Source organism: Microbacterium sp. LWH11-1.2 (genome assembly GCF_038397745.1).
Taxonomy (GTDB): Bacteria; Actinomycetota; Actinomycetes; order Actinomycetales; family Microbacteriaceae; genus Microbacterium.
Map to the genome: position 1 here is coordinate 905,883 of NZ_CP151636.1, position 111,151 is coordinate 1,017,033.

At 69.2% G+C, this 111,151-nt stretch carries 111 protein-coding genes and 1 tRNA gene (2 of these 112 only partly in view); 51 read left to right on the top strand and 61 right to left on the bottom strand.

Annotation, left to right across the window (positions count from 1 at the left end):
• Together MRBLWH11_RS04250 and MRBLWH11_RS04255 are read right to left on the bottom strand one after the other, a co-directional pair.
• On the bottom strand, positions 1-488 hold the 5' end (the start) of the coding sequence (locus MRBLWH11_RS04250) for an ROK family protein (protein WP_341946841.1). 679 nt of this gene lie to the left of the window's left edge; 488 of the gene's 1,167 nt are visible here — the first part of the coding sequence; the start codon lies at positions 486-488; its stop codon lies beyond the left edge, outside the window.
• A gap of 159 nt (positions 489-647) precedes the next feature.
• Positions 648-947: a chorismate mutase gene (locus MRBLWH11_RS04255; RefSeq protein ID WP_116636254.1), complete on the bottom strand. Its 300-nt coding sequence runs from the start codon at positions 945-947 to the stop codon at positions 648-650.
• 62 nt (positions 948-1,009) lie between these two features.
• On the opposite strand from MRBLWH11_RS04255, the gene MRBLWH11_RS04260 reads away from it, so the two are divergent.
• Positions 1,010-2,194: an AI-2E family transporter gene (locus MRBLWH11_RS04260; RefSeq protein WP_341946842.1), complete on the top strand. Its 1,185-nt coding sequence runs from the start codon at positions 1,010-1,012 to the stop codon at positions 2,192-2,194.
• 76 nt (positions 2,195-2,270) lie between these two features.
• On the opposite strand, the gene MRBLWH11_RS04265 is transcribed toward MRBLWH11_RS04260, so the two are convergent.
• The 7 genes from MRBLWH11_RS04265 to MRBLWH11_RS04295 form a co-directional block, all read right to left on the bottom strand.
• Positions 2,271-3,194, bottom strand: a complete 924-nt coding sequence (locus MRBLWH11_RS04265; RefSeq protein WP_341946844.1) for an ABC transporter substrate-binding protein — start codon at positions 3,192-3,194, stop codon at positions 2,271-2,273.
• A gap of 57 nt (positions 3,195-3,251) precedes the next feature.
• Positions 3,252-3,986 carry an ABC transporter permease gene (locus tag MRBLWH11_RS04270; protein WP_116636306.1) on the bottom strand — a complete coding sequence of 245 codons (735 nt, stop codon included), beginning with the start codon at positions 3,984-3,986 and terminating at the stop codon, positions 3,252-3,254.
• Entirely contained in the window at positions 3,983-4,663 is a 681-nt protein-coding gene (locus tag MRBLWH11_RS04275) for an ABC transporter permease subunit (protein ID WP_341946845.1), read from the bottom strand. The genes MRBLWH11_RS04270 and MRBLWH11_RS04275 overlap by 4 nt, the downstream gene beginning before the upstream one ends.
• The gene (locus MRBLWH11_RS04280) at positions 4,660-5,523 is read right to left on the bottom strand and encodes an ATP-binding cassette domain-containing protein (RefSeq protein WP_341946846.1); all 864 of its coding nucleotides are present in this window, start codon (positions 5,521-5,523) and stop codon (positions 4,660-4,662) included. The genes MRBLWH11_RS04275 and MRBLWH11_RS04280 overlap by 4 nt, the downstream gene beginning before the upstream one ends.
• 65 nt (positions 5,524-5,588) lie before the next feature.
• Positions 5,589-5,891, bottom strand: a complete 303-nt coding sequence (locus tag MRBLWH11_RS04285) for a DUF427 domain-containing protein (RefSeq protein ID WP_116636259.1) — start codon at positions 5,889-5,891, stop codon at positions 5,589-5,591.
• 153 nt (positions 5,892-6,044) lie between these two features.
• Positions 6,045-7,481, bottom strand: coding sequence for an NAD(P)/FAD-dependent oxidoreductase (locus tag MRBLWH11_RS04290; RefSeq protein WP_341946848.1), 1,437 nt, complete (start codon positions 7,479-7,481; stop codon positions 6,045-6,047).
• A gap of 203 nt (positions 7,482-7,684) precedes the next feature.
• Positions 7,685-8,176 carry a hypothetical protein gene (locus tag MRBLWH11_RS04295; RefSeq protein WP_341946849.1) on the bottom strand — a complete coding sequence of 164 codons (492 nt, stop codon included), beginning with the start codon at positions 8,174-8,176 and terminating at the stop codon, positions 7,685-7,687.
• Between the two features lie 24 nt (positions 8,177-8,200).
• Between MRBLWH11_RS04295 and MRBLWH11_RS04300 the strand changes: the two genes are divergently transcribed.
• A complete protein-coding gene (locus MRBLWH11_RS04300) occupies positions 8,201-8,383 on the top strand; it encodes a hypothetical protein (RefSeq protein WP_341946851.1) in 183 nt (60 codons plus the stop codon).
• 157 nt (positions 8,384-8,540) lie between these two features.
• On the opposite strand, the gene MRBLWH11_RS04305 is transcribed toward MRBLWH11_RS04300, so the two are convergent.
• Positions 8,541-9,083 (bottom strand): hypothetical protein, encoded by a 543-nt coding sequence (locus MRBLWH11_RS04305; protein WP_341946852.1) that lies wholly within the window; start codon positions 9,081-9,083, stop codon positions 8,541-8,543.
• Between the two features lie 256 nt (positions 9,084-9,339).
• Positions 9,340-9,924 carry a biotin transporter BioY gene (locus MRBLWH11_RS04310; RefSeq protein ID WP_341946854.1) on the bottom strand — a complete coding sequence of 195 codons (585 nt, stop codon included), beginning with the start codon at positions 9,922-9,924 and terminating at the stop codon, positions 9,340-9,342.
• Positions 9,925-9,954: 30 nt separating this feature from the next.
• Here MRBLWH11_RS04310 and MRBLWH11_RS04315 point away from each other — a divergent pair, with 30 nt between their 5' ends.
• Positions 9,955-11,499, top strand: a complete 1,545-nt coding sequence (locus MRBLWH11_RS04315; protein WP_341946855.1) for a class I adenylate-forming enzyme family protein — start codon at positions 9,955-9,957, stop codon at positions 11,497-11,499.
• Entirely contained in the window at positions 11,496-12,746 is a 1,251-nt protein-coding gene (locus tag MRBLWH11_RS04320; protein WP_341946856.1) for a beta-ketoacyl-[acyl-carrier-protein] synthase family protein, read from the top strand. Before MRBLWH11_RS04315 ends, MRBLWH11_RS04320 begins: the two co-directional genes overlap by 4 nt.
• 26 nt (positions 12,747-12,772) lie before the next feature.
• Here the strand turns inward: MRBLWH11_RS04320 and MRBLWH11_RS04325 are convergent, their stop codons facing one another.
• The 4 genes from MRBLWH11_RS04325 to MRBLWH11_RS04340 form a co-directional block, all read right to left on the bottom strand.
• Complete coding sequence (locus MRBLWH11_RS04325) at positions 12,773-13,810, bottom strand: zinc-binding dehydrogenase (protein ID WP_341946857.1); 1,038 nt, start codon at positions 13,808-13,810, stop codon at positions 12,773-12,775.
• A complete protein-coding gene (locus tag MRBLWH11_RS04330; RefSeq protein WP_341947796.1) occupies positions 13,807-15,156 on the bottom strand; it encodes an MFS transporter in 1,350 nt (449 codons plus the stop codon). The genes MRBLWH11_RS04325 and MRBLWH11_RS04330 overlap by 4 nt, the downstream gene beginning before the upstream one ends.
• A 103-nt stretch (positions 15,157-15,259) precedes the next feature.
• Positions 15,260-16,405 (bottom strand): beta-propeller fold lactonase family protein, encoded by a 1,146-nt coding sequence (locus MRBLWH11_RS04335; protein WP_341946858.1) that lies wholly within the window; start codon positions 16,403-16,405, stop codon positions 15,260-15,262.
• 17 nt (positions 16,406-16,422) lie between these two features.
• Entirely contained in the window at positions 16,423-17,709 is a 1,287-nt protein-coding gene (locus MRBLWH11_RS04340; protein WP_341946859.1) for an adenylosuccinate synthase, read from the bottom strand.
• A gap of 211 nt (positions 17,710-17,920) precedes the next feature.
• Between MRBLWH11_RS04340 and MRBLWH11_RS04345 the strand changes: the two genes are divergently transcribed.
• The gene (locus MRBLWH11_RS04345) at positions 17,921-18,856 is read left to right on the top strand and encodes a DMT family transporter (RefSeq protein WP_341946860.1); all 936 of its coding nucleotides are present in this window, start codon (positions 17,921-17,923) and stop codon (positions 18,854-18,856) included.
• 15 nt (positions 18,857-18,871) lie between these two features.
• On the opposite strand, the gene MRBLWH11_RS04350 is transcribed toward MRBLWH11_RS04345, so the two are convergent.
• Both MRBLWH11_RS04350 and MRBLWH11_RS04355 read right to left on the bottom strand, forming a co-directional pair.
• Positions 18,872-20,296: a mechanosensitive ion channel family protein gene (locus MRBLWH11_RS04350; protein WP_116633244.1), complete on the bottom strand. Its 1,425-nt coding sequence runs from the start codon at positions 20,294-20,296 to the stop codon at positions 18,872-18,874.
• 2 nt (positions 20,297-20,298) lie between these two features.
• Positions 20,299-22,464, bottom strand: coding sequence for an adenylate/guanylate cyclase domain-containing protein (locus MRBLWH11_RS04355; protein ID WP_341946861.1), 2,166 nt, complete (start codon positions 22,462-22,464; stop codon positions 20,299-20,301).
• Positions 22,465-22,568: 104 nt separating this feature from the next.
• Here MRBLWH11_RS04355 and MRBLWH11_RS04360 point away from each other — a divergent pair, with 104 nt between their 5' ends.
• On the top strand, positions 22,569-23,276 hold the full coding sequence (locus tag MRBLWH11_RS04360) for a Pr6Pr family membrane protein (protein WP_341946862.1): 708 nt from the start codon (positions 22,569-22,571) through the stop codon (positions 23,274-23,276).
• 31 nt (positions 23,277-23,307) lie between these two features.
• On the opposite strand, the gene MRBLWH11_RS04365 is transcribed toward MRBLWH11_RS04360, so the two are convergent.
• The 3 genes from MRBLWH11_RS04365 to MRBLWH11_RS04375 form a co-directional block, all read right to left on the bottom strand.
• Positions 23,308-24,636, bottom strand: a complete 1,329-nt coding sequence (locus MRBLWH11_RS04365; protein ID WP_341946863.1) for an MFS transporter — start codon at positions 24,634-24,636, stop codon at positions 23,308-23,310.
• On the bottom strand, positions 24,555-25,673 hold the full coding sequence (locus MRBLWH11_RS04370) for a ThiF family adenylyltransferase (protein WP_341946864.1): 1,119 nt from the start codon (positions 25,671-25,673) through the stop codon (positions 24,555-24,557). Before MRBLWH11_RS04370 ends, MRBLWH11_RS04365 begins: the two co-directional genes overlap by 82 nt.
• 191 nt (positions 25,674-25,864) lie before the next feature.
• Positions 25,865-25,987: a hypothetical protein gene (locus MRBLWH11_RS04375; protein ID WP_341946865.1), complete on the bottom strand. Its 123-nt coding sequence runs from the start codon at positions 25,985-25,987 to the stop codon at positions 25,865-25,867.
• 103 nt (positions 25,988-26,090) lie between these two features.
• On the opposite strand from MRBLWH11_RS04375, the gene MRBLWH11_RS04380 reads away from it, so the two are divergent.
• The 8 genes from MRBLWH11_RS04380 to MRBLWH11_RS04415 all read left to right on the top strand — a co-directional run bounded on the left by MRBLWH11_RS04380 (position 26,091) and on the right by MRBLWH11_RS04415 (position 33,993).
• The gene (locus MRBLWH11_RS04380; protein ID WP_341946866.1) at positions 26,091-27,293 is read left to right on the top strand and encodes a helix-turn-helix transcriptional regulator; all 1,203 of its coding nucleotides are present in this window, start codon (positions 26,091-26,093) and stop codon (positions 27,291-27,293) included.
• A 297-nt stretch (positions 27,294-27,590) separates the two neighbouring features.
• Positions 27,591-28,556: an AAA family ATPase gene (locus tag MRBLWH11_RS04385; protein WP_116633963.1), complete on the top strand. Its 966-nt coding sequence runs from the start codon at positions 27,591-27,593 to the stop codon at positions 28,554-28,556.
• A 7-nt stretch (positions 28,557-28,563) separates the two neighbouring features.
• Positions 28,564-29,451: a DUF58 domain-containing protein gene (locus tag MRBLWH11_RS04390; protein ID WP_341946867.1), complete on the top strand. Its 888-nt coding sequence runs from the start codon at positions 28,564-28,566 to the stop codon at positions 29,449-29,451.
• Complete coding sequence (locus tag MRBLWH11_RS04395) at positions 29,438-29,929, top strand: hypothetical protein (protein ID WP_341946868.1); 492 nt, start codon at positions 29,438-29,440, stop codon at positions 29,927-29,929. The genes MRBLWH11_RS04390 and MRBLWH11_RS04395 overlap by 14 nt, the downstream gene beginning before the upstream one ends.
• Complete coding sequence (locus tag MRBLWH11_RS04400) at positions 29,920-30,906, top strand: VWA domain-containing protein (RefSeq protein ID WP_341946869.1); 987 nt, start codon at positions 29,920-29,922, stop codon at positions 30,904-30,906. Before MRBLWH11_RS04395 ends, MRBLWH11_RS04400 begins: the two co-directional genes overlap by 10 nt.
• Entirely contained in the window at positions 30,903-32,123 is a 1,221-nt protein-coding gene (locus tag MRBLWH11_RS04405; RefSeq protein ID WP_341946870.1) for a VWA domain-containing protein, read from the top strand. Before MRBLWH11_RS04400 ends, MRBLWH11_RS04405 begins: the two co-directional genes overlap by 4 nt.
• Positions 32,120-32,884 carry a hypothetical protein gene (locus MRBLWH11_RS04410; RefSeq protein WP_341946871.1) on the top strand — a complete coding sequence of 255 codons (765 nt, stop codon included), beginning with the start codon at positions 32,120-32,122 and terminating at the stop codon, positions 32,882-32,884. Before MRBLWH11_RS04405 ends, MRBLWH11_RS04410 begins: the two co-directional genes overlap by 4 nt.
• Positions 32,878-33,993 (top strand): hypothetical protein, encoded by a 1,116-nt coding sequence (locus tag MRBLWH11_RS04415; protein WP_341946872.1) that lies wholly within the window; start codon positions 32,878-32,880, stop codon positions 33,991-33,993. Before MRBLWH11_RS04410 ends, MRBLWH11_RS04415 begins: the two co-directional genes overlap by 7 nt.
• Before the next feature lie 140 nt (positions 33,994-34,133).
• Here the strand turns inward: MRBLWH11_RS04415 and MRBLWH11_RS04420 are convergent, their stop codons facing one another.
• The 5 genes from MRBLWH11_RS04420 to MRBLWH11_RS04440 form a co-directional block, all read right to left on the bottom strand.
• Positions 34,134-35,129 carry a LysR family transcriptional regulator gene (locus MRBLWH11_RS04420; RefSeq protein WP_341946873.1) on the bottom strand — a complete coding sequence of 332 codons (996 nt, stop codon included), beginning with the start codon at positions 35,127-35,129 and terminating at the stop codon, positions 34,134-34,136.
• Positions 35,130-35,193: 64 nt separating this feature from the next.
• Positions 35,194-36,162 (bottom strand): alpha/beta hydrolase fold domain-containing protein, encoded by a 969-nt coding sequence (locus MRBLWH11_RS04425; RefSeq protein ID WP_341946874.1) that lies wholly within the window; start codon positions 36,160-36,162, stop codon positions 35,194-35,196.
• 189 nt (positions 36,163-36,351) lie between these two features.
• Complete coding sequence (locus MRBLWH11_RS04430; RefSeq protein WP_116633255.1) at positions 36,352-37,059, bottom strand: hypothetical protein; 708 nt, start codon at positions 37,057-37,059, stop codon at positions 36,352-36,354.
• Between the two features lie 160 nt (positions 37,060-37,219).
• On the bottom strand, positions 37,220-38,020 hold the full coding sequence (locus MRBLWH11_RS04435) for an NAD(P)H-dependent oxidoreductase (RefSeq protein ID WP_341946875.1): 801 nt from the start codon (positions 38,018-38,020) through the stop codon (positions 37,220-37,222).
• Positions 38,017-39,372 carry an MFS transporter gene (locus MRBLWH11_RS04440; RefSeq protein WP_341946876.1) on the bottom strand — a complete coding sequence of 452 codons (1,356 nt, stop codon included), beginning with the start codon at positions 39,370-39,372 and terminating at the stop codon, positions 38,017-38,019. The genes MRBLWH11_RS04435 and MRBLWH11_RS04440 overlap by 4 nt, the downstream gene beginning before the upstream one ends.
• A gap of 97 nt (positions 39,373-39,469) precedes the next feature.
• On the opposite strand from MRBLWH11_RS04440, the gene MRBLWH11_RS04445 reads away from it, so the two are divergent.
• The 7 genes from MRBLWH11_RS04445 (at position 39,470) to MRBLWH11_RS04475 (ending at position 48,439) form a co-directional block, all read left to right on the top strand.
• On the top strand, positions 39,470-39,895 hold the full coding sequence (locus MRBLWH11_RS04445) for a helix-turn-helix domain-containing protein (RefSeq protein WP_341946877.1): 426 nt from the start codon (positions 39,470-39,472) through the stop codon (positions 39,893-39,895).
• A gap of 54 nt (positions 39,896-39,949) precedes the next feature.
• Positions 39,950-41,383 carry an argininosuccinate synthase gene (argG, locus tag MRBLWH11_RS04450; RefSeq protein ID WP_341946878.1) on the top strand — a complete coding sequence of 478 codons (1,434 nt, stop codon included), beginning with the start codon at positions 39,950-39,952 and terminating at the stop codon, positions 41,381-41,383.
• A gap of 242 nt (positions 41,384-41,625) precedes the next feature.
• Positions 41,626-42,258: a TetR/AcrR family transcriptional regulator gene (locus MRBLWH11_RS04455; RefSeq protein WP_116633261.1), complete on the top strand. Its 633-nt coding sequence runs from the start codon at positions 41,626-41,628 to the stop codon at positions 42,256-42,258.
• Positions 42,255-42,968 (top strand): hypothetical protein, encoded by a 714-nt coding sequence (locus tag MRBLWH11_RS04460; RefSeq protein ID WP_341946879.1) that lies wholly within the window; start codon positions 42,255-42,257, stop codon positions 42,966-42,968. The genes MRBLWH11_RS04455 and MRBLWH11_RS04460 overlap by 4 nt, the downstream gene beginning before the upstream one ends.
• Positions 42,965-44,800: a YhgE/Pip family protein gene (locus tag MRBLWH11_RS04465; protein ID WP_341946880.1), complete on the top strand. Its 1,836-nt coding sequence runs from the start codon at positions 42,965-42,967 to the stop codon at positions 44,798-44,800. The genes MRBLWH11_RS04460 and MRBLWH11_RS04465 overlap by 4 nt, the downstream gene beginning before the upstream one ends.
• A gap of 130 nt (positions 44,801-44,930) precedes the next feature.
• A complete protein-coding gene (locus tag MRBLWH11_RS04470) occupies positions 44,931-47,618 on the top strand; it encodes a penicillin acylase family protein (RefSeq protein WP_341946881.1) in 2,688 nt (895 codons plus the stop codon).
• A 59-nt stretch (positions 47,619-47,677) separates the two neighbouring features.
• On the top strand, positions 47,678-48,439 hold the full coding sequence (locus MRBLWH11_RS04475) for an alpha/beta hydrolase (RefSeq protein WP_341946882.1): 762 nt from the start codon (positions 47,678-47,680) through the stop codon (positions 48,437-48,439).
• A 1-nt stretch (position 48,440) separates the two neighbouring features.
• Here MRBLWH11_RS04475 and MRBLWH11_RS04480 read toward each other — a convergent pair whose 3' ends face one another.
• The 8 genes from MRBLWH11_RS04480 to MRBLWH11_RS04515 all read right to left on the bottom strand — a co-directional run bounded on the left by MRBLWH11_RS04480 (position 48,441) and on the right by MRBLWH11_RS04515 (position 56,198).
• Positions 48,441-48,617, bottom strand: coding sequence for a hypothetical protein (locus tag MRBLWH11_RS04480; RefSeq protein WP_165807954.1), 177 nt, complete (start codon positions 48,615-48,617; stop codon positions 48,441-48,443).
• Between the two features lie 72 nt (positions 48,618-48,689).
• Complete coding sequence (locus MRBLWH11_RS04485) at positions 48,690-49,454, bottom strand: hypothetical protein (RefSeq protein WP_341946883.1); 765 nt, start codon at positions 49,452-49,454, stop codon at positions 48,690-48,692.
• A 428-nt stretch (positions 49,455-49,882) separates the two neighbouring features.
• On the bottom strand, positions 49,883-50,272 hold the full coding sequence (mnhG, locus tag MRBLWH11_RS04490; protein WP_116633266.1) for a monovalent cation/H(+) antiporter subunit G: 390 nt from the start codon (positions 50,270-50,272) through the stop codon (positions 49,883-49,885).
• On the bottom strand, positions 50,269-50,538 hold the full coding sequence (locus MRBLWH11_RS04495) for a monovalent cation/H+ antiporter complex subunit F (protein ID WP_341946885.1): 270 nt from the start codon (positions 50,536-50,538) through the stop codon (positions 50,269-50,271). Before MRBLWH11_RS04495 ends, mnhG begins: the two co-directional genes overlap by 4 nt.
• The gene (locus MRBLWH11_RS04500) at positions 50,535-51,128 is read right to left on the bottom strand and encodes a Na+/H+ antiporter subunit E (protein WP_116633268.1); all 594 of its coding nucleotides are present in this window, start codon (positions 51,126-51,128) and stop codon (positions 50,535-50,537) included. Before MRBLWH11_RS04500 ends, MRBLWH11_RS04495 begins: the two co-directional genes overlap by 4 nt.
• Positions 51,125-52,678: a Na+/H+ antiporter subunit D gene (locus MRBLWH11_RS04505; RefSeq protein WP_116633269.1), complete on the bottom strand. Its 1,554-nt coding sequence runs from the start codon at positions 52,676-52,678 to the stop codon at positions 51,125-51,127. The genes MRBLWH11_RS04500 and MRBLWH11_RS04505 overlap by 4 nt, the downstream gene beginning before the upstream one ends.
• The gene (locus MRBLWH11_RS04510; protein ID WP_116633270.1) at positions 52,675-53,241 is read right to left on the bottom strand and encodes a Na(+)/H(+) antiporter subunit C; all 567 of its coding nucleotides are present in this window, start codon (positions 53,239-53,241) and stop codon (positions 52,675-52,677) included. The genes MRBLWH11_RS04505 and MRBLWH11_RS04510 overlap by 4 nt, the downstream gene beginning before the upstream one ends.
• Complete coding sequence (locus tag MRBLWH11_RS04515) at positions 53,241-56,198, bottom strand: Na+/H+ antiporter subunit A (RefSeq protein ID WP_341946886.1); 2,958 nt, start codon at positions 56,196-56,198, stop codon at positions 53,241-53,243. Before MRBLWH11_RS04515 ends, MRBLWH11_RS04510 begins: the two co-directional genes overlap by 1 nt.
• Before the next feature lie 128 nt (positions 56,199-56,326).
• On the opposite strand from MRBLWH11_RS04515, the gene MRBLWH11_RS04520 reads away from it, so the two are divergent.
• Positions 56,327-57,826, top strand: a complete 1,500-nt coding sequence (locus MRBLWH11_RS04520; RefSeq protein WP_341946887.1) for a hypothetical protein — start codon at positions 56,327-56,329, stop codon at positions 57,824-57,826.
• A 197-nt stretch (positions 57,827-58,023) separates the two neighbouring features.
• On the opposite strand, the gene MRBLWH11_RS04525 is transcribed toward MRBLWH11_RS04520, so the two are convergent.
• On the bottom strand, positions 58,024-59,088 hold the full coding sequence (locus MRBLWH11_RS04525) for a LacI family DNA-binding transcriptional regulator (protein ID WP_341946888.1): 1,065 nt from the start codon (positions 59,086-59,088) through the stop codon (positions 58,024-58,026).
• Between the two features lie 60 nt (positions 59,089-59,148).
• Between MRBLWH11_RS04525 and MRBLWH11_RS04530 the strand changes: the two genes are divergently transcribed.
• Positions 59,149-60,384 (top strand): MFS transporter, encoded by a 1,236-nt coding sequence (locus MRBLWH11_RS04530; RefSeq protein ID WP_341946890.1) that lies wholly within the window; start codon positions 59,149-59,151, stop codon positions 60,382-60,384.
• A gap of 3 nt (positions 60,385-60,387) precedes the next feature.
• On the opposite strand, the gene MRBLWH11_RS04535 is transcribed toward MRBLWH11_RS04530, so the two are convergent.
• On the bottom strand, positions 60,388-61,038 hold the full coding sequence (locus MRBLWH11_RS04535; RefSeq protein WP_341946891.1) for a response regulator transcription factor: 651 nt from the start codon (positions 61,036-61,038) through the stop codon (positions 60,388-60,390).
• Entirely contained in the window at positions 61,035-62,240 is a 1,206-nt protein-coding gene (locus tag MRBLWH11_RS04540; protein WP_341946892.1) for a histidine kinase, read from the bottom strand. The genes MRBLWH11_RS04535 and MRBLWH11_RS04540 overlap by 4 nt, the downstream gene beginning before the upstream one ends.
• Before the next feature lie 108 nt (positions 62,241-62,348).
• On the opposite strand from MRBLWH11_RS04540, the gene MRBLWH11_RS04545 reads away from it, so the two are divergent.
• The 3 genes from MRBLWH11_RS04545 (at position 62,349) to MRBLWH11_RS04555 (ending at position 64,796) form a co-directional block, all read left to right on the top strand.
• Positions 62,349-63,197 carry a GAP family protein gene (locus MRBLWH11_RS04545; RefSeq protein ID WP_341946893.1) on the top strand — a complete coding sequence of 283 codons (849 nt, stop codon included), beginning with the start codon at positions 62,349-62,351 and terminating at the stop codon, positions 63,195-63,197.
• 59 nt (positions 63,198-63,256) lie between these two features.
• Entirely contained in the window at positions 63,257-63,952 is a 696-nt protein-coding gene (nucS, locus tag MRBLWH11_RS04550) for an endonuclease NucS (RefSeq protein WP_341946894.1), read from the top strand.
• 175 nt (positions 63,953-64,127) lie between these two features.
• The gene (locus MRBLWH11_RS04555; RefSeq protein WP_341946895.1) at positions 64,128-64,796 is read left to right on the top strand and encodes an HAD hydrolase-like protein; all 669 of its coding nucleotides are present in this window, start codon (positions 64,128-64,130) and stop codon (positions 64,794-64,796) included.
• Between the two features lie 101 nt (positions 64,797-64,897).
• Here MRBLWH11_RS04555 and MRBLWH11_RS04560 read toward each other — a convergent pair whose 3' ends face one another.
• Entirely contained in the window at positions 64,898-65,104 is a 207-nt protein-coding gene (locus MRBLWH11_RS04560; RefSeq protein ID WP_046014597.1) for a cold-shock protein, read from the bottom strand.
• Positions 65,105-65,835: 731 nt separating this feature from the next.
• On the opposite strand from MRBLWH11_RS04560, the gene MRBLWH11_RS04565 reads away from it, so the two are divergent.
• From MRBLWH11_RS04565 to MRBLWH11_RS04575, 3 genes are all read left to right on the top strand, one after another.
• The gene (locus MRBLWH11_RS04565; RefSeq protein ID WP_341946896.1) at positions 65,836-66,657 is read left to right on the top strand and encodes a shikimate 5-dehydrogenase; all 822 of its coding nucleotides are present in this window, start codon (positions 65,836-65,838) and stop codon (positions 66,655-66,657) included.
• 62 nt (positions 66,658-66,719) lie between these two features.
• The gene (locus MRBLWH11_RS04570) at positions 66,720-68,561 is read left to right on the top strand and encodes a substrate-binding and VWA domain-containing protein (protein WP_341946897.1); all 1,842 of its coding nucleotides are present in this window, start codon (positions 66,720-66,722) and stop codon (positions 68,559-68,561) included.
• Position 68,562: 1 nt separating this feature from the next.
• Positions 68,563-69,573 carry a hypothetical protein gene (locus MRBLWH11_RS04575; protein WP_341946898.1) on the top strand — a complete coding sequence of 337 codons (1,011 nt, stop codon included), beginning with the start codon at positions 68,563-68,565 and terminating at the stop codon, positions 69,571-69,573.
• A gap of 6 nt (positions 69,574-69,579) precedes the next feature.
• Here MRBLWH11_RS04575 and MRBLWH11_RS04580 read toward each other — a convergent pair whose 3' ends face one another.
• The 4 genes from MRBLWH11_RS04580 to MRBLWH11_RS04595 form a co-directional block, all read right to left on the bottom strand.
• The gene (locus MRBLWH11_RS04580) at positions 69,580-70,017 is read right to left on the bottom strand and encodes an SRPBCC family protein (protein ID WP_341946899.1); all 438 of its coding nucleotides are present in this window, start codon (positions 70,015-70,017) and stop codon (positions 69,580-69,582) included.
• 242 nt (positions 70,018-70,259) lie between these two features.
• On the bottom strand, positions 70,260-70,526 hold the full coding sequence (locus MRBLWH11_RS04585) for a hypothetical protein (protein WP_165807955.1): 267 nt from the start codon (positions 70,524-70,526) through the stop codon (positions 70,260-70,262).
• Entirely contained in the window at positions 70,523-70,723 is a 201-nt protein-coding gene (locus tag MRBLWH11_RS04590) for a hypothetical protein (protein WP_341946900.1), read from the bottom strand. The genes MRBLWH11_RS04585 and MRBLWH11_RS04590 overlap by 4 nt, the downstream gene beginning before the upstream one ends.
• Positions 70,724-70,850: 127 nt before the next feature.
• Entirely contained in the window at positions 70,851-71,834 is a 984-nt protein-coding gene (locus MRBLWH11_RS04595; RefSeq protein ID WP_341946901.1) for a LacI family DNA-binding transcriptional regulator, read from the bottom strand.
• A gap of 67 nt (positions 71,835-71,901) precedes the next feature.
• On the opposite strand from MRBLWH11_RS04595, the gene MRBLWH11_RS04600 reads away from it, so the two are divergent.
• The 6 genes from MRBLWH11_RS04600 (at position 71,902) to MRBLWH11_RS04625 (ending at position 78,693) form a co-directional block, all read left to right on the top strand.
• Positions 71,902-73,377, top strand: coding sequence for a mannitol dehydrogenase family protein (locus tag MRBLWH11_RS04600; protein WP_341946902.1), 1,476 nt, complete (start codon positions 71,902-71,904; stop codon positions 73,375-73,377).
• On the top strand, positions 73,374-74,378 hold the full coding sequence (locus tag MRBLWH11_RS04605; RefSeq protein WP_116633286.1) for an L-idonate 5-dehydrogenase: 1,005 nt from the start codon (positions 73,374-73,376) through the stop codon (positions 74,376-74,378). Before MRBLWH11_RS04600 ends, MRBLWH11_RS04605 begins: the two co-directional genes overlap by 4 nt.
• Positions 74,379-74,415: 37 nt before the next feature.
• Complete coding sequence (locus MRBLWH11_RS04610; protein WP_116633287.1) at positions 74,416-75,810, top strand: MFS transporter; 1,395 nt, start codon at positions 74,416-74,418, stop codon at positions 75,808-75,810.
• 72 nt (positions 75,811-75,882) lie between these two features.
• Positions 75,883-77,109: a D-mannonate dehydratase ManD gene (manD, locus tag MRBLWH11_RS04615; protein ID WP_341946903.1), complete on the top strand. Its 1,227-nt coding sequence runs from the start codon at positions 75,883-75,885 to the stop codon at positions 77,107-77,109.
• Positions 77,099-77,743 carry a bifunctional 4-hydroxy-2-oxoglutarate aldolase/2-dehydro-3-deoxy-phosphogluconate aldolase gene (locus MRBLWH11_RS04620; protein ID WP_341946904.1) on the top strand — a complete coding sequence of 215 codons (645 nt, stop codon included), beginning with the start codon at positions 77,099-77,101 and terminating at the stop codon, positions 77,741-77,743. Before manD ends, MRBLWH11_RS04620 begins: the two co-directional genes overlap by 11 nt.
• On the top strand, positions 77,740-78,693 hold the full coding sequence (locus tag MRBLWH11_RS04625; RefSeq protein WP_341946905.1) for a sugar kinase: 954 nt from the start codon (positions 77,740-77,742) through the stop codon (positions 78,691-78,693). The genes MRBLWH11_RS04620 and MRBLWH11_RS04625 overlap by 4 nt, the downstream gene beginning before the upstream one ends.
• Positions 78,694-78,729: 36 nt before the next feature.
• Here MRBLWH11_RS04625 and MRBLWH11_RS04630 read toward each other — a convergent pair whose 3' ends face one another.
• Complete coding sequence (locus tag MRBLWH11_RS04630) at positions 78,730-79,041, bottom strand: hypothetical protein (protein ID WP_341946906.1); 312 nt, start codon at positions 79,039-79,041, stop codon at positions 78,730-78,732.
• A gap of 268 nt (positions 79,042-79,309) precedes the next feature.
• On the opposite strand from MRBLWH11_RS04630, the gene MRBLWH11_RS04635 reads away from it, so the two are divergent.
• Both MRBLWH11_RS04635 and MRBLWH11_RS04640 read left to right on the top strand, forming a co-directional pair.
• Positions 79,310-80,545 carry a cation:proton antiporter gene (locus tag MRBLWH11_RS04635; protein ID WP_207769857.1) on the top strand — a complete coding sequence of 412 codons (1,236 nt, stop codon included), beginning with the start codon at positions 79,310-79,312 and terminating at the stop codon, positions 80,543-80,545.
• Between the two features lie 86 nt (positions 80,546-80,631).
• The gene (locus MRBLWH11_RS04640) at positions 80,632-81,717 is read left to right on the top strand and encodes an amidohydrolase family protein (RefSeq protein ID WP_341946907.1); all 1,086 of its coding nucleotides are present in this window, start codon (positions 80,632-80,634) and stop codon (positions 81,715-81,717) included.
• Here MRBLWH11_RS04640 and MRBLWH11_RS04645 read toward each other — a convergent pair.
• The 11 genes from MRBLWH11_RS04645 to MRBLWH11_RS04695 form a co-directional block, all read right to left on the bottom strand.
• Positions 81,714-83,789, bottom strand: a complete 2,076-nt coding sequence (locus MRBLWH11_RS04645; protein ID WP_341946908.1) for a DUF2156 domain-containing protein — start codon at positions 83,787-83,789, stop codon at positions 81,714-81,716. The genes MRBLWH11_RS04640 and MRBLWH11_RS04645 overlap by 4 nt on opposite strands.
• Positions 83,790-83,828: 39 nt before the next feature.
• The gene (locus MRBLWH11_RS04650; protein WP_116633294.1) at positions 83,829-84,845 is read right to left on the bottom strand and encodes a sugar-transfer associated ATP-grasp domain-containing protein; all 1,017 of its coding nucleotides are present in this window, start codon (positions 84,843-84,845) and stop codon (positions 83,829-83,831) included.
• Positions 84,846-84,939: 94 nt separating this feature from the next.
• A complete protein-coding gene (locus tag MRBLWH11_RS04655) occupies positions 84,940-85,929 on the bottom strand; it encodes an aldo/keto reductase (protein ID WP_116633295.1) in 990 nt (329 codons plus the stop codon).
• A gap of 129 nt (positions 85,930-86,058) precedes the next feature.
• A complete protein-coding gene (locus tag MRBLWH11_RS04660) occupies positions 86,059-86,859 on the bottom strand; it encodes a siderophore-interacting protein (protein ID WP_341946909.1) in 801 nt (266 codons plus the stop codon).
• 86 nt (positions 86,860-86,945) lie between these two features.
• Positions 86,946-87,413 (bottom strand): hypothetical protein, encoded by a 468-nt coding sequence (locus tag MRBLWH11_RS04665; RefSeq protein WP_341946910.1) that lies wholly within the window; start codon positions 87,411-87,413, stop codon positions 86,946-86,948.
• A 92-nt stretch (positions 87,414-87,505) separates the two neighbouring features.
• Positions 87,506-87,973: a heme-degrading domain-containing protein gene (locus tag MRBLWH11_RS04670; protein WP_341946911.1), complete on the bottom strand. Its 468-nt coding sequence runs from the start codon at positions 87,971-87,973 to the stop codon at positions 87,506-87,508.
• 61 nt (positions 87,974-88,034) lie between these two features.
• On the bottom strand, positions 88,035-88,601 hold the full coding sequence (locus tag MRBLWH11_RS04675; RefSeq protein WP_341946912.1) for a DUF1508 domain-containing protein: 567 nt from the start codon (positions 88,599-88,601) through the stop codon (positions 88,035-88,037).
• Positions 88,602-88,640: 39 nt separating this feature from the next.
• Positions 88,641-89,372, bottom strand: coding sequence for an alpha/beta hydrolase (locus MRBLWH11_RS04680; protein WP_341946913.1), 732 nt, complete (start codon positions 89,370-89,372; stop codon positions 88,641-88,643).
• A gap of 29 nt (positions 89,373-89,401) precedes the next feature.
• Positions 89,402-90,781, bottom strand: a complete 1,380-nt coding sequence (locus MRBLWH11_RS04685) for an FAD-linked oxidase C-terminal domain-containing protein (protein WP_341946914.1) — start codon at positions 90,779-90,781, stop codon at positions 89,402-89,404.
• Complete coding sequence (locus MRBLWH11_RS04690) at positions 90,774-91,673, bottom strand: alpha/beta hydrolase-fold protein (RefSeq protein WP_341946915.1); 900 nt, start codon at positions 91,671-91,673, stop codon at positions 90,774-90,776. Before MRBLWH11_RS04690 ends, MRBLWH11_RS04685 begins: the two co-directional genes overlap by 8 nt.
• Positions 91,670-92,896 (bottom strand): amidohydrolase family protein, encoded by a 1,227-nt coding sequence (locus MRBLWH11_RS04695; RefSeq protein ID WP_341946916.1) that lies wholly within the window; start codon positions 92,894-92,896, stop codon positions 91,670-91,672. Before MRBLWH11_RS04695 ends, MRBLWH11_RS04690 begins: the two co-directional genes overlap by 4 nt.
• Before the next feature lie 94 nt (positions 92,897-92,990).
• Here MRBLWH11_RS04695 and MRBLWH11_RS04700 point away from each other — a divergent pair, with 94 nt between their 5' ends.
• Both MRBLWH11_RS04700 and solA read left to right on the top strand, forming a co-directional pair.
• A complete protein-coding gene (locus MRBLWH11_RS04700; protein ID WP_341946917.1) occupies positions 92,991-93,572 on the top strand; it encodes a TetR/AcrR family transcriptional regulator in 582 nt (193 codons plus the stop codon).
• Between the two features lie 32 nt (positions 93,573-93,604).
• On the top strand, positions 93,605-94,819 hold the full coding sequence (gene solA, locus MRBLWH11_RS04705; protein ID WP_341946918.1) for an N-methyl-L-tryptophan oxidase: 1,215 nt from the start codon (positions 93,605-93,607) through the stop codon (positions 94,817-94,819).
• 5 nt (positions 94,820-94,824) lie between these two features.
• Here the strand turns inward: solA and MRBLWH11_RS04710 are convergent, their stop codons facing one another.
• Positions 94,825-95,676: an AraC family transcriptional regulator gene (locus MRBLWH11_RS04710; protein ID WP_341946919.1), complete on the bottom strand. Its 852-nt coding sequence runs from the start codon at positions 95,674-95,676 to the stop codon at positions 94,825-94,827.
• Between the two features lie 121 nt (positions 95,677-95,797).
• Between MRBLWH11_RS04710 and MRBLWH11_RS04715 the strand changes: the two genes are divergently transcribed.
• Both MRBLWH11_RS04715 and MRBLWH11_RS04720 read left to right on the top strand, forming a co-directional pair.
• Complete coding sequence (locus MRBLWH11_RS04715) at positions 95,798-96,343, top strand: peroxidase-related enzyme (protein ID WP_341946920.1); 546 nt, start codon at positions 95,798-95,800, stop codon at positions 96,341-96,343.
• A gap of 55 nt (positions 96,344-96,398) precedes the next feature.
• The gene (locus MRBLWH11_RS04720) at positions 96,399-96,629 is read left to right on the top strand and encodes a hexameric tyrosine-coordinated heme protein (protein WP_341946921.1); all 231 of its coding nucleotides are present in this window, start codon (positions 96,399-96,401) and stop codon (positions 96,627-96,629) included.
• Positions 96,630-96,713: 84 nt separating this feature from the next.
• Here MRBLWH11_RS04720 and MRBLWH11_RS04725 read toward each other — a convergent pair.
• Positions 96,714-96,796: transfer RNA gene (locus tag MRBLWH11_RS04725), tRNA-Leu, on the bottom strand.
• Between the two features lie 145 nt (positions 96,797-96,941).
• On the opposite strand from MRBLWH11_RS04725, the gene MRBLWH11_RS04730 reads away from it, so the two are divergent.
• Genes MRBLWH11_RS04730 through pknB form a run of 7 tightly spaced genes read left to right on the top strand, consistent with a single transcriptional unit; the run spans position 96,942 to position 105,834 of the window.
• The gene (locus tag MRBLWH11_RS04730; RefSeq protein WP_116633310.1) at positions 96,942-97,658 is read left to right on the top strand and encodes a DUF3662 and FHA domain-containing protein; all 717 of its coding nucleotides are present in this window, start codon (positions 96,942-96,944) and stop codon (positions 97,656-97,658) included.
• Entirely contained in the window at positions 97,655-98,179 is a 525-nt protein-coding gene (locus MRBLWH11_RS04735) for an FHA domain-containing protein (RefSeq protein WP_341946922.1), read from the top strand. Before MRBLWH11_RS04730 ends, MRBLWH11_RS04735 begins: the two co-directional genes overlap by 4 nt.
• A 7-nt stretch (positions 98,180-98,186) precedes the next feature.
• Positions 98,187-99,506, top strand: a complete 1,320-nt coding sequence (locus tag MRBLWH11_RS04740; protein WP_116633312.1) for a PP2C family serine/threonine-protein phosphatase — start codon at positions 98,187-98,189, stop codon at positions 99,504-99,506.
• Positions 99,503-100,888, top strand: a complete 1,386-nt coding sequence (locus tag MRBLWH11_RS04745; protein ID WP_116633313.1) for an FtsW/RodA/SpoVE family cell cycle protein — start codon at positions 99,503-99,505, stop codon at positions 100,886-100,888. Before MRBLWH11_RS04740 ends, MRBLWH11_RS04745 begins: the two co-directional genes overlap by 4 nt.
• Positions 100,885-102,339 carry a penicillin-binding transpeptidase domain-containing protein gene (locus MRBLWH11_RS04750; protein ID WP_341946923.1) on the top strand — a complete coding sequence of 485 codons (1,455 nt, stop codon included), beginning with the start codon at positions 100,885-100,887 and terminating at the stop codon, positions 102,337-102,339. Before MRBLWH11_RS04745 ends, MRBLWH11_RS04750 begins: the two co-directional genes overlap by 4 nt.
• Positions 102,336-104,078, top strand: coding sequence for a serine/threonine-protein kinase (locus tag MRBLWH11_RS04755; protein ID WP_243408735.1), 1,743 nt, complete (start codon positions 102,336-102,338; stop codon positions 104,076-104,078). The genes MRBLWH11_RS04750 and MRBLWH11_RS04755 overlap by 4 nt, the downstream gene beginning before the upstream one ends.
• A gap of 43 nt (positions 104,079-104,121) precedes the next feature.
• Positions 104,122-105,834, top strand: coding sequence for a Stk1 family PASTA domain-containing Ser/Thr kinase (gene pknB, locus MRBLWH11_RS04760; RefSeq protein ID WP_341946924.1), 1,713 nt, complete (start codon positions 104,122-104,124; stop codon positions 105,832-105,834).
• Between the two features lie 70 nt (positions 105,835-105,904).
• Here the strand turns inward: pknB and MRBLWH11_RS04765 are convergent, their stop codons facing one another.
• From MRBLWH11_RS04765 to MRBLWH11_RS04775, 3 genes are read right to left on the bottom strand one after another with little or no spacing between them, the layout of a single operon-like run.
• Positions 105,905-106,537, bottom strand: coding sequence for a gamma-glutamyl-gamma-aminobutyrate hydrolase family protein (locus tag MRBLWH11_RS04765; RefSeq protein WP_341946925.1), 633 nt, complete (start codon positions 106,535-106,537; stop codon positions 105,905-105,907).
• Entirely contained in the window at positions 106,534-106,689 is a 156-nt protein-coding gene (locus MRBLWH11_RS04770; RefSeq protein ID WP_165807956.1) for a hypothetical protein, read from the bottom strand. The genes MRBLWH11_RS04765 and MRBLWH11_RS04770 overlap by 4 nt, the downstream gene beginning before the upstream one ends.
• 28 nt (positions 106,690-106,717) lie before the next feature.
• Positions 106,718-107,512 (bottom strand): class E sortase, encoded by a 795-nt coding sequence (locus MRBLWH11_RS04775; protein ID WP_116633318.1) that lies wholly within the window; start codon positions 107,510-107,512, stop codon positions 106,718-106,720.
• A gap of 78 nt (positions 107,513-107,590) precedes the next feature.
• Here MRBLWH11_RS04775 and MRBLWH11_RS04780 point away from each other — a divergent pair, with 78 nt between their 5' ends.
• A complete protein-coding gene (locus MRBLWH11_RS04780) occupies positions 107,591-107,830 on the top strand; it encodes a cell division protein CrgA (protein ID WP_116633319.1) in 240 nt (79 codons plus the stop codon).
• A gap of 194 nt (positions 107,831-108,024) precedes the next feature.
• Here the strand turns inward: MRBLWH11_RS04780 and MRBLWH11_RS04785 are convergent, their stop codons facing one another.
• Together MRBLWH11_RS04785 and MRBLWH11_RS04790 are read right to left on the bottom strand one after the other, a co-directional pair.
• The gene (locus tag MRBLWH11_RS04785; RefSeq protein ID WP_341946928.1) at positions 108,025-108,924 is read right to left on the bottom strand and encodes a rhomboid family intramembrane serine protease; all 900 of its coding nucleotides are present in this window, start codon (positions 108,922-108,924) and stop codon (positions 108,025-108,027) included.
• A gap of 21 nt (positions 108,925-108,945) precedes the next feature.
• Entirely contained in the window at positions 108,946-109,503 is a 558-nt protein-coding gene (locus MRBLWH11_RS04790; RefSeq protein ID WP_116633321.1) for a peptidylprolyl isomerase, read from the bottom strand.
• Between the two features lie 173 nt (positions 109,504-109,676).
• On the opposite strand from MRBLWH11_RS04790, the gene MRBLWH11_RS04795 reads away from it, so the two are divergent.
• Together MRBLWH11_RS04795 and MRBLWH11_RS04800 are read left to right on the top strand one after the other, a co-directional pair.
• Positions 109,677-110,183 carry a DNA helicase gene (locus MRBLWH11_RS04795; RefSeq protein ID WP_116633322.1) on the top strand — a complete coding sequence of 169 codons (507 nt, stop codon included), beginning with the start codon at positions 109,677-109,679 and terminating at the stop codon, positions 110,181-110,183.
• A 56-nt stretch (positions 110,184-110,239) separates the two neighbouring features.
• On the top strand, positions 110,240-110,695 hold the full coding sequence (locus tag MRBLWH11_RS04800) for a YbaK/EbsC family protein (protein ID WP_207769890.1): 456 nt from the start codon (positions 110,240-110,242) through the stop codon (positions 110,693-110,695).
• 55 nt (positions 110,696-110,750) lie between these two features.
• Here MRBLWH11_RS04800 and MRBLWH11_RS04805 read toward each other — a convergent pair whose 3' ends face one another.
• On the bottom strand, positions 110,751-111,151 hold the 3' portion of the coding sequence (locus MRBLWH11_RS04805) for an NUDIX hydrolase (RefSeq protein WP_116633323.1). Its footprint extends 22 nt past the window's final position; 401 of the gene's 423 nt are visible here — the last part of the coding sequence; its start codon lies beyond the right edge, outside the window — the gene reads right to left on this strand; it ends in the stop codon at positions 110,751-110,753.

Here is a 111,151-nt window from a genome sequence, read left to right on the forward strand (position 1 = left end):
AGCTGCACGCTCTCCAGCACGGAGCGCCCGTCGGTCGTGCCGGGCAGCTGCACGCCGGCGGCGAGCAGGCGGTCGCCGAACTCGGTGGCGATGTCGGCCAGGGCCTCATCGAGAACGCGGTCGCGGTCCTCCGCCGAGTACGTCACGCGTCGGACGTCGACCTCCGTGCCGTCGAGGGCGACGAGCGCGACGTGCGCATGGCGGGGCTGGATCACGATGACGAGGATCAGGTGGTGGCTCGCATCGATGCTGAGGGTCGTCGCCCGCTTCCCTCCGGTGCTCGCCGCCTGCTCGCCCTCGACGATGAGACGGTTCTCGAGCAGCTCGGCGACCAGCGACGATGCGGTGGCCGCGGTCAGCCCCGTGGCCCGTGCGATCCCGGCCCTGGTCTGCACGCCGGGGTTCCGGAAGACCAGCTGCAGCGCCCGTCTCAGGTTGGCGCGCCGGACCGATGCCTGGGTGTCGAGGGCGTCATCCGTGTTGAGCATGGGGTTCCGTTCAGGCACTCGCGTGCGAGGTGTTGACAGATCGAGCGCCGATCCGTAGTCTCTCCGTAAGTTTATTCATTGAACTTAGTTGGCCGAAAGGCCTCCCCCAGCTCCGGACGGGCGAGTGCTGCACACACCGTCGCCCGTCCGGCACTTCTCTCAGCGGCCCTCGGCCGCCTCGGTGTGGTGGCGGATGACCTCCGCCACCACGAAGTTGAACCACTTCTCCGCGAACTCCGGGTCGAGATGAGCCTCTTCCGCGAGTGCGCGAAGGCGAGCGACCTGCTGCTCCTCGCGATTCGGATCGGATGCGGGCATCTCGTGCTCGGCCTTGAGATGCCCGACCTGCTGGGTGGCGCGGAAGCGCTCGGCCAGCATGAAGATCAGCGCGGCGTCGATGTTGTCGATGCTGGCGCGAAGTCGGAGCAGTTCGGCCTTCGGGTCCTCAGCGGCTGTCATGCCCCTACTCTAGAGCCGCCGAACGCCCGTGATCCGACGACGCTCACCGCTATCGTGAGCACATGAGCAACGAAGAGTCGCCGGCCTCCGCACCCACCGACGACGCGGCATCCGAGACCTCGTCCGATGCTCCCGGCCCACAGCGGACCGAGACCGTGCCGCGTCCCGTCGTCGAGCCGATGGCGCCGCGCGGATCGTTCTGGACCCGCATCGATCGCCCCTTCGTCTTCGGCTTCCTCGTGACGCTCGGCGGCCTCGGGGCCTTCGTGCTGGGCCTGGCCCTCACGAGCCTCTCGACGGTCCTCATCTACATCGCACTCGCCCTCTTCGCGGCCCTCGGCCTCGACCCCGCGGTGCGCATGCTCGAGCGGCGCGGCCTGTCCCGGGCCATCGCGGTCCTCGTCGTGACCCTCGGCCTCATCGTGGTGTTCGCGCTCCTGCTGTGGATGGTCATCCCGATCGTCGTCGACCAGATCTCGAGCTTCGTCCGCTCGGTGCCCGGCATGGTCCAGGAGTTCACCCGGAGCGATCTCTACGCGACCCTGGAGCGTCAGTTCGGCGAGCAGTTCCAGGACCTGGTGGCCGAGGTGCAGAAGTTCCTGTCGGACTTCGGGAACCTCGCCACCATCGGCGGTGGCGCGTTGAAGGTCGGCGCGTCGATCGCCACCGGCATCTCCGGCACGATCATCGTCATCGTGCTGACCCTCTACTTCCTGGCGAGCCTCGCCGGGATCAAGACGAGCCTCCTGCGCCTCGTGCCCGCCCGCGACCGCGCCAGGGCCGGCGACATCACCGACCAGATCACCGACTCGGTCGGCGGGTACGTCATGGGGATGGTCGTGCTCGCGTTCTTCAACGCGCTGCTCGCGTTCCTGCTCTACTTCTTCCTCGGTCTGCCGTTCCCGCCGCTGATGGCGACCGTCGCCTTCTGCATCACGCTGATCCCGCTCGTCGGCTCCGTGATGTTCTGGATCATCGGCACCGGCATCGCGCTGTTCACCAATCCGATCGGCGCACTGATCTTCGCGATCGTCTATCTCATCTACATGCAGATCGAGGCCTACGTCATCACGCCGCGCGTCATGAACCGCGCGATCTCGATCCCCGGCTCGCTCGTCGTCATCGGCGCCCTCGCCGGCGGCACGCTGCTCGGGCTGCTCGGCGCACTCGTGGCCGTGCCGGTCACGGCATCCGTCCTGATCATCATCAAGCAGGTCTGGGTCCCGCGCCAGGACGCCAGGGTCTAGCCGCGCCGCACGCAGAAGCGCCCGGACCCGCTGCAGGAATCAGCAACGGGCCCGGGCGCTTCCGGAACGAGGGGGCTCAGACGAGGTCGTTGTCCTCGAGCCACTTCTTCGCGATGTCGGCCGACGACTGCTGCTCGACCGTGCTGAGCACGTTGAGCGACACGAGCTCCTCGGCGGTCAGCTTCGCGCTGATCGCGTTGAGCACCTCGGACACCTTGTCGGCGATGTCGCTCGCGACGATCGGCACCACGTTCGACGAGATGATGAGGTTCTTCGGGTCTTCGAGCGCGACGATGTCCTCGGTCTCGAACGCCGGGTCGGCGGTGTAGATGTCGGCCACCTGGATCTCGCCGGCGAGGAGCGACTCGAGCGTGGTCGGACCGGTGGCCGAGAACGCCAGGTCGACGCCGTAGACCTCCTTGGCAGCTGCCGGGTTGTACGGGCGCTGCTCGAACTCCGGCGGGGCGCCGATCGTGACCTGCGAGGTCACGTTCTTGAGGTCTTCGATCGTCTTGAGGTTGTTCGCCTCGGCGAAGCTCTTGAGCACCGTGTAGGTGTCCTGGTCGGATGCCTCGGCGTAGTCGAGCGCGGTCAGGCCCTCGGGCAGCGTCTCGGTGAGGGCCGAGTAGACGTCTTCCGGCGAGGTGACGTCGACGTCATCTTCGGAGAGGTACTCCAGCAGGCTGCCGGTGTACTCGGGGAACACGTCGATCTCGCCGGACTCGACCTCGGGCATGTACGCGTCGCGCTGGCCGATGTTGAGCTTCTTCTCGACGGTGAACCCGGCGCCCTCGAGCGCCTGGGCGTAGATCTCGGCGATGATCTCGTTGGAGTAGTACCCCTGCGAGCCGACGACGATCGTCTCGGAGTCGCCCGACCCGGATCCGGCGTCGCTCGACGGCTCGTCGAGCGGGTTGCCGCCGCAGGCGGACAGGGCGAGTGTCGCCGCGGCCACCAGGCCGACGGCGAGGACGGAGCGCTTGCCTCGTGCTGTGAACATGGACTTCCTCTTCTTCTCTGGGACTTCTTCTGGTGCTGTGAAAGCGGGACGGAGAGATCAGGCGGTGGATGCCGCCGGCGCGGGGGCCGGCGTGAGCGGACGGGTGCGGCGGCGAGCCGGGCGACCGGTGCGGAGCCCGCGCGGAACAGCAGCATGCTGCGCGGCGGCGAGCAGCAGGTCGACGAGCAGCGCGAGCACGGCGACGATGAGGGCGCCGCCGAGCACCTGATCGAAGCGACGCAGCGGGATGCCCTGGATGATCGGCCAGCCAAGTCCGCCGAGATTGACGTAGGCGGCGATCGTGACGGTCGCGATGACCTGCAGCAGCGCCGAGCGGATGCCGCCGACGAGCAGGGGAAGACCGAGGGGCACCTCGACCTTCCAGAAGATCTGCCACTCGGTCATGCCCATGGCCCGCGCCGCATCGATCACGCGGCGGTCGATCGCCTCGAGGCCCGTGTAGGCACCGGCGAGGAGCGACGGGATCGCAAGCAGCACGAACGTCGTGATGGCGGCCTCCGGCACTCGGAGCACTCCGAGGAGGAGGACCAGGAGCACCATGAGACCGAACGCGGGAATGGCACGCGCGGCTCCCGACACCGCGACGGCGATCTCGCGGCCGCGGCCGGTGTGACCGATCAGCCAGCCGAGCGGCAGGGCGATGATCGCGGCGATCAGCACCGAGATCGCGGTGAGCGCGAGGTGCTCGCCGAGGAGCTTGGGCAGGGCGTAGTTCCCGGTCCACTGCGCCGGGGCGAGCATCCACGCGATGGCGTCCGCGAAGAGATTCATGCGGCTGCCCTCACGGGAACGGCGCGGCTCGCGGAGACGCGACTCGTCGCGGTCGTCCACGGCATCAGAGCGCGTCCGAGCAGCAGCAGGATCAGGTCGATCACGAGCGCGATGATCACGACCGCGACGACGCCGGCGAAGACCTCGGCGATGATGCGACGCTCGAGCCCGTTCGTGAACAGGTAGCCGAGGTTCGTCACGCCGATCAGGATGCCGACGGTGGCGAGCGAGATCGTGCTGACGGCGGCGACCCGCAGCCCCGCGAGGATCACGGGGCCCGCCAGCGGGAACTCGACCGCCCAGAAGCGGCGGAACGGCGCGAAGCCGGTGGCGGTCGCCGCCTGGCGGACGCCGTCGTCGACCGAGTCGAGGCCGTCGGCGACCGCGCGGACCAGGATCGCCACCGCGTAGATCGTCAGCGCGATCACGAGGTTGGTCTCGCTGATCGCGGAGTAGCCGAGCGTGGCAGGCAGCAGGATCAGCAGGGCCAGCGACGGGATCGTGTAGAGCAGACCCGTGAGCACGATGATCGGACCCCGCACGAGCCGGTACCGCCACGCGACCCAGCCGAGCGGGAGCGAGAGCACGAAGCCGAGCACGATCGGCACGATGCTCTGGCGCAGATGCACCAGCGTCAGCTCGAAGATCAGGCCGAGGTTGTCGGTGACCCAGTTCACGACAGTCCGTCCTGCCCGGCGGTCGTGGCGACGGCATCCGTCTCGGTCTCTGCCACGATCGCTCCCTGCGTGCGGCCCTCGGAGTCGACGACGACGGTGCCGTGCGGGGTCTCCTTGAGGTGCAGCGCGCGGCGTCCGCGGTCAGCACCGATGAACGCGGCGACGAAGTCGTCGGCAGGATTTTCGATGATCTCGCTCGGGCTGCCCACCTGCACGATGCGCGCGCCCTTGTCGAGGATGACCACCTGGTCGCCGAGCAGGAACGCCTCGTCGATGTCGTGCGTGACGAAGACGACCGTCTTGTCGAGCTCGTGCTGCAGTCGCAGGGTCTCCTGCTGCAGGTCGGCGCGGACGATCGGGTCGACGGCGCCGAACGGCTCGTCCATCAGCAGGATGTTCGGGTCGGCGGCGAGCCCGCGAGCCACTCCGACGCGCTGCTGCTGACCGCCGGACAGCTGGCTGGGGTAGCGCTCGGCGAGCGCCTGGTCGAGGCCGACGGTGTCGAGCAGGGCGCGGGCCCGCTTGTGCGCCTCGGGCTTCTTGACGCCGGTGAGACGGAGGACGGTCGCGACGTTGTCGATCACCGAGAAGTGCGGCATGAGGCCGGAGTTCTGCATGACGTAGCCGATGCGACGGCGCAGCTGCACGGGATCGCCGACGAGCACGTTCTCTCCGTCGATCTCGATGTCGCCGGAGGTCGGCTCGACCATGCGGTTGATCATGCGCAGCAGCGTGGTCTTGCCGCATCCCGACGATCCGACGAAGACGGTGGTCTTGCGCGACGGAAGCACGAGGTTGAAGTCGTTGACGGCCACGGTGCCGTCGGGAAACTGCTTGGTGACGTTGCGGAACTCGATCATGGGCTACTTTCCAGACGGTCGATCGACGAGGCGGGCATCGGCGCCTCGGCGCCGGCAGACGGTCGTCATTCGGAGATCTCGACCCGCGGATCGAAGGCGACGAACCCGGAGAAGTCCTTGCCGACGCGGTCGAAGGCCGACGGGTACGGGGTCGGGTACGACCACGCGTAGTCGGTGTGAAGCTGGTCTCCGGCCTGCACCGAGTAGTACTGGGCCGCGCCCTTCCACGGACACGTGTAGGGAGTGGGGCTCTCGACGAGCGCACCGGTCGCGATGGATGCCGGCGGGAAGTACCAATTTCCCTCGATGCGGGCGAGATCGCTCTCGTCGGCCTCGGCGATCACGGTTCCTGCGAGTACAGCCTTCATGGTCCTGCCTCCTCAGATGTGGGTTCGAGCGTATAAGACGTGTGCGACATCCGGGTCGGGGTTGCGCGCAGAGCCGTCAATGTGAGAAACATTCCTGGATCTGTTCGGTGCCGAGGCGACAGCGGATTGCGCGATCGCGCCGCATCCCGCCTGTCAGGCGGACTGACGCCCGTAGCCCTCCAGCAGACGGAGCCAGATCTCGCTGATCGTCGGGTACGCCGGCACCGCGTGCCAGAGCCTCTTGATCGGCACCTCTCCGACGATCGCGATCGTGGCGGCCTGCACGAGCTCGGCGACCTCGGGGCCGACGAACGTCGCACCGAGGATCACGTCGCGCGCGGTGTCGATCACGAGACGCGCCTGACCCTCGAAGCCGTCCTCGTAGACGCTCGCACCGGCGACCCAGCCGAGGTCGTAGTCGACGACCTCCACCTCGTGCCCCGCCTCGCGGGCCGCGGCTTCGGTGAGTCCGGCGGAGGCGACCTCGGGGAACGAGAACGTGACCTGGGGCACGGCGGCGTGATCGGCCGTGGCGACGTGCCGACCCCAGGGGGCGTCGTCGACCTCCTCGCCCTTGGCCCGCGCGGCGATGACGTCTCCGGCCGCCCGCGCCTGGTACTTGCCCTGATGCGTGAGGAGCACGCGGCCCGTCACGTCGCCCACCGCGTAGAGCCAGTCGCTGCCGGGCACGCGCATCGTGTCATCCGTCTCGATCCAGCGTCCGGGCTCGAGCCCCACGGTCTCCAGACCGATGTCGCGGTTGTGCGCCGAACGCCCGGTCGCCGCGAGCACCTCGCTCGCGGTGATCTCCTCACCGTCGTCGAGGGTGATCGTGACACCCGCGTCGCTGCGGTGGACGGAGGTCGTGCCGGTCGAGGTGCGCACGTCGACGCCCAGCTCCTTCAGTCCGGCCGCCACGCGCTCGCCCGCGAAGGGCTCCATCGTCGAGAGCAGGTCGCCCCGGGCGATCAGCGTCACGGTCGACCCGAGCGACGCGTAGACCGTCGCCATCTCGACCGCCACGACGCCGCCGCCGATGACCGCGAGACTCTTCGGCAGCTCCTCGGCGCTCGTCGCCTCGCGACTGGTCCACGGAGCGGCCTCGCGCAGCCCGTCGATCGGCGGGATCACCGCTTCCGACCCGGTGCTGATCGCGACCGCGTGACGGGCGCGCAGCACGCGCGTGCCGCCGTCGGCATCCGTCACGGTGACCTCGCGCTCACCGGTGAGGCGGCCGAAGCCGCGGGCGAGGTCGATACCGGCCGAGTCGAGCCACTTGACCTGGCCGTCGTCCGACCAGTTGCTGGTGAAGGAGTCGCGGCGGTCGAACACCGCACGCACGTCGAGGGTGCCGGTCACCGCCTGCGACGCTCCGCCCACGTGCTGCGCGGCACGCAGGGCCTGGGCCGGACGCAGCAGCGCCTTCGAGGGCATGCACGCCCAGTACGAGCACTCGCCTCCGACGAGCTCGCTCTCCACGATGATCGCGGTGAGTCCGCCCTGCACGGCGCGGTCCGCGACGTTCTCGCCCACGGCACCTCCGCCCAGGACGATCAGGTCGTACTCGTCGGTCTTCTCGGCAGCAGTCATGTCGCACCTCTCCGTCGCCCAGTCTCGCTCAAGAGCAACGTCGAGTCACGGGTGAGTTGTTCCCTGGAGCACGGTACGGATGTCGGGAGATCGGACGGATGCCGGGGCGGACCGCGGCGGCGGGGACCATCGACGGCAGTGCCAGCAGGATCACGCGGTGTTCGTGAGGGAATCCCCAAACGGACACAGTGTGGCGTCCTGGGTTACCGTTCGACGCCCGAGTTTTGCTTTACGGCTAGCCAGATGATGGGGTGCACGATGGAGATGAGAATCAGCAGCAGTGTCGATCCTCCAGAGGCATAGATGATCCATGCGTTCGTGCCGCCGAGTCGTTCCTGATCTGCAGCGAGGATCCCGGACGTAAGTAGGAGGACTGTCGCGGCGCCGATGGTCAGTACCCAGGACTCGAAGATCGCGAACCTGCGGCGAACTCGCGTCTGCGTCTCAACGAGAGCCGCGATAGCGAGGGCGCCCGCGGTCAGCAGGCTGCCGATGGTGAGTGCCCACAGGATCCATCCCAGAACCTGTGTGCCTGCAGATCTTTCTCCGCAGGTGACGAGGAGCGGTGCGAACGTGTACTCGAACTTGGTTGTGCATCTCATATCTCGCATCTGGAGCCATGAGGACAGCGAAACAAGGAGTGGAACAAGAACACTCACCGCAAGGGCCGCCCATCCGAAGAGGATGAGCGGCACCCAACGGCGACTGCCACTAAACATATGACTGATCAGCAACTCCAGACATTCGCGGCTACCGTTCCGAAATCGCTGGAGTTCCAGCAAAGATCCGGGGCCTTTCGGTTATTCGCGTTGTTCAACATCATGCGACTCAAGGACGACCCCGGCCTCGGATACGGGCCCGGCGTCACGCCCATGCAGTCCATGAGCGGCATTGAGGAATGATGCTCGCACCACTGCCGGCTCAACGGCTGGACGATCGCTCCGACGGTGCTCTGCGCGTCGTCGCCCTTCAGCGGATACAAGTACAGATCCAAGAAGCTATTCCCGCAAGAAGTCGGCATCGCCCATGGCGCCGCCCAATGGGGCGCGTTGTCGTTTCTCACCCCGCGTCGGTAGCTTGGGGCTTCTTGGTATCGACAGTGACAGCGATCCCACGAGCGCGAACCTTCTCCACAGCCGCTGCAAGTGCTTCCTGTGTGCTTTCGTCGATGCGGAGGGGTGGGGTGACGATGAGCCCGGTTCCGTCGTCCGTGAGCGTCACGCTCATTCCAGCAAATTCCGGGACTGACTGGGTCAGTTCCATCGCGGCCGCCATGACCTCTTCGCGGCTATGTGCCGACTGGGTGATCTCTAGATTGATGCCTTGGGCTGCGGCCTGGGGAGCCAATTCGAGAATTTCCGGTGGGACTTCGCCGTTCCAGGTGACGGCGTATCGCTTCTCTGAGACTTCGATCTGACCTGTGACCATGTGGCCGGCCGTGCCTTGTGCCGAGATCTGCGAAACCCGATCGGCTAGCGCCAAATACGGCTCCTGCGCAGCTTGGCGCGCAGCCTCCTCAGGCGTGAGCTCCGATCCATCTTCTGGCGGAGTGTCCTTGAGGTCGGCAGATAGTGATGGTGAGGAGGTAGCGGCGACGGCCACGCTGCTGCCAAACAGTATGAGTCCGAAAGCCGCCGTAGCGGCGACCCATCGAGAAGCCCTCATCGCATTCTCCTCATCGCCGAATGGCACAGTTTGATGCGCGAATCGTACCTTATCTCTCTGATTTGCTATACCTGCGCTGGCGGGAGGGTGCTGACGCAGACGGTCGCGCAGTCAGACGACTGGACAATTTCGCCCTCCGCCTCATGGACGGTCGCCTCAACGAGAAGCGACGACGCGGATCCGGCGACCGGCGTCAGGCCGCGACGGGCTCCTGCACGGACCGACGGGCGGGGAACGCCCGCGGATACGCCCGCTGCAGCGCGACGACGACGAGCGTGGCGGCGACCACCTTGATGAGGTCTCCGGGCAGGAACGCCAGGCTCGATACGGCGGTGGGAACGAGGGGCACGCCGGTCACGAGTGCCTGCACCGGGATCCCGAAGGCGTAGACGACGAGGACGCCGCCGATCAGGGAGGCCGCAGCGGCCCGCCACCACGTCACGCGTCCCGTCCGCATCAGCAGGCCGATCACGATCACGCCCGCGATCCAGCCGAGGAGGTATCCGGCGCTGGGGCCGACGAACACCCCGAGGCCGCCGCGCCCACCGGCCAGCACCGGGAGTCCGAGTGCGGCGAGCGCCAGGACGAGGATGACGGCGAGAGGCGCGACGCGCGGGCCGAGCACGAGCCCGGCGAGCATGACCCCGAGTGTCTGCGCGGTGATCGGCACGCCTCCGGGCAGCGGCACGATGACCGTGCCGAGCACGACGATCAGCGCGGAGAACACCGCGATGCGGCCGAGCACGGCGCTGGAGCCGGCGGGGCGGGAAGTCGACATGAATCCTCCTGAACACTGTTCACCTGAACGGTGTTCACTACAGTAGAGGCGTCGTCCACGTCCTGCAAACCCGTCCGAGGAGCGATCACGTCCATCACGCCCGCGCTTCGTCGCCTCGCCGCCGAAGACCCCACCCGTTCCGCGATCGTCGGCGAGGACGACCGCCTGACGTACGGCGACCTGTACGCGGAGTCGCGGCGGATCTCGGCGGCCCTCGACCGCCTGCTTCCGGCGTCTGCGGTCGACGCGGAACCTCCGATCGTCGCCGTCTGCCTGCGCACGGCGTTCGACACCGCGCGGATGGTCGTGGCGGCGGAGGCGGGCGACCGCATCCTCACCGTCATCGACGCGCACTGGCCGGTCCCGCTGCAGACGCAGCAGCTCGCCACGACCCGGGCGAGCGCGATCGTCACGGACGCACCCGCCCTGCGGGGTGCCCTGCGTGCCGCGGAGTGGCCGGGACTCGTCCTCGGACTCGCCGACCTGGGGTGCGCAGACCTGGACCTCATCGGGCCGGTGCCGGCCGACCCGACGCCGATCGCCGAAGACGCGCCGTTCCTCCTGCTGACCTCATCGGGGACGACGGGAACGCCGAAGGTCTTCCTGAAGACGCGGGCCCAGTACGCGGCGAACATCGACGTCTCCCGCCGCCACCTGGGCACAGCGGACGACATCGCCACCTTCGCTCCCGGGCCGATGTCGTACAGCCTGACCCTCTACGCACTGTTCGAGGTTCTCGCCACCGGCGGTCGGCTGCATGTCGCCGACCGTCTGGACGACCTCTGGCTCACCTCCCGCGTGCACGATGAGGGCATCACCCGCCTGGTCACCGTTCCCGCGGCGCTGCACGCTCTCGCCGACGCCGCGACACGCACGCACGGACGCTACGACGGCATCGAGCTGATCGTCACCGGCGGCGCCGCCCTCTCGGCGGACGCGCGAACCCGGATCACCGCGGCGCTCCCGCGCGCCCGCGCGGTCGGTTACTTCGGCACCGGTGAGCTCGGTTTCATCGGCGACGATCGCGGAGGTGGAGAGATGATCCGTCTCTATCCGCAGGTGCAGGCGCAGGTGCGCGACGATCACGGCGCGGTGCTGCCACCCGGCGCGTTCGGCACTCTGTGGGTGCGCTCACGCTCGTGCTCGACCGGATACCTTCCCGGCACGACGACGACGTCGTTGACGGATGCCGACGGCTGGGCGAGCGTGCACGATCAGGGGCGGCTTCGGGATCGGGACTTCGCCTTCGTCGGAAGACGCGGCGACGTCGTCACCACGGGAGGACACACGGTCGCACTCGACGAGGTGGAGCGCGCGTTCGACGGCATGCCCGACCTCGGTGCAGCGTGCGCGATCGCCGAGGTCCGGCCTGCTCTCGGCGTGCGCATCGCGCTGGTCGTCGAAGGAGAGGGGCCGCCTCCGGCGGAGTTGCGCGCCTGGGCGAAGGGCCGGCTCGCACCGGCATCCGTTCCTCGTCGCTGGTACTCCCTGCCGGAGCTTCCGCGCACCTCGGGTGGCAAGATCCGCCGCGCCGCCGTCGCCGAGCTCATCGCCGTCGGGCAGGGGCGGGCATGAACCCGGAGAGGTCCGCGGTCGTGACGGGCGTCGGCGCCGTCACTCCCAGCGGCCTGACGGCCCCGGCCCTGTGGGCGTCCGTGCGGGCCGGACGCAGCGGGATCACGCGCCTTCCCCCGGAGCTCTCCGGCTCCGGGCCGGTGCAGGTCGGCGGAGTCATCCGCGGGTTCGCGGCTCCCGGAGACCTCCCGACCCCGCTCATCCGCCACCTCACGCCGATGCAGCAGTGGGCGATCGCCGCGGCCGATGAGGCGATGACGTCTGCGGGCGCGACGCAGGGCCCCGACCTGCCGTGGGGCCCGCACGCGGTGCAGGTGATCGTCGCGACGGGTTCGGGACCGGTCGACGCTGTCCTGCACGCGGATGCGGCTCTGCGTCGACGCGGTCCCCGCGCGGTGCCGCCGGGCCTCTCCGTCTTCGGAACAGCGGATGCCGTCGCCGGCGTGCTGAGCCGACGATACGGACTCCTCGGCCAGACTCACGCGGTCGCCGCGGCCTGCGCGAGCGGTGCCGTCGCGATCGGAGAGGGCATGCGGCGCATCCGCCACGGATATGCGGACGCCGTGCTGGTCGTCGGGGTGGACGACTGCCTCGGTCCGCTGCACCTCGCGGCACACGCGAACCTCCGGTCCGTGGTCACCGGCTTCGCCGACGACCCGGCAGCGGCCTCCCGCCCGTTCGACCGCGCACGCCGCGGCTTCGTCATGTCGCAGGGCGCGGCCGCGGTGCTGCTCGAGGCCGGCGACCTCGCGGCGGAGCGCGCTGCGCGGCCGGTCGCGACCGTGGCCGGGTTCGGCGCGACCGGCGACGCGCACCACGCCACCGCGCCGGACCCTGCGGCGGTCGGTGCGACCAGGGCGATCGAGGACTGCCTCACGGATGCCGGTGTCGCCGCATCCGAGATCGATCACGTGAACACGCACGGCACGGGCACGGTGCTCGGCGACGACGCCGAACTCGTCGCGCTCCGGCGGGCGCTCGGTCGACGCGCAGCGGCCGTCCCCCTCACGGCCACCAAGTCCACCACCGGACACCTGCTCGGCGCGGCCGGCGTCGTCGAGGCCGTCATCGCCGCGATGAGCCTGCGCGATCAGTCCCTGCCGCCGACCATCAACCTGAGCGATCCCGCCGACGGCTGGGACTTCGTCCGCGACACCGAGCGATCGCATCCGGTCCGCACGATCCTGTCGACCTCGTTCGGCTTCGGCGGTCACAACGCGGCTCTGCTGCTCGCCGGCCCTGACTGAGCTCGCGCCGCGGAAGAACCGACACGCTACGGCACCAGCACGACCTTCCCCCGCTGCCGGCGCTGCTCGATGGCGTCGTGCGCCGCCGCGGCATCCTCGAGTCGGTACTCGTCGACGGGCGGAACGGTACGGCCTTCCGCCACCGCGGCGAGCGCTCGGGTCTCGAGCAGCCGCAGGTCCGGCAGGGCTCGTCCGAGCGGAACGGTGACGGTGAGGGAGCGCTCGACGATGTCTCCGGAGTCGAGGCGAAGGACCTCGCCGCTCGACCAGCCGATGATCACGACACGGGCCCCGCGGCCGAGTGTCTCGAGCACTGCTCGACCCGTCGCGCCGCCGACGCCGTCCAGCAGGACCGAGGGCTGTCGCTCGCCGAGGAGCTCGGCCATCCGAGCCGGCCACGACTCGTCGGTCGCGTCCAACGGCACGAGCCTGCCGCCGGCGAGCTTCTCGCCGCGCGCGAGCTGCTCGACCACGGCGCGCTTCGACTCGCCGCCGTGAAGTGCGACGACCGTGGCCCCGGCCGACAGGGCGAGCTGCGCGAGCTGGCTTCCGAGACCGCCCGATGCCCCGGGGATGACGACGACGTCTTCCGGCCGGATCTGCGCGGAATCCAGCACGAGCTGAGCCGTGCGTCCGGTGCCGATCGTGGCGACGGCCTGCGGGAAGGTCACCCCATCGGGGACGCGGTGCAGGGCCTCGACCGGCGCCAGTGCGTATTCGGCGTAGCCGCCGCTGCGGAAGCCCACGTGGGCGACGACCCGCGATCCGACGAGTGCCGCGTCGACGCCGGGGCCGACGGCATCGACGACACCGGCCACCTCACGCCCGGGCGTCATCGGGAGCACGGGTCTGGGCATCGACGGCGGACCGGCGTCGCGTCGGATGGCGGTGTCGACCGCATGCACACCGGCCGCAGCGACAGCGACGCGCACCTCCCCCTCGCCGGGCTCGGGCAACGGCACCTCTTCGACCTGCAGCACCTCGCTCGCCCCGAAGGCACGCTGCACGACCGCCCGCATGCTCCGCGCGCTGGACGAGCCGACCGTCACAGCATCCGCACTCATGCGCCGACCTCCTCGCCGGTCGCAACGCCCTCGGCATCCGCCCGCATCCGGGGCGCCAGCACCGCCGCCGCGACCGCCACGACGGCTGCGAGGGCGAACACCGCGGTGAACGGATCCGCGACCGCAGTCACCGACGTGAACAGGATCCCGGTGACGGCCAACGCCAGCGCGCTGCCGAACGAGTCGGCGACGGTCATCGCGCCGCTGTTGAAGCCCTGGTTCTCGGGGGTCGACATCGACAGCGTCAATGCGCTGGTGCGGGGGCTCATCAGCCCCATCCCCACTCCCGCGACGACCCAGGCGACCGCGACGATCGCGGCATCCCAGACGAGCCCGGCGGTGGCGACGGTCAGCGCGATGCCGATGAGGACGAGGATCGTGCCGACCCGCACCGCCGTGATGCTCGACAGGCGCGTGCCCATCCGCCCCTGCACGGTCGCGGCGGCCGACCACGCGAGCGCACCGCCGGTCAGGGAGAGCCCGGCGAGCGTCGGCGTGAGGTCGTAGCGATCGGTGAGCAGGTACGGCAGATAGACCTGCGCACCGAAGAAGGCAGCAGCGGCGAGGCCGCGGACGAGGATGACGGAGGGCAGCCCTCGACCAGCACGGAGCGTGCCGCGGGGCACGAGCGGGCGCACCGCGATGAGCGCGATCACGATCGCGACGCCGGCGAGCACCGGGCCGAACCCGGGGATGTCACCGACCAGGTTCAGCGCGAGCACCGCGACGGCCGCCAGCACCGACCAGCCGAGCCGCCTGAAGGCCCACGGTGTCGCCGCATCACCGTCGTTCGCGAGTCCGCGCAGCGCCGGGATCACCATGAGCAGGGCGACGAGCACCAGGATGACCACGCCGAGGAAGACCCAGTGCCAGCTCCAGAGCTCGGTCACGGCCCCCGCGACCGTCGGGCCGATGAGCGAGGGGATGACCCAGGCCGCGGCGAACCCGGCGAAGACGGCCGGATGCAGTGCCTGCGGGTAGACGCGAGCGACGACGACGTACAGGGCCACCATCAGCCCTCCGCTGCCCAGCCCCTGGGCGAAGCGCCCGGCGACGAGGATCTCCATGCTCGGCGCGAGGCCCGCGATCAGCAGACCCACGACGAACATGGCGACCGACGTGTACAGCGGCGCGACAGGACCGCGGCGATCCGACCAGTTTCCCGCGATCACCATGCCGATCACGCTGGTGGCCAGGGGCCCGGCGAAGGCGAGCGCGTACAGCCGCTCGCCGTCGAGGTCGGCGCTGACCGTCGGCATCACCGTCGTCACGGCCAGCGACTCGAACGCCCCGAGGAACACGAGCGCGCACGCGCCGATCGTGATCCAGAGGTACTCGCTGCTCATGATGCGCGGCGGGGCGGGGTTCGGCTTCGCCGGCGCTCCTGTTTCGGTAGTCATGAGAGACGACGATAAGACCTCAACAAAGGTTGAGGTCAAGACCTGCGGCTCAGCGCACGGGAAGGAAGTGCGTCGGCGCCGGAACCTGCGCCTCGTGACGGATGCCGCGCACCGCGCCCGTGCGCTCGTCGAGGTCGAGCAGCGTGACCGTGTCGGAGCGCTGCCCCGCGACGAGCATCTTGCCCTCGTGCACGAAGTGGTGACGCGGCCAGTCGACACCGGAGTCGGCGAGCGCGACCGACTCGAGGGTGTCGCCACCGCCGCGCACCCGCAGGGTCGCGATCGTGTTGCTGCCCCGGAGCGCGGTGTACAGGAACTGCCCGTCGCGCGAGCGCGCGAGCTCGGCCGGGAAGTCGACGCCGATCTCGGCGATCGGGCTCGACAGGGTCGACGACACGACGCGCCAGGTGCCGTCGACACCCGCGGCGAGGGTGAACACCTCGCACGAGTACTCGGTCACGACATGCAGATGCCCGCTCGGGTGCACGACCATGTGGCGAGGGCCGGTGCCGAGCGGGAGCACGACCTCATGGTCGAGGATCAACCCCTGGGTTGCTGAGCCTGTCCCCTGGGTTGCTGAGCCTGTCGAAGCACGCCAGATCCGCACGAGGTCGAACCCGAGGTCGGTGGTGGCGATGCGTCCGTCGGGCAGGAAAGCCGCGGCGTGCGCGTGCGAGACCCGGTCGGCGCCGGCCGCATGCGGGTCGGATGCGGCGATGCCGTCGCCCGGCGGGGTCGCCGCCGGTGCGTCCGGGTCGTCGTCTCCGAACAGGGCCGCGCGGAGCGCCGCCGCGGCATCCGCCGTCCGCTGCGCCGGAACGAGGCGGCCGGCCGCATCCAGGCCGATCCGCACCACGCGTCCGTCGCCGTAACAGCTCGCGATGAGCGAGGATCCGTTCGGGGCGACGGCCAGGTGGCAGACGCTCTCGCCGACGGCGACGGGGTCGCCGAGCGGCGACAGCGCCGCCTCACCGGTACGCGCGAAGGCCTGCACCAGGGCATCCGCCTCGAGCGCCGCGTAGACGACGTCGAGGGACGGATGCTGCGCCAGCCACGACGGCGAGGGCGTCTCGGTGACGGCGCCGCGATAGGCGAGCGTCGTGGCCTCGCGGCCCTCGTCGCCCGCGAGCAGGCCGATGCCGTCGGCCGAGCCTTCCATCGCGGGACCGTAGCCGCCCAGCCAGAACCGTGTCATGCGGTCGCTCCCCGAGTTCAGTCGAGCAGATCGTGGCGCACGATGACCTGGTCGCGCTCGGGGCCGACCCCGATCACGGAGATGCGCGTGTTGCTCATCTTCTCCAGCGCCAGCACGTAGTCCTGCGCGTTCTGCGGCAGATCCTCGAAGGTGCGCGCGGTCGAGATGTCCTCGCTCCATCCGGGGAAGTACTCGAGGATCGGCTTCGCGTGGTGGAAGTCGGTCTGGTTCACCGGCACCTCGTCGAAGTGCACGCCGTCGACGTCGTAGGCGACACAGACCGGGATCTGCTCGAGACCGGTGAGGATGTCGAGCTTCGTCAGCACGAGGTCGGTGATGCCGTTGATGCGCGTGGCGTAGCGGGTGATCGGCGCGTCGTACCATCCCACCCGGCGCGGGCGGCCGGTGGTGGTGCCGAACTCGAAGCCCTGCTTGCGCAGCCACTCGCCCTGCTCGTCGAACAGCTCGGTCGGGAACGGACCCGAGCCGACCCGGGTCGTGTAGGCCTTGACGATGCCGACGATGCGGTCGAGCGCGCCCGGTCCGACGCCGGAGCCGGTCGCGGCGCCGCCCGCGGTCGCCGACGACGACGTCACGAACGGGTAGGTCCCGTGGTCGATGTCGAGCATCGTGGCCTGGCCGCCCTCGAAGACGACGACCTCGCCGCGGCCGAGTGCCTCGGCGATCAGGTAGCCGGTGTCGGCGACCATCGGGCGCAGACGGTCGGCGTACGACAGCAGGTCTTCGACGACCTCGTCGGCGGTGATCGCGCGACGGTTGAAGATCTTCACCAGCAGGTGGTTCTTCTGGTCGAGGGCGCCCTCGACCTTCTGACGCAGGATGTTCTCGTCGAAGATGTCCTGCACGCGGATGCCGACGCGGTTGATCTTGTCGGCGTAGGCCGGGCCGATGCCGCGGCCGGTGGTGCCGATCATGCGCTTGCCGAGGAAGCGCTCGGTGACCTTGTCGAGTGTGCGGTGGTACTGCGTGATGATGTGCGCGTTCGCGCTGACCCGCAGACGCGAGATGTCGATGCCGCGGGCGGCGAGCGCCTCGAGCTCGAAGAACAGCACCTCGAGGTCGACGACGACCCCGTTGCCGATCACCGGGTTGACGCCGGGAGAGAGGATGCCGGACGGCAGCAGGTGCAGCGCGTACTTCTCGTCGCCGACGACGACGGTGTGCCCGGCGTTGTTGCCGCCGTTGAACTTCACCACCCAGTCGGTGCGCTCACCGAGAAGATCGGTGGCTTTGCCTTTCCCTTCGTCGCCCCACTGCACGCCGACGATCACGATTCCTGGCATGGGTGTCCCCCCTGCTTTCGCCGGGTTTGCACCGGCCGATGAGCTGGCCCTCTTCGGGCGTTCCCATCCTATCGGGAGGGGGTTTCGGGGCTGTTTCGGGCGTTCTCATGGCCGAGGGCTGAGCGGACGGCCGCGACGGTGGCGGGAAAGCGACGGATGCTGTCGGTCCGGCCGATCGACGGATGTCGGGGGCCACTGCCAGGATCGGGGGATGCCACATGCAGCATCCGACGACCTCGGCGTTCGTGCGAGCGCCGGCGCACCCAGGAAGCAGGGTCCGCTCGTCCTCCTCGCGGCCCTCGTGACCGTGGTGCTCTGGGCCTCGGCGTTCATCGGCATCCGCGGCGCCGGCCCGCACTACGATCCGGGGGCCCTGGCTCTGTTGCGGATGGCCGTGGGAACGGTGGTGCTGACGATCATCGCCGTGCGCCACGGCATCCGTCTCCCGGAGCGCCGCCACTGGTGGCTGATCGCGGTCTGGGGCGTCGGCTGGTTCTGCGTCTACAACCTCGCGCTGAACGCCGCCGAGCGCACTCTCGACGCGGGCACGGCCGCGATGGTGGTGAATCTCGCCCCGCTGATGGTCGTCGTCTTCAGCGGACTGTTCCTCCGCGAGGGCTTCCCGAAGCCCCTGGTGATCGGGGCGCCGATCGCCTTCCTCGGCGTCGTGCTGATCGGCATGAACTCGTCCACGAGCGAAGGACCCGACATCACCGGGCTGCTGCTCGCCCTCCTGGCCGCGGTGATGTACGCCGGGTGCACGCTCCTGCAGAAGCGCCTCCTCACCGCTGGGACCGACGCGACGACGCTGACCTGGCTCGGCGCCGCCGCCGGAACGATCGCGCTGCTCCCGTGGACGGGCAGCCTCATCGGCGCCCTGCAGACCGCGCCGCTCGACGCCACGCTGTGGGTCGTCTACCTCGGCATCTTCCCCACGGCGATCGCCTTCACCACCTGGGCCTATGTGCTGCAGCGCAGCACCGCGGGACAGACGTCGGCGACCACCTATGTCGTGCCGGCGATCGCGATCCTCATGTCGTGGGCGATCCTCGGCGAGGTGCCGACGCCGCTGATGTTCCTCGGTGGAGCGCTGTGCCTCCTCGGTGTGCTCGTCACGCGCATGCGCTGGGGGCGCCGCGACCGATAGCGCCTCCGACGCGGCTCAGCGTTCGCCGATGACGTTCCGCGCGATGCCGAGCTCGGCGAGCCGGGCGGCAGCCAGCGTGCGCTTGAGCTCGAGGGCCTCGCCGATCTCGCCCGCCAGGCGCGGACGACTCTGGATCAGTGCGTCGACCGTCGACAGCGGCAGCACCACGACCGTGAGGACCTCGCCGGCGATCGTGACCGCCTGGGTGCGCTCGCGGGTGAGGGCGGTGTGCCCGACGATGTCACCCTTCTCGGCGCCGGCGAACTCGATGCGGCCGCCGTCGGCCTCGATCGCGAGCACGGCCCGACCCGAGACCACCACACGCACCTCGTCGGGCACGATTCCACTGGCGAGCACGGTCTCACCGACGCCGTAGCGCTCGAGGCGCGCACCCGCCGTCACCGCCTCGATGTCATCATCGCGAAGATGCAGCGTGGGCGCGATCGCGGTCATCGCCTCGACGAGGCGCTGCGGCTCGGCGAGCGGATCGGTCGCATCCCCGTCGAGGGCGAACCCGCGGCGACGCGCGGCATACCAGAGCCAGGACAGGTACATCGAGAGAGCGCGTGACGCGTCGGCGGGCCCGGCGACCGGGATCGAGACGGCGTACGCACCGGCACCCGAGTAGTGCACGGTCGCGCGCTCCCGCGGGAGCTTCATCGGCAGGGCATCCGCGATCGCGACCAGCAGCGTCATGACCTCGTGCGGCGGATCGTCGGTCGAGAACTTCACCGGCGTCTCGGCCGAGTACGGCCCCTCCGGCTCGCTCATGTTCGTGAACGAGGCACCGGAGAGCGACGAGTTCGGGACGATCTGGATGCCGCCGCCGGTCTCGATGTGCACGGCACGCCAGTTCACCTCGACGACCCGGCCCTTCACCCCCGCCGCATCCAGCCAGTCGCCGATCTTGAACGGCTGCTCGAAGAGCAGCAGGAGCCCCGAGATCACGCCGCCCACGGCGTTCTGCAGCGCGAGGCCGATTACGATCGACCCGACGCCGAGAGCGGTGAAGAGGCCGCCGACATCGGCATCCCACACCCAGGAGAACAGGAGGGCGAGCCCGACGCCCACCAGGATCAGCCGGGCGATCTCCACGAAGATGGTGGGGATGCGGCCGCGCCACGAGTCCTTCTCCGCGTTGGCGAACAGCGCCACGTTGAAGGCCGAGAGCACGAGCAGGATGACGAGGAAGCCGAACACCGTCGCGACGACACGCGTCCACACCTGATCGGCGGGCGATTGGATCGCGAAGGCCAGGAGCCCGAACAGCGCACCCACCGGGATGACCCCGTTGCGCAGCATCCGCAGCGGCTTGGCAACCGGATTCCCTCGGCGCGTCAGCGTTCCGATGATCTCGGTGAGCACGACGAGGAGCACCGGCACGCCGACGGCGAGGCCGATGACCCACCAGGCCCAGCCGTCCTCGAACGCGTCGGCCACGGTCAGACCACCTTCCAGACGGTCTCGGTCCGGCCCTGGGTCTCCACCGTCCCCGCCTCGACGTAGGTCACGAGCTCCTGCGTGCGGTCCCGCACGTTCTGGCTCACGTAGATCCCGGGCTCGCCCGTGACCGACCGGACCCGGTACGCCAGGTTCACGGCATCACCCCACAGGTCGTAGGCGAGGCTCGTGCGCGCGACGAGACCGCTGGTCACGGTGCCGGTGTCGACGCCGGCGCGCAGCCCGATCTGGGTGCCGTGCTGGGAGTTGAAGCGCTCGAGCACCCCGAGCAGGTTGCGGGCGAACTCGACGCTGCGGCGGATGTTGTCCACGCGCGGAACGATGAGTCCGGAGGACGCGAGGTAACCGCCGCGCAGCGTGCGCACCTTCTCGACGCCGGCCTTCTCCGCTGCCTCGTCGAACCCGCGCATGAGCGTGTTGAGGAGTCCGATCTCCTCCTCCGCGCTCTTGCCGCGCATGGCGTCGTCGAATCCGACCAGCTCGGCGAAGACCACCGACACGTTCTCGTGCGCCTCGGTGATGGCCTCGTCGCCCTGCTTGTACTTGGTCGCGACGCTCTCCGGCATGAGGGTGTGCAGCAGCTTCTCGTTCTCCTTCTGCTGCTCGTCGATGAGCTCCTGCTTGATCCGCAGGCTCGACGCCATGTCGTTGAACGCGCTGCCGAGGTCGCCGAACTCGTCACGAGACCCCTGCGGCACCTGCACGTCGAGATCGCCCTCCGCGACCCGATGCACGGCGCCCACCAGCCGATGGATCGGACGCGTGAACACCTGGGCGAGCAGCAGCGAGAGCAGGGAGACGCCGAGCATGATGCCGAGCAGCGACAACAGCACGTTGCGCGTGAAGTCGTTGACCGGCTCGAACGCCTCCGCGGTGTCGATGCGCGCGATGATCACCCAGTCGAGTCCTTCGATCTCCAGGGGCGCGTACGCGGTGACGCTGTCGCCGCCGATGTAGTCGCGGCCGACGACGGTGCCGCTGCGTCCGGCCTGCGCCTCGGCCACCGCGAACGTGTCGACCGGCTGCAGGAGCACGGTCCCCTTGATCTCACCGATGCGATTCGCGATCGTGGGCGCGATGCCTCCTGTGATCAGCCGCTTCACGTACTCCTCTGGGTCTTCCACCAGACGTCGCGAGGTGCTGCGCATCAGATCGTCGCGTCCCACCAGGTAGACCTCGCCCGTGTCGCCGAGACCCTGCGCCTTCCATCCTTCCGAGCCGGTCATCACGTCGTTGATCGTGTCGACCGGCACCTGGAGGGCCATCGCCCCCGTGATGCCGCTGTCGTTGCCGACCGGGGAGATGACCCACATCGTGGGGATGTTCAGCGAGGGGATCCAGCGCTCGAAGTCGGTCATGCCGATCGCGTCGACCGAGTTGGTCGCGATCGTGTCCCGGTACGTCTGCGCGAAGGCCGTGTCGCGATACGGCCCGGTGTTCAGGTTGGTGCCCAGCTCGATGCCCTTGTAGGCGGAGAACACGACGTCGCCGTCGAGGTTCAGCAGCAGCGCGTCCTCGTAGCCGGCCTGCTGGACCAGCCGCGTGAAGTAGTCGCCGTAGCGCTCGGCCCCGGCCGAATAGCTCGTGCCGTCGCCGCTGTCGTTTCCGACGAGCAGCTCGTCGTAGTCGGCGTCGAAGTCCTGGTTCTTCGTCGTGTACTGCAGCTGCAGGTAGCGGCCGGCGCTCGATTCCGGGATGAACGCCTCGTTCCCGTACTCCTCGCCGGCGCGGGCCTCGAGCTCCGGGATGAAGGTGTCGGCGTAGTAGGCCTCGAGCTGCGCGGACTGCTCAGCGGAGATCTCCTGCTGCTGGAGGTCGTCCCACGCGGCGTTCATCGTGTTCGAGAGCGTCTGCGCACTGAGATTGCGGGACTGCAGAGAGGCTTCGCGCTTGACGTCGTCGATCGCCTCGGTGATCTCGACCGCTCTCATCGAGCGGATCGTGATGAGCTGGTCGACGGCCGCGTCGTGCAGGGACTGCCGCCCGTTGATGAAGCCGATCGCCCCGACGACGACCGAGGAGACCAGGCTCACCGAGAGCAGCATGATCAGCAGCTTCGACTGGATGCTGAGTCCGCCCCCGCCGCGGAATCGGCGAACTCTCGTCGCGCCGTCCGCGCTGCTCGTACCGGTCCCGCTCTCGCTCATGCGCCCTCCGCCGTGCATCGTGCGCGTCCCCGGTCAGACACTATCGATATTCCGGTACGACGGTCTACACACGGGTTCCGCTACAGTGACCGGCGGAGGCGAACATGACGACCTGGTGGCCCTACGCACGACTCGCAGCATCCGTTCTCGCCGTCGCGGCGATCGTGGCGCAGCTCGTGCGATCGATCGACGTCGCCCGAAGCGCCGAGACCGAGTACGGGCAGCACATGCCCACCGTGATCGCGAACTTCTTCAGCTTCTTCACGATCGAGTCCAATGTGCTGGCGGCCGTCGCCCTCGCGATCGGCGGGATCTGGGCGCTGCGCCAGAAGGACGACAAACTGGTCGAACCGCGGTGGCTCGCGGTGCTGCTCGTCTGCGCCAGCACCTACATGATCGTGACCGGCGTCGTCTACAACACCCTGCTCCGCGGCATCCCCCTGCCCCAGGGTGCCACGGTCCCCTGGTCCAACGAGGTGCTCCACGTCGTCGTCCCGATCATCATGCTGATCGACGTGCTGGTCGCGCCGCGCCGGCGCGCGCTCGGCTGGGGCGCCGTGGGGATCGCGGCGATCTTCCCGATCGTGTGGGTCGTCTACACGCTGATCCGCGCGAACCTGGTGATCGCCCCGGCGACCGGGAACCCGTACTGGTACCCGTACCCGTTCCTCGACCCGCACCAGCCGGGCGGCTACGGCGCCGTCACCCTCTACGTGCTCCTCATCGCCGCGATCATCATCGGTGCGGCCGCGGGAGTGGTCTGGATCGGCCGTCGCCGCGGCATCCGTGCTGCGGACATCTCCACGACGTGAGCGCCTCCGCGCGACCACGCGAGAGCCGAGATCACCGCGGGCGGACGGGGAGCGCTTCGATTCGACCGAACTCGCTGCGTCGAGGGATCGATGCGACAGCCTTCGAGAAGACGGCGGCGATCGCCGCGGATGCGAGGATGGCGAGCGGCACCCCGATCGCCGTCGCATAGTTGGAGTACTCCAAGAGGGTTCCGGCCAACAGAGGTGCCAGCGCCCCGGCGAGCGAACCCAGCAGCGAGGAGAGCGAGAGGACGCGACCACGGATCTGATCGGGAATGATCAGGGCGAGGAACGATCCCTGCACCGCGTTGAGCGGGATCAACGGCAGAGACGCGACGAATCCGAGCACCGCGACCACCCAGACGCTCTGCGTGAACAGGAGTCCGCTGAATGCGATGGTGATCGTGCAGATCGAGATCTGCACGATCCTCTGACCGCTGAGGCGACGAAGCGCCCAGCCCACGACGACGCCCCCGGCAAGCACGCCGGCTCCCTGGAAGGTCTGGATGATACCGATCTGCCAGGCCGGAGTTCCCGCTTCCTGCTGGCTGAGCACGATCGTCATGCCGCAGGCGCCGAGTGCGAAATTCACCAGCACGACCAGGCCGATGAGGACCCTCGGCTGCCGCCAAGCGGCCAACCATCGTGATCCCGAAGACAACGATCTGACCGCCGGAGCATCATCCCGCCGCTCGGGGGCCAGATTCTTCTTGATGGCCAGCGCCGAACCGACCTCCCCCAGACGGGTGACGGCCGAGACGATCAACGGCACCGAAGGATGCAGCCCGAACAGAAACCCCGACACCGGGGCAGCGGCAAGACGGATCGCAGCGTCGCGCGACTGATTCGCGGCCGATGCGTCGGCCAGAAGCTCCTTCCCGACGATACGAGGAAGTGCGACATCGGTCACGTTGAAGAAGAGCCCGACGACCATTCCCTCGCATGCGGCGATGACGAGAAGAGAGCCCGTCGTCAACGTCTCGGTCAGGTACATCCCGGAGAGGACCCCATAGATCCCGAAAGCGCCCAGGCCGGACCAGATCATCAGACGACGGGCGTCGAACATGTCCGCCAGAACACCGCCCGGGAGAATCGCCACCGCGCGGGCCGCCGCCGAGACGGTGCCGATGAGCCCCGCCAGGAAGGCATCAGCCGTGAGGTGGTATCCGAGCAGGGTGAATGCGAAGGAACCGACGCTCAGCCCCACCTGTGTGAGCGTGTCTCCCACGAACCACGCGCGATAGTCCCGCACACGCCACACGCTCGGCGTCGCGTTGTTCACAACGGATCCGCCTCGAAGATGTAATCGAAACGGGGGTCGCCGGATCCGCATGTCGGACACCCGGCCTCCGGCTGCCATTCCATGATCGTGCGGAGCTCCCCGGAGATGTAGTTCACCTCGATCTGCTTTCCGACGCCCAACGGTTCGGTGTAGCCCGTCATCAGGCGGATCGCCTCATCGACACCGAAGGACGTGAGTCGCTGGATGTGCGGTGAGATCGCGGCGGTCGCGGCATCCCGGGCGGGGGACATCAGCGCGCGGAATTGGCTGAGGAACCCCTGCGTATTGAGCTCGTCGAAGATGTGGAGACAGTCCAGGCACCCGGAGCGACGAGGGATCACCGAGAAGAAGCGACCACTGGTGTGCTGGGTGAGCATGACGACAAGCGGGATCCCCAGCTGAACCGCGGCCGAGTTCGCTCGGCGCTGCGCGATGAACCTGGGCTCGTCGATCGCGCAGATGAGAGCGTCCGCTCCGCGCGCGACCTGCACGATCTCTTCCGCTGAGGTGATCTTCAGATCGACGACCTCGACGTCGCAATCCGGAGCGAAGCCGCGACAATACTGCTCTGCAACCTCGGTCTTCTTCCGGCCGATGTCACCGGTTCGGAACAAGGTCTGTCGATTCAGGTTGCTTTCCTCGACGATGTCGTAGTCGAGGATCGTGAGCTTGCGCAATCCCGCAGCCAAGAGCTGGGGAAGGCTGGCGCTCCCGCCGCCCCCGAGCCCGAGCAGCACGACATGGGCATCACCGAGCACGCGTTGCGCTGAGTTTCCCGCCGCGTGGGAGTTCTCGGCGGCAGCGGCGAAGAAGGTCTGGTTGGCCTCCAGTCGCGCAGGGAGGTCGTCGTAGACCGCCGCGTCCTCGATCAGACCGCTCTCATCGAGATAGTGAATCCCCTGCCGAACATCGTCGTCGGAAAGATGGGCGACGGCGTGCCGCATCTCACGGACGATCTCCTCGACCCCTCTGGTTCCATCCAAGAGGGGCAGAAGCACCCGCAGTTCGCCCTGCGGGTCACTGAGTTCCTTGGTGATTCCCTGTTGTGCGCCGATGCGGACGACGTCCTGCGCGAGCCAGTAGATGGGAAATGCCCGCTTGATCTGCGGTCGCATGATCTGCTCCTTTCATGCTTCGTGCCGCGTCACCGATTCGGCAACGCGGCACGAAGACTGTCGATGGACATCTCAGAGGACGCCCCAGCTGATGTCCCGGTCCCGCGTGGGTCGAACGTTGAACGACATGTCTCCTCCTCTCCTTTTTCGATAGGCGGACCACGGCGCGAACACGCCCATGGTCGTCTCGATCACGGCCAGTCGCCTTCGCCTGCCGTCGTGAGAATCGACGACTCGAAGTGAGTGCCGATCCAGCCTGGTGTCCCGATCGCGATCGCCGCGATAAGGATGATTCTCAACAGCATCTGCTTCATTTCTTCCCCCCGATGTGTGACCACGAAACCGGACTTGACTAGAATTGTCAAGTACCTGACTAGGCCGGTCATGTGCTTGACTATCGGAGAAGATCGGAGTCATGTGCTCAGCCCCGGAGAACGCATTCGCGCCGCGCGCGAGAAGCTCGGCCTCACCCAAGCCGAGCTCGCCGGCGAGCACCTCTCCGCGAGCTACGTCTCACATCTGGAGCACGATCGTCGGCGCGCGACGCCGGAAGCGCTTCAGCATCTTGCCAGCCGTCTGGGTGTTTCCGTCGAGGAGTTGCGCGCCGCACCGTCGCAGATCAGCGCCGCACACTATGCGGCGTCGGTGGCTGCTCACGTGAGAGCACTCGAGACCGCGCTGGATGGAGATCTCGGGTCGAGGACCGAGGGACTGGTTGCCGCTGACCCAGCATCGCCTGCTGATGATGACTGGGTGACCATGTACCTGGCCGCCGAAGGATTGCGGCACCACGGACAGTACGAAAGACTCTCCGAGTCAGCAGAGGCACTCCTTCGACATCCGCTGACCCAGGAGTCGGCATCCCTGCGCACAGCCGCACTCGCACTGCACGCCACCGCGTTGCGCGCCATCGGTCAGCTCACCCGCTCCCTTGAGGTCGCAAGACAGGCCGTCGCGGCCGCCGAAGAGAGTCAGGACTCGAGCAGCATCGCCCGCGCAGCACTCGCGCTGATTGCAACGCTCAGCGAACTCGGCGTCATAGAGGAGCTGCCCGCGCAGGTCGACAGGCTCACATCTCTGCTCGAAAGCATCCCCTCCCCGCAGTTGAGAGGTCGCATCGCGTGGGCTGCGGGGAATGCGCAGTTCATCCTCGGCGATGCGGCGGCGGGGCTCGATCTGCATGACCGCGCCTCGCAGTGGCTGCGTCCTGATGCGGACCTTCGACTGTGGGCGCGCTTCTGCAAGGCCTCCGCGAACAGACGCATCACCGCGGGAATCACCGCGGGCGTCGAGAAACTCCTCCATGACGCGGAGCTCGGGCTCGAACTGGTCGGAAACGACGATGACCGAAGTGAACTCCTGATCGCTCGCGCGAATTTCCTCCTCCTCGCGTCCGATTCCCTCGGCGCGATCGCTCTCGCGGAACGCGCCCTCCAAACGGCGACTCTCCCTGCACAGACGCAGGCGACGGGATACGAAGTGATGGCCCGGGCGGCGGAGCAACGAGGGAGCGGCGCTGAAGCCCGGCAGCACTGGGCGAAGGCCGCGGAACTCTTCAGTGAGGCAGGCGCTGTCGACAGCGCGATATCGATCTGGCGTCGCCTCGCTCAGCAGGCCTGAGGAGAACAGAGCCCATCGGGCACCCCTGCCCGCCGGACTCCGGTCCGGATGCGATTACGCTGGTGCGCGGGGGATGGCCGTGACGTGTGGTCCCCGTGTGACTGAGGGAGCCACCACATGAACGAGCCCTACACGCCGGACCCGCAGGCGAGCTCTGCGCCGCCGCCCCCGCCTCCTCCTCCCGCCCCTTCGACAGGCTCAGGGACCCAGGGCGGAGGCTCAGAGACCCGGGCGTCGGCGTCCACGACGGCGGGCGTGTCCGGCTCGAAGAACCAGGGCGCCCCCACCGACGCCGAGATGTCGCGCGCCGCCGCCGTCCTCACGGTCATCTCGGACTCGTACTCCGCGAAGATGGTCGGCCAGGACCGCCTGCGGATGAGCCTGCTCGTCTCGCTCATCGCCGGCGGCCACATCCTGCTCGAGAGCGTGCCGGGACTCGCCAAGACCACGGCGGCCAGCACGCTCGCCGACACCGTCAAGGCTCAGTTCAAGCGCATCCAGTGCACGCCCGACCTGTTGCCCAGCGACATCACCGGCAGCCAGATCTACGAGTCGGCGACCGGCTCGTTCCGCACGGTGCTCGGTCCTGTGCACGCGAACTTCGTGCTGCTCGACGAGATCAACCGCTCGAGCGCGAAGACCCAGAGCGCGATGCTCGAGGCGATGCAGGAGCACCAGACGACGATCGGCGGCGAGATCCATCACCTCCCGAAGCCGTTCCTCGTGATCGCGACGCAGAACCCGATCGAGCAGGAGGGCACCTACGAGCTGCCCGAGGCGCAGATGGACCGCTTCCTGCTCAAGGAGATCGTCGAGTACCCGAGCCCGGCGGAGGAGTTCGAGATCCTCAGCCGCATCGACTCGGGCGTGCTCGACCCCGACCGGCACGTGACCAGCTCGGTGAGCCTCGACGACGTGGACCTGCTGCAGGACGTCGCGAGCCGCGTCTATGTCGACCCGGCCATCCGCAACTACATCGTCTCGATCGCCTATGTGACCCGGAACCCCGCGCCGTACATCGGCGAGGAGCGCGCACGCCTCATCAAGTACGGGGCCAGCCCGCGTGCGAGCATCGCGTTCCTGCAGGCTTCGCGCGCGCTGGCGCTGCTGAACGGCCGCGCGCACGTGCTGCCCGAGGACATCCGCGCCCTTCGTCACCTGGTGCTGCGCCACCGTCTGCTCCTCACCTTCGAGGCCGACGCCGAGGGCATCCGCAGCGAGGAGATCATCGACGAGATCTTCGCGGCCGTTCCCACTCCCTGACCCGCCCATGCCCAGCCTGATCACGCAGGTGAAGAGCAAGCTCTTCATCCACTCGTCGCGCAAGTCGCTGCACGCGCTCGACGGCGCGTACGCGTCGCTGCTGCACGGGCGCAGTCTCGACTTCGAGGATCTGCGCAAGTACGAGTACGGCGATCAGGTGCGCGACATCGACTGGCGTGCGACCGCGCGGCTGGGCACTCCGCTGGTCAAGCGTCATCGCGCGATGCGCATGCACACGATCATGTTCGTGGTCGACACCGGGCGCTCGATGGCCGCGCTCGCCCACGACGAGAAGTCCAAGAAGGATCTGGCGATCCTCGCGACCGGCGTCCTCGGCGTGCTCGCCCTGCGCCACGGCGACGACTTCACGACGGTCTACGGCGATGCGGAGCGTGTGCGCCGCCGAGCGCCCGGCCGCAGCGAGGGCGCACTCGAGCACGCCCTGCGCACGATCGACAGGGCCATCGACGCGAGCACCGCCCCGAGCGATCGCGACGCCCTGCTGTCATACGTCACGCGAACGATCTCCCGCCGCATGATCGTCGTCGTGATCACCGACGAGGCGCCGATCACCGACGAGACCGAGCGGATGCTGCGACGACTGCGCGTGCAGCACGACGTGCTGTGGCTCACGGTGCGTGACGCCGACCCCGTGCTCGACCACACGACGCGCACCATCCGCAGCGACGTCGACAGCCGGTGGGACGTTCCGGACTTCGTGCAGGGCGACCTCGGCATCGTCCGCGAGCTCACGGCGCAGACCGAGGCGGATGCCGCGCGTCTCGCCGAGACCCTGAAGCGCATGGAGATCAGCCATGCCGCACTCGACGGGCAGGACGACGCGGTCTCGCAGCTGCTGCAGCTGCTGAACCGGAGGTCTCATGCCGGGATCTGACGAGCTCTACCCGCCGGCGCAGTACGGCTGGGGATGGATGCTGCTCGCCATCGGCATCCTGATCCTGCTGGTGCTCGGCGCATGGCTGCTGATCGTGCTCACCCGTCCCCGGCGCGTCCTCTCCACCGCCGGAGAGCCCCAGGGACCGACCCTGTTCACGGTCGACGTGCTCTCGCAGCTGCGCACGGAGTACCTCGACCGCATCCAGATGGTCGAGACCGACTACCGGGAGCGGAAGCTCTCCGCGCGGAACGCGAACTTCGAGTTGAGCAGGGTCGTGCGCACGTTCGTGAACGAGTACAGCGGCCTCGAAGCGCCCGTGCTCGCGCTCGACGACCTCAAGGCCCGCGGGGTGCATCCCGCACTCATCGATGCGATGGGTCGGCACTACTACCCGAGCATCTTCCGTCAGGGACCGGCGATCGACCCGATCGCGGGTGCCGAAGCGGCGCGGACGGTGGTGCGCACATGGCACTAGCCAACTTCTGGATGATCATCGTCGCCCTCGCGGTCGTGCTGGTCGCACTCGGCATCGGGCTCGCGCTGGGCCTGCGCCGCGCCGGACGCGGTGAAGCCGGCGAACGGGCGCGGGTCGCCCGTGCCGAGCGTCTGCGCGCGCTGCCGTCGTTCCGCCAGGCGCTGAGCCGGCGGGCGCTCGCGCTGTCCGGCATCCTCGTGCTCGGCACGGTGGCGACGGTCGCGGCCGGTGTGGTGGCAGCCCGGCCGATGTCGTCGCAGACCATCCAGCCGGTGAACACCAGCCGCGACATCATGCTGTGCCTCGACGTGTCGGGCTCGATGACCGAGGTCGACGTCGAGGTGCTGAGCGTGTTCGAAGAGCTGCTCGAGGACTTCGAGGGCGAACGGATCGGCCTGACGATCTTCAACAGCTCTCCCGTGCAGATCTTCCCGCTCACCGACGACTACGACTTCATCCGAGAGCACCTCGCGAGCATCAAGGAGAGCTTCGACTACGTCGATCAGATCCCCGAGCACTGGGTCGGAACCCTCAACGGCGACGGCGCCTCACTGATCGGCGACGGTCTCGCCGCGTGCACGATGGGCTTCGACCGCCCCGATGACGAGCGGTCGCGCTCGGTCATCTTCGCCACCGACAACGAGATCAACGGCGCCTCGATCGTGACGCTCGAGGAGGCGGCCGGCTACGCCAAGGCCAAGGGCGTGCGCGTGTTCGCCCTGAACCCGGTGCAGGGCAAGGATGCCGAGGTGAGCGCCGAGCTCGCCGCCGCGGCGGAGACGACCGGGGGCGCCGCCTACGGCCTGCGCGACACGACGACCGTGTCCGACATCGTGACCGAGGTGCAGGAGCAGGAGGCGACCGAGCTGCGCGGCGAGGCGCAGGTCGTCTGGACCGACAGTCCGAATCTCTGGATCGTGGTGCTGTCGATCACGCTGCTCTCGTTCGCCGTGGTGCTGTGGAGGGTGAGACTGTGATCTTCCAGCCCGTCCTCCATCCGCTGCTGCTCGTGCTGCTGTTCGTGCCCGTGATCGCCCTCGCCGTCTGGCTGACCGTGCGTGGGGGAACTTCGACGATCTCAGGAACCCCGCAGAAGCAGGGGTCAGGGGAAGGGGTCGCTGAGCCTGTCGAAGCGTCTCGGGCGCAGTCCCGTTCGCGCGCTCAGCAGCGCGCCCTGTGGGCGCTGCGTCTTCTCCTTCTGCTCGCGTGCTTCGTGATGCTGCTGCGCCCCGGCATCCCCGGCGGTGCGACCCAGACGCTCGCGACCGACACCGACATCGTGCTCGTCGTCGACACCACCGCGAGCATCGTGGCGGAGGACTGGGGCGACGGAGAGCCCCGGCTCGACGGCGTCCGTGAAGACGTCCGCGCGATCGTCGAGGAATACCCCGGCGCGCGGTTCGCCCTCATCACCTCCGATGCGGCGGCGGAACTGCGGATGCCGTTGACCACCGACACCACCGCGCTGATGGGGTCGCTCGAAGTGCTGCGGCCCGAGGTGACCAGCCAGTCGCGCGGCAGCTCGATCGGCATCTCCGCGCCGCTGGTCTCCGAGACGCTCGCCTCGGCCGCCGAGGCCTCCCCGGACCGCTCGCGGATGGTGTTCTACTTCGGCGACGGCGAGCAGACGGTCGATACGCCCCCCGAGCCGTTCAGCGGCAGCGCGAAGTACACCGACGCCGGCGGCGTGTTCGGCTACGGTACCGCCGAGGGCGGCCCCATGCGCATCACGGGCGGAGGGGTGAACGCCGACGAGGGGTACATCGAATACCAGGGCGAGAACGCGCTCTCGGTCATCGACGAGCAGAACCTCGAGGCGGTCGCCGAGCAGCTCGGCGTCGACTACCAGCACCGGACGGCGGATGCCGCGCCGACGCTGCCCGAGGCCCCCTCGACCACGACGAGCTACGCCGAGTCCGGCGAGGTCGGCAACGTCACCGAGCTGTACTGGATCGCCGCGCTGGTGATCATCGCCCTCCTCGGCGTCGAGCTGACCCGCGCGACGCTGCTCATCGCGCGACTCCGTCAGCTGCGGTCGCCCCGTGCCGATCGGTCCCTGAGCGAGCGGAGCGAGACGAAAGGCGCACGCTCCGCGGTTCCTGGGCGCGTGTCGTCTCGCTCCGCGGTTCCTGAGCGAGGAGCGCAGCGACGAGACGAAGGACGCTCGACGCCCGACGGAGGAGGTGCCTCGTGACCGACCCTTCGACGAGCTCAGGGGCCCAGGCCGCCGCAGCCCTGCTGCGATCGAACCGCCGACGGCGCAGCATCCGCCGCTGGGTCGCGATCGGGACCCTCCCTCTCACACTCGCCGCGCTGTTCTTCGTCGGCAAGCTGCTGAGCATGTACGCCTTCGCCCATCAGGCGGTGACCGCCTACGTGGTCGACGACTACGCCGGTTCCGAGGCGTCGGCCCGCGGGCAGGAGTTCCTGAACTGGTTCGAGCCGTACAAGGCGCCCTTCAACGTCGGCACGGCGCTCGGCGCAGCCGAGCAGCTGCCCGAGGCGAGGGCGAAGCTCGAGGAGGCCCTGGAACTCGCGCACGGTCTCGAGGTGTGCGGCGTGCGCATCAACCTGGCCCTGGTCGTGGAGCGCATGGGCGATGCGGCCCGCGCCGGCGGCGACGGCGCGACGGCGGCGCAGCTGTACGGCGAGGCGCTGACGATCACCGTCGAGACGCCCGAGGAATGCCGAAGCGACGAGGCGCAGCAGCAGTCCTCCGATCCGGAGCGCGACATGTCGGACGCCCTCGACGGCACCGAGGAGCGGCTCAAGCAGAAGCAGCAGGAACAGGAGCAGGAGCCCCAGCCCCAGGAGCCGCAGCCCGAGGACCAGGAGCCGCAGCCGTCCGAGGACAAGCTGGAGGACCTGCAGGACAAGCTCGAGCAGGGCACGCAGGAGCGCGATCAGCAGCAGAACGACGACCCCGGCAGCTCGGGAACGGACAAGCCATGGTGATGGACCACGAGAAGCAGCGGGCACGGTACATCGCCGGAACCGAGGGCGCGCCGCCCGTCCCTCCGCCTGGAGGCTACCGCGGCGCGCGGCGCCAGCAGGCACCCGCAGCCGGTGCGCCGCTGCCGCCGACGCCCGGTGCCGTCGCGACGCTCGACACGGAGAAGAAGCCGGCGAACGCCCTCGGCTGGATCGCTCTGGCGGCATCCGTCCTGTTCGCGCTGATCCTCCTCGGCACGCTCGTCGCCGGCGGCACCGACATCCTCTACGGCGTGACGATGCTGGCTCTGCAGCTGGTGGTCGTCGCGGTGATCATCGCCGCCCTGTTCTCCCCGCGCGGACGGATGCTGGGCGCGATCGCGCTCATCGTGACGATCCTGTTCAACGTCGCGACGGTCGGCGGCATGAGCGCCCTGCAGACGTCGGCCTCCGGCAACTACGAGGGCGTGAAGAGCGACGAGCAGAAGCACGAGGAGGCGTATCCCGCGATCAAGGGCACCGACCCGCAGCAGACGCTGAGCCAGCAGTCCCTCGAAGAGGTGCGGGCACAGGCCGACGTGCTGTTCGCCGACATCCGCGCCCGACTGACCGCCGAGTTCGGCTACACCTGGGTGCCGGTCGGCGATGAGGACCTGCGCCCGGAGCGCAACGGCTACGGCGGCGAATCCATGCTCGTCGAGTACACCTCCCCGGGCTGGGCGACGAACGAGCCGATCCAGGACTACGCGCAGAAGCTCGACGTCATGGCCGTGATCGACGAGGTCGTGCTCGAGCACGGGCTGTGGGACCTCTACTCGTTCAACGACCCGACGAACTCGGGCATCGACCCGGCGATGATCGCGAAGCTCTACGGCAGCGATGACCCGCGCACGCAGAACACGTGGGAGTACTACACCGAGAACTACCCCGATCCGCTGCGGTTCTACGCGAACATTTACGATCTGTCGAACGACCCGGACGGCGGCTTCCTGACCGCCCGCCAGGCGCAGAACGCGCGCACCGGGGAGCCGCTCGAAGGACTGCAGCTCGTCGTGATCGCCAGCGGCGTGCTCAGCGAGGCCGACCGCGCCGAGTTCGAGAAGAAGCTCGAGGAGTACCCCGGCTTCGGCTGAGCCCCGCGTTCACCGTTGCGTCTCCCTGCGCTCGCTCACCGAACCCGGTCGTTGAGCGAGGAGCGCAGCGACGAGACGAAGCGCCTCAGCATCCGCAGCCCGGTCGTTGAGCGAGGAGCGCAGCGACGAGACGAAACGCCTCAGTCGGCGAGGCGCAGCAGCATCCGGGCGACGACGAACCGCGCATGCCCGCGAGAGGTGCGCGGGTCATAGCCGAGCGTCTCGGTGAGCGCCGTGAGGCGATCCTGCACGCTGGAGTGGTGTCGGCCCAGACGCACGGCGGCCGCCCGCACGCTCTGCTCGTCGACAACCGCGTCGAGCAGTTCGAGGCTGCGGGCATCGAGGTGCGCGAGCGCCGCGGCATCCGGGTGCAGGGCGCCGGAATCGGCGTTCTCGGCGATCAGCAGCAGCGCGCCGAGATCGGCGGCGTCGAGGGTGGGCTCTGCGGGCGAGGTCAGTCGCACGGCCACCAGGGCCGCGGCCCAGGAGGCGGGGAGCTGCTCCTCGGTGCCTGCCGTGCCGACGCCGCGTCGGAGATCGTCATCGTCATCCCAGGCGTCCTCGACCGCGACCCCCTCCGGGAGGATCGTCGCCCGGGTGAGTCCGTGCCGGGTCGCCACGACCGCGGACGGATGCTGCGCGCCGGGTGCCGGATCGGGGAGGGAGGCGATCACGCGGAAGCGTCCGGGCGCGAGCCGCAGCCGAGACAGCGCGCCGACCCGCTCGTCGGCACCCGCATAGGAGCTGATGGCGAGCTCGACCGCACTCGCCGTGCCGACCGAGCGGCGCGCGCGGATGATGCCGAGCGCGAGCGCGAGCCGCTCGAGGATCATCGCGTCGTTGGTGTGCGGCTCGCCCTCGCGTTCGATCCACACGACGGCGTCGGGTCCGCTGTCGCGCAGCATCCATCCGTCTCGGGGATCGATCGGATCGATGCGGACGCCGTCGGCCCGCACACGCATGATCTGACGGCCGTCGCGTTGCCCGACCGTCGCGCCGCTCAACACCGCAGCGCCGCGCAGCATGCTCTCGACGCCGACCGACCGCTCCACGAGGGCATCGAAGTACGTGACGACCTTGAGGGTCTCGCTGGCGTCCGGGTCGAGGGCGGTGAGACGCCCCAGCAGATCTTGCATGTCGGCTCCATCGCGCGGGAGTTCCACCCTACGGGGTCGACTCGCGACCCCGTAGGGGACGGCGTCACGACAGCAGGCGGTTCACCCAGTTGTCGCGCGCGGCGAGCATCGCCTGCGCGACGGCCGCGTGCGGTGCGAACATGTCGAACCCATGGAACCCTCCGGCCCAGACGTGCAGCTCGGCCTGGACGCCGGCCTCCCAGAGGCGCGTGGCGTAGGCCACGTCCTCATCGCGGAACACCTCGGCGCTGCCGCAGTCGATGAACGCCGGGGGCAGGCCCGCGAGATCGGTCGCGCGAGCAGGAGCGGCGTAGATCGAGACGTCGGCACCGCCCTTGCGGTCACCGAGCAGAGCGGTCCAGCCGGTGATGTTGGAACCGCGATCCCAGACGCCGATGCCGTCGATCTGCCGCGTCGAGACCGTCTCGTCGCGGTCGTCGAGCATGGGGTAGATGAGCAGCTGCCCGACGAGCGCCGGACCTCTGCGGTCGCGGGCGATGAGCGCCGTACCGGCCGCCAGTCCTCCTCCGGCGCTGCCGCCGCCGATCAGCAGACGCGACAGGTCGATGCCGAGGTCTTCCGCGTGGTCCGCCGTCCACACGAGCGCGGCGTAGCAGTCCTCGACCGGGAACGGGTCGGGGTACTCCGGCGCGAGCCGGTACTCCACGGTCACGATCACGCCGTTGAAGCGCTCTGCCCAGTCGAGGAAGCCAACGACGCCCAGCCACCGGTTGCCGATGATCATGCCGCCACCGTGCGTGTGGAAGAAGCCGGGTCCCGTGCCCGTCCGCCCCTCCTTCTCGATCACGGAGACGACGATCTCGTCCCCTCCGTGCCCGGCGATCGTCGCGTCGCGGCGCGTGAAGCCCCGCGCCTCGAGCACGGCGAAGATCTCCTCGTCGCCGCTGACCGGCGCCTGGCGCATGAGCGGGATCATCTCCGGCGTGAGGGTGGACGGGATCTGGTCGGCGACCAGGGCGAGTGCGGCTTCGAGCTCGGGGTCGAAGGGCGGGCGAGCCAGCGTGTCAGTCATCAGAACTCCTTTGTCCTCGCCGTCTGCGTGGCGGCGTCCCGCCAGCATCCTTCACGTCTTCCCCCACGGTAACCCGCCACCCGCCCCCGATCTCGCCCCGTCCGGCCGCCATCCGGCGGGGCGCTCCCGTGGCAGAAGAGCACAGTGCCCGGGCCGTCGACCCTGCCGAACTGCCACCGGAGCGTGGCGTCAGCCGGCGAACGACAGACCTGCGGCGAGCGCGAAGCCGAGCACGGTCGCGAGACCCGTGGACTCCTTCGCCTTCGACTGCGCCTCGGGCACCATCGAGTCGACGAGCATGACGAGGAGGGCGCCGGCGGCGAAGCCGCTCGCCGCGGTGCGGAACGCATCGCCCGTCACGGTCGCGAGGCCGAAGCCCGCGACGGTGGCGAGCGCGCAGATGACGGCGACGCCGGCCCAGAGGAGCAGCACGCGGTTCTTCGCCATGCCGCCCTTCAGGAGGTCGGCCGCCGACCCGATCGACTCCGGCAGGTTCGAGACGAGGATCGCGACGACCAGTGCGATGCTGACGGGTTCGCCGGAGGCGAGCCCGATGCCGAGCACGAGCTGCTCGGGGATGCCGTCGAGCAGGGCGCCGACGGCGAGCTGACCCCCTCCCGCCTCGCCCTTCTTCTTCGCCGCCCTGGCGTCGAGGATGCGCGCGGCGATGTAATAGGCGAGGGCCCCGGCTGCGACTCCGCTGACGAGCGGGACAGCACCGCCCCGCTCCAGCCCCTCTTCCCAGAGTTCGAAGGCGATCGAGGCCATCAGCGCTCCGGCGCCGAAGCCGAGGACGATGCCGAGCCAGCGCGGCGGCCAGACCCGCAGCATGGCGAGCACCGCTCCCACGAACAGCGGGGATGCCGCGACCACACCCCACAGCACCGCTTCGCCCATGTCACGCCTCCGCCTGACACTCTGGCACCCCGCGAGCGGAAAACAGAGACGATCTCTGCGCGTATCGGCGAGTCGCGTCCGGACACGCCGCGCCCGCGGCATCCGATCTCCGTTTTCCCTCACTGCCCGGATCGCGGCACGAAGACACCTGAGGCCGCTCTCACCGAGCCGGATCGACGCCGGTGCGGTGGATGCCGAGATCGGTGCGATCAGCAAGGATGTCGGCGCGCAGCGCTCTCGTGCCGCGGTAGTCGCCGTCCTGCAGACGCCGGTACGGTCGTTGCGGCGTCTCGGTGCGGATCCCTGCGAGGCGCCGACCGAGACGCTCGATCTCGCGGTCGATTCCCGTCGTGTCGAGGCCGTCGGCGTCGTGCACGACATGCAGGTCGAGCGGTTCGATCCCGGTGTACCAGAGGGTGCCGTGCGTCACCGGGAAGAGCAGCGAGTCGATGTCTCCGCTGATGCCGCGCGGACCGATGGATCGCTCGTCCTCCCCGGCTGTGACGATCACCAGCGCCCGCCGGCCCGCGAGGGGTCCGGCGCCGTAGCGCAGCGGCACGCCGCTCTCGGGGTCGACCGTGCCGTAGGCGAACCCGTTCGTGAGCACGCGATCGAACCAGCCCTTCAGGATCGCGGGCACGCCGTACCACCACAGGGGGAACTGGAACACGAGAAGCTCGGCCGCGGCGACCTTGCGCTGCTCCTCGACCACGTCGTCGGTCAGCTGCCCCGCAGCCTGAGCTTCGCCCATGAGGTCCACGAGGTTGCCGGCGCGGCCGAAGGGCTCACCGAGATCCTTCGCGTCGAGGACCGGATCGAAGCCCTGCGCGTAGAGATCGGTGGTCACCACGTCGTAGTGGGCGGCGAGCGCCTGGGTTCCCTCCCGGAAGAGCCGTGCGTTGAACGAGCTCGACTGCGGGTGCGCGAGGATCCAGTGCGCGGTCGGGCGCTCGGCGCTCATGACGTCGCCTTCCCGGTGCGGACGAGCGGAAGGACGGCCGCGGCGACCACGACCACCGCCGCGATGAACAGGGCGACGGTGAATCCGCTCGCTCCGAGGATCGAGCCGATGGTGCCGAGCACCGCGATGCCGAGTCCGCCACCGAGCGCGAAGCCGACCTCCTGGATGGCACCCACCTGGCCGGCGTCGTCCTCCGTCGTGACGTCGAACAGCGCGGTCGCGGCGAGAGTCGCCCCGATCCCGAAGCCGAGACCGACGAGCAGTAGAGGGAGCGCGACCAGATCCGGATCGAAGGCGAGCCAGGCGAGCCCTGCGCCCTGCACCGTCAGTGCCAGCACCGTCAACGCGTTCGCGCTCAGCACCCGCAGGAACACCGGTGCCAGCACGCCGCCGAGGGCGATGGCGACCGCCTGCGGGAGGATCGCGATCCCCGCCTCGGCCGCACTGTGACCGCGTGCATCCTGCAGGTGGAGGCTCACCAGCACCACGGATGCCGACGCCACCCCGCTGCTCGCGAGGATCCGCGTGATCGCGGGGCTGAAGCCCGGCACGCCGAACAACCGCATGTCGATGAGCGGCTCGCGCAACATGCGCTGCCGGCGGATGAAGAAGATCAGGACCGCGACGGCGACGACACCGGCGACGGCCGCGGGAACCGGTGCCGCGAGCACCTCGTGCAGCGCGAAGACCAGAGCACCGAGGGCGACGATCGACGACAGGATGCTGAGCACGTCCCACGACGCCGGACGGGAGCTGCGGGAGTCGGGCACCAACCAGATCGCGAGCGCGCCGGCGATCACGGCCAGGGGCACGCTGCCGAGGAGCAGCCACCGCCATCCCGGGCCCTCGGTGATGATCCCGCCGAGCACCGGGCCCAGCGCGCTCCCGGCGCCGAAGGTCGCCGTCCACAGGCCGTAGGCGAGCACGCGCTCCCGCGCCTGGTAGTGGGCGCCGATCGTGGCGACCACGCCCGCGACGACGAACGCCTCCGCGACTCCGAGCAGAGCCCGGATCGCGATCAGCACCAGCCCGTTGTCGGCGAACCCACCGATGGCGTTGAGCACGGCGAACCCCGCGAGGCCGATGAGCACGATGCGTTTGCGTCCGAAGGTGTCGCCGATCCGCGCCGCGAGGATGAGTGTGGCCGCGAGCGACAGGGAGTAGATGTCGACGAGCCACAGGGCTCCGCTGTCGGTGAGGGCGAGATCGCCGCGGATCGCCGGCAGGGCGGTCGAGACGCTGCTGATCGCGAGGGCCCCGATGAGGATGCCGAGCTGCAGCGGGATCATCGCGAGCCAGGGGTGGCGGAGGGCACGGGTGGGGGCGAGGGTCGTGGGGGTACTGGACGTCACGGTCCCAGTCTGGTGTGATGGTACGGAGGGGACAAGTACTGTCATTCCGGTCACATAGTGACCGTTTGGATACTGAGGAAGCACGAGAGGCGAGCTCATGAGGGAGAAGACGGAGCGCATCGTCCGGGAGTGGACGGATGCCTGCGACGCCGAGGTGTCGATCGCCGTGCTCGGCGGCGCCTGGAAGCCCAGCATCCTCTCCCTCCTCGGCGAGCACGGCGTGCTGCGCTTCGGCGAGCTGAGCCGCCTCCTGCTCGAGCCCACGGCCCGCGTCCTCACGCGGCAGCTGCGAGAGCTCGAGGACGACGGACTGATCACCCGCGAGGTGTACCGGCAGGTGCCGCCCAAGGTCGAGTACCGGCTGAGCGACCTCGGGCGCGGCGCCGGCCCCCTGATCGACTCCCTCACCCGGTGGGGCGGCGAGTACGCCGCGCATCAGAGACGGATGCTGGCCGCTCCGGCATCCGTCCGCGATGAGGAGCGGCAGGCGGAGCCGATCGCGGCAGGTCCGGTGCCCCGCTGACGCACTCGTCATGCGGCACAGGGCGACACGCCGCCCGCGGATAGACTGGAAAGCATGTCCAAGGTCCTCCAGTCCCTGCCCGTCGGCGAGCGCGTCGGCATCGCCTTCTCCGGAGGACTCGACACCTCCGTCGCCGTCGCGTGGATGCGCGACAAGGGCGCCGTGCCCTTCACCTACACCGGTGACCTCGGGCAGTACGACGAAGACGACATCGCGTCGATCCCCGGCCGTGCGCTGGAGTACGGCGCCGAGGCCTCGCGCCTGGTCGACTGCAAGAACGCCCTGGTCGAAGAGGGCCTCGTCGCCCTCTCCTGCGGCGCCTTCCACATCCGCTCCGGCGGCAAGACCTACTTCAACACGACGCCGCTCGGTCGCGCGGTCACCGGCACGCTGCTGGTGCGCGCCATGAAGGAGGACGGCGTCGACATCTGGGGCGACGGCTCCACCTACAAGGGCAACGACATCGAGCGGTTCTACCGCTACGGCCTGCTCGCCAACCCGCGCCTGCGCATCTACAAGCCGTGGCTCGACGCCGACTTCGTCACCGAGCTCGGCGGCCGCAAGGAGATGAGCGACTGGCTCGTCGCCCACGACTTCCCGTACCGCGATTCCGCCGAGAAGGCGTACTCGACCGACGCGAACATCTGGGGCGCGACGCACGAGGCCAAGACGCTCGAGCACCTCGACGTCTCGCTCGAGACCGTCGACCCGATCATGGGCGTGAAGTTCTGGGATCCCTCGGTCGCGATCGAGACCGAAGACGTCACGGTGACCTTCGAGGCCGGCCGCCCCGTCGCCATCAACGGTGTCGAGTACAGCGACCCGGTGGCCCTCGTCATGGAGGCCAACACGATCGGCGGACGCCACGGCCTCGGCATGAGCGACCAGATCGAGAACCGCATCATCGAGGCGAAGTCGCGCGGCATCTACGAGGCCCCGGCCATGGCACTGCTCTTCATCGCCTACGAGCGCCTGGTCAACGGCATCCTGAACGAGGACACCCTCGCGACCTACCACGAGCAGGGCCGCCGCCTCGGTCGCCTGATGTACGAGGGACGCTGGCTCGAGCCGCAGTCGCTCATGCTGCGCGAGTCGATCCAGCGCTGGGTGGGCCTCACGATCTCGGGCTCGGTCACCATCCGTCTGCGCCGCGGCGACGACTGGACCATCCTCGACACCACGTCGCCGAACCTCTCGTACGGTCCGGAGAAGCTGTCGATGGAGCGCGTCGGCGACGCCGCCTTCGGCCCGGTCGACCGCATCGGGCAGCTCACGATGCGCAACCTCGACATCGCCGATTCCCGCTCGCGCCTCGAGCAGTACGCCGGCCTCGGCCTCATCGGCGGCGCCACGGGCGCGCTCGTCGGCCGCGTGACCGCGGGCGAGTCGGGCGAGATCACCGGTTCGGTCGAAGAGGTCGACGAGAACCTGGCGGATGCCGTGGACGTCGCCTCCGAGGGCGCGGCCTTCGACTCCGGCACGGACTGACCCTTCGACAAGCTCAGGGACGCAGAAGGGGGCGGATGCTGCGGCATCCGCCCCCTTCTGCGTTCCGACACTCCGCGGCGCCGTTCACAATTCAGCAAGAACTCGCCGCCTCGCCGCGCAGAGCATCCCGCCCGAACGAGAACGGGCGTTCCGTGCTGAGTTGTGAACGCGGAGATGCGCGGAGCCTGTGACTCCTCCGAGTTATCTTGCACACTTGTGTGCACTATAAGTAGCATGGGAACATGACCACCCGTGCACCCCGCCGCGATTCCGTGGAGAACCGCGCCGGCATCCTCGACGCCGCCCGAGCGACCCTCGCGAACGATCCGCACGCGTCCGTCGACGTCATCGCCCGCAGCGCCGGACTCTCGCGCCGCACCCTCTACGGACACTTCGACGACCGCGACGCCCTGATCCGCGAGCTCATCTCCAGCGGCGCGCAGCGCTTCAACGCCATCGCGGCCTCGGTCGACGATCCCGACAGCCGCATCGCCCTCGCCCGCCTCGCCGCCCGTCTCTGGCAGGAGGCCGCGCACGTGCAGGTCGCCGCCGCGCTCGCCCTCGACGAGGCGCACGTCGAGCACACGGCGGCAGCACTCGCGCCCCTGCGCCGCACGGTCGCGGCGCTCGCCCGTCGCGGACAGGAGGACGGGAGCTTCCGCACCGACCTCGCCGCCCCCACCCTCGCCCGGCTGATCGAGGAGATGGCGCGCACGGTCGTCTCGCGGACGGATGCCGCCAGCATGGGCGCCGCGAACGTCGCGGTGCGCACGGTGCTGAGCATCGCCGGACTGTCGTGGCGAGAAGCGGATGAGCTGCTCGCCGCACATCCCGACATCATCGCCGCGGAGATCGATGAGGAGGCGACAGCGTGAGGATCACCCTGCACGAGGTGAGCAAGGGGCGCGGCGGACAGGCGCTTCCCCTGACCAGCCTCGAATTCCACACCGGGGCCGTGCGCTTCGCCCTCGCCGAGACCGAGCAGCGTCCGACCGTGCTCGGCCTGATCGCGAGCGGACGGATGCGACCGGACGCCGGCCGAGTCACCCTCGACGGAGCCGAGAACGCGAAGGAGCTGCGGCGACGCGTGGCTCTGGTCGATGCACCGGACGTCAGCGACCCGCACGCCGACATCACGCTCGCCGGAGTCGTGGGCGAGGAGCTCATGTTCGCCGGCGTCGGCGCGACGCCCCTGCACGCGCGCCGCTGGCTGGCTCAGCTCGGGTTCGCCGAACTGGCATCCGTCCCGATCGGCACCGTCGACCCCGCTGCCCGCGTGCGCATCATGTGCGAGCTCGCGGTGCTGCGCGGCGGGGTCGAGGGCATCGTGCTCGTCGCCCCCGACCGGCACGGCGGCAGCCCCGACGGCTGGTGGCGCATCGCCGGCGAGTTCGCCGACCGCGGCTACGCCATGCTCGTGATCATCGGGGGCTCGGCGGCCGTCGCCCTCGAGCGGATGCAGGAGTTCGACGCGATCAACGCCTCGGGGCCGATCGAGCCGCTCGTGCTCGAGGAATCCGGCGCCACTTCGGGGCCCGAAGCCCCGGAATCCGAAGCCCCGACCGAGAACGGAGGCGAGCGATGAAGGTTCCTTCCATGATCGCCGCCGAGCTGCGGCGCCTCACCGCGAGCAAGATGGGCATCATCGCCCTCGTCGCGCTGATCTGCGTGCCGATCCTCTACGGCGGTCTCTACCTGTGGGCCAACCAGGACCCCTACGCGAAGTTCCCCGAGGTCCCTGTGGCGCTGGTCGTCGACGACGAGGGCGCCCCTGCCGCAACCTCAGGGAACCAGGGGGCCGGCTCCGACACCGTGAACTACGGCGAGGACGTGGCCGACAACCTCATCGACGGCAACGCCTTCGACTGGCAGCGGATGACCGCGGAAGAGGCCGCGGATGCTCTTCGCGAGGGCACCGTCGACTTCACCGTGACGATCCCCGCCGACTTCTCCTCCGCGCTCACCTCGGCGGCGGGCGACGACCCGCACCAGGCGCGCATCGACCTGGAGACCAACGACGCCAACAACTACCTCGCCTCCTCGATGGGAACGCAGGCTGTCGAGAAGATCCGCAGCTCCGTGGCCGAGATGGTCGGGAGCGAGGCCGCCGAGCGTCTGCTCACCGGCCTGAGCGACGTGCGCGACAGCCTGATCACCGCCGCCGACGGAGCGACCCAGCTGACCGATGGCGCGAACACCGCGGCATCCGGAAGCTCCACCCTCGCCGACGGCACGGCACAGCTCGCCGACGGCACCGCGCAGCTCGCGGCGGGCGCGCAGACACTGGCGAGCGGGGCGCAGCAGGTGAGCGCGGGGAACCGACAGCTCGCCGACGTCGCCGACCGCGCGGGTGCGGCCGTGCAGCAGGCCGCCGATGCGCTGCCCCAGGTGCGCGCCGACATCGCGACCACCCTCGCCGAGCAGGGCGTGACACAGGAGGAGATCGATCAGGTCCTCGCGGCCCTCGACCCTCTGGCGAGCCGCCTGCAGGACGGCAACTCGAAGGTGCAGACCGCGGTCGGCCAGGTCGATCAGCTCGCCGCCGGCGCCGCATCCCTCGCCTCCGGCGCCTCCGAGCTCGCGACCGGAGCGGGCACGGTCGCCAGCGGTGCGGCATCCGCGAATGCCGGCGCCGCTCAGCTCCGCGACGGACTCGGCACGCTCGCGGCGGGCACCGCGGAGCTGCGCGACGGGCTGTCCGAGGGGGTCGGGCAGATCCCGGCATCCACGCCCGAGCTCCGCTCGCTGCAGGCCGACACGATCGCCGACCCGGTGAAGGTCTCGAGCGACAAGGTCGCCTCGGCCGAGGACTACGGCGCCGGGCTCGCGCCGTTCTTCGCGGCGCTCTCGGCCTGGATCGGCATCTACGCGCTGTTCCTCATCGTCAAGCCGATCTCGCGTCGCGCGGTCACGGCGCTGCACTCCCCGATCCGCATCACGCTCGCGGGATGGCTGACCCCCGCCATGCTGGGCGCCGTGCAGATGGTGGGACTGATGGGCATCCTCGCGATCACGCTCGGCTTCACCTTCGACAATCCCATCGGCACACTCGGGGTGATGGTGCTCGCCTCGGCGACGTTCGCCGCGATCATCCTCACGCTGAACGTCTGGCTGGGATCCGTCGGGCAGTTCCTCGGCCTGGTGCTGATGGTGCTCCAGCTCGTCACCGCCGGCGGCACGTTCCCGTGGCAGACCCTCCCGGCCCCGCTCGCGGCCCTGCACCATGTGCTGCCGCTGGGATACGTCGTCGACGCGATGCGTCAGCTGATGTACGGCGGAGACCTCGCCCGGGCCGGCTGGGATCTGGCCGTCCTCGCCCTGTGGCTCGTCGGCGCCCTGGCGCTCGCGATGGTCGGGGTGACGCGCATGACGCACCGACGCACGCTGCGGGATCTGCAGCCGAGCCTCATCGGGTGAACCCTGTCCGCCGGAGCGCTCCTGCAGCCAGGACCTCCGGCGGATATGATGCGAAGGCGCGGCCCTGAAACGCGCACTGGGGCTCGGTGGGACTGAGTCCCACCTGCTATCCCGAGAAGAGCGTTCAACGATGACGACTGATTCGCCGGCCACCGCCGTCCCCTCCCGCCCTTCTCTGGGCGTCCGGATCGGGCGGATCGCGTTCCTCGTCGTCGCCGCGATCGTCGTGATCGCGGTCGCCGCAGCCTTCTTCGTCACGTGGACGATCCAGCGGTCGTTCCCGCAGACCGAGGGCGCGATCGAGGTGGAAGGGCTCACGGCCGCCGTCACGGTGCAGCGCGATGCCAGCGGCGTGCCGACGATCACCGCCGACTCGACGGACGACCTCTTCTACGCGCAGGGATTCGTGCACGCGCAGGACCGCTTCTTCGAGATGGACTTCCGCCGGCACGTGACATCGGGGCGCGTCGCCGAGATGTTCGGGGCCTCGCAGGCCGGAACCGACGCCTTCCTCCGCACGCTCGGCTGGCGCAAGGTCGCCGAGGCAGAGGTCGAGGCGATGGACGACGTGACCCTGAGCTACTACGAGGCATACGCCGCCGGCGTCAACGCGTATCTCGCCTCGCGCTCGGGCGCAGAGCTCTCGCTGGAATATGCCGTGCTCGGCATGCAGAACCCGGACTACGCCCCTGAGCCCTGGGAGCCCGCCGACTCCGTCGCCTGGCTCAAGGCCATGGCCTGGGATCTGCGCGGCAACGTCGAGGACGAGACCGAGCGCGCGCTCCTCGCCGCCGAGCTGGATGCCGGCCCCGCGGGTGACGATGCGTCGGATGCCGCAGACGACACGACCGCGATGCTCGAGAGGCTCTACCCGGAGTATCCGTTCGAGGAGAATCCGGTGATCGTCCCGAAGATCTCGACGGTCCCCGCGCTCGAGACGGATGCCGAACCCGCCGCCTTCCTGTCCGACACGGGCGCTGACGTGCAGCAGGCGGTCACGACCGTGGAGTGGGAGAAGACCTCCGACGTGATCGCCGCGGCGAGCATGCTCGTGGGCGACCTGGGCGAGGGCATCGGATCGAACTCCTGGGTCGTCTCCGGCGACCTCACCGACACGGGGATGCCGCTGCTGGCCAACGACCCGCACCTCGGAGCATCCCTCCCCTCCGTCTGGTACCAGGTGCAGCTGAAGTGCTCGACGGTGAATGCGGACTGCCCGTTCGACGTCGGCGGCTTCTCCTTCTCCGGCCTTCCCGGCATCGTGATCGGGCACAACCAGAAGGTCGCGTGGGGCTTCACGAACCTCACCACCGATGTCACGGACCTCTACATCGAGCGCGTGCAGGGGGACGAGTACTGGCGCGACGGCGTCCTCGTGCCCCTCGAGGAGAGCACCGAGACGATCGAGGTCGCGGGCGGCGACGACATCGAGCTGACCATCCGCTCCACGGTCCACGGCCCGATCATCTCCGGGCTCACCGACGACTTCACTGCGATCGCCGAAGACCCGGTCCCCGCGCTCGAGGCGGGCATTCCGGGAGGCCCCGATCTGTTCTCCGGCGGAACCCTGCCAGAGCCGAAGGTGGAACCCGAGTACGCGGTCAGCCTTCGCTGGACCGCCCTCGACCCCGGCACGGCCGCGACCGCGATCTTCGCGCTCTCGACCGCGCAGGACTTCGACGACTTCCGCTACGCCGCCTCACTCTTCGACGTGCCCGCGCAGAACCTCATCTACGCCGACACCGACGGCAACATCGGCTACCAGACGCCGGGGCGCCTGCCGATCCGCGGCGCGGGCGACGGGTGGATGCCGCAGCCCGGATGGGACAGCAGCTACGACTGGACCGGATTCATCCCGTTCGAGGAGCTGCCGGTTTCGTACAACCCGACCTCGGGCTACATCGTCACCGCGAACAACGCGATCGTCACCGACGACTACGAGTACTTCCTCTCCCGCGATTGGGACTACGGGTACCGCGCCGCCCGCATCACCTACCTGATCGAACGTCGCGCCGCCGCCGGGCCTCTGACGGCGAAGGACATGCGCGCCATCCAGATGGACAACGAGATGTGGATCGGCAAGCAGCTCGCCGCCGCCCTCGCCGACATCGAGGTCTCCGGGGCGGGCCCGCGAGAGGCCGTCGAGCTGCTCCGCTCCTGGGACGCGCAGAACACGGCATCCTCCGCCGCCGCCGCGTACGCGAACGTGCTCTGGTCGAACCTCGTGCAGAACATCTTCGGCCGACGCGAGCAGCCGCTTCCCATCGACGGACAAGCCCGGCTGTTCACGGTCGTGGCGGGCATGCTGGAGGATCCGTCGGATCCGCTCTGGACCAACACGGAGCTCGATGTCGACGGGATGGACGAGATGCTCGCGCTCTCGGCCGAAGACGCCTATGACGAGCTCTCCGGGCTTCAGGGCACGGCGGTCGCGCTCTGGAACTGGGGCGACCTGCACGCGATCACCCTCCGCAGCGACACCCTCGGCGCCTCGGGCATCGCGCCGATCGAGGCCCTCTTCAACCGCGGCCCCTTCCGTGTCGGCGGCGGAGCATCGGTCGTGAACGCGACGGGGTGGGAGCTCGGCACCTCCTACGCGACCACCACGGTGCCCTCGATGCGCATGGTGGTCGACCTGTCGGACTTCGACGCCTCGACGTGGATCCACCTCACCGGGGCCTCCGGCCATGCGTTCGCCGAGCACTACGTGGATCAGACCGAAGACTGGGCGGTCGGCATCCAGCGTCCGTGGGCGTTCTCCGCGAAGGCGGTCGACACCGCCGCCCGGCACACGCTGGTGCTGACGCCCGCCGGCTGAACCACGGGGTCGCTGAGCCATCGAAGCGCCCGCACAGCCGGGTCGACTACCGTTGACGGGTGCCGACCAGCTACCTCGCCCCGAAGGGCACCCCCGTCACCCTGCTCGAATACGAGTACGGCGGGGCGACCCTCATCGCCGAGACCTTCGGCGAGGGCGAGCACACCTTCCTGCTGCTGCACGGCATCGGAATGGGGCGCAGCGTCTACCTCGACGTGGTGCAGCGTCTCGACGGCCGTGTGATCGCACTCGACCTGCCGGGCTTCGGTGAGGCGCCGGAGCCCACCCGGAACCTCACGATGGAGCGTCACGCCGACCTCGTCGCCGCCTACCTCCGTCACACCGGCGAGGAACCCGTGATCGTCATCGGGCACTCGATGGGGAGTCAGATCGCGGCCGAGCTCGCGGCACGGCATCCGTCGCTCGTCGCGAAGGTGATCCTCGCCGGACCGACCGTCGACAAGGCGGCGCGCAACGTCGCATCCCAGGCGAGGTACCTGCTGATCGACCTGCTGGGCGAGCGTCCGCTCGTGATCTGGCGCGGCGCGAGGGAGTATCTGCGCGGTGGCCCGCACCTGATCCGGAAGATCCGCGCCACGATCGTGCATGAGCCCGAAGACGCGTTCGTCCGCATCGACTGCCCGGTGCTGGTGCTGCGAGGAGAGGACGACCCGCTCGCACCGATGAGCTGGTGCCAGGCGATCATCGACGCGATCCCCGGCGCCGACCTGAAGGTCATCCCCGACCACGGTCACGGCACCCTGATCACCGACTCTGAGCCGGCCGCCCGCCTGATCCAGCGCTTCGCGGACGCCCGCTGAATCAGGGGTAGCCCCGGAACCTGACGCTGTCGGACGCGGAGTCGTCGAGCGCCTTCGACAGCGCCGGATCCACCGCGAATCCGTCCGGATCGGCCCCGCGCGACGCCCGAGGCCGCCGCATCAGCATCGCGAACCACGCCACAGCGATCACGCCGAGGACGATCAGGAACGTCTCCATGGCAGCACGGTACCGCCCCCGCGCATATTTCTCCAGGTCGGTCACCGGTGCCGCTGCGCAGCCGTTCACAATTCAGCCAGAATCTCGCGCTGACTGCGAATACCGGGCTCGCGAGGGCTGTCGGGCACCGTTCTTGCTGAATTGTGAACGTCGATCGCCGGTGAATCGCGGACCGAGCACCTCGATGACCTCCCGCAGTGCCTTCTGCACGGTCTGCCGGTCACCGAGGATGTCCGTCGCCAGCGGACGGATCGTCACGTATCCGCGGCGGGCGGCCGCGAGGTCGCGGCGCCGGTCGTCCTGCTGCTTCTGCCATCCCTCATGGAACTCCTTGCTGTCGCATTCGATGATCAGCCAACCCTCCACGACGAAGTCCACCCGCCCGACGCCGGCGATGAACACCTGCGTCTCGAATAGGGCGCCGATGGCCCGGAGGATCAGGCGCACGAATGTCTCGGGTCCCGATTCGGCGGAGCCGTCGACGAGCCCACGCACGGCCTTCAACCGGGCCGGCAGTCCGGCGAAGACCTCGTCCACCTGAGAAGCCGTCAGCAGGCCGTGATGCACCAGGCTGTCCAGCGTGGCGACCGCGGCGCGGGGCTCCTGGCACCGCACCGCGTGACGTGCTGCGTCGATCAACGGCGCGACGTGGAGGAGCTCCGGCGTGACAGACGAGAGGTTCCAATGAAGGGTGACGTGCCGCCCCTTCGGTGAGCGCAACCGAGAGCTCCCTCGCGTGACGAAGACGTGCAGGCCGCGCGGCCGGTGCACGAACACACCCATCAGCGCGAGCAGCGACAGACACGTCAATCGCCCGCCGATCCGGACCGCTTCCACGATGTCTCCGTTCGCCTCGGCCAGGACGTAGCGATCGCGTCGGACATGTTGAAGGTGCCCCCCGTCGGACCTCCCGTGAGATCGAGCGGGCTGACATGCCCAGGGCGAGCAGGTCTGCCCGGGTGAAGGCGATGCGCGAATAGGCGGCGGCAGCGCGCTGCGGGATGGTCCTCGTCTCATCAGTCATCCGAGAAGTGTGTGAACAACCCGCTCTCGTAGGGCCCAGGAGTGGGGGATTGTGGACGAAGTTCCGCCACGCTCGGTCGGTGCAGAAGTAGTTTCAGCGAGGCGCGCCGTGCATAATTCAGCAAGAACTTCGCGGATGCGGCGTACTCGTGGCCGAGAGAGCCGCAGAGTCGCGTTCTTGCTGAATAGTGAACGTCGCGCGTCGAAGCCCGACGTCCTCATGGCCCGGACGCCGCTCGGCACTACCCCGCGCCGGGAGGGGTCTGCTTCGATTCGGCGAGCTCGTCGACGATGAGGCTCCGCTCGTCGGTCGTGCCGTTGCGGTAGGCCTGCCGGCCGACGATGTGGGCCGAGAGCGGCGCGGTGGCGAACTGCATCAGCACGATCGGAGCCACCAGGACGAGGCCGATCAGGATGCCGCCGACCGAGCGCTGCGACAGTGCGACCGCGCCGCAGATGAGCACGAGGCCGAGCACCTGCGGCTTCGTGGCCGCATGCAGCCGGGACGGCACGTCGCGGAAGTGCAGCAGGCCGACGGCGGCCGAGAGGCAGAGCAGGGCGCCGAGCAGGATCAGCACGAGCACCGCCACATCGATGACGGCGTCGGGGATCAGGAGACCGAGCACGTTCATTGCGTCGTGTTGTCCCTTCTCGCGACGAAGCGGGCGACGGCGATCGAGCCGAACACCCCGATCGCGGCGATGATCAGCAGCACCGGGATGCTGCGGGTGTGCCCGTTGATCGCCATCTCGGCGCCGAGCACGCACATCACCTCGGTGAGCAGCACGTCGGAGGCGACCGCGCGGTCGAGGATCGACGGCCCCCGCACGATCCGGATCACGGTGAGGATCGCGGCGACGCCGAACACCACCATGATCACCAGCAGGAGGATGTTCATCGGGCACCGCCTCTCGGGGATCCGCCGACGCCGACCGAGCGCTCGTCGGCCTTCAGCGCACGGTACTGCTCCGGGTCGCCCAGCGCGCGCACGATCCGCCGTTCCCAGAGGAGGACGCCCGCACGCTGCCTCTCGACGTCGGCGGCGTCGCGCACGCCGATCACGTGCAGGTAGAGGATGCGCCGGTCACGATCCGCCTCGACGATGAGCGAGCCGGGGATCAGCGAGGAGGTGACCGCGACGTGGGTCATCACGAGGTCGTCGGCGTACCGCAGCGGCACCGCGATGATCGCGGCTCCCGGCTGGCGACGGAAGTCGAAGACCTGCACCGTGACCGACAGCGCCCCGCGCAGAACGGCGAACAGGAACTGCACGACGAACAGCGCCGCATACCAGACGTTGATGCGTCCGGACAGGGCGACCGTCGGCAGGCGGAACACGCGCGTGACGAACACGGCGACGATCAGTCCGGTGAGGAACGACAGCACGGTGAACTGCGCCCAGAGCAGCATCCAGAGCACGACGAGCCAGGCCAGGAACGGCAGCTGCACGCGGATGTCGCGCCAGAGGTGACGACGGGTGTCTCTCATCCGCTCACCTCGTCTTCCAGCTGCACGAGGCTCACGGGCTGCAGCAGCGCCGAGCCGATGCGGTCGCAGAGGGCGTAAAGAGGACCGGCGAAGATCGTCAGCGCGACGGTGACCGCGACCATCCCTCCGGTCGCGAGCGTCATGATCTTCGGGATGCGGCGCTTCTTCTGCTGGTCGTCGGCGGCGGGCGCGTTGCCGAGGTACGAGATGCGGCCCTCGGTCTCGGTCGAGTCCTCCTCCTCGCGCCAGAACGCGAGGTTCCAGGCGCGCATCAGCGCGTAGAGGGTGAGGAGCGAGGTGACGATGCCGCCGATGATGAGCACGATCATGAGGGGCGTGCCGACGGATGCCGCGGCCTCGAACAGCGCGAACTTGCCGATGAACCCCGAGAACGGTGGCAGGCCGCCGAGGTTGATCGCGGGCACGAAGTAGAGCACGGCGATCACCGGAGCCACCTTCAGCAGTCCCTTGACCCGGAGGATCGAGGTGCTGCCGGCGCGGCGCTCCACGAGCCCGACCGCGAGGAACAGCGTCGTCTGCACGACGATGTGGTGGACGATGTAGTACACCGTGGCGCCGATCGCGGCCGGTGTCGCGATCGCCAGGCCGAAGATCATGTACCCGACGTGGCTCACCAGCGTGAACGACAGGATTCGCTTCAGCTCGGCCTGGGCGACGGCGCCGAGCACGCCGATGATCATGGTGGCCAGGGCGATGATCAGGAGGACCGTGTCGATGCTGTTCGATGCGAACAGCTGCGTCTCGGTGCGGATCAGCGCGTAGACGCCGACCTTGGTCAGCAAGCCGGCGAACACGGCGGTCACCGGGGCCGGGGCGGTCGGGTACGAGTCGGGCAGCCAGAACGACACGGGGAAGATGGCGGCCTTGATGCCGAAGGCGATCACCAGCATGAGATGCAGCACCAGCTGCGTCTCCTGCGGGAGCTCCGACATGCGCTCGGCGATCTGGGCCATGTTGACGGTGCCGAGCGCCCCGTAGATCATCGCGATCGAGGCGAGGAACAGGATCGACGACACCAGCGAGACGACGATGTACACGGCACCGGTGCGGATGCGGGACTCGGTGCTGCCGAGCGTGATCAGCACGTACGACGCCACGAGCAGGATCTCGAAGCCGACGTAGAGATTGAACAGGTCGCCGGCGATGAACGCGTTGAAGATGCCCGCCGCGAGGATCAGGTACGAGGGGTTGAAGATCGAGATCGGCGTCTCGTCTGCGCCGTCGGCGACTCCCTGGCCGATCGAGAACAGGAGGACGGCTAGGAGCACGATGCTGGAGACGAGCACGAGCAGCGCCGACAGCCGGTCGACGTAGAGCACGATGCCGAAGGGCACGGGCCACCCGCCGACGGAGACGGCGAGCGGTGCTCCGGCATCCACCACCACCAGCAGCACCGCGGCGATGACCGACACGATCGCGAGGGTGGCGACCGTGACGAACACCTGCAGGCGGGCGTTCCGTCCGAAGACGAGGGTGACGGCGGCGCCGAGCAGCGGAAGCGCGACGAGGAGCGGAACGAGGGCGGTCATGACCGGTCCCCCTCGTTCTCGGGACGCTCGGCGGGACGGCGTCCTTCCTCGTCGTCGCCCCGGCGGTCCGGCGCGTCGAAGGGGGCGTCGTCGTGGATCGACGGATGGTCGCGCATGTGCAGCACCGTGATCGGCGCGGTCTGCACGCCGACGAAGTCGGTGGTCGCCTCTTCCTCGAGGTTCGCGTCGTCCTCCATGACGTCCTCGTCGGCGTCGGTGCGCTCGCGGAGGGCGATGTCGGCCTCGTCGTCCTCGACGGTGTCGGCCTGGCCCAGCTGCCAGGAGCGGTAGATGAGCGCGAGCAGGAACGCCGACACGGCGAAGGTGATCACGATCGCGGTGAGGGTGAGCGCCTGCGGGAGCGGGTCGCTCATCTCTCCCTCGGTGCCGAAGAACGGCGCGTTGCCCGGCACGCCCATCACGATCAGCAGCAGCAGGTTCGTCGCGTTGCCGAGCAGCAGGAAGCCGATCAGCACGCGTGTGAGGCTGCGCTCCAGCATCGCGTAGACGCCGCAGGCGAAGAGCACCGCCATCACGACGATCAGGGTGAGCGAGACGTCCATCAGCTGCGCACCCCTCCCTGCGTGGGGCTCTCCTGCGGGCGGAGCGCGGACTGGCGGTCGACCTCGGCGCCAAGGCTGCGGAGCACGTCGAGCACGAGTCCGATGACGACGAGGTAGACGCCGACGTCGAAGATCGTCGACGTGACGAACTCCATGTGCCCGATGCCGGGGATCTCCCACTCCCAGAAGGAGCTGGTGAGCGGCGCGAGACCGAAGAACAGCGGGACTACCGCGGTGCCCACCGCGAGGATCAGGCCGGCGCCGAGGAGCCGACCGGCATCCGTGGGTGCCGCAGCTCCCAGCTCCCAGCGACCGCCGGCGATGTAGCGCATGACCAGCGCCATACCCGCGACCAGGCCACCGGCGAAGCCTCCGCCGGGGAGGTTGTGCCCCGCGAAGAGCAGGAAGATCGACACGACGATGATGGTGTGGAACAGGATGCGGACGATCACCTCGAGCAGGATCGAGCGGTTCTCCGGCTTCATCTTCTGCCCGCCGACGAGCCAGGCGCGCGGACTGTTCTCGTTCTCGGCGGTCTGGAAGCGGATGCCCTCGGTGGTCTCGACGAGGGGACGGCTGCGGGCCGCCTTGCGCGTCGCCCGGGGGAGGACCTTGGTCGCGGCGAGCAGATCGGCGCGGTGCGTGACGAACACGAGGGATGCCACGCCGGTCGCGGCGAGCACGAGAACGGACAGCTCGCCCATGGTGTCCCAGCCACGCAGATCGACGAGCGCGACGTTGACGACGTTCTTGCCGTGCCCGATCTCGTAGGCGAGCTTGGGGAAGGCTTCGGAGATCGGTTCGGCGACGCGCGACTGCGTGGCGACCACGGCGACGAACGCCATGGTCACGCCGACGCCGATCGCCAGCAGCGCGCGGGGGATCCGGCTCACCGACGCGTTGTGCTCGCCCATGCGCGCCGGGAGGCGTCGGAGGACGAGCGCGAACGTCACCATCGTGACCGTCTCGACGAGGATCTGGGTAAGCGCGAGGTCGGGTGCGCCACTGGTGGCGAAGAGCGCGACCATGCCGAGCCCGGTCACCGACACCAGGACGACACCGGTGTAGCGCTTCTGCGCGCGCACGGCGAAGACGCCGGCCACCGCCATGATCGGCGCGACCGCGATCTGCGCCGGGGTGTGCCAGGCCGAGAGGTTGTAGCGATCGACGTCGCTCGCGATCAGCGCGGTCACCTCGGCGGCGACGAAGACCACGAAGATGGTGCCGACGTAGACGGGCAGAGAACCCCGCTGCGTGAGCGTGGTGCTGAGCACCGAAAGGCGGTCGATCCCGCGCATCACGAGGTAGTAGGCGTCGGCGGCCGTGAAGGGCAGCATCCGCGCCTTGGCGTCCCAGCCGGTGCGGCGGGTCAGCCAGAAGATCCCGAAGCCGAGGAGGATCGTCAGGATCGAGATGCCGAGCGCAGGTTCGAGACCGTGCCAGAGCGCGAGGTGTCCTGGGCCTTCGACAGCCTCGCCCGCGGCGTCGAGTCCGGGGGTCGCGGTGAGGGCGTAGCCCTGCAGCGCCACGTCGAGCGCCGGTGCTCCGATGCCCGCGGCGAGGGTCACGCCGGCGAGGATGATCGGCGCCGACAGGAAGCCGACCGGCGGGTCGGGCCACGCGGTGTCGGGCATCCGCTGCCCCTGCTCGTCGCGCTTCGTCCAGAACGCACCCCAGAGGAAGCGGATGCCATATGCCGCGGTGAGCATGGACCCGAGGCTGACGCCGATGATCGCCACGAGACCCCACGGCGAACCGTGCAGTCCGTCGTCGAGGAGCGCCGTGAGAGTGGATTCCTTGGCGACGAAGCCGATGGTCGGGGCGATGCCGGCCATGGAGGCCACCGAGATGAATGCCGCGGTCGCCATGACGGGAGCCTGTCTGCCGACGCCGGACAGCTCGGTGATGTCACGCGTGGAGAGCTGACGGTCGATCACGCCGACGATCAGGAAGAGGGCCGACTTGAAGAGCGCGTGACCGATCACCAGGGCGAGGCCTGCCAGTGCCGTCGCCTGCGTGCCGTAGCCCACGACGAGGGCGAAGAAGCCGAGCTGGCTGACCGTGCCGAAGGCGAGGATGCGCTTGAGGTCCGTCTCGCGCAGCGCCTGGATGCCGCCGAGCAGCATGGTCACGATCCCCAGCGTGATGACGATCGGACGCCAGGGACCGCTGAACGCGAAGATCGGCGCGAAGCGCGCGATCAGGTAGATGCCGGCCTTCACCATGGCGGCGGCGTGCAGATAGGCGCTCACCGGTGTCGGGGCGGCCATCGCACCGGGAAGCCAGAAGTGGAAGGGGAACAGCGCCGATTTGCTGATGGCGCCGATCAGCAGCATCACGATCGCGGCATCGATGATCGGTCCGGTGGGTGCGATCTCGAGGATCTCCCGGATGCTGCTCGTTCCGGCATCCACCACGAGGAGCACGACCCCGACGAACATCACGAGACCGCCGAGCGTCGTGACCAGCAGAGCCTGCAGTGCCGCACGTCGGCTGACCGCACGACGGCGGTAGTGCCCGATGAGGAGGTACGAGAGGATGCTCGTCACCTCCCAGAACATCACGAGCATCACCAGGTCGTCGGTGAGGACGAGCCCGTACATGGCGCCGGCAAACCCGAGCAGCACGCCCGCGAAGGAGCCGATCCCCGCGGAGTCGTCGAGGAAGTACCACCGGCAGTAGAGCAGCACCAGGGCGCCGACGCCGGTGACGATGAGGGTGAGCACCCAGCCCAGGACATCCATGTGCATCGAGAGGTTGAGCCCGAGCTGCGGGATCCACGGGATCGAGACGAAGGGTGCGGAGCCGTCGAGGACCTCCGGGGTCCGCACCAGCGCGTGGACGAATGCCGCAGCCGGAATGAGCGCGGCGATGATGAATGCCTGCGATCCCAGCCAGCGCACCAGCACGGGCATGAGCAGGGACCCGAGGAGGAACACGGCGAGGAGCGTCAGCATATACGCGGCTCCCTCGGGGCTCGTCGGCCGGGGGTGAATCGGCTCAGGCGGGCGGGTGTCCGTCCAGTTTACCGGCGTTAGGGATCCGTGAGGACCGCGGGTTTCTCCGAGCGTGCGAGAGTGGTCGCATGCGGCGGGTGTGGGTGCGGGAGCTGACGGGGTGGCTGGCAGCCCTCGGAGTCAGCGTGATCATCGCCGGTCAGGTCTCGGCATCCGCCCGCTCGGAGCTGCTCTTCCGTGACGGTGACTCGCTGATCGTCGCGATGTTCGCGCGGTCGGTGATCGCCGGCGGGCCCCAGGACTGGGCGATGTCGAGCGTGCTGTTCCTGCCCGAGTCCGCGGCTTTCGCCGGGCTCGATGCGCTGCTGCCCCTCGATGTCGGCGCACTCCTCGCAATGAGCGCCGTGGTCAACCTTCTCGCGCTCTACGGTGCCCTGCGCCTGGTGGCCGGCCGTCGACGCGAAGGGCGGGCACCGGTCGCCTGGTCGCTGATCGCCCTCGTCGTCTTCGGTCTCCTCGCCGCGACCGAGATCTCGGCCTCGCGCGACGCTCTCGAACTCGCCTCGCTGCAGCTGACGACCACGTACTACGCGGCGACGGTGGTCGGCGTGGTCCTGTCGATCGGACTCGTGCGTCGTGTGCTCGACCGCGACCGCGGCCACGCCGGACTCCTCTTCGCGCTCGGGGCCGTCGCCGTGGTGTCGACCCTGACGAATCCGCTCTACGCGGTGTGGGCGACCGTGCCGCTCACGATCTACCTGCTGTTCGCCCTGCGCCTGTCGACGCAGAAGAAGCGGATGCCGATCCTGCTGGCGGTGCTCGTCGGCGGGTCCGTCCTCGGACTGGCCGGTCGCATTCCGTTCGGGGCATGGATCGCCAACACGGGAGCGGGGTACGCTCAGCCCGCCCTCTGGCCCCAGTCCGCGCAGTACTACGGCGGCCTCCTGGCCGACCGTCTGTCGTCGCCGCTCGGCGTCATCGGGTGCCTGCTCACGCTCGCGCTGCTCGTCGGGGCGCTCGTCCGGATGACGCGCGCGGAGGACGCGGGTTCGCGCCTCGTCGCCACGATCGCGTGGCTCATGCCCGTGCTCGTGGTGGTCGGCGCCATCGCACTCGGCACGCACGCGGCGCGCTACCTGCAGCCGGTCGCCTTCGCACCGGTGCTCGCCCTGGTCGCGGCGCCGCTCACTCCGCGGATGCCGCGCAGGGCCAGTCGCGCGGCCGCTGCTGTCGCGACCGTGCTCGTGGTGGTCGGAGGTGCGCTGAGCGAGCCGCGGCTCGCTGCGGCAGCCGACGCCCCCGATGCAGATCTCGTGTGCGTCACCGACTGGGTGAGCGCGTCGGGACGCACCGGCGCCGGCCAGTTCTGGACCGTGCGGCTGCCGAAGCTGCACCTCGACGATCCGGCGCAGCTCGTGCAGGTCGATCACCAGCTCAGCGGATACGCGTGGCTGGTGAACCGCCACGACTTCGAGGTCGGCGAGGTGTCGTTCCTCGTCGAGGACTCCCAGACCGTGCAGTGGCAGCTGCCCCTGGCGGTCGTTCCCGCCGAGGTCGTCGACTGCGGCCGCTACCGCATCCTCGACTTCGACGACACGACTCTCCCGCTCGGTCCGCCGCACTCCTGAGGCGCCTCGCCTGAGCCTGTCGAAGGGCCCGGGTGAACCTGGGTCCCTGAGCCTGTCGAAGGGCCCGCCACCGGTGCTTCGACAAGCTCAGCAACCCAGGAACGACAAGGCCGGCAACCCAGGAACGGCAAGCTCAGCCACCCAGGAACGACAGCTCAGCAACCCAGGAACGACAGCTCAGCCACCCAGGAGGCGAGTCAGCGCTTCGCCGGCGCGGCCGTGGTCGTCCCTGCCCGGAAGCGGCAGGTGAGGTGCTGGGTGATGCCGGGCTCGCCGCGCAGCATCCGGGCTACCTGCTCCCCCGCCGCGCGTCCCTTGTCGACAGCGGGCTGCACGCTCGTCGTGAGGGTGAGGTCCGCGAGGCCGTCGACGGCGATCCCGTCGAAACCGGCGACGGAGAGGTCCTCCGGAACTCGGAGTCCCAGCTCCTCCGCAGCGCGGATCACGCCGACGGCGAGCAGGTCGCTCTGAGCGATCACGGCGGTCGGCCGCGTGGAGGCATCGGCGAGCAGCATCCGGCCGACGAGCACGCCCTCGTCGATCAGGCTCCCTGACGCGGAGATCGCCGGAGCGTCGGGGAACACCTCACGGAGACCCGAGAGGCGATCGACGGTGACGTCGACCGTCGCGGTCGCGACGCGTTCGGCGGTCACGGCGGTGCGCGCGCGGTCCGTGTCGAGCGGGAGCGTGACGAGGGCGACGTCGCGATGCCCGAGGTCGCGCACGTGGCGGGCGATGTCGGCGGACGCCGCGGCGTTGTCGAGAGTGATGCGCGGAATCCCCTCCCCCGCGTCTCCTTCGATCACCACGACCGGCAGGCCGCGGCCGCGGACCACCTCGAGCGATGCGCGGGTGCGGCCCGAGCATCCGATCAGCACGAACGCGTCGACCGGGGCGTTCGCGAGGGCCGATCCGTCTTCGCCGGGCTCGTCGCGCAGGAGGAGGATGCCGGCGCTGAGCTCGGCGAGTCCGTCGGTGAGGCCGTCCATCATCGCGGTCGTCACCGGGTCGAGGAAGGCTGCTCGCAGGTGCCCCTCGAGCACGACCGCCACGATGCCGCTGCGTCCGCGTCGCAGCGATGCCGCCCGCGGGTCCGGCCCGGCATAGCCGAGCTCAGCTGCTGCGGCGAGCACGCGCTCGCGAGTCGCGCTCGCGACCTTGGCCTTGCCGCTGAACACGACGGAGGCCGTCGAGGTCGCCACCCCGGCCTGGCGCGCGACATCGGCGATGGTCGCTCGGCGCGGAGTCTCCTGAGTGCTCATACTCCGAGGATAACCCGGTTCGGTCGCCAGGAGTCGAATCGATTCGATAGGCTGTCCGGCATGGACACCGCCCTCACCCGTTCGCAGTTCGTGCGCTGGCGCGCAGCGATCTTCGCCATCTTCTTCGCCAGCGGACTCTCGATCGCCACGTGGGCGTCCCGCGTGCCCGGCATCAAGCAGGCTCTCGAGCTCGACAACGCCCAGGTCGGCATGATCCTGCTCGGCATGGGTCTCGCGTCGATCATCGGCATCTCGACCAGTCCCGCCGTCATGGCTCGCACCGGCGCGCGGCGCGGGATGCTCCTCGCCATGCTCATGTTCGCCGTCGGCATCGCCCTGGTGGGCCTGGGCGCGAACGTCTTCGGCTCGGTCCCGATCGTGCTGCTCGGGATGGTCCTCTTCGGCTTCGGCAACGGCTGCGTCGACGTCATGATGAACGTCGAGGCGACGGCCATCGAGCAGCAGATGGGCAAGACCATCCTGCCCGTCTTCCATGCCCTCTTCAGCTTCGGCACCGTGATCGGCGCCGGCATCGGCGCCCTCGCCGCCGGCCTCTCGATCGATGTCGCGACGCATGCGGGCGTCATCGGCACGCTGATCGTCGTCATCGCCGTGGTGTGCTTCTTCCAGGTGCCCGATCGCGAGGCCGCACTCGATCCGGAAGGCCACGAGAAGCCCCCGTTCCGGGAGCGCATGCACACGGCCCTCGAGGCATGGCGCGAGCCGCGCACCTACCTGCTGGGCGTCGTGATGCTCGGCATGTCGTTCGCCGAGGGCGGCGCCAACGACTGGATCGCGCTCGGCACCGAGCAGGGCCACGGCTTCGCCGAGGGCACCGGGGCCGTCTCGCTCGCGGTGTTCTCGGTGGGCATGACCGTGGTGCGCCTCTTCGGCGGACCGCTCGTCGACCGTTTCGGCCGCGTGCTGGTGCTGCGCATCCTCGCGGTGGCCGCGGCCTCCGGCATCCTTCTCTTCATCCTCGCGCCGAGCTTCCCGCTCGTGCTGGTGGGTGCCGCGCTCTGGGGCATCGGCGCCTCGCTCGGGTTCCCGCTGGGCATGTCGGCGGCAGCCGACGATCCTGCCAAGGCGGCGGCCCGGGTGAGTGCGGCGGCGACGATCGGCTACGTCGCGTTCCTCGGCGGCCCTCCGGTGCTGGGCGTCATCAGCGAGCACATCGGACTGCTCAACACGCTCTTCATCCTCGTCGGGCTGGTCGTGGCGTCCGGACTGTTCTCGGGAGCCGCCCGTCCCCTGCGCGACGAGGAGAAGACCGCCGTCCCGGCACGGGAGAGCTGAGTCTCACGCGTCGCGGCGACGGACGAGCGCCGCCGCGTGGGAGCGACTGCGCGCACCGAGCTTGGCCAGCACGTTCGACACGTGCGTCTTCACCGTGGGCACCGAGATGTGCAGGCGCTCGGCGAGCTGGGCGTTCGACCACCCCTGCAGGATGCCCTCGAGGATCTCCTGCTCGCGCGCCGTCAGCTCCGGCCGATCGCCCGGCTCCGTTCTCGGCGCGGTCGGTGTCGCGGCGCTCCGCGCGACGGCGGCGAGCGCCCTGCGGGTCACACGAGGATCCAGGGCGCCCTCCCCGGCGGCCACCGCACGCACCGCCGCGGCGAGCGCCGGAGCGTCGACCGTCTTCAGCAGGAAGCCCACGGCACCGGCGCTGATCGCACCGAGCACGAGATCGTCCTCATCGAAGCTCGTCAGCACCAGCACGTCACCGAGGCCCCGCTCGACGATCTCCCGAGTGGCGGAGATCCCGTCCCGACCCGGCATCCGCAGGTCCATCAGCACCACATCCGGTCGCAACGCCGCCGCGTTCCGCACCGCGACGTCTCCGTCCGCCGCCTCTCCGACGACGGAGATGCCGTGCGCCTCCAGCATGATGCGCAGACCCGTCCGGATCGCACCGTGGTCGTCGGCCAGAAGCACCGTGGGCGCGTTCACGGGCGCACCTCGACCGGGATGCGGGCGGCGACCGACCATCCGTCGGACTCGGGGCCGGCGGCGAAGACGCCGCCCAGCGCTTCCACCCGCTCGCGGAGCATCTGCAGTCCCCATCCCTGGCCGCCGTGCGTGGCCGCGGCGTGGGCGACTCCGCCGCGCGACCGCACGAGCACTCGCACATCGGTGTCCACGACCTCGATCGCGACGTCCACGTCCGCTCCGCTCGCATGTCGGATGCCGTTGGCCAGGGCCTCTCTCACGACCCGCACGACGGCCTGCTCGGCGGCGCCTCCCACGCCCTCGACGTCCGTCGCAGAGAAGCGGATGCCGAGACCCGCGCGCCTCGCCTCGTCGACGATGCCCTCGAGGTCGGTCCATCCGGGAGTGGAGGAGAACGCGCCGTCGCCCCGGCGGAGCACCGAGATCATCGAGCGCAGCGCGCCATGAGCGTCGAGACCGGCGTCGCGCACGGCCTGCAGCGCATCGCGGTCGGTGACCGGATCCGGAGCGGTCGCCAGCGCGGCCTCGGCGCGGATGGCCATCGCCATCACATGACCGGCGACGACGTCGTGCAGCTCCCTCGCCATGGTCTCGCGTTCGCGCTGCACGGCCTCCGCCTGCTCCCGTTCGGCGACGGCGGCCGCATCATCGGCGCGCTGCCGATGGAGCTCCGCGAGCTCGTTCGCCTGCGAGACCGCGACCGCCCACCAGTAGTCGGTGCCGACGAAGGCGCCGAACTGCACCGCCACCAGGAAGGCCACCGGGACGGAGGCGTCCGACAGGGCCAGCGCGCCGAAGAACATCGTGACCACCGCGACCGCACTGGCGATGAGCAGTCGGGTACGCATGCGGGGTGAGGCGACGAAGGCCGCGGTCCACAGCACGTCGAGCAGGATGATCACGGGCCCGAGCCCGCCGATCGTCAGCAGGTCGACCGTGAACAGGACGGCCGCCGCGACCAGCGAGAGGATCGGGAAGCGCCGCTTCAGGAGGACGGCGATGCAGCCCGGAAGGGCCGTCGCCAGCGTCCACCACGGCGAGACGTCGGCGTCGAGGAGCGAGAAGATGCTCCAGACGCCGCTGAAGCCGAGCGCGGCACTCAGCACGCAGAACAGTCCGATGAGGACCGCATCGATCAGGGGGCGGCGCGCTCGGGACCAGGTGCGGATCCGCTCCGCCGTCGCCTCCTGCATGGTCTTCATGCAACCACGACGGCGCCGACGGCGCATCCGACGAAGGGATGAGGCCGGACGGGCGGAACGGGACTTTCGCCCGATCCGTCGTGCGCGCCTGTCGTCGAGCGTGGAGGCATGGAACTGTTCGGCGGACTCCCGCTTCCCCTCTCCCTGGCCCTCCTGGCACTGATCGACGGCCTCAGCGTCGGGACCCTGCTCATCCCGGTGTTCCTCCTGCTCAATCCGGGCCGTGTCCGGGCGGGACGCATCCTCCTCTACCTGGCGACGATCGCGGCGTTCTACCTCGTGGTCGGACTCCTCTTCCTGTGGGGCCTCGTGAATCTGGTCGATGTGGCCGCGGACTTCCTCGCGTCGCCCGCGGGGCTGATCACGCGCCTGGTCGTGGGGGCCGCGCTGCTCATCACCGCGTTCGTGATGCCCACCGGCACGAAGGTCGAGACACGATCGGCATCGGCCGTCATATCAGCCCCGGCGTCGGGGAGCGTCGCTCCGCGGATCTCCCCGTGGACCGGCATGCCCGTCCGCGACGCGGAGGCCGAGGATCGGCCGGCGCCGCAGCCGGGTCGGATCACCCGCTGGCGCGAGCGCCTGCTCGACCCTCGCACCCGCGGCACCGCGGTGATGGCGGTCGCGGTCGCCGCCGGTCTTGTCGAGGTCGCGACGATGCTCCCCTACATCGTCGCGATGACCATGCTGGCGGATGCCGGCGTCGGCACGCCGCTTCGGGTGCTGTCGCTCGTCGGCTACTGCGCACTGATGGTCCTCCCGGCCGTCGTGCTGCTCATCCTCCGACTTGTCGCCGCTCCGCTGGTGCAGCGGCCGCTCGAACGGTTCGCCGCCTGGATGGAGCGCACCGGCGCAGAGAACACCGCGTGGATCATCGGCATCATCGGCTTCCTCATCGCGCGCTCCGCAGCCACCGAGCTCGGGATCTTCGACGCCCTGTCCCGGCTCGGCGGCTGAACCTCCCGCGCGCCGCATCGACGCACGTCGGCCGGGTCGGATGCCGTTAGGCTCGACGGGTGCGTCTCGTCATCGCCCGCTGCTCGGTCGACTACACCGGTCGGCTCAATGCCCATCTCCCTCTCGCCACGCGTCTGCTCGTGCACAAGGGAGACGGGAGTCTGCTCGTGCACTCCGACGGCGGCAGCTACAAGCCGCTGAACTGGATGAGCCCGCCGTGCTCGCTCTCCAGCGAGGAGCCCGGCGAGGAGGAGGCGAGTGCCGGCGTCGTCGAGGTCTGGCGCGTCACGCACAAGAAGACCGGCGACGCCCTCCGCGTGCAGATCTACGAGATCATCCACGACACGTCGCACGAGCTGGGCGTCGACCCCGGCCTGCAGAAGGACGGCGTCGAGGCCGACCTGCAGCGGCTGCTGGCCGAACAGGTCGACCGCATCTCGGAGGGCGCGACCCTCGTGCGCCGTGAGTACCCGACGGCGATCGGCCCGGTCGATCTGCTGGTGCGGGATGCCGACGGCGCCGCCATCGCGGTCGAGATCAAGCGCCGCGGCGACATCGACGGCGTCGAGCAGCTCACCCGCTACCTCGAGCTCCTCGGGCGCGACCCGCACCTCTCCCCCGTGCAGGGCGTCTTCGCCGCGCAGGAGATCAAGCCCCAGGCGCGCGTGCTCGCCGAGGACCGCGGCATCCGGTGCCTCGTGCTGGACTACGACGACATGAAGGGCATCGAGTCCGGAATCCCCCGCCTGTTCTGAGGTTCGAAGGCCGATCAGCTCCATCAGCACTTCCGGCTCCTGTCCATGTCTCTCCGCAGTTGCTTCGGACTATAGAGGGCCTCTCGAGGGCGGTGCGCAAACCGTGGAGAACACCATCCGCTGCACACCTGTGCAGGAGGAGATGACGTCCACCCACGGCCCGTAGGCTGGAGGCATGCCCTCTTCTTCTCCCTTTTCGTGCGTGCTCTGGGACGTCGACGGCACCATCGTCGACGCCTCCGTCGGCATCCTGCGACGCCTGAATGTCGCCCTCACCCACTTCGGCCGGCCGGCGCCGACCCGCGAGGAGCTGATCCACTGGATCGGTCCGCCGATGTTCCAGTCGTTCCAGGACCAGGCCGGCATGACCCCTGCCGAATCCGCGGAAGCCGTGACCTTCTATCGCACACTCGGCAAGGCCGACGGCTACACGACCGATGCCGCGACGTACCCCGGCATCACCGAGCTGATCCACGATCTGCATGCGGCGGGAGTGCCGCAGGCGACGGCGAGCTCGAAGCCGGAGATCCAGGTCGACGCCCTGATCGACCACTTCGGCCTGCGCCCGTCATTCCTCACGACCGTCGGTGCCACGCCTGACGAGTCGACCCTCGCCTCCAAGACCGACATCGTCGCCGAGGCCCTGCGCCGTCTGAAGGAGCTCGGCGCCGACACGTCGAGGCCCGTGCTCGTCGGCGACCGGCACCACGACGTCGAGGGCGGCAACGCCAACGGCGTCCCGGTGATCTTCGTCGAGTGGGGTTTCAGCGATCAGCACGAGGGAGACGAGGCGGCATTCCGCGCCGCCTCGGTCGACGAACTGCGCGCTCTGCTCCTGGCCTGAAGGGGGCCGAGGCCCTCGAATCGGGCCCGAAAAGCACAGAACTCCCCGCCGGATGTCGCACGAGGCGAATCCGGACGGGGAGTTCTGTGATTCGCCCGCTCTTAGAGCGGACGGATGTTCTCTGCCTGCAGGCCCTTGGGGCCCTGCGCGACATCGAACTCGACTCGCTGGTTCTCATCGAGAGACCGGTAGCCGGATGATTCGATGGCGGAGTAGTGCGCGAAAACGTCAGCGCCGCCGTCGTCGGGGGAGATGAAGCCGAAGCCCTTCTCCGAGTTGAACCACTTGACCGTGCCCTGAGTGCTCATGTACTGCCTGTTCGTTCTACTGATGAAGAAGCCGACGCAGGTATGCCCCGACATCGCTAACGGTAGTGGAGGCGGCCCCGAGGGGAAGAGCGCGGGCAAGAAGGTAACCCAAATGTTGCAAGAGCGGCATCCGGCCGTCACACGGCCGGCTGGCTGACCGGAGGCATCGGGCACCTCGAACGTGCCCGGAAAATGGTGTGGCCCTCACCGCGGGGGGAGCGATGAGGGCCGAAGACGACCGGAGGGTGCGTCAGAAACAGCCTAACCCTTTTTCCATGCTCTTGTCCCCCTTTTGGGGGACAAAATCGAAAATCGGTGGGAGGATGGTCGATAGCGGCCCCCTCGAATAGTCCATTGGGGACTGAACTACTCGAGAGGGCCCAATCGCGCGCACGGATCGTCTTGCCTCTGGGGAAGGCAGCCCGTCCTCTGGGGAGAGACGGAGACGATCGATCCCCTTGTGCACGCACCTTCACCATAGGGGAGGATGCGCGATCGGCGCCATGGACCCGTCGGGTGAGCACGATCCGCGAACGTCGAGACGCTCATCCCCCGCATTCAGGCCGCTCCGCTCCGCTTCGGGCGCCTCCACCGCACCCGGCCCTGCGTGATGGCGATGCCGAGCACGACGACACATGCGGCGTTTCGCGCGACGCAAGCACCGGCGGACTTCGGCCATCGCTTCCGCTCTTGCGGACGTTCTCCCGCTCCATCGCGGGTAGCCTGAGGCGGTGACGATGCTGAACAAGGACATGACGCTGTGCATCTCGCTGTCGGCGCGGCCGAGCAACAACGGCACGCGGTTCCACAACTTCCTCTACGAGGCGCTCGAGCTCAACTGGATCTACAAGGCCTTCGCCCCGACCGACCTCGGCCAGGCCATCGCCGGCGTGCGCGGTCTCGGCATCCGCGGCTGCGCGATCTCGATGCCCTATAAAGAGGACGTCATCGCGCTCGTCGATCGGATGGATCCGTCGGCGACCGCGATCGACTCGGTCAACACGATCGTGAACGACGACGGCGTGCTCACCGCGTACAACACCGACTACTCCGCCATCGCGCAGCTGATCGAGCGCAACGGTCTCGATGCCGGGTCGTCGGTGCTGCTGCGGGGCTCGGGCGGCATGGCGAAGGCGACGGCTGCGGCCTTCCGCGACGCAGGATTCACCGACGTGACGATCATCGCCCGCAACGAGGCGAACGGCGGCGCCCTGGCCCGGCTCTACGGGTTCGACTGGCTCCCGGATGCCGGTGCCGCCACAGCCGATGTGCTCGTGAACGTCACCCCCATCGGCATGGCGGGAGGAGCCGAGGAGCACGCACTCTCGTTCCCGGCCGAGACGATCGCCGCGGCATCCGTCGTCTTCGACGTCGTCGCGCTCCCGGCCGAGACCCCCTTCGTGGCTGCGGGGCGCGCGGCGGGCAAGACCGTCATCACCGGCGCCGAGGTGGCGACGCTGCAGGCGTTGGAGCAGTTCGTGCTCTACACCGGCATCCGTCCTTCTTCCGACCAGGTGCGCGCGGCCGAGGAGTTCATGCGTGACGCACGGTGAACGAGCCGTCGGATAAGCGGAAGTTCGTGATCGGGAGCACGATACCTGGGTAGCCTAGGCGCATGAGCGCGCCTCGCATCGCCCCACGGTCCATCGCCCGGCGGACGACCGCCGCCCTCGCCGCCACGGCGATCGCGGCACTCGTGCTGGCGGCGTGCACGGGCGGCGGCGACGAGGGCACGACGACCGACGGCAGCCAGGGCTTCCCCGATGACGGGTGCACGCACATCACCATCGCGACCTCGTCGGAGAAGGTGAACATGCTCGACGAGCTGGCCGCGGCGTTCAAGGACTCCCCGGAGCACGAAGGCCTCGAGACCTGCGCCACCGTGCGGCCGACCAACGTCTCCTCGGGCAACGCCGCCCGCTACCTCACGGCGGGAGACGACTGGCCGAGCGACGACCGCGCGCTCTGGCCCACGCTCTGGTCGCCTGCATCCACCGTCTGGACCGACCGCGTCGCCGCGGCCGCATCGCCGAGCCTCGTCGGCGAGCCCGCGTCGTTCACGCGCACGCCTGTCGTGTTCGGGATGCCGGAGCCGATGGCGAAGGCGCTCGGCTACCCCGAGAAGCCGATCAGCATCACCGACCTCGAGGGGCTCTGCCAGGACCCGAGCGGATGGGGCAGCGTCGGCAAGGACATCTGGGGCGCATTCAAGATCTCGAAGACGAACCCGAACACCTCGACCACGGGTCTCTCCACGATCCTGATGCAGTCCTACGAGGCATCCGGCAAGGCGGACGCGCTCACCTCCGAGGACGTGGATGCCGCGGCCGATTTCTCGCGCGTGTTCGAGGAGTGCGTGATCCACTACGGCGACACGACCGGCAACGTGCTGTCGACGCTCTACGACGAGACGCAGAACGGCGCCAACGGCTCGGCCTACGTCTCGGCGGTCGCGCTCGAGGAGACCTCGCTGCTGAACTACAACCAGGGCAACCCCGACTCGCACACCGTGCAGCCGGGCGAGACCCTGACCCCGCCCAAGACCAAGCTCGTGGCGGTGTATCCCGCCGGCGGCTCGATGTGGTCGGACAACCCGGTCACGGTCCTCGGGGCCGACTGGGTCACGGCCGAACAGCGCGCGGCCGGCGAGGCGTTCGCGGAGTTCCTGCAGTCCACGCCGGCGCAGAAGGTCCTGCCGGAGTACGGGTTCCGCCCGCTCGACGAATCGGTTCCCCTCGGCGACCTGTTCACGGCGAAGTTCGGCGTCGACCCCGCGCAGCCGGCCGTCACGCTCCCCAAGCCCGAGGTCGACGTGATCTCCACGGCCATCGACCAGTGGACGCAGGTGCGCAAGCCCTCGTCCGTGCTCGAGCTCATCGACATCTCCGGCTCGATGGACGACCCGATCGGCGACGGCCGCTCCCGGCTCGACGGCGCGATCGAGGGCGCGCAGACGACGCTCGGTCACTTCCGCTCCTCCGATGAGGTCGGCGTCTGGGCGTTCACGACCGGCATCTCGTCCGACGAGGGCGACGGCATCCAGGTGCTGCGCGACGTCACGGCCCTCGGAGCCGACGGTGAGAAGCTCGACTCCTCGCTCGACGACCTGCGCTATGCGCAGCGCAACGGCACGCCCCTCTACGACGCGGTGCTCACGGCGTACGAGGCCATGAGCGAGCGCGCCGAACCGGGACGCATCAACGCGATCGTCGTGCTGTCCGACGGCGAGGACACGGATTCCACCACCTCTCTCGACTCGCTGATCGCGAAGATCGGCAAGAGCTCGAAGGAGGGCGGCGACGACGCCCCGGTGCGCATCTTCACGATCGCCTACGGCGAGGGAGCCGACCCCACGGCGCTGCAGCGCATCGCGGACGCCACCGGCGGCCAGATGTTCGACGCCTCGGATGCCGAGCGCATCGATCTCGTCTTCGCCTCCGTGATCAACAACTTCTGAGGTGGGAATGTTCATCGCCGCGGCATCCGATCCCAGCGGGGTCGACGACGCCATCGCCGCACTCCAGTCGGGGAACATCTACGTCGCGCCGAAGGTGCCGGACGCGTCGGGGGTGACGGATGCTCTGACGGGCGTCGTGCCCGACGACGGGTCGATCGCGGTCGTGGTGCTGCCGGAGGGCGCGGACATCAGCAGCGTCTACGCCCTCGAGATCCTCGACAGGCTGACCGAGCGTTCACCCCAGCAGACGATCGTGCTCGCCGTGGGTGACGACGTGCAGGCGGATTCAACCGTGATCGGCAGCGAAGAGGCCCTGCGCATCGCCAACGAGAGCGAGAGCGCGGCGGGCGGCGACACGCAGGCGGCGCTCGTCGAGACCGTGCAGCAGATCGTCGAGGAGAGCCCGTCATCTCCCGGGGGTTCGGTCGGCGGCGGCGCGGACTTCCTCCTGCCGGTCGTGATCGGCGGCGTGGTGATCGTCGCGGGCATCGGCACCGCGATCGGCCTGATCGCCCGGCGCCGCAGAAAGCCCGCGGCGAGCGCGGATCCGGTGCCGGCCGGCATCCGTCTGCGGGTGAACCGCCTGCGCGAGCTGCGCGCCGATTACGCGTCGCTTCCGGGCAATCCGGTCGCGGCGGAGACGGCAGCCGGCATCGACGCGCTCGCCTCGCATGTCGAGCAGCTGTTCGTGCGCCTCGACGCGAAGGCCGGCGAGGACCAGGGCGTGCTGGCCGAGGCGGAGTACTCCGACAAGCTCGCCCGACTCGTGGCGGCGCTCGACCGCGACTATCTGCTCGATCTGCTGACGCGCCCTGATCTGTGGGATGCGCCGGACGAGCGCGTCGGCGAGGTCCGCGAGGCACTCGCCGCCGTGTCGACGCAGATCGTCGACAACATCAAGCAGGTGAACGCCCGCAAGGGACTGCTGTTCCAGGTGTCGCTGGATTCGCTGATCGGGCGCTCCGAGCTGCGCGACTGGGAGCGGCAGTTCAAGAAGAGCGCGGGAGAGTGACCCGGTTCAGCCCGCGTTCCCCTCGGCGAGGTACGCGAGGCGGTGCAGCGTCTCGGCGTTGCGCCAGCGCAGCATCGGCGTCGTGAGGAAGCGCGGGACGATGGTGGCCGGGCCCTTCACCGGTTCCTCGTCGATGCGCACCAGGCACCCGGAGCTGAGCCTGCGCACCCGGATCGTGACGCTCGCCTCGCCGACCGGCCAGCCGCGGGCCCGCAGGACGGCGCGGTGCGGCGGGTCCCACTCCTTCATCTGCGTCGTGTCGTCGAGCAGGGCGGGCCACACCCCGAAGGAGTGGTGGAGCTCGGCACCCGGGCCCGGCCACGCCTCGTCCACGTCCCGCATGCGCGAGGCACCGACGACCCAGGTCGGGTAGAGCCAGCCGTTCCCGAGCACGCGGAACACGTCATCCGGTGTGCAGTCCATCGCGCGGGTGTTGGTCGCCATCCTGTCTCCGTTCCGCCCTCATCGTGCGGCCTCATGAGCGACCCGGCGAGGTGCTTGACAAGTCCCCCTCGGCTCGCGTCGCACGCGTGTGGGCCATCGTGGCGGATGTGTCAACCCGCTTCCGACATTCCTCGATGCGAGGAAACCTGGGGGAGACGTCGACGTCGACGCCCATGGACATGCGAGGTCGGGGAGACGCGCCACGGAGGGTGTGACGGGCTCCTCCCCGGCCTCGCAGCAGTTCAGTCGGAGGCGGGGCGGGTGCCGATGCCGGGTTCGTCGTTGTGGGCCGACTCGTACGACTCGGCTTCCTCTTTCGCCGCATGCTCCGTCGCCTCGTCGACGCCCACGGCATCGACGGCACCCGAGTCCGCTCCGCCGCCGCCCGCCGGGGTGTCGCCGACGTAGAGCAGCTCGCCGGAGCCCTCGCCTTCGCGCGCCTCGAGGTGCTCCGTGATGCGCGCCTGCGCGTCGGATTCGGCGGGCGAGGCGGCGTTCCCGCCGCTCATTCTGCGGTCCGCAGGTCGGTCGGGGCTTCACCGCTGTACGGAGTGCCTTCGTCCTCCCGTGCGAGGTCGCCCTGTCCGTCCTCGCCGAGCTCGGCCTCGAGGGGCTCGTCGCCCTGCGTCTCGGGCTGCTCGACATCCGTCGGGAAGATGCCGTCGATCGGATCCATGCTGTTGATGAGGCCTTCGGGGTTCGACATGGTGCTCTCCTTCGGTTGGAGGCTCCAGGATCGATCGGATGCCGCGCCGGCGCAGGTCCGTTGACAGAGGGCGTCGGCGGCGGTATCGCGGGCGGCGCAGATCGAGCTGCGCCTCTTCAGAACCGGATCAGGCCGGGGCGGCGGTCGAGGCTCGCACGATGAGCTGCGAGCCGAGCGTCACGACGTCGCTGACGACGGTGCCGGAGATCGCCTGGAGGAGCAGGTCGACCGCGAGGGCTCCGCAGCGGTCGATCGGCATCTGCACGGTGGTGAGGCCCGGCGTCACAGCACCGGCGAGATCGATGTCGTCGATGCCGACGATGCTGATGTCATCGGGGCAGATGCGACCGAGCTCCGACATCCCGGCCTCGAGTCCGAGCGCGACCAGATCGTTGTAGGCCACGACCGCCGTCGCGCTGCTGGCTGCGGCGAGCGCGGCGGCGGCGCGACCGCCCTGGATCGACGCGGCGTGATGGCTGAGGCGCGTGAGGCGGATGCCGTGGCGCTCGCATGCGCGGGAGATCGTGTCGAACCGGCGGGCATCGGCCCAGGAGCCGCGCGGGCCAGAGGCGTACGCGACGTGCTGGTGGCCCAGGGCGACGAGGTGCTCGATCGCCTGGGTGGGTCCGTGCTCGGTGTCCATGACGACGCACGGCGCCCCGTCGATCTGCCGGTTGACCACCACGTACGGGGTGCCTCCGACCAGTGCGAGGACCTCCTCGTCGGGAAGGCGCGGTGAGCACAGCAGCATGCCGTCGAGCTTGCGCGCCTGCTCGATCTGCTCGCGCTCCCGGCGGAGGTCTTCGTCGGCGTCGAACAGCACGATCCGGTGGCGGCCGTGCCAGGCCTGACCCTGGATGGCCTTGAGGAGCATCGCATAGACGGGGTTCGCGATGTCAGGGACGATGACCCCGATGGTCCGCGTGGCGACGCTGCTCTGCGGGTTCGTGTACCCGAGATCGACGGCGGCCTGCAGCACCCGCTCGAGTGTTCCGCCGGCGAGCCGATCCGGCTCGCCGAACGCCCGCGACGCCGTCGCGATCGACACGCCGGCCCGCCGTGCCACGTCGGTCAATGTCGCCGCCACGTCCCGCCCTTCGCTCACTGTCACTCTATGATCGTCCATCCCACCATGTAACGGGTTGACAAGTTTGTACAAACCATTCACACTGTTTTACATGACGATCATCGCCGATCACCCCCGCCCCGAGCGCGCAGGCATCCTGCATCTCGGTCTCGGCAGCTTCCACCGGGCGCACCAGGCCGTCTACACGGCCGCCGCTCTTCCGGCCGGCGGCGACTGGGGCATCGTCGGCGTCGCCTCGCGCTCTCGCACGGTCGTCGACGCGATGCACGCGCAGAACCTCCTCTACTCGGTCGCCACCATCTCGCCCGACAGCACCGCGCTGACGGTCCCCGGCGTGCACACCGACGCCTTCGTCGGTGCCGAGCAGCCCGAGCGCGTCGTCGCACAGATCGCCGACTCCGGCATCCGCATCGTCACCCTCACCGTGACGGAGAACGGCTACAGCTACTCCGCCGCCACCCAGCACCTCGACCTCGACGACGCCACCGTGCGCGCCGACCTCGGCGGAGGCGCCCCGCGCTCCACGATCGGGCAGCTCGCTCGCGGCCTCCAGGCCCGGGCATCGGCGGGCGGCGCCCCGATCTCCGTGCTCAGCTGCGACAACCTCGCCTCGAACGGCGCCCACACCGAGAAGCTCGTCCGCGAATTCCTGCAGGCGCTCCCGCAGGGCGAAGGCGCCGAGGCGCTCACGTACCTCGACCAGGCGGTCACCTTCCCCTCCAGCATGGTCGACCGCATCGTCCCGTCGACCACGCCCGAGCTGCGGAACCGCGTCAGCGCCCTCCTCGGTGCCCATGACGAGATCCCGGTGCCGGCCGAGCCGTTCACGATGTGGGCGATCGAAGACCGCTTCGCCGGCGGACGCCCCGCCTGGGAGGCCGGCGGCGCCGTGTTCACGACCGAGGTCGGTCGGTACGAGCAGATGAAGGTGCGGCTGCTCAACGGCACGCACTCGCTCATCGCCTACCTCGGCGCTCTCCGCGGCGTCGCGACCATCCCCGAGGCGATCGGTCTCGAAGACGTCGCACGCGCCGCGCTCTCCGTTCTCCGCAGCGAGTACGAGCCGTCGATCGAGGTTCCGTCCGGCGTCGACATCCGCGACTACGAGACGCAGCTGTTCGAGCGCTGGGGCAACAGCGCTCTCGGCCACCGCACCAGCCAGGTCGGCACCGACGGATCCGTCAAGCTGCGCCAGCGCATCCCCGAGCCTGCCATCCAGGCGCTGGCCCGCGGTGAGATGCCGCACCTGATCGCCCTCACCATCGCCGGCTACCTCTCGTGCATCGCTCCGCTCCCGGGCTTCGACCCCGGCCCGCACGCGGCGGCGATGACGGATGCCGCGCGCGAGCGCCTCGGCGCTCTCGCAGCGACCGCGCGCACCGGTCGCGAGCTCGCCGAGCGCGTGATCTCCGAACTCCAGCTGTTCGGCGACGGGCTCGCCGGGCAGGACGCCTTCATCGCCCGCGTCGGTGACCTGATCGATACGATCCAGCGTCAGGGCGTCGGCTCGGCCATCGCCGATGCCGTCTCGGCGTCCCAGACCATCACGAAGGAGCTGCAGCCATGAAGGCTCTCGCCATCCACGGCAAGGAAGACATCCGCTGGGAGGACCGCGAGGTTCCGGCGCCCGGCGAGGGCGAGGTGCGCCTCCGCGTGAACTACGTCGGCATCTGCGGCTCCGACCTGCACTACTACTTCCACGGGGCGAACGGCGAGTACACGATCCGTGAGCCGCTGACCCCCGGACACGAGCTGTCGGGCGTGGTCGACCTCGACCCGTCGGGTCGCCTGGCCGCCGGCACCCCGGTGACCGTGCACCCGGCGCGCTACGGCCCCAGCATCTCCGGACTCGAGGACCGCCCGCACCTGCGCCCCGGCGGCGACTACTTCGGCAGCGCGGCCGCGAACCCGCACCGCCAGGGGGGAGCCTCCGAGTTCCTGATCGTCGAGGAGCAGATGATCCGCGTGCTCCCCGAGTCCCTGCCGCTCGAACGCGCTGCCCTCGCCGAGCCGCTGGCCGTCGCGATCCACGCCGTGGGTCTGGCGGATGAGGTGGCGGGGAAGCGGGTGCTCGTGATTGGCGCCGGTCCCATCGGCCTGCTCGTCGTCGCGGCCGCCCTGCACGCCGGAGCCGCCGTCGTCGGCGCGAGCGACGTGCGCATCGAACCGCTCGAGCGGGCTCAGGCTCTCGGCGCGACCGAGGTCTCCCTCGTGGGCCGCGACGCGATCGACGACGAGTCCTACGACGTCGTGTTCGAGTGCTCCGGCGTGGGCGTCGCCCTCACCCAGGCCGTTCGCGCTGCACGCCGTGCCGGGACCGTCGTCCAGGTCGGCATGCTCCCGAACGCCGACATCGGGGTGAACCTCGCTCCGATGCTCGCGAAGGAGCTGACGATCCGCGGGGCCTTCCGCTTCTCCACCGAAATCGACGACGCGGTCAGCATGCTGGCCGAATCCGGCGCGCTCGACTCCGTCGTCTCGCACGTCATCCCGGCATCCGACGCCGTCCGGGCATTCGAGATCGCTCGCGACTCGTCGGCCTCGGCGAAGGTCCTGCTCTCCCTCTAAACACCCTCCCTGTTCCTGGTCCGAAGGAGTACCTCACATGTCCGAATCACAGACGACGGCTCAGGCCGTCGACGACCCCGCCGCGAAGAGGTCGGTCCGCGACCTCGTCCGCGCCGCCGTCTCCGGCTGGCTCGGCACCGCCCTCGAGTTCATGGACTACCAGCTCTACTCGCTGGCGGCCGCCCTCGTCTTCGCCGATCTGTTCTTCTCCTCCGAGAACCCCGCCATCGCGGTCGTCGCGGCCATGGCGACATACGGAGTCGGCTACGTCGCCCGCCCGGTCGGCGCATTCTTCTTCGCGCGCCTCGGCGACAAGACCGGTCGCACCAAGGTGCTGTTCTACACGATCCTCCTGATGGGGCTCGCGACCACCCTCATCGGATTCCTGCCGACGTACAACCAGGTGGGCATCCTCGCGCCGATCCTGCTCGTGCTGCTGCGCATCGCACAGGGCTTCGGTGCCGGTGCGGAGATCTCCGGCGCCGGCGTCATGCTCGCCGAGTACGCCCCGGCCAAGCGCCGCGGCATCATCGCGTCGCTCGTCGCCCTCGGCACCAACTGCGGCACGCTGCTCGCATCCGGCATCTGGGCGATCCTCCTCGTCGCATTCAGCGAGCAGGAGGTCATCGACTGGGCCTGGCGCATCCCCTTCATCGGCAGCGCGGTCATCATGCTCTTCGCGATCTGGGTGCGCTTCAACCTCAAGGAGACCCCGGTCTTCGAGGAGCGCGACGACGTCGTCGACGGCAAGGCCCTGTCCAAGGCGGAGACCATCCAGCTCGCCACCGAGACCGGCGATGTCCGCACGCTCGAGGCCATGCAGCGCAAGCCCCTCAAGGCGTTCGCGATCGCGCTCATGCTCCGCTTCGGGCAGGCCGGCAACTCCGGCATGATCCAGACGTACCTCATCAGCTACATCACGGTCGTGCTGCTGCTGGATCGCTCGATCGGCGTCAACGCCGTGATCGTCTCGTCGCTCGTCGCCTTCATCACGGTTCCGCTGTCGGGCTGGCTCGGCGACCGCTTCGGCCGCAAGCGCATGTACATCGTCTGGGCGGTCATCGCGCTCATCGTCATCGTCCCGACGGTGCTGATGATCAGCAGCAAGGACACCGTGCAGGTCTTCGTCGGCTACGTCGTGCTGCACAACCTCGCCGTGATGAGCTTCGCCTCGCTCGAGAACCTCACCCTCCCCGAGCTCTTCGGCTCCCGCAACCGCTACACGTACACGGCCATGGCACGAGAGATCGCCGCCATCGTCGCGACCGGCGCGGGTCCCGTCATCGCAGCCGCGTGGGTCTCGGCCGTCACCGGCTCGTTCATCCCGATCATCATCATGCTCATGATCTTCACGCTGAGCGCGCTCATCGCCGCGATCTGGATGCCGGAGGTCGCCGGTCGCGACCTCACCGATCCGCGCGACGCGATCTGACCGAACCGCTCATCCCGACCAGGGGTGCGGGCGCCCGAACGCCCGCACCCCGCACCCCTCCAGGAGAACGACATGACCATCGAGCTCGTCGACGTCAACATCACCAGCCCCGGCCGCAACTTCGTGACGCTGAAGATCACGACCTCCGACGGCATCACCGGGCTCGGCGACGCCACCCTGAACGGCCGCGAGCTCGCTGTCGCCTCCTACCTCGCCGACCACGTCGCCTCGATGCTGATCGGGCGCGACGAGGACCGCATCGAGGACACCTGGCAGTACCTCTACCGCGGACCCTACTGGCGGCGCGGGCCGATCACCATGGCCGCGATCGCCGCCGTCGACATGGCCCTGTGGGACATCAAGGCCAAGAAGGCCGGGATGCCGCTGTACCAGCTGCTCGGCGGAGCCAGCCGTGAGGGCGTGCGGGTCTACGCACACGCCTCCGGCACCGACTACGCCGCCCTGAAGAACGCGATCGCCGGCTACGAGGAGCTCGGGTACACCGCCGTGCGCGTGCAGACCGGTGTTCCCGGACTCGGTCAGATCTACGGCGTCTCCTCGAGCGGCCCCGGCGTGCGCTACGACTACGAGCCCGCCAAGCGCTCCGGCGACCGCCCGAGCGAGGAGACCTGGGACACCCGCAACTACCTGAACCACATGCCGGGGATCTTCTCGCAGATCCGCGAGGATTTCGGCACCGACCTGCGCATCCTGCACGACGGACACCACCGCATGTCGCCGATCGAGGCCGCCCGCTTCGCGAAGGACATCGAGCCCTACGACCTGTTCTGGCTCGAGGACTGCACCCCCGGTGAAGACCAGACCGCCCTGCGCCTGGTGCGCCAGCACTCCACCACGCCCCTCGCGATCGGCGAGGTGTTCAACTCGGTCTTCGACTACCAGACCCTCATCACCGAGCGCCTGATCGACTACGTGCGCTCGGCCGTCACCCATACCGGCGGCATCACCGCCATGAAGAAGCTGCTCGACTTCGCCGCGATCTACGGCATCAAGTCCGGCATCCACGGCCCGACCGACATCTCGCCCGTGGGCATGGCCGCGGCCCTGCACCTCGACCTCGCGATCCACAACTTCGGCATCCAGGAGTACATGCCGCACAACGCCGAGACGCTCGAGGTGTTCCAGACCTCGTTCACGTTCGACAAGGGATTCCTGCACCCCGGCGACAAGCCGGGTCTCGGAGTGGAGCTCGATGAGGATGCCGCAGCCGGCCACGAGTACACCAAGGCCTACCTGCCGGTGAACCGTCTGCTCGACGGCACGGTCCATGACTGGTGAGGTCCGCCGGGTCGCCCTGCCGCAGCGCACGGTCGATTCCCGGCTCGTCGTCGTCGCTCGTGCACACCGTGCCGAGGACTACGACACCGTGCTCGATGTGCTGATCGATGCCGGCATCCGCAGCGTCGAGCTCACCCTCACCACTCCCGGGACCTTCGACCGGCTGCCGCACCTGCTCGCGCAGTACGGCGACGTCACCGATCTCGGCGTGGGCACGGTGACGAGCGCCACCGACCTCACCCGAGCGGTCGATGCCGGCGCGAGCTATCTCGTGACGCCGATCACGTCCACCGCGTTCGTGGAGCAGGCGACGGATGCCGGTGTCGCGATCGTCCCCGGAGGGCTCACACCGACCGAGCTGTTCGCCTCGTGGTCGGCGGGCGCGGCGGCCGTCAAGATCTTCCCCGCCGGCCAGGTGGGACCCGGCTACCTGAAGGATCTCCGCGGACCGTTCCCCGACCTCGTCGCGGTGCCATCGGGCGGCGTCGACCTGGCGGGCGCATCGGCCTGGCTGGCGGCCGGAGCCGTCGCGGTGAGCGTCGGCGGACCGCTGCTCGGCGACGCCTTCTCGGGCGGCGACCTCCTCGCGCTGCGCGACAGGGCCCAGGCGTTCGTCGAGGTCTGCACGCCGTGACCGCTCCCTCCGTCGTCACGCTCGGCGAGACCATGGCGCTCGTGCGCGCGACCGAGATCGGGTCGCTGCGTCACGCCCACGGTCTCGCGCTCGGCATCGGAGGGGCGGAGACGAACGTCGCGATCGGACTGTCCCGCCTCGGCGTCGCCGTGTCGTGGCTCGGACGCGTCGGCGACGATTCGCTCGGCGAACGGGTCGCGCGAGAGATCCGTGCCGAGGGCGTCGATGTGCGCGTCGTGGTGGATGCGGATGCCCCGACCGGGCTCATGGTGAAGGAGCGGCCGTCGGCGTCGTCGACCGCCGTGCACTACTACCGGGCGGGGTCCGCCGGATCGCGGGTGTCCGGATCGGATCTTCCCGACGGCTGGATCGAGCGGGCCGCGCTGCTGCACGTCACCGGCATCACGCCGCTGCTGTCGTCGACGGCGCAGGACGCCGTGCTCACCGCCGTCGCCCGTGCGCGATCCGTCGGCGTGCCGGTGAGCTTCGACATCAACTACCGATCCGCGCTGGCTCCGGCGGCCGTGGCCGGCCCGATCCTGCGAGAGATCGCGGAGCGCGCCGACATCGTGTTCGGCGGCGAGGACGAGTTCTCGATCCTTTACCCGGATGCAGCGCCGCCCGAGGCCGCGGCACTGCTGCGTGATGCCGGCTGCACGACCGTCGTCCTGAAGCGCGGACCGGCGGGCGCGACGGCGTTCGTCCGTGACGCGGCGTTCGAGGCGCCGGGCTTCACGATCGACGCGATCGACACCGTCGGCGCCGGAGACGCGTTCGTCTCGGGTTACCTGAGCGCCCTGCTCGAAGGCCTCGACGTCGACGCGGCGCTGCACCGGGCGAACGCCTGCGGCGCGATGGCCTGCCTCACGGCCGGGGACTGGGAAGCAGCACCGACGCGGCGCGACCTGGAGCGCTTCCTCGACGGCGACGCGGACCCGGTTCGGCGCTGAAGAAGGTACCGCAGGCAGGTTTCTCGCTGATCCTTCTCAGCTCGCAGAGAACGGCGACACGAGGACGACCACGATCGGAACGACACCCAGGACGATGCCGACGACGGCCAGAAGCTTCGACCGCGAGATGATCGCTGCGACGATGCCGAGAAGAACGGCGATCGCGCCGACGACGGGCGCCGCGTAGAAGAACAGGACGGCGAGAACGGACCCTGTCGACAGCCCCTGACCGTCGGAACCGCCCGCGATGAGCCAGAAGGCGATGATCATAACGGTGGCGAGAGCACCCGCGACCACGGAGCCGATCGCGACGCCGCGACGTGAGCCGCTCGGCGGGTTCGTCGTCATGCTGAGGAGTCTAGCCAGACATCGATCCGTTCTCCGCGCTTCTTCCGCAGCTCGACGCTGCCGTTGCGAGCCTCGCCATCATCACGCCGGACACGGTGTATGAGCTGGCGTGAGGGTCACTTCGGCTCGTGGGTCGGCAGGGAGCCCCTCATGCACGTGCTCACGCACCCCTTCTGGTGGTACGAGAGAGTCCCCGCAGAGAACTACTAGGACGGCGGGGTCGGGCGGGGAAGCGCGTCCATCCCCCGGGTCCGCTATCGTCAGAACCATGCTGATGGTGATCGTCGCGAGCCTGGTGGCGATCCTCATCTGGGCGGTGCTCGCCGCGCGGCTCGAGCGCTGGCATGTGTCGGGACCCGTCGCGATGGCGTGCGCCGGGATCGTCACGGGCCTGCTGGTCGGTCCCGACATCGGAACCGACCTGAACACCGACATCGCCGAGAAGACCGCCGAGCTCATCCTCGCCGTGCTGCTGTTCGTCGATGCGACGGAGGTGCGCGGCGGATTCCTCGCCGGTGAGCGCGGTCTCGTCGGCCGTCTCCTGGGGATCGCCCTGCCCCTCACCATCGTCGTGGCGTTCGGTCTGGGCGTGCTGCTCCTGGACGGCTCGTCCTGGGCGGTCCCGTTGGCCATCGCCTGCGTGGTGATGCCGATCGACTTCGCGCCGGCCGCGCATCTGCTGCGCGACGGGCGATGGCCGCGGCGCGTCCGGCACACCGTCGCCGTCGAGAGCGGGTACAACGACGGCATCTTCTCCCCGGTGTTCGCGTTCGCCCTGCTGTACCTGTCGCAGTCCCACACCGAGGACCTCGGAACCGCCGTCGGCGCCGCACTCGAGGCCGCCGGGATCGCCCTCCTGGTCGGCGTGGTCATCGGGGCCGCATCCGGAGCCCTGGTCTGGGTGTCCGTCCGACGAGGCTGGACCCGCACCAGCGGCGTCCGGATCGTCATGGTGCTCGTCCCGCTGATCGTCTACGCCATCGCCACCCCCCTCGGAGGCAACGGCTTCGTCGCCGCCTTCCTCGCGGGCATCGCGTACAAGCTCTGCCGCAACGCTCGCGCCGACGGCCAGACCGACATCCCCGCCGCAGAGCTGAGCGCGGTCGAGGACCTGGCCACCACCACGTCGCTGATCATGTGGTTCGTCTTCGGCGCGGTCGGCGTCCTGGTCCTCGAGATCGGGTTCCAGTGGACGTGGATCCTGTTCGCGCTGCTGGCCCTCACCCTGGTCCGTCTCCTCCCGGTGCTGATCTCCCTGCTCGGCAGCCGTCTGCCGTGGCGGGAACGTATGGGCCTCGGGCTGCTCGGCCCTCGCGGCACCTCATCGATCGTGTTCGGCCTGCTCGCCTACAACGCGATGAACGACGACGACGCCGACATCGCGGTCTACGTGATGGTGGTCGTCGTGCTCGGAAGCCTGATCCTGCATGGACTCGCCATGGCCGTGCGCTCGAGACATGCGCACGAGTCCGGCTCTGAGCCGCATGCCGAGGCCGCCCACTAGCCGCCGCTCTTCGCCGGGCGTCGTCACCGATGTTCCCGCGCGGCGCTTGCGCCGCCTCCGACGGCTTTCCTGCCAGTATGAGGGGCGTGAACTCTCCCAGCGCTTCCCCGTCCGGTCAGGACGAGGGTCCCCGCACCCTGACCTCCGAGCATTACGAGATGGCGGACTTCGCCCGTGTCCGGAAGTTCGACGCCCACGTGCACATCAACGTCGATGACCCGGCTCTCGTCCAACTGGCGCTCGAGGACGGTTTCGAGCTGTTGACGATCAACGTCGACGCGCCGGATTTCACGCCCATCGCCGATCAGCGTGCGATCGCGATCTCGATGGCCGAGGCCTACCCGTCGGAGGTGCACTGGTCGACGTCCTTCTCGATGCACGGCTTCGGTGAGCCGGGGTGGGCCGAGCACGTGACCGCCGATCTGGCCTCGGCCACGGCCGAGGGCGCGCGTGCGGTGAAGTTCTGGAAGGACATCGGGATGGGTGCCGAGGACCCCGACGGTCACCTGGTCATGCTGGACCACCCGGGACTCGTGGCGATCGCGGAAAGGGCGCGCGAGCTCGGGCTGGTGCTGATCGGCCACCAGGGCGAGCCGCACAACTGCTGGCTGCCGCTGGAGCAGATGACGACCGAGAACGACCGCCGGTACTTCAGCCGTCGGCCCCAGTACCACATGTACCTGCATCCCGATCTGCCCGGCCACGACGAGCTGATCGCCATGCGCGACCGCTTCCTCGCCGCACTGCCGGGACTGCGCTTCGTCGGCGCGCACCTGGGCAGCCTGGAGCACGACGTCGATCAGCTGAGCGCCTTCCTCGACCGCTTCCCGGATGCCACGGTCGACATGTCCTCGCGCATGAGCCAGCTGCAGTTCCAGTCGCTGCAGGATCATGAGCGCGTTCGGGACTTCTTCATCCGGTACCAGGATCGGGTGCTGTACGGCACCGACCTGTCCTTCCACCCGAGCGCCGATCCGGTGAGGTTCTGCCGCGCCGCGCATGCCATCTGGACCTCGGACTGGCGCTATCTGGCGACGGCCGAGAGCCAGAGTGTCACGGCACTGGATGCCGACGTCCCCGGCCTGGCGCTGCCGCGCGACGTCATCGACAAGGTGTACTACCGCAATGCCGTCCGGGTGTTCGGGATCGACGCCGCGGCCGCCGGCTCCTAGTCCTTGCCGCCACGGACGAGTTCGAGCCCGGCTCCGGCGAACTGCCGCAGGGTCGCATCGGGCAGGAAGGCCCGCGTGAGCGCGCCGCCGATGCGGGTGAGGTCGCTCTCGTCGCGGAACAGCAGGTACATGGTCTCGTAGCGCGGGTGGAACTTCTGCTTGAACCGGTGCAGCGAGCCGAAGCCGTAGACGGGCTCCAGCGCCTCGGCGAGCTTGTCGCTCAGCGCGGCGATCACTCCGGCATCCGGCGGATAGTCGTGCGCGAGCGGAGCACCCGAGAGCGACATGATCTCGGCCCCCTCCTCCGAGAACTGCCGGGCCGAGGAGCCGATGAGGTACTCCATCACCGGGCCGAAGCCGCCGTCTCGTCGTCGCATGAGGTCGAGGGTCCAGCCGCGCACCACGCCCTCGTCGCCGTAGACCGGAAGCCAGGACAGGAATCCGTCCACATCCCCGTTCGGCGCGAGAGCCAGCGCCAGCCGCACCTCCGGGTCCTCCGCCTCATCGAGCGTGCCGAGCGTGAAGCGCATCTCGGGCAGGTCCTTGTCTCCGACCCAGGCCTCCGAGATCGCGCGCAGCTGCTGCTGCACGCCCCATGACTCGGCCTTGAGCTGCGTCATCTTGAACGTCATCTCCTCGCGGCCGGCGCGGTTGAGCGAGGACCGCACCGAGTTCCAGCGCTTGCCGGTGAACTCGAGGCCGGCGAGGTCGACGATGGTGTCATCGGCCACGACGATGCTCCGCCACGTCGACGGCACCGCGGCGAGCGTCGCTGCGTCGGCGCTGAAGAAGCAGGGCACGAGACCCGCGTGCTCGGCAGCGCTGATGAAGCCGGCGACGGCATCCGCTCGTTCCGCAGCGGGGCCGATCGGATCCGCGAGCGCGAGGGCGACCCCGTTGCGGCGCTGGTAGGCGACCACGCCGCCGGGCACGCGCGCGTAGCTGTTGCCCTCCCAGGTCGTCATCCACGACAGCGTGCCGCCGCCGTGCGTGCGCAGCTCCTTCTTCACGTCTTCGAGGGTCGGGGCCGGCTGGGGCCCCAGGGTCGAGCGTCGCTTCGCACGGAACGCGCGGCGCACCCACACCAGGTACCCCAGCATGATCAACCAGAGGAATCCGCTCGCGAGGGCGAGCTCGGTCTCGCCGTCCCAGCGCAGGTCGAGCTGAGCCTGGCTGAACACGGTGATGAGGGTGAGCACGAGAGCCGCGACCAGCACGTTGAAGATGCCCAGCAGCAGCGCGAGCACCCAGGCGAACCGCCGTCCGCGGCGCAGGCCGTTCGCGATCACGAGGATCACGACGACGTCGATCGCCAGGTCGATGAACCCTCCGGATGCCGGTTCCGTCTCTCCGAACGGGCCGTCGGTCGGGACGAAGGTCGTGATGATCTCGACGGCACCGAGCACGAGCAGCGCGACCACGGCGATCAGCCTCTGCTCGCGCACGGTCGTGTGCCGCACGCGCATCGACCGGTCGACGACCAGGATCAGCAGCACGGCGAGCAGATGCTCGAGGTCGGCGACCTTGCCCCAGAACAGCATCGCGATGAACACGAATCCGAGCAGGATCAGCCACCCGCGCACCCGCCACGGCGGCCGGAACAGGCCGACGGCCGCGGCGATGCAGGCCATGGTCCCGCCGGATGCTCCCACGTCGAGCGCCTGCGCCTGCGTCGTCGCCCATGCCCACGGGAACTGGGAGAGCGCGAACAGCAGCAGTGCGGTGGCGAAGATCGCGAACAGCTGGCCGATCCAGTAGTACGCGAGAGCGACGCGTGACCCGCGGCGGAACTCCACGTAGGCCATGCCCCAGAAGCCGGTGATGGTGAAGATGTACACCCACGGCTGGTTCACGAAGAACGTGCCCGTCAGGGGCGTCCACCACTTCCCCTCGGCGAGGTTCGGCAGCCCGTACGCCACGTTCCGGAACAGGGCGGAGTCCTCGAACGACGTCCACAGCCCCGCCCAGACGACCCCCACGACGAGGATCAGCAGCACCATGGTCAGGGTCGCGGGAATGCGCCGCACGACGGAGACGACAGGGTGGGGCTTGCGCGCGGGGGCCTCGCTCATGCGCTCAGCGTACCGGTAGACGGTGGCGCGCCCGCGAGGTCAGAAGCCGATGATCTCGCGGTAGCGCGGCTTGTGCCCGGTGCGGATGCCGGTGACGCTGGGCTTGTTCTCGTAGACGCCCGCGCCCCAGTTCCCCTCCACGAGGACGGGTCCGTCGGGAGACACCACGATGTCCCATCCGACGTACTGCACCTGCGGCACGACGCGCGCGACCTCGTCGATGAAGGCCCGCACCTCGTCCATGTACGGCAGCTGGAAGTCGGCGATGCGGAAGCCGCTGTCCGGGTGGTTCTCGTGCACATGGCCGTGCGAGTCGTAGCCGGCGCTGACCGCGTGGCCGTTCTCGTCGAGCATCGTGTAGAAGCCGCCGAACGTCATCTGGTCGCTCACCGCGCCGCGACCGAACTTCTGGGCCATCGCGAGGATGTGCGCCTTCTCGCCGTCGAAGAACGCGGTGACGCGCGTGGTGTTGACGGTGCCGGGGCAGACGGCCGCCAGGTCGTCGTGCTGACGGATGACCTCTTCGATCAGCAGCTCGCCGCGGGCGAGCAGACCCCGGTGGAAGTCGTCCCAGTCCGTGACGTCGGCGGCGTGGTAGCGGTGCACGCCCGTCCCCGCCTGGCCGACCGGCTCCTTGGTGACGATCGTGCCGAGGCGCTGGGTGAGCTCGCGGACGGCATCCGCATTGCCCTCCTCCACGACCAGCCACTCGCGGTGCAGGTGCTGAGCGAAGTGCCGGTCGAACGCGACCTTGTCCTGGAAGATCCAGCGGAAGTCCGGGTGGTCGTAGCGGTGCGACAGCAGGTTGGAGACGGGGTGGGTCATGTACGTCTCGCGCTCCGCCTTCGTGAGCATGGCGAAGTCGTAGTCGATGTAGTCCTGGAACCCGACGTTGTGCCGAGCGGCCGACCACAGCATGTCGACGACGATGACCGGCACCGCCTTGTGGTGCTGCTTCGAGGCCTCCTTGGCCCGCTCCATCACCGATCCGATGTCGATGCGACGCGCGCGTCCCAGCAGATAGTGGATGCGGGTCCCGAGGGAAAGACGTGACATGAGGCTCCGAGGGTAGGGGTCCCGACCAGTCTACGGGGGGCGCGAACGGCGACCCTGGGACCCCGAGGGCCGCGAGTGCTCGGGACGCAGGGGCTCAGAAGCCCTCCGGCTCCCGCGGCGTGTAGGCGCTCTCGAGCTGCGCCAGCTCGGCGGATTCCAGACGGATGCCGGTGGAGGCGACGGCATCCTCGATGTGCTGCGCACGGGTGGCGCCGACGATCGGCGCGGTGACTGCCGACTGCTGTGCGACCCAGGCGAGGGCGATCTGCGCGCGCGAGACGCCGCGCTCCGCGGCCACGCGGCCGACGGCATCCACGATGGCCCGGTTCGACTCCTCTTCTCGGCGATACAGGGTCGCGCCGAACTCGTCGGTCGCCGTACGAGCGGTCGTCTCCTCCCAGTCGCGGGTGACGCGACCCCGCGCGAGCGGCGACCAGGGGAGCACGCCGACGCCGGAGTCGAGGCAGTACGGGTGCATCTCGCGCTCCTCCTCGCGCTGCAGCAGGTTGTACTGGTCCTGCATCGAGACGAAGGGCGTCCACCCGTTCTTCACGGCGACGTGCTGTGCCTTCGCGAACTGCCAGGTCCACATCGACGAGGCGCCGATGTAGCGCGCCTTCCCGGAGCGCACGACGTCGTGGAGCGCCTCCATGGTCTCCTCGATCGGCGTCTCCGGGTCCCAGCGGTGGATCTGGTAGACGTCGACGAAGTCGGTGCCGAGCCGCCGCAGGCTGGCGTCGATGCCGGAGAGGATGTGCGCGCGGCTGAGCCCGGCCTGGTTCGCGCCCTGCCCCATGCGACCGTGGACCTTCGTGGCGATCACGACCTGGTCGCGCTGCGCGAAGTCGGCGAGCGCGCGGCCGACGAACTCCTCGCTCGTGCCGTCGGAGTACACGTCGGCCGTGTCGAACGTCGTGATACCGGCTTCGAGCGCCTGCCGGATGAGGGGACGGCTGGTCTCCTCATCGAGCGACCAGCGGTGGGTGCCGCGGTCGGGTGCGCCGAAGCTCATGCAGCCCAGCACAACCGGCGAGATGCGGAGTCCGGTGTTCCCCAGCCGTACGTTGTCGGTCGTCTCCAGCATCCGTCTTCTCTCCTCTGTCGTCAGCGCGTGTCGTTCCAGCCTTGCACGTTCCGCGACCGCGCCGACCCGGCCCCTTCCCGCAAGGGCGCCGCTCGCACACAGAGGGGCCGCTCGACGGGAAGGACGCGTCTACTCGATCTGACCGATCGGCTCGCGCTTCTCGGCCTGGAACTGATCCTCGGCGCGGCCCCGGGCCCAGTACGCCGAGATCGACAGGGATTCACGCGGAACCTCGCGCTGCTTCAGAACCGCGCGCACCTCCTTGATGGTCCCGCGCTCTCCGTGGGCGAAGACATGCGGGTGGCCGTCGGCCCAGGGAAGGTCGACGAGCGCGGCGAGAAGCTCGTCGTCGGTCTGCATCCAGGTCACCGTCAGCCCGGCCGGCGGCACGGGAAGGACGCGGTCTGCGGGATCGGCGACCGAGAGCAGCACGTGGCCCCGAGCCCCGATATCCATCGCTTCGACAGCGGAGGAGATCGCGGGCAGGGCCGTGTGATCCCCCACCAGCAGGTGCCAGGGTGCCGTCGGATCCGGGCGGTAGCCGCCGCCGGCGCCGCTCACCACGAGCACATCTCCGGGCTGCGCTGCGCGCGCCCAGGGTCCTGCAACACCCTCGTCGCCGTGCACGACGAAGTCGATGACGAGGCGCTGCGCGACGGGATCGGCCGAGCGGATCGTGTACGTCCGCCGCGTCGGGAGCTTCTCCGGGCTCTCCTCCCGCAGCTGCGCCAGATCGTATGGAGGCGTCAGCCCGTGAGCCGGATCGGCGAACAGGATCTTGACGTACTTGTCGGTCGAGTCGTTGTCGCGGAACGCGGCGTACCCGTCGCCGCCGGCCGTGATCCGGATCAGGTCGGGGCTCACCTGCTCCACCTGCTGAACCGTGAGGACGGCCTGTTCGGGTGCGCGGCGCGGCTGCTCTTGTGTCATCGGGTCTCCGGATTCATGGCGAGTGGTCGATCCCAGTCTGCCCGGCTCCGACCGGGGCGGGGTCGCCTCAGGCTCGATGCTCGGACTCAGGAATTCGGAATCGATGTCACCGCGACGGTCCAGAGAGCGGTGCTCTCGGCCGAGCCGGTGATCACGATGTCCTCGTTCGCTCCGACGTCGAGCATGTTCCGCGACCCCGGATCGTCCGGATCGCCCTGGCATGCCTGCGTCACTGCGGCGGCCCCGATGATCTCGACCACGACGTCTCCCTCGCCGACGCACAGGATGTACAGAGCCACCCGCCCCGTCGGGTTGTCGAAGGGTCCGGCCTGCGCCGAGCCTCGCATCGCGGGGAGCTCGCCGACGAGATTCTCATCCCGGGGGATCGAGACCGTCAGCACGTTCGATGTCGGCGGGTCGGATGCTGTCGCGGTCGGCGCGGAACTCGGACTCGCGGACGGTGCGGATGCCGGATCCGGGGTCAGCGGCGCGCAGGCGACGAGCGCACCCGCCACGAGGAGCACCGAGACCGCGCCTGCGTGAACCGCCTTCATCCGTCCTGTCCCCTCGCGACCTTCGCAGCCGCACCAGGGAGAGCGTACGGTCGCGCGCCCCGTCGTGTCTGTCGGGTCTTCGGGGGACACGACTACCCCTGCCGCAGCTCCTTCAGCGCCTGCACGACCAGGTCGTGATCGTCGGCCGAGGGCAGGCCGGAGACCGTGGCGACGGCCACGACACCGACGCCGGTCACCCGGACGGGAACCGCCCCGCCGGCGACGGCGTACTCGGCGGGGTCCAGCCATCCCGGCTCGAACATGTCGCGTCCACCGGCGGCGACCCGGGCCTCCAGTAGTGCCGTGCTCGTCTCAAAGCGGAACGCCGTCGCAGCCTTCCGCCGCACCCACTCGTCGTTGTCGGCCGTCGCGCCCGGCATCGACGCATGGAAGAGGATGCCGGATGCCGTGCGCACATCGATCGCCACCGGATGCCCTGCGGCGAGCGCGCGCTCCGCGATCGAACTGCCGAGTCGCCACGCATCGCGCCGGTCGAATCGGGGAAGGTCGAGCGCGAGGTGCTCGGCTTCGAGCCGTGCCAGCCATCCATCGTCGGTCATGGTCCGATCCTCTCACCACGCTCCGGCGTCTCGGGCTGTGCGTCTCGCGCCGCGCCAGAGCTCACTCGTCGACCGCGGTCCCACCGCCGAGCGCGCGGCGGGCCTGCTCGAGTGAGCGGAGCGCCTCGACCCTGGTCGACGCACCTTCTCCTGTCGCGACGATCTCTCCGCTGGCGGCCCGCAGCCGCCAGCGGTACGCGCCCGCAGCATCCTGAGAGATCTCGAAGCGCCCTCGAGGCCCGTCGGCCGCCTGGGCGAGCTCCGCCGCGACCTCACGATTCCCGATGTCGCCGAGGATGCTGGTGCGCAGCCGCTCCGCCGTATCGGCATCCGCACCCGGCGACAGCGACGAGAGAACGCTCACGGCCGTCGCACGATCCTCATCGGTCACCCACTGCTCGTTCGTCAGCGCCTCGATCAGCATCAGCCCGGTGCGGGCTTCCCTGGCATCCGTGCTCAGCGCCAGTGCGTACGCCTGCTCGAATCGCTGCGACCACTGCGCGCGGGCATCGGTCGCCTGCTGGTTCCGACGGGTGAGGAGGAAGGCGATGACCGACCACACGAGTCCGCCACCGGCCACGACCGCAGCGATCACCGCTGCGATGAGCGTCGCCTCCGAATCGGTCACACGGCCACCCTACTGTCGGCGGACGCGCGGACGAAGGCCTCAGAGCACGTCCTCGATCGCCGCGAAGGTGCGATCCGGATCCTCCAGATGCATGTCGTGATGGATGCCGGCGAGACGGCGGATGTCCCATCCCTCGCCTTCGAGCGCTGTGGCCATGGCGTCGGACAGGACGGCCGGTGACTCGTCAGAGAGGACGATCGTCGACGGCACGGCGGGCGGGGCGATCGCGATCGGGTGGAACGCCACCTCGCGGAAGATCCCGATCGCCATCTTGGCGTCGAACTGCTGCTGCGCCTGCTTCATGATTTCGCGGATGCTCGGATCCAAGGCCGCGCGTTGGGGCGCGCTCCGCCGCGCCTGAAGCAGACCCATGGCGCCGAGCGAGAGCGGCGGCACGGCCCAGAATGCCCGGCCCTTGAACCCGGTTGTGGGGAGCGAGAGTTCGAAGCCCGGGTCGAGGTAGATCGCGCGCTCGGGCTGGAGGCGCGCGACGGCGCGCACGAGCACCGCTCCCCCGAGCGAATGACCGACCACGCTGTGGAGTCCGGTCGGGAGGGCTTCGACGACATCGCCCGCGAGGTCGTCGAGCGGGTACGACGGCGCGCGGTCGCTCTCGCCGTGCCCACGGAGGTCGATCGTGGTGACGGTGTAGCGGCCGGTGGTCAGCATCCGGTCGATGAGCGGCTGCCACGTCGCTCCCGCGCCGCCGAGCCCATGGATCAGTCCGACGTGGCGTTCGCCGGATCCGGTGGTGGTGGAGTGGAGGCGCATGGGAGTCATTCTTCCCGGTTTGCCCGACGTCAGCCGATGATCTTGCCGGGGTTGAGAATCCCGGCGGGATCGAGCGCGGCCTTGACTGCTCGATGCATGTCGAGCACGGGGGGAAAGAGCTCGGACCGGAGTCCCTCGCGCTTCAGAAGACCCACGCCGTGCTCTCCGGTGACGGTGCCGCCGAGCGCGAGGGCATCATCGATGATCTCCGTGAACGCCTTCTCCGCACGTGCGCGGGCCTCGGCATCTCCGGGCGGAACGACGAGGAGCGGATGGAGGTTGCCGTCGCCGGCGTGCGCGATGTTGGCGATGAGCACGTCGTTGGCCCGCCCGATGGCCTCGATGCGGCTGAGCATCTCCGGGACCGAGCCCTTCGGAACGCACACGTCTTCCGTCAGCACGGGCCCGAGACGTTCGAGTGCCGGATACGCCAGACGCCGAGCAGCGAAGAGCGCCTCGCCCTCGGCTTCGTCCGTGCTGCGGTCGGCCCAGGTGGCACCGCCGCGTCGGAACGCGGACAGCATCGCGACCGCCTCCTCCTCGCCGGCGACCCCCGGGGTGTCCACGCGTCCGAGCAGGACGACGGCGGCATCGGCCGAGAGCCCCATGTTCTTCCACTCGTCGACGGCCCGCAGACAGTTGCGGTCGATCAGCTCGAGCGCAGACGGCGTGAGGCCTGCTGCTGCGACCTCGCGCACAGCACGGCCTGCGTCGGTGAGCGAGTCGAAGAACCCGGCGATCGTCTGCTCGGGCGGGCGCGCCGGACGAAGCCGCACCGTGATCTCCGTGACGATGCCGAGGGTGCCCTCCGAGCCGACGAGAAGACCCGTCAGGTCGTAGCCGGCGACGCCCTTCGCGGTGCGTCGACCCAGCCGGACGAGATCCCCCGTGCCGGTCACGACCTGCATCCCGAGCACGTAGTCCCGGGTGACGCCGTACTTGACGCAGCAGACGCCGCCGGCGTTCGTCGCCACGTTGCCGCCGATGGTCGACCAGGGCGAGCTGGCCGGATCGGGCGGATACCAGAGGCCGTGCTCCGCGACCCGCGCCCGGAGGGCATCGTTGATCACTCCTGGCTGCACGACGGCGAGGCGTTCGAGTTCATCCACCTCGAGCACGGCATCCATACGCTCCAGCGCGATCACGACGCAGCCGGTGATCGCATTCGCGCCGCCCGAGAGCCCGGTCCCCGCCCCGCGGGCGACGACCGCCGTGTCGTGACGCAGGCACGCCTGAACCGTCGACTGCACCTCCTCGGGCGTATGCGGTCGCACGAGGCAGACCGGCAGCGCCCACTCCGCCCACTCGGCGTCGTCGTGCGCGTAGCTCTCGAGCACGTCGGGGTCGGTCGTGACACGGTCGGCGGGGAGAACCGCCGCGAGGTCGGCGAGGAGCGCGGACTCACTCACGATCGTCATCGCCGCGGGCAGATCCCGAACGCGTGTGACAGGTCTTCACGTAGCTCAGGAACGATGCCTGCAGCCCGGTCACGTGAGTCTCATGCAGCAGGGCCTTCGACACGTCTCCCGAACGCCCGCGAGCATGCAGCTCCTCCACGACCGTGAGCAGATTGCGCCCGATCTCGCGATAGATGGGGATCGACCCGAGCAGTTCGGCCTCGTTCAGCGTGACGTGCAGCCGGGCCGATGAGCCTCGGTCGGGCTCCGACAGGGCGGCTATCAGGGGGAAGACCTGGCTGTTCGTGGCGGCGACGCCGGGGCTGCCCGCACCGAACGTCGTGAACAGAGGCGTCTCGCGCAACCAGGCGTACAGCGCGAAGAGACCGCCGTACGAGTAGCCGAAGAGTCCATGACCGGAGTCGCTGACCCGCACCTTCGACTGCAGGAGCGGATGGAGCTCCTCCGTCAGGAACGAGAGGAAGGCATCGGCATGGGTGTCGGCCAGGTGAGCGAGGTACGTGTCCATGTGCTCCTGGGTCATCGCCCCGGAATCACGAGCGGCGGTGAGAGTCCGCACCATCTCGTCGCTGACCGGTTCACCCGGCGGCACGAGATCTCGGTTGCGCAACTGCGCCCACTGCGCGGCTTCCTCGCCGGCATACCCGATGCTGACCTGGATGTACGGAGCGACGGTGAGGTACGGATCCGCCTGGGTGACGATGAGCGGGGCGGTGAGCCCAACGGCGAAGTTGCCGTCGACCACGTAGATCAGAGGTAGGGGATCGGCGGACTCCGCGTAACCAGGAGGCGTCGTCACCCAGACGCCGTAGCGGTTGCCCGAACGTGCCGTGACCTCGAGGTATTCCGTATCGGCCAGGCAGCCGTTCAACATCTCGCTCATCGGGTGTCTCCCTTCATGATGCGGCCGTCCTTCACGACGAAGGCGGCCATGTCCGGATCCGCGAAGACGTGGGCGTCCTCGAGCGGGTTCCGCGCCCAGGCGACCATGTCGGCCGCCATCCCCACACGGATCGTGCCGACACGGTCCCCGATGCCGAGGATGTCGGCGTTGACGCTGGTCGCCGAGACGAGCGCGCGCATGGGCGACTCCAGCTCGGCGCGCAGTCGAAGCTCCTCCCCTCGGCGGTGCTGAGCGGGACCGAGCAGATCCGAGCCCAGACCGATGCGCACCCCCGCTTCACGGGCGATCCTGAGCGCCTCGACCATGCGCCGGCGGGTGCCGGCGATGCGGTCGCGCGTCGACGGGTCCACGTCCAGGCCGTCCGGGTTCATGATCTGTTCGATCACCGCGAACGTGGGGACGAGCGCCACGTCGTGCTCCCGCATGAGCGCCGCGGTCGGCTCGTCGATGCCGGTGCCGTGCTCCACGCAGCGCACGCCCGCTTCCACGGCGTTCCGGATGCCGGCGTTGTTGTGCGCGTGCACGGTGACGTAGGTGCCGCGCGCGGCGGCCTCCTCCACCGCTACAGCGATCTCCGCGGTCGTGAACTGCGTGTCGTCGAGGCGATCGTGGCCTCCGACGACGCCGCCGGTGACGCACAGCTTCAGGAAGGTCGCGCCACGACGGAACGACTCCCGCACATTGCGTCTCAGTTCATCGGCATTGCCCGACATGAGCGACAGAGCAGCGAGGCCCGGGATATGGTGCGTCTCCCACAGCTCGGTCGGCTCCCACGCGGCGCCGTAATACCCGTGGCCACCGGTCTGACACTGCACGGGTCCGCACGACAGCACGCGCGGACCGCGCATCTTGCCCTTCGCGATGACGTCCACGACTCCCCCGTCGATGCCGCCGGTATCGCGCACCGTGGTGAAGCCCGCGTCGAGGGTGCGACTCGCCGTGGTGAAGATGTCGGCGGCGATCTCCGCAGCCGAGAGCTGAAAGCCGAACTGTGCGCGGATCGGGCTCGAGAGTCCGAGGTGCACGTGGGCGTCGATCAGCCCGGGAGTCAGCAGCATGCCGTCGAGGTCGACGGTCCTCGCGCCATCCGGAGCGGAACCGATCCGGGTGATGACGCCGTCCTCCACGCACACGTCCGCTTCGGAGGGCGCCGCGCCGGACCCGTCGGCGATGACGCCGCCCGCGAACCAGATCTCGTTCATTGAGCCTCTTCCGACGACCACCCGGTCCTCACCAGTGGTGAATTCGTTGTACGCTAACGTACTCAACAGTGGTGAAAGTGTCAACGGAGGCAGCATGCGAGCATCGGTCGGAGAAGGAAGGGCGCGGCTGCTGCAGGCGCTGTTCGATGAATTCGGCGAGAACGGCCCGACCCCCAACCTGTCGATGCGTCAGGTGGCGGAGCGGCTCGGCGTGCACCACACGCTCCTCACCTACCACTTCGGGTCTCGACCGGCGCTGCTGAGCGCCGTGCTGTCCGAAGCGCGCCGTCGCGACAACCTCGTGATCGCCGCGGCAGGGGATGAGCTCGGCTTCGTCGACATGCTCCGTGCCATCTGGGGCTTCTACGCCACCACGGCGCACGAGGAGCGGACGCGGGCTTTCTTCCATCTGATCGGGCTGGCGGTGTACGAGCGCGGCGCCTTCGACGGGTTCGTCGCCGACCTCGACGACCTCACCCGCCTTCTCGAGGCCGCTGCCCGCCGCGACGGACTGAAAGAAGCGGATGCCGTGCAGCAGAGCCTCATCGCGATCGCCTGCGTACGCGGACTGCTGCTGCAGCGGCTGCTGACTCCCTCCGACCAGGTCGACGCCGCCGCAGAGAAGTTCATCGCCTCCTTCGCGACAGCGGCACGCGGAATCGGCGACGCTCGGTAGCGGAATCACCTCGATCGAAAGGACGGAACAGCATGACCCCGGGATACTCCCACATCGTCATCGGCGCCGGAGCCGTCGGCTCCGCGACCGCCTACTGGCTGGCACAGGCCGGCGCGGAGCGCGTCCTCGTTCTCGAGCAGTTCGAACTCGGCCACGCCCTCGGCTCCTCCGGCGACCACTCCCGGATCATCCGGCGGGCCTACCATCGCGACGACTACACGGCACTCACCGACGCGATGTTCGAGGCCTGGGCCGAGGTCGAGGAGCGCTCCGGCCTGAAGCTGTACACACGGACCGGCGGGATCGACCTCGCTGCAGCGGGCAGCGCCGGAGCGGCCGAGATCGACCAGTACCGTCGCGCGATGGATGCCGCGGGCATCCGGTACGACGAACTGACGATCGACGACATCCGCACGCAGTACCCGCAGTGGACGGTGTCGGACGACACGATCGGGATCCACCAGGCGGACGGCGGCATCCTCGACATCCGCCGATCGGTCTCCGCCCATTCATCTCTCGCCCGGGCCGCCGGGGTCGAGTTCCGCTCCGGAACGGTCGTGACCGGGGTTCGTGTCGATGCGCACGGCGTCTCCGTCACGACGTCCGAGGGATCGTTCGACGGCGCCCATCTCGTCGTCGCGGCGGGCTCCTGGCTCGGCGATCTCATGCCCGACCTCGGCCTTTCGTTCTCCCTCACGCTGAGCCAGGAGCAGGTCGGGTACTTCTCGTCGCCGAACCTCTCGCAGTTCACGCCGGACAGGTTCCCGATCTGGATCCACCACAGCGACGAGGTGCACTACGGCTTCCCCGTCTACGGCGAGGCAGCGGTGAAGCTCGCCCGCGACATGCGCGGTCATTTCATCTCGCCGTCGGAGCGGTCGTTCGTCCCGGATGACGAGGAGCCGCAGCTGCTCCGCGACTTCCTGCGCACGTACCTCCCGGCGGCCGACGGACCGCTGCTGCTGAGCAGGACCTGCCTCTACGACATGCCCGCGGACCGGGACTTCGTGCTCGACACCCTGCCGGAGCATCCGCATGTCGCCGTCTTCAACGGGGCGGGGCACGCGGGCAAGTTCGCAAGCCTGGTCGGGCGAATCCTCGCCGACCTGCTCACCGTCGGCCGCACGGCGCACGACATCTCGTCGTTCAGCCTGCGCCGGCCCGCGATCGTCGACCCCGACTTCGTGCCCCTGTTCCGGCTGGGGACGGAAAGCGGTGCGACGAGCGCGGCGACAGGCGCGGCGTGAGCGGATCAGGCCGCTCGCGCGAGCCAGGTACGCGGCGAGTGTCCGAGGCGCTGCGCGAATGCGCGGGAGAAGGCTGACGCGCTCGCGTAGCCGAGCTCGGCGGCGATCGTGCTCACCGACATCCCGGCGCGCAGGTTCTCCTGCGCGATCGTCAGCCGCCATTCGGTCAGGTAGTCCACGGGGGTCTGTCCGACCACCTCTTTGAAACGCGAGGCGAAGGCGCTGCGCGACATCCTGGCTTCACGCGCCATCGTCTCCAGCGTCCAGGACTCCCCCGGTGCTTCATGAACGGCGACGAGGGCGGGCGCGAGCCGTTCATCGGCGAGGCCCGACAGCAGGCTCTGCTTCAGGGCGATGTGCGCGGGATTGTCGAGCATCCATCGGAGCAGCTGGATGAGCACGACCTCGAACAATCGGTCCGCCAGGATCGGATGGCCGCAGCGCACATTGTCGACCTCGGAGAAGAGCAGGTCGAGCGCAGGACCGAGCGTGGCCACCTCATCGAGCGGGAGGATGATGACCGGCGGCAGCGCCTGGACGAGCGGATGCGTGGCGCCCCCGTCGAAATCGAGGGTCGCGCAGGTGAAGTCGGACTCCTCGGTCGGTGCGTTGAGGAATGAGTGGTCGCTCGGACGCGGGAAGAAGAGCACGCTCGGGCGAGTGATCTGCACGCGCACGGTCGCTCCGCGCTCGTCGGTGAGCGTCAGCTCCATCTGGCCGTGGCGGAGCACATGCAGAAAGCCGCGATCGGCTTCAGCCGGAAACGCGGTCACTCCGCAGAGCGGACCGGCATGGAACAGCCGTGTCCGGACGCGGAATCGCTGCAGCAAGGGAGTGAGGCGGTCGACGGAGGCCATGTGGTCAGTTTGTGGACGATTCGTCAAGAAGTCAAGACGTTATGGTGCGCATCGTCTCGCTTTGGGCGGAAGGCTGGAGGCAAGCCCGAATCGGGGCCTCATCTTCCCAGCAAGGAGCATCATGCCCAACGTCCCTCTCATCGACCGCGACACCGCCACGGGAGCAGTCAAGGAGAATCTCGACCAGATCACCGCGGCGTTCGGCACCGTGCCCGCCATGTTCAAGGCTGTGGCGAACTCACCCGCTGCCCTCGCGAGCATGTGGGGATCCTTCGGGGCCTTCGGCACCGGTGCACTCGGCGCAGCGCTCGGCGAGCAGATCGCGGTCGCGGTCGCCGACCGCAACTCCTGCGAGTACTGCCTTGCGGCTCACACCGCCCTGGGCAAGAAGGCCGGCCTCTCGCGCGATGCTCTCACCGCGGCGCAGAACGGCCGGTCCGACGACCCGAAGACGGCAGCCCTGCTGGACTTCGCCCTCAGGCTCGTGAACGACCGCGGTCAGCTCTCCGCGGCCGACGTGCAGGCAGTGCGCGATGAGGGCTGGAGCGACGAGCAGATCGTCGAGACCATCGGGCAGGTCGCACTCAATCTGTTCACGAACTACGTGAACATCGCGCTCGACGTTCCGATCGATTTCCCTCACGTCCCGCTCCGTCGCGCGAACTGACCGCTCGCGGGGCCACGCCTCTTCTCTCCTTCCACGCTCGACGAAAGGCAGTCCCATGACCGACTCCTGGCTTCCGACCCTGCGGACCGAGACCCCCGAGGAGGGATACGCCCTCGCCGTCAAACTCTCCCGAACCGCGGTCAAGCTCACCCAGCCCTCAGCCGAGGTTCGCGAGCGGGTCCGCGCCGACTACGCCGAGGACTTCGGGGCGCTCGTCGCCATCTCGCATGTCGTCGCGACGAACTTCCATACCGTCGCGGCGGCCAACGGATTCTGGCGGTCCTGACCGCCTGATCCCCAAGGGGCCTCACTCGCGCTCACCAACGAATGAAGGCCGGAACCCTCCGGGCCCGGCCTTCATTCGTTACTGTGCGCGAGGGGGGACTTGAACCCCCACGTCCTTACGGACACTGGCACCTGAAGCCAGCGCGTCTACCATTCCGCCACTCGCGCGAGTGGTCTCGTTCCGAAGAACTCAACTTCCCGAGGATATCACGCGATTTCGGCCTCTTCGCACACCCGGAAACCGTCATCGGCGGCGTTCCCCCAGGTCACCTGGCTACGATGTCCCTACCGGTCAGCATGCCAGAGGAGCCCAGTGGGACTACTTGACAGCTTTGAGAAGGGTCTCGAACGCGCAGTCAACAGCGCGTTCGCGAAGACCTTCCGTAGCGGCATCCAGCCCGTGGAGATCGCTTCGGCGGTCCGTCGTGAAGCAGACACGAAAGCGGCGGTCGTCAGCCGCGACCGCATCATCGCGCCCAACAGCTTCGTGGTGCGTCTGAGCACCGACGACGCCGAGCGCATGCGGAGCCTCGGCGGAGCCCTCACCGAAGAGCTGCACGCGCTGCTGAACAAGCACGCCAAGTCCCAGGGCTACAGCTTCTCCGGGCCGCTCTCGATCAGCCTCGAGGCCGACGACAAGGTCGCCACCGGCACGGTCCGCGTCGACTCCGGAACGGTCGAGGGCCGCGTCAGCTGGCAGGCCGTCGTCGACGTCGACGGCCGTCGCCACTCGCTCTCGCGCGCCCGCACCGTGATCGGGCGTGGTTCGGATGCCGACATCACCATCGCGGATGCCGGTTCGAGCCGCAAGCACGTCGAGATCCTCTGGGACGGCGAGCGCGCCATGATGCGCGACCTGGGCTCCACGAACGGCACCAAGGTCAACGGCCAGAAGCTCCGCGAAGCCGCGCTCCCCTCCGACACCACGATCACCATCGGCCGCACCGACCTGGTGTTCAAGATCGTCCCCGTGTCGGCGCCGTCGCGCCCGACCGACGACTCCACCCGCGCGTTCGGAGGCTTCGGATGAGCGAACTGATCCTCCTCCTGCTGCGCGTCGGGTTCCTCATCGTCCTGTGGTTCTTCGTGTTCGGCGTCGTGTACTCGCTGCGCGCCGACCTGTTCGGCGTGAAGGTGCGCAAGCTCCCCGCCGAGGCGACCGCCGGGGCTGCCGCTTCTCCGGTCGCTCCGGCGAAGCCCGCGGCGGCGTCTCGCCCGGCATCCGCGAAGCCGTCGACGGGACCCGCGACGATCGCGACGGCGAAGCGCCTGGTCATCACCTCCGGACCGAAGACGGGCCTCGAGCTCCCCCTCGGCGCCGACTCGATGACGATCGGCCGCTCGAGCGAGTCGGCGCTCGTGATCCGCGACGACTACACGTCGAGCCATCATGCGCGCCTCATGCTCCGAGGCGACGCCTGGGCGATCCAGGACCTCGATTCCACGAACGGCACCTTCGTCGCCGGCCAGCGCGTGACCGGCGGACCCGTCAACCTCTCGCTCGGCACCCCTATCAAGGTGGGCGCCACGACCTTCGAGCTGCGAGCCTGACCCCGGCATGGTCTTCGAAGGCTCGAGCGTCGCGATCTCCCACACCGGGAAGGTCCGCTCCAACAACCAGGACTCCGGCTACTCCGGAGCGAACCTGTTCGTCGTCGCCGACGGCATGGGCGGCCACGCCGGAGGCGACGTCGCCTCGAGCATCGCGATCCACCGCCTCGAGCCCCTCGACCAGCCCTACGCGTCCACCGAAGACGCGCAGGCGTCTCTCCAGGCGGCGGCGACCACCGCAGCGGGCGATCTCATCCGCGCCGCGAAGGACCGACCGGAGCTCGCCGGCCTCGGCACCACGCTCAGCGCGATCATCATGGTCGACGAATACGCGGTCATCGGCCACATCGGCGACTCGCGCATCTACCTCTACCGCGACGACGCGCTGACCCAGATCACGGCCGACCACACCTTCGTGCAGCGCCTGGTCGACTCCGGTCGCATCACGCCGGAAGAAGCCCGCTACCACCCGCGCCGCTCGGTGCTCATGCGCGTGCTGAGCGACATGGACTCCGACCCCGAGCTCGACATGTTCGTCATGCACACGCAGCCCGGCGACCGCTGGCTGCTCTGCTCCGACGGCCTGTCCGGCGTGGTCGACGAGGCCCACATCCTCAAGGCGATGCAGCTCGGCCTCGCCCCCGGGCGCACGGCCGACAACCTGCTCAAGCAGGCCCTCGACGGCGGTGCCCCCGACAACGTGACGATCGTGCTGGTCGACGTCGGCGGACAGCATCCGATCCACACCGGCACCGCGACCGTCGTCGGCTCGGCGTCGAACCCGTCCGGCGTCTACGTGCCGCCCGTGCGCCCGACGCGCGGCAACTGGCTGCACCCGGTGCGTCAGGCCGCCAACGAGCCCAGCCACTTCGAGCCGGCCCCCGAGTACCTCGAGGAGCTCATCGAGGAGGATCGTCGTCGCGCCAAGCGCCGCCGCCTCGGCTGGATCGCGGGAGTCCTCGTCGTCCTCGTGATGCTCGGTGTCGCCGCGTTCGCGGCCTACAGCTGGACGCAGACGCGGTACTTCATCGGCGCCGACGACGACAGCGTCGTGATCTTCCAGGGCGTGCAGCAGAACATCGGTCCGATCACGCTGTCGACCCCGCTCGAAGACACCGACATCCTCCTGGCGAACCTGCCCCCGTACCAGCGGGCATCCGTCGAGCGCACGATCACGGCCCGCTCGCTCGCCGACGCGATGGCCATCGTCGACCGTCTGCGCGCCGGCGCCGACGCGAACGCCATCGAGCAGACGCCCCTCCCGACTCCGCTGCCCACGCCCGTCCCGACTCCGGAAGAGACACCCGCCGGCGGAGGTGAGGGATGAGCACCGACGTCGCCGCCGACACCAGCGTCATCAAGGCCCTCAAGCGCATCCGGATGCCGCAGACGCAGCGCAACCGCGAGTTCTGGCTGCTGCTCTTCGCGTGCGCGATCAGCGGTGCGGCGCTGACCCTCGTCCAGCTCGGCGCACTCGGCGTGATCGACCCGGTCGTGCTCGCGATCGGCGGCGGACTCGCGGTGCTCGCCTTCGCCCTGCACTTCGTGCTGCGCGTCGTGGCCGCCGACGCAGACCCGTTCGTCGTGCCGATCGCGACCCTGCTCAGCGGCATCGGCATCGCGATGATCTACCGCATCGACATCGCGAAGGCGAACACGGGCTGGGACGCCTACTCGACCAAGCAGCTCGCCTGGACGGCGATCTCGCTCGCCGGCGCGATCGCCGTGGTCATCCTGCTGCGCAACTACCGCGTCCTGTTCCGCTACACCTACATCTTCGGCCTCACCGGCATCGTGCTGCTCCTGCTGCCCTTCGTGCCGGGCCTGCGCATCGACGACGCGAACGCGGCCGTGTGGGTATCGCTCGGCGGCGTCTTCGCCTTCCAGCCCGGTGAGCTGGCCAAGATCGCCCTCGCGATCTTCTTCGCCGGCTACCTGGTGCGCACCCGCGAGAGCCTCACGTCGGTGGGCAAGCGCGTGCTCGGCATCACCTGGCCGCGCATGCGCGAACTCGGGCCGGTGCTGGTCGTCTGGGTCATCTCGCTCGGCATCATCATCTTCCAGCGCGACCTCGGCACCGGAACCCTCATCTTCGGCATGTTCGTCGCGATGCTGTACGTCGCGACGGGCAAGACGAGCTGGGTGCTCATCGGTCTGACCCTCGTGGTCGCCGGCGTCGCCCTCGCCACCCAGATCCTCAGCTACGTGCAGGGACGCTTCATCAACTGGCTTTTCCTGTTCGACTCCTCGCAGGTCGACCCCGACGGCGCCGGCTACCAGCCCATGCAGGGCCTGTTCGGACTCGCCCGCGGCGGCCTCATCGGCACCGGCTGGGGTCAGGGCCGCCCCGAGATCACACCGCTCGCGCACAGCGACTACATCATCACAAGCCTCGGCGAAGAGCTCGGCCTGATCGGGCTGTTCGCGATCCTCTGCCTCTACATGGTGTTCGTCAGCCGCGGCATGCGCATCGGTCTCGCCGGTCAGGACGACTTCGGCAAGCTCCTCGCCACCGGGCTGTCGTTCACGATCGCGCTGCAGGTGTTCATCATGGTCGGCGGCGTGACGCGCATCATCCCGCTGACCGGTCTCACGACGCCGTTCCTCGCGGCCGGCGGCTCGTCGCTCGTCGCGAACTGGCTCATCGTGGCGCTCCTGCTGCGCATTTCCGACGGCGTGCGCCGCCAGCCCCGGGTGGTGATCGGATGACAAAAGAGCTCCGCCGCCTCAGCATCGTGATGCTGTTCATGTTCATCGCGCTGTTCGCCGCGAGCAGCTGGATCCAGGTCGTCGAGGCCGACAGCCTCGCCCAGAACAGCCACAACAAGCGCACGCGCCTGGACAGCTACGAGATCCAGCGCGGATCGATCATCGTCGACGGCGCCGCGATCGCGACCTCGGTCCCGAGCGACGACCAGTACCAGTTCCAGCGGGTCTACTCCGACGCGCCGATGTGGGAGCCGGTGACCGGCTGGTTCAACCCGGCGCTCGGCTCCGCGACCGGCATCGAGGAGGCGATGAACGCCGACCTCTCCGGAACGGGCTCGAACGCCTTCCTCGCCGAGGTCGAGCGCATCCTCTCCGGCCAGCCGCAGCGCGGCTTCAGCGTGGAGCTGTCGCTGAACACCGCCGCACAGCAGGCCGCCTACGACGCGCTCCAGGGCTACCAGGGCGCGGTCATCGCGATCGAGCCGGCGACCGGGCGCATCCTGGCCATGGTCTCGACTCCGGGCTTCGACACGAACCTGCTGGCCTCGCACGATGCGGATGCCGCCAACGCGACCTACGACCAGCTCGAGTCCGATCCCACCAAGCCGCTCTCCAACCGCGCGCTCCGGGGCGACCTGAACCCTCCGGGCTCGACGTTCAAGCTCATCACCGCCGCCGCCGCGTACGCGAGCGGGGAGTGGACACCCGACTCGACCCTGCCGAACCCTTCCCGTTACACGCTCCCCGGATCCTCCAACACGGTGTCCAACGCCTGGGGCGGAACCTGCGGGTCCGGCGACACGGTCACGATCGCCGAGGCGATCCGCTTGAGCTGCAACATCCCGATGGCGGAGCTCGCCGTCGAGCTGGGCGACGACCGGATCCGCGAGATGGCGGAGAAGTTCGGTTTCAACAAGAGCTTCTCGACGCCGCTCGAGTCCACGCCGTCGAGCTACCCTCGGGCCCTCGACGACGCGCAGACCGCGCTCTCCGGATTCGGGCAGGGCCAGGTCACCGCGACGCCGCTGCAGATCGCCATGCTGGCCGCCGGCATCGCCAACGACGGGGTCGTCATGAACCCGCAGATGGTCGACGCCGTGATCGGCAACGACCTCTCGGTCATCCGCTCGTTCGAGAACAGCGAGTTCGGCCGGGCGATGGAAGCGGAGACGGCCGACCAGATCACCGCATCCATGGTCGCGAGCGTCTCAAACGGCGCCGCGCAGGGTGCAAGAATAGACGGGATCGACGTGGCGGGTAAGACCGGGACGGCAGAGAACGGAAACAGGCCGCACACGTTGTGGTTCACCGGTTTCGCACCGGCGGACGACCCCGCGGTCGCAGTAGCGGTCGTCGTCGAAGACGGCGGCGGACAAGGGCAGTCCGGAAGCGGCGACACCATCGCCGCTCCGATTGCGAAGAAGGTCATAGAGGCGGTGCTGGGCAGATGAGACCGACGCAGGGTGTGTCGTTCGGTGGTCGCTACGAGCTGCAGTCGCGAATCGCGATCGGCGGCATGGGCGAGGTGTGGGAGGCGACGGATCACGTCATCGGACGTACCGTCGCGATCAAGATCCTCAAGGACGAGTACATGGGGGACCCCGGGTTCCTCGAGCGATTCCGCGCCGAGGCGCGGCACGCGGCTCTCGTCAACCACGAGGGCATCGCCAGCGTGTTCGACTACGGCGAGGAGAACGGCAGCGCGTACCTCGTGATGGAGCTCGTGCCCGGTGAGGCGCTGTCGACCGTGCTCGAGCGCGACGGCGCGCTGAGCGCCGACAAGACGCTCGACATCGTCGCCCAGACGGCATCCGCTCTGCAGGCCGCGCACGCCGCCGGTCTCGTGCACCGCGACATCAAGCCGGGCAACCTGCTGATCACGCCCGACGGCCGCGTCAAGATCACCGACTTCGGCATCGCGCGCATCGCCGACCAGGTGCCGCTGACCGCGACCGGTCAGGTCATGGGCACCGTGCAGTACCTGTCGCCGGAGCAGGCGTCGGGCCACCCGGCGTCCCCCGCGACCGACACGTACTCGCTCGGCATCGTGGCGTACGAGTGCCTCGCGGGCAAGCGTCCGTTCACGGGCGAATCGCAGGTCGCAATCGCGATGGCGCAGATCAACGAGCAGCCTCCGCCGCTGCCGCCGACCGTGCCGATCCCGGTGCAGAACCTCGTCATGGCGATGATCGCCAAGAAGCCGTCCGACCGGCCGTCGTCCTCGGCGACCGTGGCGCGTGCCGCGCAGGCCCTGCGTCGCGGTGACCTGAACTCCGCAGCGATCGCCGTGCCGGCGATCGCCACCGGCGGGATCGCGGGGAACGACGACGCGACCCGGATGCTGTCCGCCACCGGTGATGAGGGCGCCACCCGCATCCTCCCGACCACCGCCCAGCTCCCCACCGAGGAAGCGGCGGAGGAGAAGGAGAAGAAGAAGCGCAGCCCGTGGACGTGGCCGCTGATCGCCCTGATCGCGCTGCTCGTGATCGTGCTCGGCGGCACCATCTGGGCGCTGTCGCAGCAGGGTGACCCGAACGCCGACCCGACGGGGTCGCCGACGACCTCGGCGCCGCCGAGCAAGACACCCACGCCCACCCCGCCACCGACGCCCAAGGAGACGCGTGTCGATGTGACCGCGCTGAACCTCGGCGGCATGGACTGCGGCGGCGCGACCGCGACGCTCACGGGCGCCGGATTCGTCAGCGACATCACGTGCGTCGACGGCGACCCGGCTCCGAGCGACGGCGAGGTCGGCAAGGTCTACAACGTGGCGCCTTCGGGCAACGTGCTCACCACCACGCCGATCGTGCTCACGGTCTACGCGGCTCGCACCGCCCTGCCCACGCCGACGGATGCCCCCACGATCACGGGTGACCCGGTCGCCGGAGGCACTGTGACGGTCGCGTGGGGCACCGGCTTCACCTGCCCGAGCGGCTCCACCCTCTCGGGCTACGTCGTCTCGGTGCAGAACGGCACGTTCGTGTCGGGCGGCCCCACCTTCCAGCCGACGCAGCGCAACACGCAGATCAAGGTGGCGGATGCCGCGGGCCAGCAGCTCATCGTGACCTACCAGGGCATGTGCTCCGGCGGCGATCAGCGCACCTCTGACGCGTCGCCCCCGCTGTCGGTCACGATCACGGCCCCGGGCGGGGACGGCGAGGGTGACGGCGACGGCGGAGCCGCCGGGTAGCCTAGTTCCAGCTCAGTCATCGTCGTTCCAAGGGGGGTATTCCGTGTCCACAGAGCCGCGCGTTCTCGCGGGTAGGTACCGCGTCGACGAGCTCATCGGGCACGGCGGCATGGCGAAGGTCTACCGCGGATACGACCTGACGCTCGGTCGCGCCGTCGCGATCAAGATCCTCGACCCCGACCTGGCCCGTGACACGGCGTTCCGCACCCGGTTCCGTCTCGAGGCGCAGGCGGCGTCGCGCATGGCGCACCCGTCGATCGTGCGCGTCTTCGATGCCGGCGACCCCTCCTCGAGCGCGCATTCGACAGGCTCAGCGACCCAGGCGGATGAGGATCCGCCCTACATCGTGATGGAGCTCATCAGCGGAACCCTGCTGAAGGACATCATCGCCCGGGGACCCGTGCCCGTCGACGACGCCGTCCGCTACGTCGACGGCATCCTCGAAGCCCTCGACTACTCGCACCGGGCAGGCGTCGTGCACCGCGACATCAAGCCCGGCAACGTGATGGTCACCGACAAGGGCCAGGTCAAGGTGATGGACTTCGGCATCGCCCGAGCCGTCTCCGACTCCTCGTCGACGGTCGCCGAGACCACGCAGATCATCGGCACGGCCGCGTACTTCTCGCCCGAGCAGGCGAAGGGCGAGCCGGTCGACGCGCGCGCCGACCTGTACTCGACCGGTGTCGTCCTGTACGAGCTGCTCACGGGACGACAGCCGTTCCGCGGCGAGTCCCCCGTGGCTGTCGCCTACCAGCACGTCAGCGAGACGCCGGTCCCGCCGACCGAGGTCAACGAAGACGCACCGGGCGCACTCGACCCGATCGTCCTGCGAGCCCTCGCGAAGGATCCGTACCAGCGGTTCCCGGATGCCGCGCACTTCCGCTCGGCACTGGACTCTGCGCTCACCGGGGCCGCTCCCACGCGCAAGCAGGTCGGCGCGCTGACCAGCGAGCTCTACGGTCCGAGCCCTCGCCAGGCGCAGGAGACGGCGCGCTCGCTGCGTCAGCTCAGCACCGACACGACGATGGCCCGCACGCAGTCCGGTCCTCCGGTCGCGTGGATCTGGGCCGGCGTCGCCCTGCTCGCCGTGCTGCTGGCCTCGGTGCTGTTCTGGGTCGTCACGATCAGCATGCGTCCTCCCGAGGTGCCCAGCTCCTCGAAGGTCGTCCCCGACCTCGTGAACGTCTCGTCCGAGCGAGCGCAGGACGACCTCGCGGCACTCGATCTCACCTCGACCATCGTGATCGAGTCGAGCTCGGAGATCGCCGAGGGGAACGTCATCCGCACCGATCCGGAAGCCGGCGTCGCCGTCGAGGCGCGCACGGCCGTCACGCTCTACGTGTCATCCGGCGAGGATGTCGTCGTCGTCCCGCAGCTGGAGGGCATGGCGCTCACCGATGCGAAGAAGGCCCTGGCCGATGCGGGTCTCCAACTCGGCACGGTGGTGCAGCGCAACGACAAGGGCACGAAGGCCGACACCGTGATGACGGCCAGTCAGGCGGCCGACGCGGAGGTTCCTCCGGGGACCGTCGTCGACCTGGTCGTCGCGAGCGGCAAGGTGACGCTGACGGACCTCACCGGCTGGACGGTGGATGCCGCCTCGACGAACCTCACCGATCTCGGACTCACCCCCACGCCCGTGGAGGCGGCGGACTGCCCGGCCACGAAGCCGGCGACCGTCCATTCCATGTCGGTCGCACCGGGTGACGTGCCCATCGGCTCAGCGGTCGAACTCCGGTTCTGCACCGGACCGTAGCGCGTCGCAGGCCCTGGGTCCCTGAGCCTGTCGAAGGGCGCTGAGCCTGTCGAAGCGCGCTCGGCGCACGTCAGCGGGAGAGCGGATGCAGGTGCTCGGAGAGCGCCACGGCATCCGTGTCCCCGCACATCTCGAGCCAGTTCGCGAGGAGTCGGTAGCCGCCCTCGGTGAGCACGCTCTCGGGGTGGAACTGCACGCCGTGGATCGGGAGGTCGCGGTGTGCGAGACCCATCACGGTGCCGGTCTCCGTCCACGCGGTCACGACCACGTCGGCCGGAAGAGCGGATGCCGCGAGCGACAGCGAGTGGTAGCGCCCGGCGTCGAACGGAGAGGGGATGCCGGCGAAGAGCGCGGATCCGTCATGCCTCACGGCCGAGACCATGCCGTGCATGAGCTCCGGAGCCTCGGTCACCGCCGTGCCGAACACCTCGCCGATCGCCTGATGGCCGAGGCAGACGCCGAGCAGCGGCATCCGCAGGCGCATCGCCACGCGGACCGCATCCATCGAGGCCCCGGCGTCGGCGGGGGTGCCGGGCCCTGGCGAGAGCAGCACCGCATCGAATCCGGGGAGAAGCTGCTCGAGGGCGTCGGCATCCGTCGCATCCGACTCGATCATCGTGGTGTCGGCGCCCAGCTCGTGAAGGTACCCGACCAGGGTGTGCACGAAGCTGTCGTGGTTGTCGACCACGAGGACCCGCGTCATTCGACGTCGACCTCGCCCGGCGTGATGAGCGGGCTCACCCAGGGGAACACGTACCAGAACAGCCCGTAGAGCACGGCGGCGATCACGACGAGCAGGATGATCACCCGCACCCACCAGGGACCGGGGAGCAGGCGCCAGAGTGCGGAGTACATCAGTCTTCTCCCTCGGAGGCATCCATGGTCAGATCGACGGTGCGGCCGGGGGCGGCGGCGGGTCGGTGAGGGCGGGAGGCGGGCCTTCGGCCCGCGGCTGGAAGCTCTCGAACACCCCGTAGGCGACGATGCGCTCGGCGAGCGAGTACAGCGGGGAGCAGGCCGTGAGCGTGATGTACTGCTCGCCGGTCTGCTGCTCGGGCATCTGAGGCACGTCGGCCAGCACGTCGGTCTGGGTCGGCGTGACGTACTCGAGGTTTCGGAACCGGTAGGTGTACCAACCGTCGGCCGTCTCGACGACGATCGCGTCGTTCAGCTGCAGCTTGTCGAGCTGGTTGAACGGCTTGCCCCAGGTGGTGCGGTGACCGGCCATCGAGAAGTTCCCGGCTTCGCCCGGCATCTTGGAGTTCTTGTAGACGCCGATCCCCAGTTGGTCGAGCGTGCCCGCTCTGCTGGTGCCGCCCCAGATCCCGAAGTTGTAGTCGGCGCCGAAGCGCGGGATGTGCATCTGGGCGAACCACTCGCCGTCGGCCGGGGCCGCGGGGATCGGAGCCTGGTACACCGTCGCACCGTCGTCGGTCTCGATCAGCGGGGGCGGCTCGGGGGCCTCGCCCTGCGCGAGCTGCTGCGACATCGCGGCACCCTCGTCGTTCTTCTGGGCGCTGATGATGATGTCGCCGATCCACATCTGCCACGCGACGAACAGCAGCACGACGACGCCGGCGGTGAGCAGGAGCTCGCCGAGAACGCTCGCGAAGGTCGCGCGGGAGCGCGGGCGCTCGCGTCGCGGGCGTCGCCCCCCAGGCACGACGGATGCAGTCATGGCGCGATCTTATCGTCCGCAGCTGGCCGCCGGACGAAGGTCTGGGTGCGGGATAGGCGTCATGGGTAGAATGTCGGCATGGCACGTGAGCGTAAGACCGAAGAACCCGCCGTCGAGCGCGCCGAAGGCGAGGCAGCTCCCAACGCCGTGTGGTTCAAGCCGGTGATGATCGGCTTCATGCTGCTCGGCCTCGCATGGATCCTCGTGTTCTACATCTCCGGCATGCAGTTCCCGATCCCGGGACTCGACAACTGGAATCTGGCCATCGGTCTCGGCATCGCTCTCATCGGGTTCCTCATGACCACCCGCTGGCGCTGACCCGCCTCCGAGTTCTTCCGAATGGCCCCTCGCATCGCGAGGGGCCTTTCGTTTCCCCTGCCTCGAGTCGGCTTCGAATAAGGCGGCCACGTCCGACCGTCCCCCCAAGAAGTTATCCACAACCTTGTGCACAGCCTGGGGAGAATTACACCGGTGTTATTCACAGGGTCATTCACCCTGTCGACACGCGTGGATCAGGCCAGGATGATGAGCGGCGGCACGAAGGCCACGACCACGATCAACAGCACCGTGACGGCGGCGAGCAGCACGATCTGCCAGACGCGCTGTTCTCGGCGCTTGGTGCGGGTGAAGATGAAGGCGATCAGCGCACCGATCACGAGCCCGCCGAGGTGCGCCTGCCAGGCGATGTTCTGCGAGAACACGAACCCGTAGACCAGGTTGATGCCGAGGATGACCAGGAGCCCGGTGACGTTGGCGCCGATGTGACGGCCGATGATCAGCAGCGCCGCCATGAGACCGAAGATCGCGCCGGACGCACCGACCGTCGACGTTCCCGGGGCGATGACCGCAACCGCGACGGACCCGCCCAGACCGCTGATCAGATACAGCGCGAGGAAGCGGGCGCGGCCGAGCATGGGCTCGAGGCTCTGCCCCAGCATCCACAGGGCGAGCATGTTCAGCGCCAGGTGGATGAAGCCGCCGTGCACGAACATCGCGGTCAGCAGCCGCCAGGGCTCGAAGGGCAGGGCGAAGAGGTTCGGATAGAGATACGGTGCGGCGAAGAGCAGGGTGCTGGTGATCTCACGCCCGATGCCGGGGATGAGCTGCACCAGGCCGATGAACGAGGTGACGGCGAGCAGGATGTAGGTGACGAGAGGCCTGCCGCTGCGGGCGAGCGTCATCGTCGTGCTGGAGCTCCTCGCGCCCCAGCGTCGCTGCGCGCGCTTCTGCGCGGGGGTGCGATTCTTCTGCTGCTCCTTCATGCACTCCGGGCAGATCACGCCGACGGGTGCCTGCGTCTGGCACTCGGGGCAGATCGTGCGGAGGCAGCGCTGGCAGAGCACGAAGCTCTGCCGACCCGGATGCCGGTAGCAGAAGTTGTCGCGGTTGTCCGCGAACTCAGGCGTCGTCATCCGGATCGGCCGCAGCTGTCGTCAGGCCGCGACGATGTCGATCGACTGCAGCACGACCGGCTCGATCGGGCGGTCGCCCGCCGCGGTCGGAACGGCGGCGATCGCGTCGACGACGGCCTTGGAGGCGTCATCCGCGACCGCGCCGAAGATCGTGTGCTTGCCCTGCAGCCACGGGGTCGGGTCGGTGGTGATGAAGAACTGCGAGCCGTTGGTGCCCTCGGGCTTGCCGGTGATGGCGTTGCGGCGGAGGCCGGCGTTCGCCATCGCGAGGATGTAGGGCTCGTTGAAGTCGAGCTCCATGTTGATCTCGTCGTCGAAGTTGTATCCGGGACCGCCGACGCCCTGTCCGAGCGGGTCGCCGCCCTGGATCATGAAGTTGGGGATGATGCGGTGGAAGATGACGTCCTTGTAGAGAGCGCCCTCGCCCGGCTTGCCGGTGGCGGGGTGCGTCCACTCCTGGGACCCGTCGGCCAGGCCGACGAAGTTCTTGACCGTCTTCGGAGCGTGGTCGCCGAAGAGGTTGATGACGATGTCACCGTGGTTGGTGTGCAGAGTTGCGACGTGGGAAGCGTGAGCCATGTGCCCATTCTCGCAGAGCTTCCGATGAGTTCGCCCGTTCACGGCGCGCCCGCGGCGGGGCACGTACGCTACCGCTCGGCTCGTCCGTTGGCAAGGGGACGCAATTTCCCGACTCCCACCCAGCCTCGTCTGGCAAGATGGGGAACCCGCACTGCAATGGACAGGAGAACATCGTGAGCCTCAGCCGCAAGCGGAAGAAGGAACTGCGTCGTCTGCAGAAGGAAGCCACCCAGCTCTGGGAGTCGCAGCAGGTCGTCGTCGGCCACGCCGCAGACGTCGCCCGTGAGGCGAGCCGTCAGCTCGGCAGCCTCGGTCGCGAGCAGGTGCTCCCCGTCGTTCAGGACACGTACAACCGTCGCGTCGCCCCCGTCGTCGACCAGGGCGTGAAGATCGGCCGTCACGTCGTCGACGACAAGGTCGTCCCGATCGTCGGCGGTGTCGTCGGCAGCGCTCTCACCGCGTGGGACTACGCGAACGCCAAGCGTCACGGCGTCGCTGCCCCGGCACCCCGCGGAGCGTTCGGCAAGAAGCAGAAGTCGGGCCCCGGGCTCGGTTCGGTCGTCGCGATCATCCTCGGCGCCGCAGCCGCCGTCGGCGTGCTCTACGCCGCCTGGCAGGCACTCCGCGCCGACGACGAGCTCTGGGTCGCGGACGACCCGCTCTCCGCGCCGGACGCGTGACCTCGCCTGATCTCCCCTCCGTCGCCTCGGGTGCCGGAGGGGATCGGCATGCCCGGGTGCGGGATGCGGCGGCCGCTCGCGGCCTGACCATCGACATCCGCGAGCGTCCCGCGGCGAACAGCCTGTTCGAAGCCGCCGAGCTGCTCGGCATCGATCCGTCGGGGATCGTCAAGACCCTCGTGGTGAAGCGGTCGGACGACACGTACCTGTTCGCGCTGGTGCCCGGTGGTCGCTCGATCTCCTGGCCGAAGCTGCGCGCGCTGGTCGGCGTCAACAAGCTGCGCCTTCCGGAACCGGAGCTGGCTCTCGCGGCGACGGGGTACGAGCGCGGGACGATCGTGCCGATCGGCAGCACCACCGACTGGCCCGTGTACGCGGACGAGACGATCGTCGGTCAGCGCATCGCCATGGGTGCCGGCGCGCACGGCTTCAGCCTCTTCGTCGAGGCCGACGACCTGATCGCCGCCTACGGCGCCACGGTCGCCGACATCTCGGTGCCGGAAGAGCGCTGATCGCCGGGATGGGTCGCTGAGCGATCTTGGGTCGCGTCAGGGACCCAGAGCCGGGTCAGAGGATGCCGGCCATCCGCAGCGCGATGTCGACGAGCTTCACCCGCTGCAGTTCGGCGACCGCCTTCAGCGGGAACCACTCGGCCATGTCCGTGGACCCGTCGGCCTCGAAGGTGAGCTTCCCGCCGGTGACCTCGGCGCGGTAGACGATGCGCAGGGTGTGCAGGGGCACGGCGGCCTTGTGCACGCGCCGGCTGGCGGGGATCACCCGGGAGTGGATGCCGAGCAGCTCGCCGACCTTGACCGAGTAGCCGGTCTCCTCGCGGAGCTCGCGCCGCACGGCATCCTCCGGCGCCTCACCGGGCTCGAGCCCGCCGCCGGGCATCGTCCACGCCACACGGCGTCCCTCGGTCCAGCGCGCGAGCAGCAGCCGGCCGTCGTCATCGGTGACGACCGCGT

Bases quoted from the DNA above. Each gene is read 5' to 3' on its own strand.
- MRBLWH11_RS04255 (WP_116636254.1), bottom strand. From the start codon at position 947: ATGACAGCCGCTGAGGACCCGAAGGCCGAACTGCTCCGACTTCGCGCC.
- MRBLWH11_RS04260 (WP_341946842.1), top strand. From the start codon at position 1,010: ATGAGCAACGAAGAGTCGCCGGCCTCCGCACCCACCGACGACGCGGCA.
- MRBLWH11_RS04265 (WP_341946844.1), bottom strand. From the start codon at position 3,194: ATGTTCACAGCACGAGGCAAGCGCTCCGTCCTCGCCGTCGGCCTGGTG.
- MRBLWH11_RS04270 (WP_116636306.1), bottom strand. From the start codon at position 3,986: ATGAATCTCTTCGCGGACGCCATCGCGTGGATGCTCGCCCCGGCGCAG.
- MRBLWH11_RS04280 (WP_341946846.1), bottom strand. From the start codon at position 5,523: ATGATCGAGTTCCGCAACGTCACCAAGCAGTTTCCCGACGGCACCGTG.
- MRBLWH11_RS04285 (WP_116636259.1), bottom strand. From the start codon at position 5,891: ATGAAGGCTGTACTCGCAGGAACCGTGATCGCCGAGGCCGACGAGAGC.
- MRBLWH11_RS04290 (WP_341946848.1), bottom strand. From the start codon at position 7,481: ATGACTGCTGCCGAGAAGACCGACGAGTACGACCTGATCGTCCTGGGC.
- MRBLWH11_RS04300 (WP_341946851.1), top strand. From the start codon at position 8,201: ATGACTGATCAGCAACTCCAGACATTCGCGGCTACCGTTCCGAAATCG.
- MRBLWH11_RS04310 (WP_341946854.1), bottom strand. From the start codon at position 9,924: ATGTCGACTTCCCGCCCCGCCGGCTCCAGCGCCGTGCTCGGCCGCATC.
- MRBLWH11_RS04320 (WP_341946856.1), top strand. From the start codon at position 11,496: ATGAACCCGGAGAGGTCCGCGGTCGTGACGGGCGTCGGCGCCGTCACT.
- MRBLWH11_RS04325 (WP_341946857.1), bottom strand. From the start codon at position 13,810: ATGAGTGCGGATGCTGTGACGGTCGGCTCGTCCAGCGCGCGGAGCATG.
- MRBLWH11_RS04330 (WP_341947796.1), bottom strand. From the start codon at position 15,156: ATGAGCAGCGAGTACCTCTGGATCACGATCGGCGCGTGCGCGCTCGTG.
- MRBLWH11_RS04335 (WP_341946858.1), bottom strand. From the start codon at position 16,405: ATGACACGGTTCTGGCTGGGCGGCTACGGTCCCGCGATGGAAGGCTCG.
- MRBLWH11_RS04340 (WP_341946859.1), bottom strand. From the start codon at position 17,709: ATGCCAGGAATCGTGATCGTCGGCGTGCAGTGGGGCGACGAAGGGAAA.
- MRBLWH11_RS04345 (WP_341946860.1), top strand. From the start codon at position 17,921: ATGCCACATGCAGCATCCGACGACCTCGGCGTTCGTGCGAGCGCCGGC.
- MRBLWH11_RS04355 (WP_341946861.1), bottom strand. From the start codon at position 22,464: ATGAGCGAGAGCGGGACCGGTACGAGCAGCGCGGACGGCGCGACGAGA.
- MRBLWH11_RS04360 (WP_341946862.1), top strand. From the start codon at position 22,569: ATGACGACCTGGTGGCCCTACGCACGACTCGCAGCATCCGTTCTCGCC.
- MRBLWH11_RS04365 (WP_341946863.1), bottom strand. From the start codon at position 24,636: ATGGCAGCCGGAGGCCGGGTGTCCGACATGCGGATCCGGCGACCCCCG.
- MRBLWH11_RS04370 (WP_341946864.1), bottom strand. From the start codon at position 25,673: ATGCGACCGCAGATCAAGCGGGCATTTCCCATCTACTGGCTCGCGCAG.
- MRBLWH11_RS04375 (WP_341946865.1), bottom strand. From the start codon at position 25,987: ATGAAGCAGATGCTGTTGAGAATCATCCTTATCGCGGCGATCGCGATC.
- MRBLWH11_RS04385 (WP_116633963.1), top strand. From the start codon at position 27,591: ATGTCGCGCGCCGCCGCCGTCCTCACGGTCATCTCGGACTCGTACTCC.
- MRBLWH11_RS04390 (WP_341946867.1), top strand. From the start codon at position 28,564: ATGCCCAGCCTGATCACGCAGGTGAAGAGCAAGCTCTTCATCCACTCG.
- MRBLWH11_RS04395 (WP_341946868.1), top strand. From the start codon at position 29,438: ATGCCGGGATCTGACGAGCTCTACCCGCCGGCGCAGTACGGCTGGGGA.
- MRBLWH11_RS04400 (WP_341946869.1), top strand. From the start codon at position 29,920: ATGGCACTAGCCAACTTCTGGATGATCATCGTCGCCCTCGCGGTCGTG.
- MRBLWH11_RS04415 (WP_341946872.1), top strand. From the start codon at position 32,878: ATGGTGATGGACCACGAGAAGCAGCGGGCACGGTACATCGCCGGAACC.
- MRBLWH11_RS04420 (WP_341946873.1), bottom strand. From the start codon at position 35,129: ATGCAAGATCTGCTGGGGCGTCTCACCGCCCTCGACCCGGACGCCAGC.
- MRBLWH11_RS04425 (WP_341946874.1), bottom strand. From the start codon at position 36,162: ATGACTGACACGCTGGCTCGCCCGCCCTTCGACCCCGAGCTCGAAGCC.
- MRBLWH11_RS04430 (WP_116633255.1), bottom strand. From the start codon at position 37,059: ATGGGCGAAGCGGTGCTGTGGGGTGTGGTCGCGGCATCCCCGCTGTTC.
- MRBLWH11_RS04435 (WP_341946875.1), bottom strand. From the start codon at position 38,020: ATGAGCGCCGAGCGCCCGACCGCGCACTGGATCCTCGCGCACCCGCAG.
- MRBLWH11_RS04445 (WP_341946877.1), top strand. From the start codon at position 39,470: ATGAGGGAGAAGACGGAGCGCATCGTCCGGGAGTGGACGGATGCCTGC.
- argG (WP_341946878.1), top strand. From the start codon at position 39,950: ATGTCCAAGGTCCTCCAGTCCCTGCCCGTCGGCGAGCGCGTCGGCATC.
- MRBLWH11_RS04455 (WP_116633261.1), top strand. From the start codon at position 41,626: ATGACCACCCGTGCACCCCGCCGCGATTCCGTGGAGAACCGCGCCGGC.
- MRBLWH11_RS04465 (WP_341946880.1), top strand. From the start codon at position 42,965: ATGAAGGTTCCTTCCATGATCGCCGCCGAGCTGCGGCGCCTCACCGCG.
- MRBLWH11_RS04470 (WP_341946881.1), top strand. From the start codon at position 44,931: ATGACGACTGATTCGCCGGCCACCGCCGTCCCCTCCCGCCCTTCTCTG.
- MRBLWH11_RS04480 (WP_165807954.1), bottom strand. From the start codon at position 48,617: ATGGAGACGTTCCTGATCGTCCTCGGCGTGATCGCTGTGGCGTGGTTC.
- mnhG (WP_116633266.1), bottom strand. From the start codon at position 50,272: ATGAACGTGCTCGGTCTCCTGATCCCCGACGCCGTCATCGATGTGGCG.
- MRBLWH11_RS04495 (WP_341946885.1), bottom strand. From the start codon at position 50,538: ATGAACATCCTCCTGCTGGTGATCATGGTGGTGTTCGGCGTCGCCGCG.
- MRBLWH11_RS04500 (WP_116633268.1), bottom strand. From the start codon at position 51,128: ATGAGAGACACCCGTCGTCACCTCTGGCGCGACATCCGCGTGCAGCTG.
- MRBLWH11_RS04505 (WP_116633269.1), bottom strand. From the start codon at position 52,678: ATGACCGCCCTCGTTCCGCTCCTCGTCGCGCTTCCGCTGCTCGGCGCC.
- MRBLWH11_RS04510 (WP_116633270.1), bottom strand. From the start codon at position 53,241: ATGGACGTCTCGCTCACCCTGATCGTCGTGATGGCGGTGCTCTTCGCC.
- MRBLWH11_RS04515 (WP_341946886.1), bottom strand. From the start codon at position 56,198: ATGCTGACGCTCCTCGCCGTGTTCCTCCTCGGGTCCCTGCTCATGCCC.
- MRBLWH11_RS04520 (WP_341946887.1), top strand. From the start codon at position 56,327: ATGCGGCGGGTGTGGGTGCGGGAGCTGACGGGGTGGCTGGCAGCCCTC.
- MRBLWH11_RS04525 (WP_341946888.1), bottom strand. From the start codon at position 59,088: ATGAGCACTCAGGAGACTCCGCGCCGAGCGACCATCGCCGATGTCGCG.
- MRBLWH11_RS04530 (WP_341946890.1), top strand. From the start codon at position 59,149: ATGGACACCGCCCTCACCCGTTCGCAGTTCGTGCGCTGGCGCGCAGCG.
- MRBLWH11_RS04540 (WP_341946892.1), bottom strand. From the start codon at position 62,240: ATGAAGACCATGCAGGAGGCGACGGCGGAGCGGATCCGCACCTGGTCC.
- MRBLWH11_RS04545 (WP_341946893.1), top strand. From the start codon at position 62,349: ATGGAACTGTTCGGCGGACTCCCGCTTCCCCTCTCCCTGGCCCTCCTG.
- MRBLWH11_RS04555 (WP_341946895.1), top strand. From the start codon at position 64,128: ATGCCCTCTTCTTCTCCCTTTTCGTGCGTGCTCTGGGACGTCGACGGC.
- MRBLWH11_RS04560 (WP_046014597.1), bottom strand. From the start codon at position 65,104: ATGAGCACTCAGGGCACGGTCAAGTGGTTCAACTCGGAGAAGGGCTTC.
- MRBLWH11_RS04570 (WP_341946897.1), top strand. From the start codon at position 66,720: ATGAGCGCGCCTCGCATCGCCCCACGGTCCATCGCCCGGCGGACGACC.
- MRBLWH11_RS04580 (WP_341946899.1), bottom strand. From the start codon at position 70,017: ATGGCGACCAACACCCGCGCGATGGACTGCACACCGGATGACGTGTTC.
- MRBLWH11_RS04585 (WP_165807955.1), bottom strand. From the start codon at position 70,526: ATGAGCGGCGGGAACGCCGCCTCGCCCGCCGAATCCGACGCGCAGGCG.
- MRBLWH11_RS04590 (WP_341946900.1), bottom strand. From the start codon at position 70,723: ATGTCGAACCCCGAAGGCCTCATCAACAGCATGGATCCGATCGACGGC.
- MRBLWH11_RS04600 (WP_341946902.1), top strand. From the start codon at position 71,902: ATGACGATCATCGCCGATCACCCCCGCCCCGAGCGCGCAGGCATCCTG.
- MRBLWH11_RS04605 (WP_116633286.1), top strand. From the start codon at position 73,374: ATGAAGGCTCTCGCCATCCACGGCAAGGAAGACATCCGCTGGGAGGAC.
- MRBLWH11_RS04610 (WP_116633287.1), top strand. From the start codon at position 74,416: ATGTCCGAATCACAGACGACGGCTCAGGCCGTCGACGACCCCGCCGCG.
- manD (WP_341946903.1), top strand. From the start codon at position 75,883: ATGACCATCGAGCTCGTCGACGTCAACATCACCAGCCCCGGCCGCAAC.
- MRBLWH11_RS04620 (WP_341946904.1), top strand. From the start codon at position 77,099: ATGACTGGTGAGGTCCGCCGGGTCGCCCTGCCGCAGCGCACGGTCGAT.
- MRBLWH11_RS04630 (WP_341946906.1), bottom strand. From the start codon at position 79,041: ATGACGACGAACCCGCCGAGCGGCTCACGTCGCGGCGTCGCGATCGGC.
- MRBLWH11_RS04635 (WP_207769857.1), top strand. From the start codon at position 79,310: ATGCTGATGGTGATCGTCGCGAGCCTGGTGGCGATCCTCATCTGGGCG.
- MRBLWH11_RS04645 (WP_341946908.1), bottom strand. From the start codon at position 83,789: ATGAGCGAGGCCCCCGCGCGCAAGCCCCACCCTGTCGTCTCCGTCGTG.
- MRBLWH11_RS04650 (WP_116633294.1), bottom strand. From the start codon at position 84,845: ATGTCACGTCTTTCCCTCGGGACCCGCATCCACTATCTGCTGGGACGC.
- MRBLWH11_RS04655 (WP_116633295.1), bottom strand. From the start codon at position 85,929: ATGCTGGAGACGACCGACAACGTACGGCTGGGGAACACCGGACTCCGC.
- MRBLWH11_RS04660 (WP_341946909.1), bottom strand. From the start codon at position 86,859: ATGACACAAGAGCAGCCGCGCCGCGCACCCGAACAGGCCGTCCTCACG.
- MRBLWH11_RS04665 (WP_341946910.1), bottom strand. From the start codon at position 87,413: ATGAAGGCGGTTCACGCAGGCGCGGTCTCGGTGCTCCTCGTGGCGGGT.
- MRBLWH11_RS04670 (WP_341946911.1), bottom strand. From the start codon at position 87,973: ATGACCGACGATGGATGGCTGGCACGGCTCGAAGCCGAGCACCTCGCG.
- MRBLWH11_RS04680 (WP_341946913.1), bottom strand. From the start codon at position 89,372: ATGCGCCTCCACTCCACCACCACCGGATCCGGCGAACGCCACGTCGGA.
- MRBLWH11_RS04690 (WP_341946915.1), bottom strand. From the start codon at position 91,673: ATGAGCGAGATGTTGAACGGCTGCCTGGCCGATACGGAATACCTCGAG.
- MRBLWH11_RS04695 (WP_341946916.1), bottom strand. From the start codon at position 92,896: ATGAACGAGATCTGGTTCGCGGGCGGCGTCATCGCCGACGGGTCCGGC.
- MRBLWH11_RS04700 (WP_341946917.1), top strand. From the start codon at position 92,991: ATGCGAGCATCGGTCGGAGAAGGAAGGGCGCGGCTGCTGCAGGCGCTG.
- solA (WP_341946918.1), top strand. From the start codon at position 93,605: ATGACCCCGGGATACTCCCACATCGTCATCGGCGCCGGAGCCGTCGGC.
- MRBLWH11_RS04710 (WP_341946919.1), bottom strand. From the start codon at position 95,676: ATGGCCTCCGTCGACCGCCTCACTCCCTTGCTGCAGCGATTCCGCGTC.
- MRBLWH11_RS04715 (WP_341946920.1), top strand. From the start codon at position 95,798: ATGCCCAACGTCCCTCTCATCGACCGCGACACCGCCACGGGAGCAGTC.
- MRBLWH11_RS04720 (WP_341946921.1), top strand. From the start codon at position 96,399: ATGACCGACTCCTGGCTTCCGACCCTGCGGACCGAGACCCCCGAGGAG.
- MRBLWH11_RS04735 (WP_341946922.1), top strand. From the start codon at position 97,655: ATGAGCGAACTGATCCTCCTCCTGCTGCGCGTCGGGTTCCTCATCGTC.
- MRBLWH11_RS04740 (WP_116633312.1), top strand. From the start codon at position 98,187: ATGGTCTTCGAAGGCTCGAGCGTCGCGATCTCCCACACCGGGAAGGTC.
- MRBLWH11_RS04745 (WP_116633313.1), top strand. From the start codon at position 99,503: ATGAGCACCGACGTCGCCGCCGACACCAGCGTCATCAAGGCCCTCAAG.
- MRBLWH11_RS04750 (WP_341946923.1), top strand. From the start codon at position 100,885: ATGACAAAAGAGCTCCGCCGCCTCAGCATCGTGATGCTGTTCATGTTC.
- MRBLWH11_RS04755 (WP_243408735.1), top strand. From the start codon at position 102,336: ATGAGACCGACGCAGGGTGTGTCGTTCGGTGGTCGCTACGAGCTGCAG.
- MRBLWH11_RS04765 (WP_341946925.1), bottom strand. From the start codon at position 106,537: ATGACGCGGGTCCTCGTGGTCGACAACCACGACAGCTTCGTGCACACC.
- MRBLWH11_RS04770 (WP_165807956.1), bottom strand. From the start codon at position 106,689: ATGTACTCCGCACTCTGGCGCCTGCTCCCCGGTCCCTGGTGGGTGCGG.
- MRBLWH11_RS04775 (WP_116633318.1), bottom strand. From the start codon at position 107,512: ATGACTGCATCCGTCGTGCCTGGGGGGCGACGCCCGCGACGCGAGCGC.
- MRBLWH11_RS04780 (WP_116633319.1), top strand. From the start codon at position 107,591: ATGGCACGTGAGCGTAAGACCGAAGAACCCGCCGTCGAGCGCGCCGAA.
- MRBLWH11_RS04785 (WP_341946928.1), bottom strand. From the start codon at position 108,924: ATGACGACGCCTGAGTTCGCGGACAACCGCGACAACTTCTGCTACCGG.
- MRBLWH11_RS04790 (WP_116633321.1), bottom strand. From the start codon at position 109,503: ATGGCTCACGCTTCCCACGTCGCAACTCTGCACACCAACCACGGTGAC.